Source organism: Defluviicoccus vanus (assembly GCF_014672695.1).
GTDB lineage: Bacteria > Pseudomonadota > Alphaproteobacteria > Rhodospirillales > Defluviicoccaceae > Defluviicoccus > Defluviicoccus vanus.
Map to the genome: position 1 here is coordinate 1263187 of NZ_CP053923.1, position 115343 is coordinate 1378529.

Sequence of the window (115343 nt, forward strand, 5' to 3'; positions counted from 1 at the left end):
ACCGGCTGGATTGAGCGGCTGCCCAGAAGCGTGCACTTCGCTGCTGACCGCGCGTCTGCCGCACGCCAGCTGTGAATGCGGCACGCTACCCGCTCATGCGTTAGCGGCTGTGACGAGCGCGGACATCGAGCAGATGCCGCTCACGCCGCGTGAGCATTCGTCTCGCCACGAGCCACGTCGCGGGGACAGCCAGGGCAACGCTGAGCGCAGCCGCGCCATAATAAAGGATGGCTCCAGCTTCGAATTCACTCACGGTCCCCGGCATGGCGATGATTGCCAACACCAGCATGCCGAAAAACATGGCGGCCAGAGGCAAGAACGCGAGGGCGGCGACCTTAAGCATGCTCCACCTCATTCCAATGAATTGATCTAAATCGCCCGGGAGTTCTTTGGTTCCGCGGAAAGATCACCTCACCGCTGACCAGCTGCCGCGAGATCGCCAGACGAAAGCAAGTGACCCGCCTGGGGCATACGACTAGGATAGAGCGATGGTGGCGTCTGCCATGCGGAGCGACAATCGCAAGGGATTGCTACCCTTGGCGGCGCGACGTTCTCGCTCGACATCCCTGTATGGGCGGATGGGGGACCGGTAATGACCAACGGCAGCGTGCACAACATCGAACGCCTTGACCCCCGCATGGATGCACTGATTGCACCCCACCTAGCATTCGAGGTGGTGGCCGACTTCAGCGAGCGCGAAGGGGCGCACTGGCTGGAGGGCCCGGTGTGGAATCACCGCGAGGGCTGCTTGCTGTTCTCCGACGTCAAAGGCAACGCCATCCACCGCTGGCACCCCGTGCTGGGGGTGCAATTGTTTATGAAGCCGAGCGGTTACTCGGGGGATGCGCCGTTCGCGGGACAGGAGCCGGGCGCCAACGGCTTGGCCTTCGACGCCGAAGGACGGCTCCTCATCTGCGAACACGGCGACCGGCGGCTGCGCCGGCTGGAAGCCGATGGCCGCAAGACGGTGCTGGCCGACCGCTGGCAGGGCTGCCGGCTGAACAGCCCCAACGACCTCGTCTCCTGTGCCAACGGCGACATATACTTCACCGACCCGCCCTTCGGCCTGCCGCATCAATTCGACGATCCGGCGCGGGAACTGGCCTTCAGCGGCGTTTATCGCCTGTCGGCGACGGGCGAACTGACGCTGCTCCTCGATGAATTGCGCGCCCCCAACGGTATCGCCCTGTCGCCGGACGAACGGATACTCTACGTCAACGACGGCGATCCGAACCGCTCGGCGTTTCTCGCCTATCCGCTTGGCGATGACGGCCGCCTCGGCAAAGCACGCGCGCTGCTCGACGTCACCGGGATGGGTGGCTATGGCGGTCCGGACGGCCTGGAGGTGGACCATCTCGGCACCATCTTTGCCGCGGCGCACGAACGGGTTTTCGTCATCGCCGCCGACTGCACCCCTCTTGGCACGCTGGCCATGGGCGGCATCACCACCAACTTCGCCTGGGGTGAAGACGGCTCCACCCTGTTCGTCACCACCGAGCACCGCCTGTTCCGCCTTCGGCTCCGCACCCACGGCAGCCATTGGCGCTGTTGAGGTGTCGGCCGCACCAGGACGCGCGGGCTGCGGAGCAGGACTACGACTTCAATTTGTAGCCGCGGGCGAACATCCAGTGACACAGGGCCCACAGGAGGGCGTTGGTGACGCCCAGCACCCCGGCGCCCAGCCAAGGGTTCATGCCGGCCTGGCCTAGCACCGCAAAACGAACGCCGTCGATCATGTAGAAGAAAGGGTTCACGTGCGCCGCCAACTGAAAGAACGGCGGCAGCCGATTGACCGCATAGAAGGTGCCGGAGAGGAAGGACAGCGGTGTGACGATGTAGTTGGTGACCGCGGCGATGTGATCGAACTTCTCTGCCCAGATGCCGCCGGCGATACCGAGCAGCGACAGCAGCAGCGCCGTCTGGGTGGCAAAAAAGGCGAGGGCGAAAGGGTGGGCGATGCGCAGGGGCACGAAGAGCGACATCGCCAGTGCCGCTACCACGCCAACCAGCAGACCGCGGGTGACGCCGCCGAAGGCGAAGCCGATGGTCAATTCCATCGGCGCCAGGGGTGGCATCAGCGTGTCGATGATGTTGCCCTGAATCTTGGCGATGATCAGCGAGGACGAGGTATTGGCGAAGGCGTTCTGAGCGATCGCCATTGCCACCAGCCCCGGGGCGAGGAACTGCAGGTAGGGGACGTCACCCACCATCTGCGTAGCCCCGCCGAGGGCGAGGGCGAAGATGGCAAGGAACACCAGGTTGGTTACAACCGGCGCCAGCACCGTCTGGTTGTACACCTTGGCGAACCGGCGGACCTCGCGGGCGCAGAGCGTCCACAGGCCAAGCCAATTGATACGTTCGGATCGGATCGCGGATGGCGCGGATGACATGCAGGGAACTCGTGATCGGGTTGCCGTCGCCGACGGACAGGCGGCGATCTCTAGCAACTGTCGGCACCGGGGTCCAATACGCTGTGCACGGTCCGCTGACGCGGCGGGCGGATGGCCCGGCGTTCCCGGGCCGCTGATGGCGGCTCGCGGTGTGACACCCTGGCCTCGGTGCCTCTGGCGTTCGGGTCGGAGCGAGGAGTGTTGGCGGGCCGTAGCAGCCGCTGGCGCGTGCAACCGCGAACACCGGGTGACCGCAACTGCGGCGCCAGCCTCATTACCATTACGGGTAATTATTACCCTATAAAGGCCAATTCAAAGTCTTGCGAAAAAGTAAACGCTGGGATTGTTTTTTTGCGGTTCTCTCGTATAATAGTCGTAATTCAAAGGGTGCTGGCGAAGTTCCACGCACCCAAATCGCCTTCTAAGTTTGGTGGCGGCGATAGTTGGATAGGATGTGAGCGCAGAGGTCGGGACAACCGATGCGTTCGACCGAATGGGTGGCGCCATACGTAGGCTGCTTGCCCCTTGTGCTGCTGCGGGAGGTGGTCTCCGCCTCCCGCGGTGCAGCAGAAAAAACGACCCCAAGCGCAATCGATATATCCTCCCCGCGCTCCGCGGCGACAGAGCGTTTGTCGACGACGAATACTCGCCCGGATTATGCGTTCAGGTTGGCGGGCGTAGCGTCGTCCGTTGGAATTGCCTAGGGAGAGCTGTGCACGGGTATGTCTGGACGAAGCGCTTCGATGATGATTTGATCTGCACCCGGTTTCTGTGGACACGACATTGTCGAAGCAGGAACCGCAAAAAACCGCTGCGCAGACATACCCGCGCACAGGTCTCCTAGCCTTCGAGCAGGGGTATGCCAGTCCGCTGATGCACCACCGGCTCGGTGGTAAAGACACCGCCGGTGTGCCTGCTGATCAGTCCAAGGGCGATCACATCGGTTTCAGCGTGGCGGCTCTCGGTGGAGCCGCGCGCCGCAATCAGCGGATTGACTGCATGCGCGTGGGTAATCTCGAAGCTGAACCCACTCAGGACAACCCGCTCGTAGCGATAGTCGGCAAGTCCGAGTGCCACAGCGATCACCCCGACCGACGGCACCTTTTCAGCCATCAGCCGCTGCAGGCGCGGATCATCACCCGCCAGCGACGACACCGCCTGCAGGTATTCGCCGGCCGGGCGGGCGACAAACTCCTCGAACTGATAGCCCGTGCGACGCAGCTGCCGGATCGCGAAGAAAGGCGTGCTGCGAATCATCTTCGCCGGGTGGAGCAATTGCTTCCAAAGCTTGTTGCGATACGGGCGACGGGGAAACAGATAGACACGGCCGGTCTGCAGACTGCCAAGCTCACGCAGCGCCTGGCGATTCGATTCGTTCTTGCCGGTGAGGACGATGGACGACAGGACCGTAAACTGCGGCGGCGGGAGTTGGTACCGCGCCGCAGAAAAGCCGGATGCGTTCGCGCAGGCAACCGCGTCAAACGTGCTCGCCACCGGGATGGTCGGATCCGGCTTCGAACCAAGGACCAGTAACGTGGTTATGCAGGCGCTCCCATGTAGACGTTCTTGAAGCGCCCTGGCGCCGAGCCCGCGGGGCTCGCAGATCCCGCCACGCTGGATATATCAGGTGGCGGGATGCAAGCTAGGCAGTACGCCGCATGGGAACCAGCACGGGGCGGGGCCGAAGCGTCCCTGCCGGCTCCACCGGGACGAAATCAAACACAGGGCCCGCACCCTGCCGACGGCACGACCGAGACAGTCGACCGCCAGTCGCGGCCGTCCGGGCTCGAAGGCGTCGCCAAGCCACACCGCCTGTCCCGTTTCGACGAGATAGCGGTGAATGATGCGGATATCCCGACTCAGCCGCTGCGGACCCAGCCGCATCATCAGCCTGTAGAAGAACGACTTGATATGCACGGCTTCGATCCGGCTGCTCCCCGCTCCGCTGCCTCGGCGGCGGCTGCNCTCGGCGGCGGCGACCGTCTCCGGACGCATGGCGTGCCGACCGACGCCGAGATCGAAGATGTGGACCGGCTTGCCGGTGGCACACGCCTCGGTCAGCATCGACATGCTGTCGCCGGTGACAACGATCGCGTCGGCCAGGCCCAGGAAAGCAAAGTACGGATTGTCCTTGGCGTCCTTCGACCAGCGGAACATGTAGGTTGGCACCGTGGCGTTGGCGCAGAAGGTCTCGATCGTCTCCGCCGGGGTGCGCGCACTGGTGGTCACCAGCAGCGAGCCGCCCTTCTGCGCCGCAAGCGCCGAGGCCTGCGCCGCCAGCCGTGCGGCGGCGGCATGATCGTAGCTGTAGGGACCGCTGCTGCCGCCGATGACCACGGCAACGTATGGCTTCGGCAGGTCAACCAGCCGCTCCGCCCAGCGGGCACCGTCACCCTGCAACCGATCCTTGGTCACCCGATGCAACGGCGTGCTGTTCTCCAGCACGTTCGGCAGCTTCGGCAGCCGGTACTGCGGCGTCGTCACCACGAGATCGAACTTGTCGAGCTGCGTCCACGGCCGGCCCACATGCACAAGGCGGACCCGATGACCGTCTGCCGCCGCGCGTCCGCGAATCCAGCGCGCGATCGGCTCGTTGCGGCGTCCTGCTGACAGCACCAAATCGGGCCAGGGCGCGTGCAGCGAACTGGACTTGCTCTGGTCGACGCCGGCAAGCGTCGAGCCCAGCGCCAGATTGGTAACCAATTCGTAACTACGGTGAACGAAGCGCTTAATCTCGAAGGGCCAACCCACGGCCTCGGCGAGCGCCAGCACCTGGGAATTGTCTCCAGCTTTTTGCCCCATCAGGACCCATACCACGGGCGCGGTGTACAGCGCTTCCTGCGGCATCTGGATCTGGCCATGCGGCATTTGCTTTGTCCTCCAAACAACTCAGTCTGCGGGGGTGACAGCACCCTCCTCGACGGCGGCTCAGCGCTCCCAGCAGGGGGAAGGTCCTGCCAAGGGTGGCGCTGGCAACGCCGGTACCGATAACTAATCGCAAGCAAGCCGCCGACTCTCAAATCAATCTTTGTTACCTTCTGTTACGCGCAATGCAGGACCGCGCTACTGATGGCGGCCAAGCCACTCGTCAAATGGTAATTGCCCACCCGAAAACCGCAATTTACTGTCGTTTTCAGGCTGACGAGAGCAATCGGTAGCCCGCCAACGGCCGACGAGACTTGTGCTGTGGCTTCACTTCTGCCCGCCACCTCCTCACTGCAATCAGATGATTATTGACCGACGTGCCTCGGGTGCGCACAATGTTTCGCAACAATTGTCCCCGCAGGTTGCTGGCCCTGCCCGGCCGGAGCGGCGGGATTGCAGACGGCAAGGCCGGTTGCTATGTGACGATTGATGCCCGAGTCATCTCTGACGGTGTAGAGAATTGTCCTCCATGAACCCGATGTGGCTAACAGTTGCCCGGCATGTCGTCACCAAGTCGGCCTTCTTCCTGCCTAAGCCGATGCAAACGCATCTCGAGCGCAAGCTTCGCGGCCGCGAGGACTATGCCCGGCTTCGTGATGCTGATTGCGTCATTGTCTCCTTCGGCAAGAGTGGACGCACTTGGCTGCGAGTGATGTTGTCCCGTTTCTTCCAGATCCGGTTCAACCTTCCTCAGTCCATGCTGCTAGTGTTCGATAATTTTCATCGCCGCAACCCGGATATTCCGCGGATCTTCTTTACCCATGACAACTATCTCAAGGATTTTACCGGGCAGGCCGATAGCAAGTCAGCCTACGAAGATAAAAAAGTCGTCCTACTTGTGCGCGATCCTGCAGATGTAGCCGTCTCCCAATACTATCAGTGGCAATTCCGAATGACGCCGCGGAAGAAGCGGATCAATAACTACCCTATTGAGCAAATCTCGCTGTTCGACTTTGTCATGAGCCCGACCTCTGGATTACCAAAGGTCATCGATTTCATGAACGGCTGGGCGCGGGATGCAGGGCGAATCAAGGATCTCCTCGTTGTCCGCTATGAAGACATGCGGAGCAATACCGAGGACACGCTGCGCCGAATCATCGATTTCATCGGCGTGCCGGCAACCACAGAGCAGGTGAAGCAGGCGGTAGCCTACGCCTCGGTGGAAAACATGCGCGCGCTCGAACAAAAGCGCGTTTTCTGGCTATCCGGCACCCGGATGAAGGCGGCGGACAGCAACAATCCGAACAGCTTCAAGGTGCGTAAGGCCAAAGTCGGTGGCTACCGGGACGAATTCACTCCGGCGCAGTTGCGGGAAATCGACGCCCTCGTCGAGAAACAATTGATTCCGACGTTTGGTTATGTGCGCAATGATATGGACGCGGCAGCGACTGGCACCTAAGGGTGATCAGAGCTACCGCGGGCAGCCCGTCGCTTGCGCCAAGCCTTTTGCCGAACGATCGCAGGCGGCCCAGACAGAGAAAAAGACTCTGCCCGGTCGCCTCGGCCCCGCATCGAGGCACCGCTGTGCGAACAGGCAAGGATGATGTAACCGTGCGACCTTGTGTTTTTATTCAAACGAACGAAAAGCAGATCGTCGGCGCGCTGGTGGCCGAATATTCGCTGAAGCGTAACTCGCGCCACGCTGACGCCTTCGATATTCGCATCATGCACACCAAGGACTATCCCTTCCTCGCCGCGCACGATGGCCAGCAATTTCACCGCGACGGCATGCTGCGGACGTGGCGCTACGACGACCTGCAGTCGTTCACGCCGCTGCGGTTCGCGCCGCCAGAGGCGATGGGCTATGCTGGCAAGGCGCTGGTTATCGACCCCGATATTTTTGCCGCCGGCGACGTCTGGGATCTGCTCTCCCGCGACATGGGCGATGCGGCGATTCTCTGCCGGTTGCGGGAAGCACCGAAGGGACTCTATGGCTATTACGCCAGCAGCGTCATGGTGCTCGACTGCGCCAAGTTGAAACACTGGCACTGCGAAGACCAGTTCAACGAACTGTTCGAGTTCAAGCGCGACTACATGGAATGGATCTCGCTGCGTCTCGAACCGAAGAACACGATCGGACTGATCGAAAAAGAGTGGAACCATTTTGATCGGCTAAACGAGAAGACCAAGCTTCTGCACAACACGCGGCGGATTACCCAGCCGTGGAAGACCGGGCTGCCGATCGACTTCACCCCGCCGGATTCCTTCAGTCCCATTCCGGTCGTCGCCTGGATCATGAAGGTCGGCCGGCACGTCATTGGCAGCGGTGGACTGATCAAGCATTACCTTCGCCACCCCGACGCCAAGCAGGAACAGTTTTTCTTCACCCTGCTGCGCGAAGCGGTGAATGCGGGCGCCATTGATGAGGCCTTGGTCCGTGAGGAGATGCGCGCCAATCACGTCCGTCACGATGCCTTCGAGGTCATGGACCGGTGTCGGCCGCTGGCGGCTTAGCGCGGCGGCCGCGGTCGGAGTGATGCAGCAGGGCTGACGCGAGCCATCCGCACCGGCGAGGCCGCCATCGCGCAAGGCCGCATCGCGGAACGCATCCCCGGGCCGGGCGTGGCTGTCACAGCCGGTCGTCACAATTGTGTGCATGCGCACGGCGCTGTAAGCGTGCAGGGTAGCCTTTCCGGTTGCCCTGGCTTAGCCTCTGCAAACGCATGCGCCCCCTGTCTGGTTGCCAGTGCTGACCTCGTATGTTCCTTCTTGCCCACCTTTCCGATCCTCACGTGGCCAGCCAGCTTCGGCTTGGCCTGCGCGACTTTGCCGGCAAGCGACTCTGGGGATTCCTCTCCTGGCGCCTCCGCCGGCAGCATATTCACCGCCGAACGGTATTGGATGCGCTCGCCGAGGATCTCCTGCTGCAGCATCCGGACCATGTGGTCGTCACCGGCGATATCACCAACATTTCGCTGCCGGCGGAGTTCATCGCTGCCTCGCACTGGCTCGCCAGCCTTGGTCAGCCGGAGTTCGTCAGCATCATCCCCGGCAACCACGATGCCTATGTGCACGTCCCCTGGGAGCGCTCCTGGGTGCACTGGGACGACTACATGCGCTCCGACGCCGACGACGCGGCTGCGACGAACCTGGCACCACGCTTTCCCTTCGTCCGCCGGCGCCGGCACGTCGCTATTGTCGGGCTGTCAACAGCGGTAAGATCGGCTCCCGGCATGGCAGTCGGACGGCTTGGCGCGGCACAGTTGCACGCAACCTCCCTGCTGCTCGAACAACTGCGACGCCAAGGGCTGTTTCGCGTCGTCCTGCTGCATCATCCGCCGATCACCGCGGCCGGCGATCACCATAAACGATTGATCGATGCCGAGGCCTTCATGGCGATGCTGGCGGAAGCCGGCGCCGAATTGGTTTTGCACGGGCACGACCACGTGCACCGGATGCGCTCGCAGCCGAGCCCCGGGGGGAGATTGCCNGTGCTCGGTGCCGCGTCAGCGTCCGCCGCTGCGGTACGCGGTCACGTCCCGGCGCAGTACAATCTCTACCGGATCGCTCCATCCAGTCGCGGCTGGACGATCGATGTGTGCATCCGCGGGCTCGAGATGAACGGCCAATTCGCAACCTTGCAACGCCAGCGGCTGACCGTTGCCCGTGCACATGCGGGATTGGCCGGTGGCGCGACACTCAGCGCCGTCGCCAGCGACGCCAGGGAGGGTTGAGGATGGATGCCGGCGCCCCCAGCGTACAAAGGAGGGGCACAGTGGTAAGGCAGCGTGCAGCGGCCATACGCTGCGCCCAGCGGATCGGGGCTCGGCTCGCCAGGGGGAGGACAAAGCAACGCTCTCGATGAACACGCTCGATTTTTATGTGGTACGGCGAATCATCAAGCCGCTGGCTATCGCCCTTTTCGTCGCCGTGCTGGTGCTGTTGCTGGAACGGCTGCTCCGCCTGCTGGATATCATCCTCGGCTCGGAGGGGCCGGTCGGCATCTTTTTTCAGATCATGGCCTACCTGGCGCCGGAGTACGCCGGGCTTGCCTTGCCGATGAGCTTACTGCTGGGGGTGATGCTCGGGTTCAATCAGCTGAGCCGTGATGGCGAGGTGGATGCACTGCAGGCAAGCGGCGTCGGCGTCCGCCGGCAGGCGCGCCCTGCCATTCTGGTTGGCCTAGTGATCACCGTCGCCGCCGGGATCATCGTTGGCTATCTGAAACCATTTTCCCGCTATGCCTATCAGTCGGTCGTCTATGCCGCTACCGAAACGGCGCTGAACGTGCTGCTGCGGCCACACGTGTTTGCCGAGATTGGCGCGATGACCGTCTTCATCGATGGCATTCGCCCCGAAACCGGCACGTTTACCGACGTTTTCCTTTACGAGCGGCACAACAGTGGCGACTCGGTGGTGATCACCGCCCGCGACGGCGACCTGACGCGAGCGCAGGAGGATGGCACGCCCATGCTCCGCCTGTTCGACGGCATTCGCGTCGCCGTCGGCGCCAAGAGCAGCCAACCGGCGGCCAATGGCAATACGGGCGAAACGACAGTGGGCGTTCTTCACTTCAACGAACTGCGCACCGCAATGACGGGCGAAAACGCCGGTCTGTTCCGACCGCGCGGCGGCGACCGCCGCGAATACACCCTCGATGAGTTGTGGACGCTGCGCATGGCGCCGCCGGAGGGAGTGCGCCTCAACGATCTGATTTCGGAGCTAAACCATCGACTGGTACAGATGGCGTCGATTCCCTTTATCCCCCTGCTTGCTGTGGCGCTTGGTCTTGCCGGCGGCCGACGAACCGACCGGATCTACGGCATCGCGGCAGGATTGCTGATCATCATCGCCTATAATCAGATCCTGGATTTGGGCAAGAACCTGGTGCAGGGCGGCGACGTCGGCCCCTTCATCGCCCTCTGGCTGCCCATGCTGCTCTTTGCCGCCGTTTCGCTATGGTCCTTCCATCGGGTCGCCGAGCGGGTGCCACGGCAGTTGGTGCCAATCCTGCTGAGCGCGGTAAGTGAGCGTCTCAGTTGGCTGCGAAAGCGGCAGGCCGCAGACACGGATACGCCGGCCGCATGATGACCATCCTCGCCCGCTATATGAGCCGCAAGCTGTTTGCGCACACGCTGCTGGTGCTGGCCTCCCTGGTGGCGCTGTCGCTCACCTTCGAGCTCATGGAGCGCACCGACAACGTGCTGGCGCTCAGCGACGGCAATGCGTTCGCCGTGGTCGCCTACGCCGTCCTGCGCACCCCTGAGTTCATCGCCAAGCAGTTGCCGATGTCGGTGCTGGTGGGGGCGCTGATTACCTTTGGCATGCTGCGCCGCTACGACGAACTGATCGCCATGTGGGGCAGTGGTGTTTCTGCGCTCGACATGATGAAGGCGCTACTGCCGATTGCCCTGGTGCTGGGCGCCATCCAGTTCGGCCTCGACGACTTTGCCGTCCCCCAATCCGAGGCATTCCTGCGCGACCGGGGGCTAGGTGAAGTCGGCCGCAAGGACTTGGTTGCAAAGGAGTTGAGCGCCACTTGGCTGCGGAGTGGGCAGGACGTCGTCCGCATTCCCAAAGCCGCGGCGCAGCATGGCGAGTTGCAGGATATCATCGTCTTCCGGCGCGATGCCTCCGGGTCGCTGATTGAGCGGCTGGACGCGACAAACGCCACTCCCGTGCCGGAAGGCTGGATGCTGCAGGACGTCACCAGTCGGACGGTTACGCCGTCAAAGCTAACCACTCACAAGACACTACTTTGGCAAGGCCATATCGATATCGATCAGTTGCCGCTGCTAGCAGGAAGCCAGCAGGAGTTGTCGCTGCGGGAGATGGCGTTCCTAATCGATAATGACGGCTTCGGCCAGCGGCCGGCCGATCTCTATCGCACCTGGCGCCAGCACCGGTTTGCCTCAACAATGGTCCCCATGCTGGTGATTTGCCTCGTCATCACCCTCGCCCAGCGCTTCCATCGCACCGGTGATTTCGGCTATCTCATGCTGACGGGCATGGGCTACGGCTTCGCGTTTTTCGTCGTTGACGGTGCGTCGCTCGCGATGGGTGAAGCCGCCCTGCTGCCGCCATGGTTCGCCGCCTGGTGCGCCGAATTCGTACTCAGCTGCCTCATCGCTGCCTTTATCCTTAAGGCCGAAGGCTAAGGCGCAGCGTGGTTGCGAGGAGACCAATCTCGTTCTAGCTTTGGGACGAGGTCGACGCTTTTTCCTTTCCCGGCTGCATACTATCGGATCCAGTTCCAATGTTTGCCAATCGCTCCAGCTTCTTCATCGTCGGCGCCCCGCGCTGTGGGACGACCGCACTCAGCAAGATTCTCTCCCGCCACCCGCAGGTNCTCTTCTCCCGGCCGAAGGAGACGCATCTCTTCGTCCAGGATTTGGCGGCGATGGATGAACAGTTCTGGATGAAGCAGTTCATCGAACCCTTCTTCCCGCATTTGTCGGATCAGCATCTGACTTTTGGCGAAGGTTCGGTCTCCTCGCTCTACTCACCGGCAGCGCTGGAACACATCCTCGCCTTCGATCCCGAGGCACGCATTATCATTCACGTCCGCAATCCGGTGGACATGGTCTACTCCTACCATGGCCGGCTGGTGTTTCTCCTCGACGAGGACCAGCGCGACTTCTCCCGCGCCTGGGCGCTGCAGGAAGAACGCCGGGCGGGGCGATCGCTACCGAAGCGCTGCCGCGATCCGCGCCTGCTTCTCTACGGCGATGTGGGCAAACTTGCAGCACACGTGGAGCGAATCTTTGCCCGGGTCGGGCGTGAGCGCTGCTATGTGGTGGTGTTCGACGATTTCAGCCGCAGCCCCGAGAAACTCTACCGCGACGTCTGCCAGTTCCTCGGCCTTGGGCAGGATGAAGAGAATCACTTCAACCCCAAGAACGCGCACCGCACCTACAGGAATCAATTTCTTCACCAGTTCGCCGTCAACCCACCGCCGCTGCTGATGCGGGTAATCAACGCCGCGAATATTTCACCGCAGCAGTTGCGCCTGCGGACGCGACGGCTGCGCAAGTGGCTGCGAAGCCGCAACACCGTGGAGAACCATCGGCCGACGCTGGATGCGGAACTCCGCCACGAACTCGTCACCTATTTCGCGCCGGAAGTGACACGCCTGGGTGAACTTCTCGGCCGCGACCTCAGCCACTGGCAGTAATGCGGCGTCGCCGCGACTCACCCCTCAGCGGGCAGAAAGTCAGACGTTGAATTTAAACAGCAGAATGTCGCCGTCGGCGACCACGTAGTCGCGCCCCTCCGAGCGCAACCGTCCCGCTTCCCGCGCCCCCACTTCGCCGTGGCAGGCGATGAAATCGTCGTAGGCGATGGTTTCGGCGCGGATGAAGCCGCGCTCAAAATCCGAATGGATGACGCCCGCCGCCTGCGGTGCCTTGGTCCCGCGCCGGATCGTCCACGCCCGCGTCTCCTTCGGCCCGGCGGTGAAATAAGTGATCAGATCGAGGAGGCCGTAGCCGGCCCGGATCACCCGCGAGAGGCCGGTCTCGTGCAGGCCCAGGCCTTCGAGATAGGCGAGACGGTCCGCCTCGGGAAGTTCGACCACCTCGGCCTCGATCTTGGCGGAAATGGGCACCGCATCAGCGCCGGCCGCCGCTGCCCACTCGGCCACCCGTGCCGACCAAGCGTTACCTTCGGCCGCCGCGTCCTCTTCGACGTTGCACACATAGAGTACCGGCTTCGCCGTCAGCAACTGCAGCCCCATCAGGATCTGCCGCTCGTCGTCAGCGAAGGTGATGCTGCGTGCCGGCTCCCNCGCCTGTAAGGCCGTCACCACCCGCTCGACCACCGGCAGTGCCTCCTTGGCCTCCTTGTCAGCGCCACGCGCCTTCTTCGTCAGCGTCGCCGCCCGCCGTTCAAGGCTGTCGAGATCGGCCAGCATCAGTTCGGTTTCGATGATCTCGGCATCACGCAGCGGATCGATGCCACCCGCCACGTGCACCACGTCGGCATCATCGAAGCAGCGCAGCACCTGGATGATGGCGTCCACCTCGCGAATGTGGGCGAGGAACTGGTTGCCGAGCCCCTCGCCCTTGCTGGCGCCAGCGACGAGACCGGCGATGTCGACGAACTCCAGTTGGGTAGGGATGATTTTCGCCGACTTGGCGAGGGTGGCAATCCCATCGAGACGCGGATCAGGCACCGGCACTCGGCCGACGTTGGGCTCGATGGTGCAGAAGGGAAAGTTGGCGGCAGCAGCAGCCGCGCTCGCGGTCAGCGCGTTAAATAAGGTGGACTTGCCGACGTTGGGCAATCCGACGATGCCGCAGTTAAACCCCACCCGTGCGCTNNCTCCTTTTGTATCCTTGGTGTCGTCGGCCGCCGGTTGCGGCCGCACCGACTGCGTCGCCTGCGCCACCTTGCTCATGAACCCGGCCGGGTCGTCAGCCAGCAGCAGCATCATGTTTTCCGCTACCGCCGCCAGCAGCGGATCGAGCCAGAGCCGATCGGAGGCGGCGAAATCCCGCAGCACATGGCCGATCACCCGCGTCTTGTCGCCGGGATGGCCGATGCCGAGGCGGACCCGCCAATAGTCCTGACCGAAGTGAGCATCGATGCTGCGCAGGCCATTGTGCCCGGCGGCCCCACCACCGCGCTTGACCCGGAGCTTGCCGCTGGCGAGGTCGAGTTCGTCATGCAAGACAATGACCCGGGCGCTGTTGAGCTTGAAAAAGCGGGCGGCGATGCCGACCGAGCGGCCGGATTCGTTCATGTAGGTCATCGGCTTCAGCGCCATGACTGCGGTATCGCCGATCCGGCCTTCAAACACCTCGCCGTTGAATCGCGCCCGACCCGAGCTGAGCCGGTGCCGGGCAACGATGGTATCGATTGCCATGAAGCCGATGTTGTGGCGATGGCCGGCGTACTCGGCACCAGGGTTGCCGAGCCCGACCAGGAGCCATTGCGGCGAAGCCATGGCTGTCCTCCGCGGCGAAGGCGGACGACGCGGCGTCTACAACCGCCAGCGATCAGCCGGCGGCGCCGGCTCCCTCGTCGCCTTCGGCCGCAGTCGGCTGACCCGCGCCTTCGACGGTTGGCGGCGCCAGGGTTACGACGGTGGCCTCGATGTCAGGGTCGGTCAGTTCGACGCCGGCTGGCAGGGCGATGGCACCCAGATGGATCGCGTCGCCAATCTCGAGGCCGCTAAGATCGACGGTCAACTGCTCCGGGATCGCGTCCGGCGTACACTCAACCTCGATCGTCCGCATCACCACGTTGAGAACACCGCCGCGCTTCAGCCCCGGCGCCTTGTCCTCATTGATGAACACCACCTCCACCTCGACGGTGATCGCCGTGGTGGCCGAGATGCGCATGAAGTCCACGTGCAACGCCCGGCCGCTCAGCGGATGGTTCTGCACCTCGCGCGGGATCACCCGCTCCTTGCGGCCCTCGATATCGATATCGAACACATGGTTCAGAAAGCCATGGCGGCGGACCTGCTTCGCCAGCTCGGCGCTGTCGAGGCTGATCATTAGCGTGTCCAGCTTGCTGCCGTAGATCACCGCCGGCGTCCGCCCGTTACGGCGGGTTTCGCGAGCGCCGCCGGTTCCGGCGCGGCTGCGCACCTCGGCGTTCAGGGTCGTCGTCTCGGTCATCACTCAACTCCTCAAATGGGGCAATCAGGCGCGCCGGCCACCGCCCCGCCTCTGTCGTAAATGAATCAGGTTTTTAGTCGAACAGGCTCGAAACCGAAGCCTCATCACTGATCCGCCGCATGGCTTCCGCCATCAGCGGCGCAATCGACACCTGCTCGACATTATGCGCCACCCGCACCGCCTCTGTCGCCGGGATGCTGTCGGTGATCACCAGACGCTGCAACGGCGACGCCGACAGCCGGGCGACCGCGCCGCCTGAAAGAACGCCGTGCGTCGCATAGGCAGATACCGAGGCGGCCCCCGCCTCCATCAGCGCCACCGACGCATTGCAGATGGTGCCTGCCGAATCGACGATATCGTCGATCAGGATGCAATGGCGATCGGCCACCTCACCGATGACGTGCATGACCTCGGACACGCCGGCGCTCTCGCGCCGCTTGTCGACGATGGCCAAGTCACTGCCGAACCGCTTGGCAATCAGCCGCGCCCGGAAGACGCCGCCGATATCGGGCGAAACGATCATCATCTCGTCGGCGTGGAACCGCTGTTCCATATCCTTGATGAACACCGGCGCCGCATACAGATTGTCGAGCGGAATATCGAAGAAGCCCTGGATCTGACCGGCATGCAAATCCACCGTGAGTACCCGGTCGGCACCGGCGACGGTGATCAGGTTGGCCACCAGCTTGGCGGAGATGGGCGTCCGCGGGCCCGACTTTCGATCCTGTCGCCCGTAGCCATAATAGGGAATGACGGCGGTAATCCGCTGCGCCGAGCCGCGACGCAGCGCGTCCAGCGTGACCAGCAGTTCCATCAGGTTGTCGTTAGCCGGATAGCAGGTGGACTGAATGACGAAGACGTCCTCGCCGCGGACGTTTTCGTGAATCTCGACGAACACTTCCATATCGGAGAAGCGTCGGATGCTTGCCCTTGCCAAGGGCAGATTGAGGTACGCAGACAGGGCGTCGGCGAGTGCCCGATTGCTGTTACACGCAACGATTTTCATGAAATAACGCCATCTCGCCGACGGCTCGACGCTACCCACCCCGCCCGGGACCGCCGACCGCTTCCGATTGCAATTTCCGTTAAGCCAAAGCGCGCGCACCATAACAGCCCGCTTGCGCTCCTGTAAACGGACTAAGAAGGCCTCCGCTTACAGAGTGACCCAAGTGCGTCGGCAAGCAACGGCGGGTGGCGTTGCGGCTACATCAGGGCACAGGTCGCAACCAGGGCGACCGCACAGGCCACCAATAGCAAGATCAGATAGGGCATCGTCCACCTCGCATGCGCACCGTTCGCCGCTGTGCCATCCCGCGGCACCGTCCCGGCATCAGTCTGGCGCCAGTCCGGAGCCCAGCCGTCACCACCGCCGGTCGTACTTCGGTCGGCAACGCAAAGGTCCCGCAACCATAAGCCATTCTGCCGCCTGCGGGTAGATATGGCGCGCCAACATCTCCTTGGAACTCGCTTTTCGTATGGACGTTGAGCCTTTGTGGTCTGGTCACACGTCGGTAATATAGCCTTTCGAGTGACGGATAGCCTATCGTCAGGAGTTTTGTCGTGGGACACTTCAGGGTTGCATCTTTGCTGCACGGGTGGCGGCATGGTGATCCCGACAGGGAACCATCCGCCGTGCCGCCACCGGCAATGATGCGCCCGCGCCCGCCGGGACGTCTCGATCCCTCGCGAGACCCCCGGCGGGTCTCGTCTTCAAATGATAGCGCCGTCCGGGCAAGCAGTCGTTTCGACCCCTGGCGCGCCGACCCCGCCGCGGAGGCAACGAGCCTACAGCCTGCAGCCAGAGGAGAGCCGATGTATTTGCCTCGCTTCGTCCCGCTGTCACCGCCTTACATGGCCACATGGCGCGGCAGGTCCGGCAAGGCCTACGAATTTGGCGTCGTCGATCGCGGCTACAGCCTGCGTGACGCGCCGACGGTGGCGCTGCTGGTCGAACACCAACCGGACGGCACGACCGTGCCTCTATGGGTCGGCCGCAATTCCTGCGATCCGATCGCCGGCTGCAGTTTCGCGCCGCCAGCGGGGAATGGCCGGACCGGACGCGGGGACGGCTGATGCTGCACGTCCGCTTCGAAGCGCTATGGGAAAGCGCGCAACAGGCGGAGATCGATGACCTGATCGCCGCTCTCGATCCGCCGCTCAACGCCGTCGTTGCCGCTTCGGCAGCGCCACTGGCCACGGTAGCGCTCGATATGCCGACGACCGACATCCTGGCACCGGCCGCCCCATTCCCCACTGCCGACGTGGTCCCTGCTGCGCCGGAGGTGAGCGTCGAAGCAGCGGCAGCCACCGCCGCGCCGTCGCTACCGGTGCCGCCGGAGCCGTCGCTAACGGTGCCGGTGCTGGTCGCAAGCGAAGAGCCCTTCATTCCGGAGCCGCCGTTCGCTGCGGATCCGCCGGTGGTTGCCGTGCCAAAGGCAGTGGCGCGCCCCTCACCACTCGCCCGGCTACGCGCCACCATCGAATGGATGCTGGGCGGATTGCGCCGGCGGCAGCCGGTGGATGCCGCCGGCGAGGGCGAACGCACCGCACCGCCGCAAGCCGCCGAATCTGCGCCGATGCCGACGGACACCGACTCAACCGCATCGCTGATGTCGTTGAATCCCGCGATCACTGAGGAGGCACGCCCTGTAGCGCTGGCAGAAGCAGCCGTGGTGCCTCCCCCGCCTTATCCCCCACGCCCTCACCTGCACCGCTCCCCAGCACACCGACGATGCGGGTGGTATCGCGGGAGCCAGCGGCTAGCATGGAAGCAGCGGCGGTGTGCGAGGTGTCGGTGGCCAGCGATCGACCGGTCACCGTGCTGTTCGCTGGCGAGATGGCACAGGCCGCCGGGGTGGACATTCTCGTCGATGCGGCGGCCATCGTCGTCGCCGACTCAACCGAGGTACGCTTCTTGTTTGTCGGCGACGGGCCGCTGAAGACGGAGATGATGGCCCGCACCAACAGTGCCGGCTTCGCACCGCGCTGCCGCTTTCTCGGTCACCTCGACAGCGACGCATTCGCCGCCGTGCTCAACGACAGTGATATCCTTGTGGTGCCAGGCCGGGTCGCGCAGGACCACAGCGTTGCCCGAAGCGCGCTCGCAGCCGGTCGCTGGGTGCTGACGACGCATCAAGCCAGCATCGACGGCGTCGAGCACGGCCGCAATGGATTGGTAACATACGATAATCCAGGCTCGCTGGTCTGGGGCCTGCGCGACCTGATATAGGTCGCATCGTCCAGCATCGGCTGAGCAACGCCGGGCGCCGCGCCGCCTGACCATCCCACCCGCCGCCGCCCTGGCCGGCATTCAGGCGATGCTGAGGATGTGCGCGTGTTCGACTGCGCCAACATGCCAGCATCGGCGCACTGAATCATGCGGCGTGAGGATTCTCTACAAACGGGGAGGACCCGCGCACTGAGCAGTGGCCTCACGAACGACGGAGCGGCGCGCGCGGGAGATGCCAGTTTGCCCACCTGGGCAAACTGAGACGGATCGATCAGGCGCGGTTCTTGAAGCGCCAGGACTCGTTGCCGGTCTCGATGCTCTCGCCGTGATGGGTGAGACGATCAAGGAGTGTGTGGGCATCTTGGCGTCGCCGAACACGCTAGGCCATTCGCCGAAGGCGAGGTTGGTGATGACGATGATCGCGGTGCGCTCATAAAGTCGGCTGAGCGGACGAGCCGACCTTCGACTTCGAGACCCGCAACCGCCGACCACGTCCTGTTGCGCGACCTGGGCCATGCCGATAAAGTCGAACTGCGGGTGGTCAGCCTCGGCAAGGTGTTCGCCGCGGTAGACCGGCAACCGATCATCGTCTGACGGGTTTGGCGTTTTTTTTGCCGTGCTGCCGCGAGCGCTCTTGTGGCGTCAGAATCCCGGGGAGCGCTCGCAGCCCTCTAAGGCGTTGAAAGATATGCGTTCTTGGACATCGTCAACCGTCAGCAAGGGGGCTCGGACGACGCTTTTGCCCCTTGAAATCGGAAGCGCTCGCAAAGCCACTCCTGGCCCCTGTCAGTTCAACGTGTTACAAGCTGGCCACTTCCGCGGCAGTAATGCCGCGGCCTCATTGAAGCGCCGCCTCACATCGTAATGCCTCTGCAATGACATAGAGACTTCCGCGGCAGTAATGCCGCGGCCTCATTGAAGCGGGTTGACCACGGAGTCTACAACCGAAGGGCGAATTACTTCCGCGGCAGTAATGCCGCGGCCTCATTGAAGCGTCCGGCAGGAAGTCGCGGATCGATTAGCGCATCAAACTTCCGCGGCAGTAATGCCGCGGCCTCATTGAAGCGCAACGATACCGCCGCCATTTCCCTCGGCCAGCCACCCAACTTCCGCGGCAGTAATGCCGCGGCCTCATTGAAGCGTGTAGGTGTTTCCAACCGTGTCCTGCACCCGGATAGACTTCCGCGGCAGTAATGCCGCGGCCTCATTGAAGCCCTATAATGGCGAGTATCTGGTCTCGCCGGAGGTTGTACTTCCGCGGCAGTAATGCCGCGGCCTCATTGAAGCTCCCGCCATCTGTCTCCGATAGGTTCACGCCAGACGAACTTCCGCGGCAGTAATGCCGCGGCCTCATTGAAGCCGAACAGTTGAGGAGCGCAAGCGAATGACTGATCGCTACTTCCGCGGCAGTAATGCCGCGGCCTCATTGAAGCTGTCAACATTAGGCGGTTCCTTCTTCTGCGACTGCGGACTTCCGCGGCAGTAATGCCGCGGCCTCATTGAAGCATACACAGCGGCAGCTTTTGCAGGGTAACGACTTCGGGGACTTCCGCGGCAGTAATGCCGCGGCCTCATTGAAGCATATTCACCGTTACTGTTAAGATAAGAATAAGCCTTAGCTTCCGCGGCAGTAATGCCGCGGCCTCATTGAAGCCTTGCGCTCTTTCGCTGGGGCGCTAAGGCCGCTGGCTACTTCCGCGGCAGTAATGCCGCGGCCTCATTGAAGCAATGATCGATGGCATTGCGAAATCCCAGCCAGTATAACTTCCGCGGCAGTAATGCCGCGGCCTCATTGAAGCCTGCCATCCTAGCGTAGCCCTGCAGGCAGCGTAGGCAGCACTTCCGCGGCAGTAATGCCGCGGCCTCATTGAAGCGCGCTACCAAGAAAACGAACCGTAAGCGGAGCTCTGACCCCACGTTGCGGCCGGTGATTGCTCGCGGATGATGGCGGCTCCCAGGACGGAGGCGCCGCGTGGATCGTTTGCCAAGTAAGGTGCCAATTAATTGGCAAAGCGCCCGTCAGGGCGAGGTACTGCCGTGGGGTGAGCGGCGGCGGCGGTGGAGCTGGGAGGAGAAGGCGCGGATCGTCGCCGAAAGTTTCGCCCCCGACGCCGTGGCGAGCGCGGTCGCCCGCCGGCACGGGCTGCACCGCAACCAGCTGTATGCCTGGCGGAAGGAGTTGCGCCAAGCGGCGGACGCGGCGACGGCGGACGCGGTACCGCTCGACTTCGTGCCGGTAGTGGTGAGCGAGGGGCGTTGTCCAGCCGGCAGTCCGGCGATCGAGATCGAGCTTGCCGGTGCTCGGGTGCGGGTGTCGCCGGGCGCCGATCCGGTGCTCCTGGCGGACGTGCTCCGGACGCTGAAGGCGCTCGGATGATCGTCCCGCCTTCAGGCGTCCGGGTGCTGGTGGCGACGCGGCCGGTCGACTTCCGCTGCGGCGCCGACCGACCTCGCTTCGATCGTGCAGACGGCGCTGGGGCACGACCCCTTCTCCGGGACAATTTACGTCTTCCGTTGCAAACGATCGGACAGGCTGAAACTGCTCGTCTGGGACGGCAGCGGCTTGGTGATGGTGTGGAAACGGCTGGAGGCAGGCGTCTTTCGCTGGCCGCCGGTGACCGGGGGCGTGATGCGGCTGTCGGCGGCGCAGCTGGCGGCGCTGTTGGATGGCCTCGACTGGTCGCGGATGCACGCGCCGCGTCTCGGTCGACCGAAGAAGGCACAATAGGCTGTGCCGGCCTGCCGGGGAAGCCACAAGAACTCTGGTAAGCGTCTGGCATCGTGCTTAGAATCGCCGCTCATGACCGACCTCGACGCGATCCCCGACGATCCTTCCGCGCTGCGCGCCGCGCTGCTGGCGATGCGGGCCGAGCTCGCCGCCGAGCGGGCCCTGCGCCGCGGGCTGGAGGACCGGAACGAGCGGCTGCAGCACTTCATCCGCCAGCTGCAGCGGATGCAGTTCGGAAGGCGGTCGGAGGCGCTCGACCCCGACCAGCTGAACCTGGCGCTTGAAGACCTCGAGCAGGCGGTGGCGGAAGCCGACGCCGAGGCGGAGAAGGCCGATCCGCCGCGACGCGAGGCCCGCGCCCGCGAGCGGCGGCAGAACCGCGGCACCCTGCCCGGACATCTGCCGCGGATCGAGGTGGTGATCGAGCCGCCGACGACCATCTGCCCGTGCTGCTCCGGTGCGATGCACATCATCGGCGAGGACCGCTCCGAACGCCTCGACGTGATCCCGATGCGCTGGCAGGTGATCGTCACCCGCCGGCCGAAGTACGGCTGCCGCGCCTGCGGGAGTGCTGTGGTGCAGGCGCCGGCGCCGCCGCGGCTGATCGAGGGCGGCCTGCCCACCGAACGGCTGGTGGCGCACGTGCTGGTGGCGAAATATGCCGACCATGCGCCGCTCTACCGCCAGGCACAGATGCTCGCCCGGCAGGGTATCGCCCTCGACCGCTCGACGCTGGCCTCCTGGGTCGGCACCGCGGCGGCCGAGTTGAAGCCGCTGTGGCGGCTGCTGCGCGACGATCTGCTCGGCTCGGCGAAGCTGTTCGTCGACGAGACGCCGGCACCGGTGCTCGATCCCGGCCGCGGCCGGACGAAGACCGGCTGGTTCTGGGCGATCGCCCGCGACGACCGGCCGTGGGGCGGCGCCGATCCGCCGGCGGTGGTGTTCACCTACGCACCCGGCCGCGGCCACGCGCACGCGGCCACGCTGCTGAAGGACTTCCGCGGCATCCTGCAGACCGACGCCTATGCCGCCTACAAGGCGGTGGCCGGGGCTGCGGGCGACGAAGCGGCTGCCGGGTCCGCCGACGGCGGCGTCCTCCTCGCCCACTGCTGGGCACACTGCCGCCGGCGATTCTACGAGGTCGCACAGAAGCGGCCGGCGCCGATCGCCCATGAGGCGCTGCGGCGGATCGCCGCGCTGTACGAGATCGAGGCGGAGATTCGCGGCAGGCCCGCCTGCGAACGGCGAGCCGTCCGGCAGGCGCGGACGAAGCCGCTGCTGGACGCGATGCGGCCATGGCTCGAGCAATGCCGGGCGCAGCTGTCGAAGAAGTCGCCGCTGGGCGAGGCGATCGGCTACCCGCTGAACCAGTGGGAGGGGCTGAGCCTCTTCCTCGACGACGGCCGGATCGAGATCGACTCGAACGTCATCGAGCGCTCAATGAGGCCGATTGCTCTCAATCGCAAGAACGCACTCTTCGCCGGCCATGACCTGGGAGCGGAAAACTGGGCGGTGCTGGCGTCATTGATCGAGACCTGCAAGTGGCACGCGGTCAACCCGGAAGCCTGGCTCGCCGACGTGCTCGCCCGCCTCGTCTCCGGCTGGCCGAACCGCCGCCTCGCCGAGCTCACCCCCTGGGCATGGAAGGCCGAGCAGGACGCCCTCCACCGCGCCGCCGCGTGACCCATTCCGCTGCGGCCGAGGTCAAGACCGAGCACTCTGGCAAGCGAAAAGCAGGTGCGGCCGGAGCTTCGCTTACAACGAACCAACGCCACAATGGTACTTCCGCGGCAGTAATGCCGCGGCCTCATTGAAGCTCTTGAGTTGCCAGCCATACGACAAATCCTATGAGAACACTTCCGCGGCAGTAATGCCGCGGCCTCATTGAAGCGCAGGGTAAGCATGTCCTTGTCGGCGCTGACCACCACACTTCCGCGGCAGTAATGCCGCGGCCTCATTGAAGCTGCTATCTGACGATGACTTGGAAAAGGTAGAATACGCCTACTTCCGCGGCAGTAATGCCGCGGCCTCATTGAAGCTCGGCGACTTACCTGCACGGAGCATGGTCTATCTAAGACTTCCGCGGCAGTAATGCCGCGGCCTCATTGAAGCGGCATATTGCCGGTCTCTCCCGGATGTCACACCACTGCGACTTCCGCGGCAGTAATGCCGCGGCCTCATTGAAGCGTCAACTTTACCTTGATCTTCAGGCTGATGGTCGCTTCCGGTACTTCCGCGGCAGTAATGCCGCGGCCTCATTGAAGCCTGGCACCTGGCTCTTTCGGCACCCACCGACGGCGAGGGACTTCCGCGGCAGTAATGCCGCGGCCTCATTGAAGCTGGGTCTACCGATTCAGGTCGCACACAGGGAGATCGGCACTTCCGCGGCAGTAATGCCGCGGCCTCATTGAAGCGGGTCATCAAGCCAGGCCGCAGCGTCATCGTTCATTACTTCCGCGGCAGTAATGCCGCGGCCTCATTGAAGCCCTTCGTCTACCGCCTTTTTCCATGTGTCATAGGTTAACACTTCCGCGGCAGTAATGCCGCGGCCTCATTGAAGCCTATCCTATCCTCCAGCTTGTCAAGGCGCTCGCGGAGGTACTTCCGCGGCAGTAATGCCGCGGCCTCATTGAAGCGGACGACGTCGCCAATAGCTGAAGCTAGCTGCTTGCCTTCCACTTCCGCGGCAGTAATGCCGCGGCCTCATTGAAGCGATACCAGCTACACCACTGCGGGGGACCGTATGTCTGTACTTCCGCGGCAGTAAGCCGCGGCCTCATTGAAGCTCGCCAAAGTCCGAGAGGTACTTAGCGGACAACGGAAGACTTCCGCGGCAGTAATGCCGCGGCCTCATTGAAGCATTAGAGCGGAATCCTACCAGTCTGGATCGTATCCGCAGGCGCTGAAGTAGTTTGCGCACTCGGCTGGGGTGAAGTCGTCGGCGAAGCGGCCGATGGCGGCCCAGAGGGCTTCGACGGTGCGCTCNGGCGGCCTTGCGGAGCAGGGCCTTGAGCTTCGCGAACGCCTTCTCAATGGGGTTGAAGTCGGGGCTGTAGGGCGGCAGGAAGAGGAGGCTGGCGCCCGCGTCCTTGATCAGCGCATCGGTGCGCGGCCCCTTGTGGCTGGACAGGTTGTCCATGATCACGATGTCGCCGGGGCGGAGCTCGGGGACGAGCACCTTCTCGACATAGGCATCGAAGGCGTCGCGGTTGATCGCTCCGGTGAGCACGAAGGGGGCGATCATGCCGCGCATGGTCAGGGCGCCGACGAAGGTCGTGGTCTTCCAGTGGCCATGGGGGAAGCCCATGCGCAGCCGCTCGCCGCGGGGCGCGCGGCCGTAGGTACGGCCCATGTTGGTCTTCGCCCAGGTCTCGTCGATGAACACGAGGCGCTCCGGGGCCAGGTCGATCTGGCCGTCGAACCACGCCTCGCGCTGCTTCAGGATGTCGGGGCGGTCCTGTTCGGTCGCATGGCCGGTCTTTTTTGCGCGTGAGCCCGTGGCGGCGGAAGAACCGCTGCAGCGTGCCGTAGCCGAAACCGTGGCCCCGCTCGGCCAGCGTCGCGCGCAGCTCTTCGGTGGTGACGTCCGGCGTCGCCTCGATCAGCTGCCGGATCAGCGCGCCTTGCGCCTCGACGCGGGCGGAGCGGCGGTCGCCGCCGAGCGGGCCAGGGCGCGGATCACCCTGCGTCCGCTCCAGCGCCCGCCATCGGCTCACGCTGGCGGCGCTGACGCCGAACCGCGCCGCCGCCGCGCGATGGCTCGCGCCTTCCGCCACCGCCTTGAGAACCCGGACGCGAAGATCGAGGGAAAGCGCTGTCGACATGTCCACCGGCCTCCTCCTCCGGCAGACATCTTGAATCAGAACCAGCCCCCAATGGGAATCCCCAACGATTCACTCAGATCGGCCTCCGCTCTAGGGTCAGTTATTCCTTCGTCTTGTGTGCTTACGACTTCCGCGGCAGTAATGCCGCGGCCTCATTGAAGCGATCGCGAACGTCACGCCGGTGCGGCGCGGCCGGCCGGACTTCCGCGGCAGTAATGCCGGGCCTCATTGAAGCTGTCTACGTGCAGGGAGGTAATCCTAGCGATTGGGCTACTTCCGCGGCAGTAATGCCGCGGCCTCATTGAAGAAGGTGCGCGCTGACTGCACGGCGGTGGGATTCCGCTCTCGACGTTACCTGTCTGTCTTGTCGCTGGCAGTCGATCCGCCGACCGTCCCCTCGTACAGCTCCTTCGCATCCAGCGTCGCATCGAGCGGCGGCGCCAGCAGGTCGCGGCTGAGGGTGCGCTTGCGCTCGAGGAGTGCGTGGAGCTTGCAGTCGAAGCTCTGGTCGGCGAACTCGGGGTGCCGCGCCTGCGGGATGTGGACGTGCACCGGCCGCTCCTGGCCGATGCGGTAGACGCGGTCGGTGCACTGGTCCTCGACCGCCGGGTTCCACCACCGCGACAAATGGATGACGTGGTTGGCGGCGGTCAGCGTGAGGCCGACGCCGCCGGCGCGCGGCGACAGGATCATCACGTCGAAGCCGTCCGAAGCCTTCTGAAAGGCGTTGACCCGAGTCTGCCGGTCCGGCCCGCCGACACCGCCGTTGATCAGCATCGGCGGACGTGGGAGGCGGTAGCGGCGCTGCAGTAGGGCGGCGAGATAGCCCTGCATGTCCAGGTCTTCGAGGAAGATGAGGCACTTCTCGCCCGCCGCCTTGATCCGGTCGAGGACCGGGAACATCGCCCGAAAGCGCGCGGACTGATCGACGTAGCCGGGATCGTCTGCGTCCTGCGAGTCGAACGGGTGCAGCGAAATGCCACGCAACCGGTGCAGGGCTTCGAGGATGGTCCCCTTGGCGACCTTCGCCCGGGCGGCGCCGACCGCGTCCCGATAGGCCGCCGCCTGCTCGCGCGGCATCGTCTCGGGGATCACGTGCTCATGCTTGACTGGCAGCCCGCGCAGCTGGTCCGCCTTCAGCCGCCGCAGCATCACCGGCGGCGTCTCCGCCGTTCCCTCGGTCAACCGGCCCTTGAGGGCGGCGAGCTTCGTCCGCTGCGCCGCCGCATCGCGGTCGCCTTCATATTCGTGGCTGAAGCTCTTGAGGTCGAGGAGGAGGCCCGGGGCCGTTGTGTCGATGATGCACCACAGGTCGGCCAAGCGGTTCTCGACCGGCGTACCCGTCATCGTGACGACGAAGTCGCCATTCAGCGCCTTGGCGGCGTTGGTCATCAGCGTGCCCGGCGTCTTGATCCGCTGCACCTCGTCGAAGACGATGGCTGCGTAGGGCACCGCGGCTAAGCTGTGCTGGTAGTCACGCATCGTTTCGTAGGTCGTCAGGATCCAGTCGGCCGAACGCAGCCGGTCGGCATCGAGAAGGGCGCTGCCAAGCGCGAGTTCGTTGCCGCTCTTTTCCGATCTTAACGCGCGCAGCGAGGGGCCATGGCCGCGCACCGGCTGGCCCAGCCCCGGCTCGGCTAGGTGTCGGTCATGCTCCTCCTCCCAGTTCTTCAGGAGGCCGGTCGGCGCGACGACGAGGATCGGCCGGACCGGGACGCCGCCCGCCTGCATGCCCTCGCGCAGCCAGGCCAGGAACGCCAGCGCCTGCAGCGTCTTGCCGAGCCCCATATCGTCGGCAAGGAGAACGCCCGGCATCCCCTCCCGCCATCGCTGCTGCAGCCAGCCGATCCCCTCGACCTGATGCGGCTTCGGCGCGGTGACCAGGGCCGTTGGCGGGCCGTCGGTGATTGGGCTCCGCCGCGCTTTCAGGCTGCGCCGGTAGGTGACGTCCTCGAAGTGGGAGGCGATCTGCAGGACGACGCGTTCCCGCTGCGGCGCATCCTCGCCCGCCGGCGGCTCGGGCTTCGGCCCGGCGTCGCCGCCGGCCGCTGCCGCCGCATCGTCGGGCTTGGCGACGTCTTCGAGCGCCTGCAGCGTCTTTTCGTTTGCCGGGATGTCGACGCCGAGCCAAGCGACGGACGACTCGCCGCGGGCGATCGCCTGCTCCATCGCCTCCCTGATCTGCGCGACCTCGGCGGGAGTGACCGGGATGTTGCGGTCGCCGACGCGCAGCCCGCGGGTCTCCGGCAGCCATGGCTCGGTGGGCCGCTTCACCCACGGCAGCACGCTCGGCTGCCAGAGCCCCACGTCCTCGACGCGCTGGGAATACTCGGCGGTCTCAACAAACAGCGCGTCGATCGCCTCCTCGTCGAACTGGTCGGCGAGGGCCTTCCGGAGAAAGGCACGCGGGTTGCGGGCGAACTGCCGTCGCGTTTCCCGGTCGGCGGCNNCCTGCGCCCGGCGGACCACCGAGAGCGCCCGGCGGACGCCCTCCTCGAGCACGAGGTACCAGCCGGTGCCGAGCGCATACCGCGCCCTGGCGTCGAGGCTCGCCGGAAACCGCTTGTCGGCGAACACCTGCTGCTGCGCCGGCGGCAGGAGGCCTTCGTTCTCGCCTTCCGCCACCTCGCCCGTCTCGTCCGCGTCGGCGACAACCCGGCGCGGACCGAAGAGGAGCGGCGAGAAAGTGAAGCCGTCGGCACCGCTTTCGAGGGCGAGGGAGAAGCGCGTCGCATGCGCGATGCGGGTGCTCCGCAGGTAGCCGTCGAGCTCAACCGACCGCTGCGTCTCGTCGGGGAGGAGCGCCTGGATGCGCCCCCAGACCCGGAACCGCTCGTCCAGGTCCTCGGGCGGCGCCGCGTTGACCGCCTCGATCCCTTCGACGAGGCTGAACAGCGGCTCCGCGAGGCGATGCCTTTGGCCGCTCGTCTCAAGGAACGCCCCCATCCGCCGCAGCCCCGCAACCGGCTGGCCGGTCGCGCGACGCCAAGTGATGCGGAAGCGGAACTGCGGCTGATCGAGGGTCCCGTCGTGGCCGAGGTCAAGAACGAAGGGACACGCTGGCGGCAGCCGCAGGGTGCGTGCCACCCGCTCGTCGAGCTGGGCGACGGCCGCGTGCGGAACGACGACGCCGGCCGCATCACGAACGACGGCCGCTTCGTCGTCGCACCAGGTCAGCAGCCGTCCAACGCCCGGCAGCAACTCCGCCGGCGCCTCCTCCGCCCACCGGTCGGTGGGGATCGCTCTTGCCGCGCCGATGAGCGGCTTTGCATGCAGTTCGAAGCGCACCCCAGTCCGACTTATGTCATGCGCAAGCTGGAGGCGAGCCATCGGTTATTTCGGCCTGAATTTCCAGTCGGACATCCGGATCCCGGTCTGGCGCTCAAGTTCGCCGGCGATCTTTCGCTGCCAGGAGAGCTGGGCGCTGCCTTGGTGCGCCAGTTCGAAGTCAGGCGACCGTTCGATGTCCGAAATCTGATACGCTTTGCGATAGAGAGCGGGCGCCTCGCGGTTTCCTGCATACCACATCCGGCACTTGCCCACGTGGCTTATTTCGGCAACGACGACGTCGCCGGTCATGCGCATCATCAGGACGCAGTGATCGCGTAAGCGCGGTTTGTGCAGACGTCCGTAGCCCGCGAGCTCGCGAAGCTCCCCCCCGGCGATCTGCTCCGCAGCCGGAGCAAACACCACCCACGCCTCGTCAATGGCCTTCTTCTCATAATACGCCATCCAGAAGGCGCGGCGATAGCGCCAGTGGTCCGGCTCGGCGACCTTGTCGACGATCTGGAGAAACTGCTCGAGCGCCGCGCGGGTCAGCCAGCGGCGGATGACGCGCATCGCCTCGTCACCGACGCCCTGCCACTTGAGCGGTTCGATGCGCGGGTCCTTCAGATGGCGCAGCAGGAAGGCGAGGATGCGCTCCTGCAGCGCCTCGGCGGGCGTCGAGACCTGCCAGGGCAGGAGCAGGGTTTCCGCGATTTCTCGACGCAAGTTCGGGAAAGCCAGTTGTCCTTCGATGACGGCCCAGTCGAGCACCCGATTGAGGAGGGGCATCGCGTTAGCACTGCCTGCCTCTAGCCTCACCCGCAGCCGCCGGAGCGCATGCTTGAACGCGGCCGCCTCCATGCCGCCGAACCGGCGGGAGCCGGAGATGCCCGCCTCCCGCAGTAGAGCCTCGATCGGCGTCGTGCTCTCGAGGATGAACGCGGCGAGCGCCACCGGTGCCTGATCCACCTCGAACAGGCGGAACCGCTGTTGGCGCGCTGCCCACTCCCATTCGTGCGCCATGACCGCGTTGTGGAGGACACCGCCGATCTCTCGGACGCTCTTCTTTGCCGCGTCGAACGCGATCAGGAAGGAGAGAACGAGTTTGCGGCAGAGGCTTCGGCTCCCCGCCCGCAACCGTTCGACCAGCGCGCCGAAGAAAACGGCGATGTCGGCGAGCGGCTCGGAACCGTCCCAGATGCCCCAGACGACGTCCCGCCACTCCCTCGCGCTGAGGCCGTCCAGCGTCCCCTGCCGGCAGGCATGGCGAAACCGGGCGACGAGGGCCGCCAGACGCTCGCGGTCAATCGGCTCGCCGCCGTCGGCGAGGCCGGCGGTCGCCTGCACGCACGCCTCGACGCAGCGCGGCACCGCCGGCAGCGGTACCGGCACCGGGCGGGCGAGGCTCTGCAGCGCAAAGTTTAGGTTCCCGAGGAGCGTCATGGACGGGCGCCGATTTGCTGCTGCACCTGCTCGACCTCCTCTTGCGGCGGCGTCGCCATCAGGAAGCGCAGGTCGATCCGCCGGTTGGCGGCGCGCGAGCGCTCATCGACGTTCGCCTCGATCGGGCGGAACTCGGCATAGCCGCTGACGCCGATCAGCTTCTGCCCTTCGTGGCCGCCGCTGCCGTCGTTCTTCAGAGTGCCCAACAGTGGCGCGCTGCCGAGCAATTGCTGGTAGACGGCGATCGCGCGAGCGACCGAGAGGTCCCAGTTGCTGGCCACCCCGTAGCCGATTTGGCGATGAATTGGATNGTCGTCGGTGTGCCCCTCGACGTAGACGGCTTCCAGGCGCCCGTTGATGTCTGCCGGACACGCGGGCGCGGACGACAAGGGAGGTTCGGCGGCGGCGAAACAGGGAAGCACTCCCGACAACGCCCCCGCCAGGTGGTCGAGAGCGATGCGGCCCGCTTCCTCGACGTGGAATTCACCACGCCGGAACAGCAGCCGTTCCGGCAGGCGGAGGATGCCGTTGCGCTCGTCGATGCTGACGTCGACCCCCTGCGCGTCGAGGGTCTTCTTCAGATTGTCGAGGATCGCCCGCCGGGTCTCGTAGGCGCCGGTCAGGCGATCCGTCGTCTGCTTGATCTTGGTTTCCTGGTCCTTCAAATTCAGGGCAAAGGCCATCAGGATGATGATGAAGATGAACAGCATGCCGACGAGCATGTCGGTCATCGAGACGAAGTAGCTTTCCTCCTCGCCGTGCGCCTCGGCGACGGAAGCTGGCGCTGAGTGCCGCATCGCCGTCACACCCTTCCCGCAGCCGGCAGCCTGACGCGGGATCGCTCGCCGTCAGTGCCGGCGCCGGCCGGTCGGGGCGGTATCGGAGTGCCGTCCCCGAATACTTCGCTCAGCTCGTCGATCGCGCGGCCGAATTGAATGATAGCGTTTCCCAACTTCTCGTCTATTTGGTTAACGAACTCGCCGATGCGGCGCTGGTAGGCGTCCGCACCCTCAGCCAGCCCCCGCACCACCTTGCCAAGTTGTTCATCGGCATTCTCAAACCGCCGGCTGTACTCCGCCCAGACCTCGTTGTTTCGCTTGACCGACTGGTCCAGCGTCGTCGCCAGCTCTGATATTCGTCGCTCGGTCTGGGTGAACGTCTGACCAGCCTGCTCGATGGTCCTGCCGGCAGCCGTGAAGCGGCTGGCGATATCGGCGATCGGCGTGCCGGCCCCGCGCATCTGCTCGGCCGCACGTTCCAGCTGAACCGCCAGCGCCTGCAGGCGGCCGATCGACTCGTTGAACCGGGTCACGTGGGTATTGAGGCGACCGTCGAGCGCCTGCAGCGCGTCGTTGAGCGCAACCAGGGTCGCGCCGACCGGCTGGACCGCCGTCGACAGGCTCTCCGAGGCGTGGCGCACTGTCTCCGAAAGCTGCCCACCTGCCTGCGCCACCCCCTGGTTCAGGGCTGCACTGGCCTGCTGCAGGCTCGCGGCGACCGCGGACGAGGTAGTCTCGGCGTCGCCACGCACCCGCTCGCCCGCTTCGCGCAGCACCGTCTCGATCCGTTCGGTCACGACGGCGAGGCGGTCGGACATCGACTGCATCGCCTGCCCGAGACCGGTTTCAAGCGCGCCCGCCGCCTGCTCGATCCGATTGCCGAACGAGGCGCCGTTCGAACTCATCCCCGCCGAGACGTTGTCGAGGGTCTCGCGGACGCTGCTGAGTGCGGCGATCACATTGGTGAGCTCGGTGCCAGTGGACTGGCTGAGATTTCTCTGAAACTCGCCGACCATCTGGACGATGGCGTCCTGGTTCTGGCTCCCGAAGTTGCCCGAAAGGCCTTCGACCGCGGAGACCACCGGCTTGACCGCATTCGACAGCGACGCGGCGAGCGTCGCGCTGAGCTTATGGTCGAGGGCGTTGGCGAGTTCGACGGCGAAGTCGGTGTTGAACCGCTCCAGCTGCACGGTCTGCCGTTTCAGTTCCTCCTGCTGCAGTATCCCGATCACTTCGGGGGTTATGAAGTGCAGTCTTGCTTCGAGGGCGCTGTTGAGCCGGTCGAACGCCACCTGCAGGTTGCGCGCCAGACTTTTGAAATAGAGTGCGAGCCCTATCGAGGCGGCTACGCCCGCGATCGAGGTCAGGAACTTGAAGGTGGCTGCTTTCAGCAGTCCTTCCAACGCGTGCTGCGCCTCCGCCACATTCGGGCTCGTTACGCCCTGGGCGGAGAAATGCAGCGCCGAGACGAGACCGATGAAGGTAAACAGCAACCCAAGACCGACGAAGATATTCGGCAGCGAGAGATAGAAGGACAGCGGCAACCCTGCTTCCGTTGCGGCGTGCAAGTTGAAGTATGCGTGCGGTCGAACCGTGTTACGGATTGGTCCTGGAGAGTCGGGAACGATGAGCGTTTCTTCGAACTCTGCCCACGCATGTCTCAGTTTCGTCTGATTGCCAATGAACGCTCGCAGCGCTTCGTAGTGAACATAGAATTCCCTTGGATCATCGGAAGACGTCTTCACTTTCCGGGTGGATTGCCCCAACGTTCGGTGCCAGGGCAGCCAGCAGCGTAGTAAAAACAAGAGGGCGAAGACGACCGCAAGGACGAGGAGCCCCACCGCCAGCCCGATGGCGACGTGCTCGTCGCGAAACAATTCGAAAGCTGGCACCACAATTCGAAAGCTGGCACCAGGGCTCGCTGAATCCAGTCGGTCAGCAGCCAGAGTGGTTGCAGAACTTGGTCGAGAACCACAGTCCCCCTCCCCGCCACAATCCCAAAGAGGACCCTATCCGAGTTTACTGGCGTGCTCAACAGAAATGCGGCAGGACTATGGCGGAACCGCTCCCGAAAGCGGGTATATGGTGGTATCGCGTCTGTGCGTGCTCCTTGCTCTTCATTGAGCGGACCGCTCGCCGCAAGACCGGATGCGCTGCCCGCGTGACCAATGACGTGATCGAGGTCGCTCTGGAGGAGCTTAATGAGCATCGGTGATGTCCGAGGTGTAGAAAACTGAGAGCCGACGCCGAAACGTCGTTTATGACCCAGATCGATTACCCGTTGAGCTGCCCTTTAGTGAAAGAGAGGGGCGAGCACTGGACGCGGTGCCGTCGGGGAAGTGGTTGGAATTTGAGGGTGGCGTAATCTCCGGCTTGTTCAAACAGCCAGTACCGGTGTTGGAGCGCCGGGGAGATCACGCCATGACGATGGATAGCACGACGACGCTGGACGACGGGACGCTGTTTCTCGGGGAGGCTTGGTCCGACCCGATCGAAGCGGGGATCAGGGATCGGATCCGGGGCTTCATCGAACAGCTGATCGAGGAGGAGTTGGCCGCCGCGCTGGGACGAGGACGGTATCACCGGCATCGGCGCGGCGATGGTGAAGCCGGCTCGGCCGACGGCCGGCCAGCCGCCGACTGAAAGAGCCGGGTCCTGCCGCGCTACGCCCGGATGACGAAGCAGGTGGAAGCGCTGATCGCCGGCACCTACCTCGCCGGCACCAATACCCGTCGCGTGCGCCGGGCGTTGGCGGCGTTGTTCAAGGGGGCGATCGGCAAGGACGCAGTCAGCCGCATCTGGCGGACGGTGAAGACGGATTGGGAAGCCTGGTCGAAGCGTCCCCTCGCCGCGGAGGACATCGTCCGGCTGATTCTCGACGGCACCGTCGTGCGTGTCCGGCTCGACAAGAAGGCGACGTCGATCTCGCTGCTGGTCGTCCTCGGCGTCCGCCGCGACGGCGAGAAGGTGCTGCTGGCGGTGAAGAACATGGGTGGCGAGAGCGAGGCCGCCTGGCGAGCGCTGCTCGACGACCTGGTCGCCCGAGGCCTGAAGACACCGGAGTTCCTGATCGTCGACGGCGCTGCCGGCCTGGAAAAGGCGCTGGCGGCGCTGTGGCCGGAGGTGCCGACCCGGCGCTGCACCGTCCATAAGCACCGCAACCTGCTCGCCCACGCCCCCGACCAGCTGCACGAAGAGGTTTCCGCCGATTACACCGACATGATCTACGCCGCGACGCCGAAGGAGGTCGAGGAACGGCGCAAGGCTTTCCTGCGCAAGTGGCGGCTGAAGTGCCGGACGGTCGCCGACAGCTTGGAGGAAGCCGGCGACCGGCTGTTCACCTTCACCCGCCTGCCCTCCGCCCAGTGGCGCTCGGCGCGCACCAGCAATGCCGTCGAACGGCTGCACGAGGAGTTCAAGCGCCGCTCTGTTAACGGCGGAGCAATTCCGTTGGGGTGGACGGCCCCGCGGCATCTGGTGCCAAGGTTCGCTGTCGAAGTGAACAGGAGCCGTCCATGACCGAGCTTACCCGCATTGCGATCGACACGTCCAAGTCCGTCTTCACCCTGCATGGCACGGATGCCGACGGGCGGGCGGTGCTGCGACGCAATCTGCGCCGCCAGGACATGGTGCCATTCTTCGCGCGCCGACCGCCGATGGAGGTGGTGCTGGAGGCCTGCGGCGGCTCGCATCACTGGGGCCGTGTGCTGGCTGGGCTCGGCCACACGGTGCGGTTGATCCCGCCGCAATACGTCAAACCCTTCGTCAAGCGCGGCAAGAACGATCGCAACGATGCCGAGGCGATCAGCGAAGCCGCGGCCCGGCCGGAGATGCGCGAGGTCGCGGTCAAGTCGGCGAGGCAGCAGGCCAACGCGATGCTGCTGTCGGTGCGCGAGCTCCTGGTGCGCCAACGCACGCAGCTGGTCAACGCGCTGCGCGGACACGCGGCCGAGTTCGGTCATGTCGGCCGCCTTGGCCGCCAAGGCGTGGCAAAGCTGCTGGCCGACGTCGCCGAGGACGCGGAGCTGCCGACGCCGGCGAAGGACGCATTGGCGTTGCTGGGCGCCGAGATCGGTCGGCTGGATGCGCGGCTGGCCGAGGTCGACGCCCGGCTGGTGGCGCAACACAAACAGACGCCAACCAGCCAGATGCTGGCGGAGGTGCCGGGGATCGGGCCGATCGGCGCGCTGAGCCTGGTGCTGCGGGTCGACTTCAGCCAGTTCAAGTCGGGGCGGCATTTCGCCTCCTGGCTGGGGCTGACTCCGCGCGAGCATTCCACCGGCGGCAAGACGCGGCTGGGCGGGATCAGCCGCGCCGGCGATGAGCGGTTGCGCCAGCTGCTGGTGCTGGGAGCAACCGCGGTGATCAGGCAGGCCAAGCCGGGAAGAGCCTCGGCTTGGCTCATCGCTTTGCTGGCAAGGCGGCCGCGCAAGCTCGCGGCGGTCGCCCTGGCCAACAAGATGGCGCGCATCGTCTGGGCGATGATGACGCGCGGCGAGGCGTATCGCCAGCCGGCCACCGCCTGACCACTCTTTGATGCCAAGGGTGCAGGGCTGAGGAAGAGAGATGCTGATCGGTCGAGCCGACGATCCACAGAACCCGGGTAGCCCGGTGGCCATCAAGGCCGCTAATCCGTTTGGGCGTGGATCGCGGAACCCATCTGGGCCAGCGGACATCGTGCCGCGCAAAACAGGCCGGACACACGACTGCCATCGCACCAGATCAGATTTTCTCCCCCTCACCCCTTGCACCCAGGGGGCCGTCCACACACGGGCCACGGTGTCGGAGTCAAAGCAGGCCATTTGGGCGAGAGCGGTGCAATCACGGCAAGGGGCCCGATCGGGCCCCTTGCCGTGCGTCGGCTTTGCCTCGGGGATCAGGGCTTGCTGGTTTCGCCGGTCTCGGGATCGACGGTCTCGGCGGTGGTCTGGTTTTGCTCCGCCCGATCGGCTGCGGTGGGGGACGACGACGTCCGGCGGATTGCTTCAACCGGTAGCTGTCGCCGTTCATGGTGAGGATATGGACGTGGTGGGTCAGGCGGTCGAGCAGCGCGCCGGTGAGCCGTTCCGATCCCAGCACCGAGGTCCAGTCCTCGAACGGCAGATTGGAGGTGACGAGGGTCGAGCCGCGCTCGTAGCGCTGGGAGAACACCTCGAACAGAAGTTCCGCCCCGGTCGGCGACAGCGGCAGGTAACCGAGTTCGTCGACGATGAGCAACATCACCGACTGGAGATCGCGTTGCAGCTTCAGCAAGCGGCGCTCGTCACGCGCCTCCATCAACTGGTGCACGAGGGCGGCTGCGGTGGTGAAGGCGACGGTGAACCCCTTCTGGCAGGCGGCAAGAGCGAGGGCGAGCCCGACATGGGTCTTGCCGGTGCCACTGTTGCCGAGCGCGATGACGTTCTCCCGGCGCAGGATGAACTCGCAGCGGGCCAGCTCGAGCACCAGCATCTTGTTGAGGCTGGGAATCGCGGTGAAGTCGAAGGTGTCGAGGCTTTTGACCGCCGGGAAGCGTGCTGCCTTGATCCGCCGCTCGACCATTCGGCGTTCTCGGTCGATCAGTGCGAGTTCCACCAGGCGCAGCAGATAGCGGGGATGATCGACGCCGTCGCGTGCGCATTCGCGGGCGATCTTGTCGTATTCCCGCAGAACGGTCGGCAGCTTCAACTGCTTGAGGTGATGCGCCAGCAGAACCTGCGGTGTGCCGCTTGTCGTTCCCGCCGGCATCGCATCAGCGCCCGCCTTGCCGGTCATGCCGTTGTCCCGGGAACGAGAACGGCGTAGTCAGCCGCCGCCGTCATCCTGACGTCCATTTTCGGCAGATGTGGATAGGCCGTCAGGTCGAGCCGGGCCGGCCGCCGCTCGACGCGCGCCAGAGCAATCTGCTTGACCGCATCAAAGCCGATGACGCCGAGCCGGATCGCTTCGCTGACCGCGCTCGCCACCATCTCCATCGGGATCTTGCCTCCATCAGCCGCAGCACCTGGATGAACTCCCGCCTGCCGCGGTTGCCCATGCGCGCCTCGAGGAGATGGCGCAGGTGCTGGAACGCCTCCGGCAGATCCCAGTCTTTCAGCGCCGCCGCCTGGTCGAGGGCATTCGGCTTCGTCTCGATCAGCGCCAGATAGTGCAGCGGCTCGAATACGAAGGTGCCCGTGCCATAGCAGCGACGATGCCGGGCGATCGCCTCGCCGGCACAAAGGATCACCACCTCGTCGACGAAGCCCTTCACCACAACATCCCGGAAGCCGTATGCCGTCGGTACCGAGTAGTCGTTGCCGCGGTAGCGGACCAGGGCGGTCGATGAGACACGGGCCGCCCGCTTCTCGCTCGGCTCCAATGGCACCGCCGGCAAATCCCGGAAGGCTTCGAGGTCGGCGACGAGACGCTCGCCGATGGTTTCGCCGTGGCGACCGGCGCGTTCGCCTCGTCGCTGCCGGCAGCGCTCTTCCAGCATGGCATTGAGATCGTCGAAGCTTGCCGCCTGGGGGATCGGCGTCAGGAAGTTCGATCGAGCATACTTCACCAGCCCCTCGACCTTGCCCTTGTCGTTGCCCTTGCCGGGACGGCCGAAGCGATCCTGGAACAGGTAATGGCTCTGCAGTTCCGTAAAGGCCCGGGTGCGCTCCCGCCTGCCGTCGCCGCAGATCTTCGCCACCGCGAGCGTCGTGTTGTCGTAAAGCACCGACAACGGCACGCCGCCAAAGAAGGCGAATGCCGACACATGCCCGTCGAGGAAGGCTTCCGTCGTCTCCGCCGGATAGGCCTTCACGAAAGGAGTATCCGATTGCGGCAGGTCCATGCAGAAGAAGTGGATCTTCTGCCGGACGCCGCCGATCACGCCGATCGCCTCGCCAAAGTCGACCTGCGCATGACCGGACGGATGAGCCAGCGGCACGAAGGTCTCCCGCAATCTCCCCCGAGCAACCCGGACGTAGTCCCTCACCACCGTCAGACCGCCGGCATAACCGTGCTCGTCGCGCAGTCGCTCGAAGATCCGCTTGGCCGAATGCCGCTGCTTCGAAGGCGCCGTCCCGTCAGCCTCCAAAATGGCGTCGATCACCGGCAGCAGCACCCCGAGCTTCGGCTTCTTCACCGGCTTCGTTCGCGTGTAGCCGGGCGGCAACGAGAACCGGCACATCTTCGAAACCGTCTCACGGCTCAGCCCGAACACCCGGGCCGCCTCACGCCGGCTGTTGCCCTCGATGAAAACGAAATGCCGAACGGCGGCGTAGACTTCCACGGCAAACATCCCCGGCCGCCCCCCACAAAAAAGAGACCGCCTAACCACTGGCCGGATTTTACTCCGGCGCGGCCGCACCAATCACCGCCGCTACGTGGCCTAATTTGTCACCGCCATACACACCAATGGATAGCGTGCGGGTCCGCTACCTCGTCTGCAAGAAACGGAAGGGCGGAAACCGCCACTACTGGCAGCCCTGGACAGCGCTCCGAGCAATGGGCTTTCAACCACGCCGACTATCCGACGATTTTCAGCAAGCGATCATCGAAGCACAGGAACTCAACAGGCAACTGGATGCGATTCGGGAAGGCAGGGACCCATACGCAATTCAGCCAGAAACAGTGCCATGGCTGATTAGGCTCTACCGTAGTGACGAGCGCTTCTTGCGCCTCGCCGAGTCGACAAAAGTCGGCTACGAGCACTGCTTGAAAGCGATAGAAGCGTGGTCAGAGCGGGCGAACCATCCTCCGATCGCGACGATCGAGCGGAAGTATGTCAAAATGTTCTATCGCTCGATGCGGGCGACCCCGTCCACAGCAAATGCTGTCCTGCGTGTCCTCCGGCTGCTACTGCAGTTTGCGGTCGATGAAGGATATCTCGGTACGAACCCGGCGGCGAAACCCGGACTGAATTCTCGACCACCGCGTCAGGCGGTCTGGACTGATGATCAGATCGCAGGCTTTATTGCGATAGCAGGCCGCCTACAGCGTGACTCGATTGCGCTCGGCGTTCTCCTGGGTGTCAATCTGGGTCAGCGTCAGGGCGATATCCTCCGATTGACGTGGTCGCAGTACGATGGATCGACCTTTAGGTTGACGCAAAGCAAGACCGGCGTCTTGCTATCAGTGCCAGTGACCTCCGACCTTCGCATCGCTCTCGACCGAACGCCCCGCCGGTCGCCCACCGTCCTCGTTTGCGAGACAACCAATCGGCCTTATCAGAAGAGCCATTTCCAGCACGAGTTTCGTCGATCGCGAAAGAGNGCCGGTCTGGACGGCCTTCAGTTCCTCGATCTCCGTCGATCAGCAGTGGTGCGACTGGCTGAAGCTGGTTGCACGGTGCCGGAGATTTCGGCGATTACCGGCCACCAGCTCGATCGGACCGCCCGCATCCTGGAAACGTATTTGCCACGCACCGCGCCGTTGGCGCGATCTGCGATCCGCAAGTTGGAGTTGCACAGAAAGTGAACGCACTTGGACGAGTAGCTCGAAACCAGCCCAAAAACTTGGACGACTTTTTGCTAAGTCATTGAAAAATGGCGCGCCCGAGAGGACTCGAACCCCTAACCTTCTGATCCGTAGTCAGATGCTCTATCCATTGAGCTACGGGCGCTTCGTCGATCGGCAATCTCCGGCCGTAGCCGGTAGTCCAGACAAGCATAGCCGCGGAACGTCGTCAACGGCCTCGCCAACGCGGCTGCGGCGGTGCCGGCTATTTGATCTTCGCTTCCTTGAAGGCCACGTGCTTACGCACGACCGGGTCGTATTTACGGAACTCAAGCTTTTCGGTCTTGGTCCGCGGATTCTTCTTGGCAACGTAGAAGAAGCCGGTTCCCGCTGAACTCACCAGCCTGATCAGTACGGTCGTCGGCTTCGCCATCGCGCAGGATCCTAATCTGATGGGCCGTCGGCGACGGCCTTGGCAAGGGGCGTGAAAATACTCACCCAGGCGCCTGTGTCAAGCATGGGCGTGCAAGAGCCGTCCATGCAATGGCGCACTGTGGCGCAAGTCCGGTTCCGCCGGGGCGAGGGCCACCGCCTCAAAAGTAGTCGAGGGCGAGCCGCGCGTCCTCGGACATGCGATCCGCCGTCCAGCGCGGCTCCCAGACCAGACGCACCAGAACCTCGCCGACGCCATCGACCTGGGCCGCCGTATCGGCCACGGTGCACGGCATTTCACCGGCAACCGGGCAAGCGGGGGCCGTCAGCGTCATGTCGATGTTGACCGTCCCGTCGTCCGCAACCTCAAGGGCGTAGATCAACCCAAGGTCGTAGATGTTGACCGGAATTTCCGGATCGTAGACGGTTCGCAGCGCCTCGACGATCGTCTCGGCGGTGGCCGGCGTGGTACCGGCCGGCAGTGGCGAGCCCGCGCGCGCCACCTGATCCGCGCTGGCATCGTCTTCGTCCAGGATAGCGTCGGGTACTGCTGCCCCGACAAACGGCTCGAATCCCATCATCGCCCCTTTACCCTTCCGTCGACGCTTCATCCTGGCCGTGCAATGCCGCATTCATCGCATGCCAAGCGAGCGTTGCGCATTTGACCCGCACCGGAAACTGGCGCACGCCGGATAACACCTCAAGCCGCTCGGCCTCGTCGGGATCGATGCCGGTTTCCGCGGCGATGGATACGTCCTCTTCCGTGCACATGCGGTGGAACGCCTCGTACAGCTTGTCCACCTCATCTCGCGTCTTGTCGCGCACGATCTCGGTCATCAGCGACGCCGACGCCATGGAAATGGCGCATCCCTTGCCGACAAAGGACACGTCGGCAATCTTGTCCTCGCCTTCGAGGGTGAGNNGAACACCGTCAACGCGTCGCCGCACATGGGATTGCGNCCCATGGGCGTGGCAGGTAGGGTGCTCCGGCCGGCGAAAATTGCGAGGCGAGCGGCCGTGATCGAGAATGACTTCCTGATAGAGCTGCTGCAGATCTTCCAGCATCANAGCGAATACCTTCCGTACGAACGCCAGCGCATCGATCAGTGCATCCACGTCGGCGCGTGTGTTGTAAAGGGCGAAGGAGGCTCGGACGGTGGCCGCCACATCCAGCCGGTCCATCAGCGGCTGCGCACAGTGATGACCAGCGCGCACCGCGATCCCCGCCTGATCGAGAATCGTCCCCACATCATGCGGGTGGACCGCATCGAGGGTGAACGAAATCACCGCTGTCTTCGGCAGGGCGGTGCCGTAAATGCGCAGGCCCGCGACCTCGGTGAGCCGTTCGCTGGCGTAGCTGAGCAGGTCGTGTTCATGCGCGCCGATTCGCAGCAGGGAGAGCGCCGAGACATAGTCGATGGCGGCGGCAAGGCCGATGGCTTCGACGATCGCCGGCGTGCCGGCCTCGAAGCGATGCGGCGGCCGCTTGAACGTCGTCCGCTCGAAGGTAACCGACTGGATCATATCGCCGCCACCCTGGTAGGGCGGCATCCGCTCCAGCAGCGACATCTTGCCGTAGAGCACGCCGATGCCGGTGGGCCCATACAGCTTGTGGCCGGAGAAGACGTAGAAGTCGGCGTCCATCGCCCGCACGTCCACCCGCTGGTGCTGCACTCCCTGGCAGCCATCCACCAGCACCTGGGCACCACAGGCATGCGCCTCGCTGATGATCTCGTCGATCGGCGTCATCACGCCCAGGGCGTTCGACACTTGGGTGATCGCCACCAGTTTGGTACGCGGCGACAGCAGCTGGCGGTAGACGTCCATGCGCAGCCGGCCGTCGTCGTCGATGGGGATCACCTTGATGACGATCCCCTTCTCGTCGCGCAGCAACTGCCAGGGCACGATATTCGCGTGGTGTTCCAGCTGGGAGAGGATGATCTCGTCGCCGGCGGCAAGCGCGGTGCGGCCGTAGGTCGCCGCAACCAGATTGATCGCTTCCGTGGCGCCGCGCACGAAGACGATTTCATCGCTGCTGCCGGCGTTGATGAACTCCGCCACCGTCTGCCGTGCGCCTTCGAAGGCATCCGTCGAGCGCTGGCTCAACAGGTGCACGCCGCGATGGACATTGGCGTAATAGGTCTCGTACGCCGTCTGCATCGCCTGCAGCACCTGTCGCGGCTTCTGCGTCGAGGCAGCGCTGTCGAGATAGACGAGCGGCCGGCCATGCACCGTCTCGCCGAGGATCGGAAAGTCGCTACGGACGCGGCCAACGTCGAACCAGTCCGGCTCGTTGCGTCGCTCGTTCGGCGTGATGCTCAGGGCAACGCTCATGGCTGGCTGTGCCTCATGCTCGGTGCGGACCGNTTCCTGCAGTGCGATGCGAATGTCCTCAAGGGAGACTTCCTGCAAGGCCTCGGCGAGGAACCCGTCCACCAGCAACTGGCGGGCCACCTCCTCCGGCAAACCACGCGAGCGCAGATAGAACAGTGCCCGCTGGTCGAGCGAACCGGTGGCTGCGCCATGGCTGCACTTGACGTTATCGGCGTAGATCTCCAGGGCCGGCTTCTGGTCGATTTCGGCCTCGTCGGAGAGCAGGAGCGCCTTGCTCAGCTGATGCCCGTCCGCCCNGTCAGCCTCCCGCGTCACCAGGACCCGCCCTTGGAAGACCGCATGCGCCTTGTCATCGATGACGCCGCGGTACACCTGTCGGCTCTTCGTCTGCGGCGCCCGATGCTCCACCCAGGTGGTGTTGTCACAGACGTCGTCGCCATCGGCATGGTACGCACTGCCCAGGGTGCATGCCGCCTTGCGGCCGTTGAGCATGATCTGCGACTCCAGGCGACTGAACCCGTGCCCGGTGAGCAGCGAGAAACCCTCGTAACTGGCAATGGCGTCGACGTTCACCGCCGTAGTGAGGGCGTTGATCGCGCCACTGGCGCAATCCACCAGGCGATAGTGATGCAGGGCGGCCCCCGCCTGCAGATCTGCCTGCAGCACTGCGTTGGCGAAATAGCCGCTGCCGGGCAGGCTCACGTGCTGCTCGATCAGCACCACCCGGCTGCCCTCGCCCACCTGGATGCAGTGGCGGGGAGCAAAGGCGACCGGCGTTTCGCCGCCACCGATGAAGATCGCCTCGATCCAGACCGTATCGAGCACCTCCGGTTCGGCGACGATGACCAGACCATCCTCGAACAGAGCGGTATTGAGCGCCACCATCGGCAAGGCGGCGAGCGGCTGCATCGCCTGCAGGCTCTGCTCGATCACCGCGGTGTGCTGACCACGCCGAAACGCGGCAGCGAGCGACTGCACCGCCACGCCGACAGTGCCCTGCTGCATCTGTGACAGGTCGGCGCGAAAGGCGCCGTTGACAAACACCAGCCGCATCGGCGAGACCGCGGGTGAGGCCAGCATCTCCGGCACCGTCGCCGGCAGGCCGCTGTCCGCCGCGGTCACCAGCCGGAAATCGGCGTCGCGCAGTCGCCGCAGATCGGTATAGCGCCAGCTCTCGTCCCGCTTCGTCGGCAAGCCGTGGGCAAGGAACGACGCGCGCGCCTGCTCGCGCAACGGCCCAAGGCCGGCTAGGGTGTGGCCGGTGCCGTTGACCGGAGCGACGGACAACAAGGCGAATCGGATCGCTGCCAGTCAGGTTGGTCGATACTGTCCCCATCGTCAACGCTCAGGCCGCCGCGTGGCGCAGATCGGTGTAGCCGGTCTGCTCCAGCTCCAGCGCCAGCTCCTTGCCGCCGGAGCGGATGATCCGCCCACNNCGGCCAGGACGTGCACAAAGTCGGGGACGATGTAGTCGAGCAACCGCTGATAGTGGGTGATCACCAGCAACGCCCGCTGGGCGGAGCGGAGCGCGTTAACACCATCGGCGACGGTGCGCAGCGCATCGATGTCGAGGCCGCTGTCGGTTTCGTCGAGAATGGCGAAGCACGGTTCGAGAAGCGCCATCTGCAGCACCTCGTTGCGCTTCTTCTCGCCGCCAGAGAAGCCGGCGTTCACCGGCCGCTTCAGCAGGTCTTCACCGACGTTGAGGCTCTTGGCCTTTTCCCGGGCAAACTTGACGAATTGCAGTGCATCGAGGTCCGACTGGCCGCGCCGCCGCCGCAGTGCGTTCACTGCCTCACGCAGGAAGGTGGTGTTGGTCACCCNCGGAATTTCCACCGGGTACTGGAAGGCGAGAAAAACGCCGAGACCCGCCCGCTCTTCCGGCGGCAGACCGAGGATATCGGTGCCATTCAGGGTGACCGAGCCCCGGGTGACCTTGTAGCCCTCACGCCCGGCGAGAACATACGACAGGGTGCTCTTGCCGGAGCCATTAGGCCCCATGATCGCGTGCACTTGTCCGGCCTCAATAGTGAGATTGACGCCGCGAAGGATCTCGCGCCCTTCGATGGTCGCGTGCAGGTCCTTGATTTCAATCATTTATTCGATCCGTTACTGCGGTGTTGAGGGGCGCCAGGGAGCAAGTGATCAACCGACACTCCCTTCAAGACTGAGACCGAGCAGCTTTTGCGCTTCGACGGCGAATTCCATCGGCAACTGCTGCAGCACCTCGCGGCAGAAGCCATTGACCACCAGCGCCACTGCCTCCTCCTGATCAAGGCCGCGCTGGCGGCAATAAAACAGCTGATCGTCGCCGATCTTCGACGTGGTCGCCTCGTGCTCCACCGTCGCCGAGCGATTGCGGCACTCGATATAAGGCACGGTGTGGGCACTGCAGTTGCTGCCGATCAGCAGCGAGTCGCACTGGGTGTAGTTACGCGCGTCGCTGGCACGTGCCGCCACCCGCACCAGACCGCGGTAGGTCTGCGCGCCGTGGCCGGCGGAAATGCCCTTGGAGATGATCTTCGAGCGGGTGTTGCGCCCCAGGTGGATCATCTTGGTACCGGTGTCGGCCTGCTGATAGTTGTTGGTGATGGCGACCGAGAAGAACTCGCCGATGGAGTTATCACCCTGCAGGATACAGCTGGGGTACTTCCAGGTGATCGCCGAGCCGGTCTCCACCTGCGTCCACGAGATCTTCGAATTGCGGCCACGACAGATGCCGCGCTTGGTGACGAAGTTGTAGATACCGCCACGTCCGTTTTCGTCGCCGGGATACCAGTTCTGCACCGTCGAGCTNNACTTTATTTCCGCATCGTCGAGGGCAACCAGTTCGACCACCGCCGCATGCAGCTGGTTTTCGTCGCGCATCGGCGCGGTGCAGCCCTCGAGATAGCTGACGTAGGCCCCTCGGTCGGCGATGATCAGCGTCCGCTCGAACTGGCCGGTCTTGGCGGTGTTGATGCGAAAATAGGTGGAGAGCTCCATCGGGCATCGCACCCCCTCGGGAACGTAAACGAACGACCCGTCAGTGAAGGCAGCCGAATTGAGCGTTGCGTGCTTGTTGTCCGTGTAGGGAACGACACTGCCGAGATACTTCCGGATCAGCTCCGGATGGGTCTTCACCGCCTCCGAAATCGAACAGAAGATAACCCCGTATTCCTTCAGCTTTTCCTTGAAGGTGGTGGCCACCGAAACGCTATCGAACACCGCATCGACGGCGACGCCGGCGAGAATCTGCTGCTCGTGCAACGGCACGCCCAGGCGCTCGTAAGTGCGGCGCAATTCCGGGTCGACCTCGTCCATGCTCTGCAGCTTCGGCTTGGCCTTCGGCGCGGCGTAATAGTAGGCGTCCTGGTAGTCGATGGGCGGAAACGTGACGTTGGCCCACTTCGGTTCGGCCATGCCGAGCCAGTGGCGGAACGCCTTCAGCCGCCATGCCAGCAGCCATTCCGGCTCGTCCTTCTTCGCTGAAATAAAGCGAATAATGTCTTCGTTCAGCCCCTTCGGCGCCGTCTCCATCTCGATGTCGGTGACGAAGCCGTGTTTGTATTTTGTATCGACGATGTCGCGAACGCTGTCTGCGCCGGCGGTCGGGGTTCCGTCCATATTGCTCATCCCTTATTCAATCGTTGCCCGCGCATGAGCCACTTCATCGTTTTCTGTCACCGGCTCGCTACCGTCACTCCGCTCCGGAACATTCCAGGCAGAGAAAGGCCCCGGCAGCGGAAACAGCAGATTGGCCACGGTCAGATTCTCCAACGTGTTGCGTACCGCTCGGTTGATCGTCCCCCACGCGTAGCGTGACGGGCAGAGCAACTCGAGTTCGCAGATGGATGATCCAGCCTCAAGGCACTGGGTCAACGCGATCGGACCATCGACGACGCCGATAATGTCGGCAACGGAGATCTCTTGCGCATCCCGTGCCAACCGGAACCCGCCCCGCGCCCCGCGCACCGCCTGCAGCAGGCCGCCGCGGGCAAATGTCGACAAAAGCTTGCTCACCGTCGGCAGCGGAATGCCGGTGGTTTCGGCCAGCGACTGGGCGCTGCGCACCGGGTCCTTGGAACCGGCGATATGGGTCATCAGCACGACCCCGTAGTCGGCGAAGCGGGTAAGCTTGAGCATAAGCCATCCAATTCGGATCACATTAGTCGTATATAAGAATACTCGGGAAGAGCGCCCTGTCAACTGTAGCATGCGTGCGGTTATCGCCCCACGGCTGTGCTGTGGTAGCAGTCACGGCGTTGCGGCCCGCCGACAGGATTGATCATGGATCAGTAGCGCGGGCCGACCCGGCAGCCGTCAGCGACCGCCGGGAAGGGACTGCGGCACCGCGCCCTAAGGGCGCGACTGTGTCGATCCGAGGTGCGTGGGTCGCTAAGCGGCGAGCGGCAGCGTCCGCTCCAGCACCTGCAGGGCGTCGTGGCGCACGTGGTTCTGCCGCATCTCCTCACGCAGCATGGCTTCGGAGATAATCCCCTTGTCTACGCACTCGCGCAGCAACCCGAAGAAGAACCGCTCCTGGTTCGGATCGGGATGGCGGGCGTAATGGCCGAGGAAGGTGTAGTCGCCGAACAACCGCCGCCGCACCCGGTGCAACCAACCGAGCATCGGCACGCCCGCCGACTTTTCCGGCGGCAGGAAATCGACCGGCAGCCCGGTCTTCCATGGCTGGGTGCGCCGCTTGGTGTTGTGCAGCATCTTCGTCGCCGGCGTCAGCTTGTCGAAGTCGTTCCACTCGTTCTCGAACAGCTTGATGGTGCTGCGATCTTCATAGAACAACCCAATCCACTTGGCGTAGTCGCGCTTGAATTCGAACAGCTCGTTGAACTGTTGCTCGCAGTGCCAGTGCGTCAACTTGGCACAGTCCAGCAGCATGACGCTGGTAGCAAGCACGCCCTGCTTTTCTTTGTGGCCGGAACGCGGACGACACATGATCGCCGCCCCGCCCATGTCACGTGACAGCAGGTCCCACACGTCGCCGACGGCGAAAACGTCCGGGTCTACGACGATGGCGCGGCCCTGGTAGCCCATCAATTCCGGCGGCATGAACCGCAGCGTGGTAAACGACTGCAGGTCCTCGAAGTGCCAGCGTCGGGTCACCCCGTCGCGCAGGTATTCCTGATCCTCGCGCGCGCGGAGAAAGGGGTAGTCGCGAGTTTGAATAATCCGAATATCGAAAGCGTCCGGCTGAGCCGAATTGCGGCGCATCGAATACTCGGAGACAAGGGCCCCAACGATCTGCTTGTGGTTGGTGTGGATAAAAACGATCGGCTTCACGTCTGATCTTCCGCATCCATTAGCGATATACCCGTAAAGTAATTAGCAGATAGGTTGGTGCTTCGCAAGTCGCGGTCCCGTGAACGGGTCGGCCTCAAGCCGACGCATTCCGCACAAGGCCTTGTACCGCCTCAAGGCCAGCGGTGTAGAACTCGTGCAGCAGCGCGGCCAGATCATCTTCCGGAACGCCCTGCACTTCGAATTCGGTGGACCACTCCACACGGGCGCCATCAGCAAAAGGCTCGACGCGTATGGTCGACCGGTAGCGCGACAGCGGCAACGGCGACTCGATAATGACATAAGTGTAGCTGCGTGCGGCGCGATCGAAGTGCTCCAGCCGCTCGGTGAACTCCATGCCGTCGTCCAGCCGTACCCGGCGCAGCAGGCCATCGCCGGCAACGTCGCTGGCCACCACCGCCGGATGCCAGGCCGGCAGCGTGTTCCAGCCGCCGACGATCTCCCAGACCGCATCGGCCGCCGCCGGCAATTGTTTGCTCACTGTAACGTTGGCCATGATCGGTTGCTCCTTCCCCGGTTCGAACCGGCGCCACGCGTCAGAGCCCGGCCGAAAAAGAGATTAGTGATTTCCGTAGGTTGTGATTCTGCCCGGTTCCCAGCAGGTGGGGAGTCACGAAGATGCCCCAGACTGAAATCACTCAGCCGAAGTATCGGCGGGACGGATTGAAGTATGCAAGCGTTACGACGAATGAAGAATGGGCGGTGATCGCCCCGTTCATCCCGGCCCCCGACCGCTGGGTCTTCGAGCGCACCTTCGCCTGGCTTAATCGCAACCGCCGCCTCGCCAAGGACGTCGATGCCTCCATTGCCAGTGCCGAATGCTGGAGCATGATCGCCAGCGTCAAGCTCCTCTCACGACGCTTGGCAAAAGCCTAACAACCTATGCGATTTTGAATTAGACACTTAGAGACCGGGTTCGGCGATAAGCGGGACAAAGCGAATTTCTCCCATGTCATCGGTGTCAAAGCCGTCGACCGTCCGGCGGACCCGCCATAACCGCTGCTGACCACCACCATCATCAATCGGCAGAACCATCAACCCGCCAATGGCCAGTTGGTTCCCAAGAAGTGGCGGGACATCGTTTGCGGCAGCGGTGATGACAATGCGCTCGAAGGGTGCCTGTTCCGGCCAGCCGAACGTTCCGTCGCCAACCTTGGTCGTAATGTTGTGCAAGCCCAGGCGGGCAAACCGCTGCTCGGCTTCCTTCTGCAGATCCCGATAGCGTTCAATGCTGTAGACGCGGCGGCAGAGCCGCGAGAGCACCGCGGCGTGATAGCCGGAGCCGGTGCCGATCTCGAGCACCTTCATCCGCTCGCCCACGTCGAGCGCCTGCGTCATCATCCCGACGACGATCGGCGCACTCAGCGTCTGGTGACAGCCGATGGGCAGCGCGGTGTTTTCGTAGGCCTTGTCCTGAAAGTGGTGCGGCACGAAGAGATCGCGAGGAATCCGCTCGATCGCCCCGCAGACGCGGGTGTCGGTCACCCCGGCACGGCGCAGCGCCATGACCAAACGGATCGTGCGTGCATCCATGCTCACCCAAGCAGACCCTTCAACTGTGTCATTGTCGGATCATCGGTGAGATCGAGCGAGAACGGCGTGATCGACACCGCTCCCCGGTGCACCGCCTCCAGATCGGTGCCTAGTAGGCCGCGATCTTCGTCCCGGCCGCCGCCAATCCAGAAATAGGGATGCCCGCGCGGATCGACCCNCTCCACCATCGACCCGCCGATCTTGTGGCGTCCCTGCCGCGTCACTTCGATCCCGCTCACCTCGCCGTTGGCAACCGCCGGCAGGTTGACGTTCAGCAGCACCCCGCGACGCCAGGCGAACCCCTGCAGCCGCAGCAGCACCTCCGCCGCCCAGCGTTCCGCCGTCGGCCACAGCACTTCGCCGGTGCTCTCGTAGGCGAGGCTGAAGGCGATGGACGGAATACCGAGCAGCGCTCCTTCCATCGCCGCCGCGACCGTCCCGGAATAGGTGGCATCTTCGCCCAGGTTCCCGCCGCGGTTGACACCGGAGAGGATCAGATCGGGAGGGCTATCCTTGAGCAGCTGGTGCACCGCCAGCAGTACGCAATCGGTGGGCGTGCCATCGACAGCAAAACGTCGACGGCCACGCTGGCGCAGATACAGCGGCCGACGCATCGTCAACGAGTGCCCGGCGGCACTCTGTTCGGTCTCCGGCGCCACCACCCAAACCTCCTTCGCCAGTCGGCGGGCGACGCGTTCGAGCACCCGCAGCCCGATCGCCTGAATGCCGTCGTCGTTGGCGATCAGCACCCGGGCGTTGGCGAGATCAAGCGGCTGATGCAGCATCGGCGGCAATGACCGACATTCCCCCATGTACGGGAGCAGCGCGTCGGGCACGCGGACGGAGCCGTCCTGCTGCTGATAGTTTTCAAGCACCGCGATCAGTGTCCGGCCCACCGCCAGAGCGGAGCCGTTGAGGGTATGGACGAAGCGGCTTCCCTTCTCCCCTTTTCGCCGGCAGCGGGCACGCATCCGCCGCGCCTGGAAATCGCCACAGTTGGAGCAGCTGGAAATCTCCCGGTAGCGCCCCTGGCCCGGCAGCCAGACCTCAATGTCGTAGGTCTTGCGGGCGGAGAACCCCATGTCGCCAGTGCAGAGGACAACTACGCGATATGGCAATCCCAGCCGTCGCAGCACCTCTTCGGCGCAGCCGGTCATCCGCTCGTGCTCGGCTGCCGCCTGTTCCGGCGCGGCGATGCTGACCAGTTCCACCTTGGTGAACTGGTGCTGGCGGATCATCCCGCGGGTATCCTTGCCCGCCGCCCCCGCCTCGGCGCGAAAGCACCAAGTCATCGCCGTCATCCTAAGCGGCAACGAAGCTTCGTCGACGATCTCATCGGCAACGAGGTTGGTCAGTGGCACCTCGGCGGTGGGGATCAGCCAGCGGCCGTCGGTGGTGCGAAAGAGATCGTCGGCAAATTTGGGCAACTGGCCGGTGCCGAAAGCCACCTCGTCGCGGACCATTGCCGGCGGGTTGACCTCGGTATAGCCGAAGCTACCGGTGTGCAGGTCGAGCATGAACGCCGCAAGGGCACGCTCCAGACGGGCGAGCGCACCGGTCAGGACGACGAAACGGGCGCCGGACAGCTTCGCCGCGCGATCGAAGTCCATCAGCCGCAGCCGCTCACCGAGTTCGAAGTGCTCCAGCGGCGGAAAGGCGAACGCCGGCGTCTCACCCCACTGGCGGAGGACCACGTTGCCGCTCTCACCATCGCCATCAGGCACATCGTCGAGGGGGATATTCGGAATCAGCGCCAGGGCGCGATCCAGACTGGCCTCGGCCGTCTTAGCCGCTTCGGCCGCCGCCGCCTCGGCTTCCTTCGACCGCGCAACCTCGGCCATCTGCGCGCTGGCGTCCTCGCCGCGCGACTTGCGCTGGCCGATCTCCTTCGACAGCGCATTGCGCCGCGCCTGGATGTCCTGCACCAGGGTTATCGCCTCACGACGATCCCGATCGAGCGCAGCAAGACTGGCCGCCACCGGAGGCTGACGCCGCCGCTGCAGTGCCCGATCCAGATCGTCCGGATTCTCCCGAACCCACTTTATATCCAGCATGAACCTGCCAACCGCCCTGTACCCGCGGCTGGGGGTAACCGATGCCACCCGAGCGGTCAAGGATTGCCGCGCTAACCGAAGCAGACACCGTCCTACCGATGCTAAGCGGTATCTCCCGGGCCACCTGGGGCCGGACCCGGCGGTGAATCCGCGTTGAGCGGCCCGTCTGTCCCGTCCTCAGCCTGTTCAGCGTCCGTTGCGTCAACCACTCGTTGGCGTTCGATCCAACGAACGGCAAGAATCGAAAGCTCGTAAAGCACAATCATCGGGATCGCGAGGCTGGTCTGGCTGAGTACATCGGGCGGTGTCAGCACGGCTGCGAGCACGAATGCCGCGACGATCGCATACCGCCTCTTCTGCCGCATATCCTGTGCGGTGATAATGCCCGCCCGACCGAGCAGCGTCAGCACCACCGGCATCTGGAAACACAGTCCGAAAGCGAAGATCAGCTGCATCACCAGCGCCAGATACTGATCGACCTTTGCCTCGAGCTGAATCGGCAAGCCGTTGCCGTCCTTCGGTACTTCAAAGCCGAGGAAAAACCGCCAGGCCAGCGGAAACACCACGTAATAGGCGAAGGCGCCGCCGATAAAAAACAGCACCGGGGTGGCGATCAGAAAGGGCAGGAATGCCTTACGCTCGTTTTTGTACAGGCCGGGTGCGACGAACTTCCAGATCTGCACCGCGATGACCGGAAAGGCGATGAACATGGCGGTGAAGAACGCGACCTTCATATAGGTAAAGAAGGCCTCGTGCAGTCCGGTGAAGATCATCCGCCGGTCGGTATCGCCATGCGCACTCAACGCGTCGCCGAGCGGCCGGGCGAGAAAGGCATAAATGTCGGCAGCGAACACGTAGCAGACGATGAACAGCAGCAGCACCGCCACGACGCAATAAAGCAGTCGCCGCCGCAGCTCGACGAGATGCTCGGTCAGCGGCATGTGGAAGTTGTCGACCTCGTCGTCGGCCACGGCAGCGTATCCTCGTTGGCAGATGAAGCGTGGTGGTCCTTGGTGCGCCCCTGAGCAGTGCCGGGCTTCCCCGCGAAGCGGGCAGCGACAGCGGCCGAAGCAACCTACGCCTTGGTTTCGGTCACGCCCGCGGGCGACGGGCTACCGGCCGGCGCCGCCTCGTCGGGGGAGGTTGTACCGACGCGGATCCACCCGACGTCGCACTCCCCGGCCCCGTCGTCGTTTCCCTGGCGCTGGCAGCGGTGGGTGATCGCGGTGCTGGATGATGCAGCCCGTCTTCCCGGTCAATTTCGTCAACGCCGCGCAGGTCGTCGCGGAGTCGCCCGGTCGGATCGACCATGGAGGTAAATTCGTCCTTGATGTTGAAATCTTTCGCCTGCTGCATCTTGCGCCGCAATTCGTCCAGTTCCGCCTCGCGCATAACCTCGGAAACGGTGTGCTGAAATTCGCGACTCAAACCGCGCACCTTCGAAAACAGGCGCGCCGCCGTGCGCATGGCGACCGGCATATCCTTCGGGCCGATGACAATCAGCGCCACGACGCCAATGAGCAGGAGCTCTTGCCAGCCGATATCGAACATGGGGCGTCCGTCGGTCAGGCCTTGCCCGGCAAATCGCGCCGGCAGGGCCGCTCCCGTCGCTCAGGAGCGAGCAGCACGGTCGTGTGTATTGTTGGTTTCACCAACGCGCGGTGTTTCCGACGACAGGATCTTCGGTTCACCCGGCGCCTTGGCCGGCTCTTCGAAGGCATCGTCTTCGCGCATACTTTTCTTAAACGCTTTCAGGCCTTTGCCGAAGTCTCCCATCAGTTGGGACACCTTTCCCCGGCCGCCAAACAGAAGCACGACAATCGCCAGTACGATTAACCAGTGCCAGATACTGAAGCTGCCCATGAGACCTGTCTTCCGTTGTTATTCCCGCTCGAGCCGCGCGGATCATGGCAGAAAGGGAGCGTCGCTTCAACGCGACCCGGCGGATCACGCCTCGTCGATGCGGTCGCCGTCGCGGCCGGCGTTCTCCGGATCGTCGCTATCGACGAGGCGATCGGCCTCGTTCTCGTCCGCTGTGTCAACCGGCCGCAGCGGTACCACCGTCGCCGAGATGGCCGCATCGAGGAATCCCGCCTTCTTCAGATCGTCGATGCCGGGAAGATCGGCAAGGCGCTCAAGCCCGAAATGCCGCAGAAAACCGTCGGTCGTGCCCCAGGTGAGCGGTCGTCCGGGACTCTCCCGCCGCCCTTTCGGCGCGATCCAGCCCTGTTCGATCAGCACATCGAGGGTGCCCTTGCTGACCTGGACGCCGCGGATGTCCTCGATCTCGGCCCGGGTCACCGGCTGGTGATAGGCGAGAATGGCGAGGGTTTCCATCGCCGCGCGTGACAGTTTGCGCTCGACGCGGCGCTCGCCGCCCAGTTGCTCCGCAAGATCGGGCGCGGTGGCGAAAGCCCAGGTCTCGCCCGCGCGAACGAGGTTGACACCGCGGCCGGCGTACTGCGCCTGCAGCAGGGCCAGCAGTCCCTGCAGGTTGGCACCGGCCGGCAGTTGCGCCGTCAGATCCTGGCGCGTCAGCGGCTCGACGGCGGCGAACAGGATCGCTTCGAGCAGGCGAAGATGCTCGCTCTCAATCGGTGTCTGTACTGCCATCACCCGTACCTCGCGCCAGGAGTGCGATCGGACCGAAGGGCCGGCTTTGCCGCACTTCCACCACACCCTGCTTCGCCAGTTCGAGCGTGGCAACGAAGGTACTGGCCACGGCCGAGCGTGCCCACAGCTGTCCCGTCCGCAAGCCTTCGGTGGCCCCGTCCGGCAGGTAACGGGTGAGGTACTCCCACCCGGGGACCGAACCCAGCATGCTGCCGATGCGGGCGAGCGCATCCTCGACGCTGAACAGATCGAGTGGACGCACCTGCCAGGCGACCGAACGTTCCTGCCGACGCAGGCTAGCGGCNNCGTAGGCGGTGAGCAGGTCAAACAGGCTCGCCTTGAACTCGGTGCGCACGACGGGAGCGAGGCGCTCGCGACGGCCACGTGGGAACACATCCCGCCCCAGCTGCGGGCGCGCCATCAGCCGGTCGGCCGCGGTGCGGATCGCTTCCAGGTGGCGCAGCCGCAGCGCCAAAGCCTCCGCCATCGCCTCTGCCGCCGGTTCATCCGCCCGCGGCGGCACCGGCAGCAACAGCCGCGACTTCAGGAACGCCAGCCACGCCGCCATGACCAGGTATTCCGCCGCCACCTGCAGGTTGGCGCGGCGCACCTCGACGATATAGGCCAGATACTGGTCAGCGAGGGCAAGGATGGAGATTTGCCGCAGATCAAGCTTCTGGTCGCGCGCCAAGGCGAGCAGCAGGTCAAGCGGCCCTTCGAAGCCCTCCAGGTCAACGATAAAGGTCGCACCCTCGGTGAGCAGCCCGTCCGACGCCTCGTCGGCGTCGGTGGATTGGTCGGTGACGTTGGCCGGATCGGCGCTCATTGCACACCGGCAAGATCGAGGAGGTGCGTGCTGAGCCATTGTGCCGGCTGAATCACCAGCCAACCGAAGACATCGAAGTTCATCCCCAGTTGCCGGCCGACGAGCGGCAGCAGGAACAGGATGCCAACGACGATCAGGAAGCCATAGCGCTCCAGTCGCGCCAGCCGCATCGCCAGCGGCCGCGGCAGGATCCCCACCGCCACCCGGCCGCCATCGAGCGGCGGCAGTGGCAGCATATTGAAAACCGCCAGCACCACATTGAAAAAGACGGCATAGGCGAGATTGACGCCCAGCCATTGCCCGAATGCCCCGGGCGCCTGATCCGCCAGCCGGATCAGGAATGCCGCCGCCAGCGCCAGGGCGAGATTGATCCCCGGCCCAGCACCGGCAACCAGCACCATGTCGCGTCGGGGACGGTGCAGCCGGCCGAAGTTCACCGGCACCGGCTTGGCGTAGCCGAACATGGCGTGGCCCTGGGTAATGAGCAGCAGTGCTGCCGGCAGGATGATGGTGCCGAAGAGGTCAATGTGACGCAGCGGGTTGAAGGTGACGCGACCCAGCCGGTAGGCGGTATCGTCGCCGAGACGCCAAGCGACCCAGCCATGCGCCGCCTCATGAAAGGTGATCGCGACGATCACCGGCAGGGCCAGAACTGAGATCTGATACAGGATTTCGTTCATGCGGCGACCGTTGGCTGCGCCATCAACAGCCCGTTCAGCCGCTGCAGCGCCGCCTCCCGGTCGAAGGGCTCCGGGGTATGCACCATCGCCTGCGACACCGCAAGCCGCTGCTGCTGCTGTGGTTGCAGGCGATCGCAGGCGTCCGCCACCTGGCGCATCTCGGCAAGATTACCGTTGCAGTGCAGGACCAGGTCGCAGCCGGCGACGAATGCTGCCGTTGCCCGCTCGCCGGGCGAGCCGGACAGCGCCGACATGCAGAGATCGTCGGAGATCAGCACCCCGGAAANACCGATCGCGCCGCGAATGATCTCGTTGATAACCGTCGCTGAGGTGGTGGCACAGGCGTGCGGATCGAAGGCGGTGTAGACCACATGCGCCGTCATCGCCCACGGCATCCGGGCCAGCGCTGCGAACGGCGCCAGATCGGCGGCAAGCGCCTCGCGCGTAGCATTGACCACCGGCAATTCCAGGTGGCTATCGGCGGTCGCCCGACCATGGCCGGGGATATGCTTGATGATCGGCGTCACGCCGCCTGCGAGGAATCCGGAACAGCTGGCTTGGCCGAGCAGCGCGATCAACTCCGCATCATCGGCGAACGCCCGATCGCCAATGATCGGGTCTGCATCGGCGCTCGGCAGGTCCAGTACCGGCGCGCAGTCGTGGGTGATGCCGAGGTCGGCCAAATCGGCGGCGATCAGCCGCGCATTCAGCCATGCGGCGGTGAGGCCGGCAACCTCGTCAGCCCGCGCCAGTTCGCCGAACCGCCGTGCCGGCGGTGCTGCCCGCCAGCGCGGNNGCGGCTTCAGGCGCTGAACTCTTCCCCNCTCCTGATCGATAAGGATCGGCGTATCGGCGCGGCCGGTGGTCGCCGTCAAGGCACTGACGAGGGCACGGATCTGTTCCGGCGTGTCGCAATTTCGGGCAAACAGGATAAAGCCGAGCGGGTCTGCCTCGGTGAAGAACCGTCTCTCCTCGCCGCTCAGTTCGAACCCAGCGAGGCCGAAGATAACGCGGCGCGGCGCGGCGGCAACCACCGTCAACGCCCCGGCCGGATGATCAGGCAGGACACGTTACGGCTGGCGAGCGCCGCGCAGAGCGACTGCGCCTTCGCCTCGCTGGCGATCGGCCCGACGCGCAAGCGATAGAAGACCCCGCGATCGCCCAGATCGGCGCGGGCGACAGAACTCGACATCCCACCCAAGACATCGCCATTCTTGGCTTGGATCTTCTTCCAGGCTGCCGAGGCGTCCTCGGCCGAGCGGGCAGCAAGGATCTGCACCTGGAAGTTGCCGCTGGCAGCCGGCGCCGACTTCTGCGTCGGCTCCACCTTGGCCACCGGCTTGTTCACGGGTGGCGTCGGCAGCGGCTTGGCGGTCGCAACCTGCACCGGCTTGCTGTCCGCCGCCTTCGGTGTTGGTTTGGGCGCTGGTGCTGTATGCACCGGTGCAGGTGCTGTGTGCACCGGTGCAGGTGCAGGCGCAGGCGCGGTCACCGGCTCCTCCTCCGCGTCCTCGTCCGGGGCAACCGCGTCCTTGGGTGCGGCATTGGAACCGAGGTAGGTGGGACCCGACGTTGACGAGTGTTCGTAACCCTGCCCGCCATCACTGGCGTGTGGCATCGCCGGCACCGCCGAGGATGATGGCGGCGCTGAGGCAACCGGCGTCTCGTCGAGAGGGGGCCGTTGCGGTTGTTCGGGCGCCGGCAGGATGCGCTCCACATCGCCCTTGCGGCTCTCACCGCGCAGACGGGAATAAACGAGCTTGTCGGCGTTCTCCACCGTCATGCCGCCGGGGCTTTCGGGAGAAACTTTGATCGGCTTTTCATCGGCCTTGATCAGCGGCGGCGGTGCCCCCGCCGAGCTCGCCCCCGAGCTGCCGTGGTCAACGAGCAGCCAGGTGACGCCACTTCCCACCAACGCCGCGGCGATGACACCACCAGCCAGCATCGCCACCAGCGACAGCCGGCGAGGCGTCGCGCCAGGTCGGCCGGCACCGGTGCCTGAGCGCGAACGGCCGTCGATCAAATCGTCATCCGACCAAGTCATTCTATCCGCCATCAGCGCAACTCCTCCAATGGCTCGACGCCAATGACGTCCAACCCTGCTGCGATCACCGTCTGCGTCGCCCGCACCAGTGCCAGGCGCGCGCGTCCNNCCTCCCGGTCATCCGCGTGGATGAACCGTAACCGGGCGTCCTCTTTTCCCTTCGTCCACAGCGTGTGGAACAGGGCCGCGACCTCCTGCAGATAGAAAGCGATGCGATGCGGCTCATGTGCTTCCGCCGCGGCTTCGACGATGCGCGGCCAGCCAGCAAGGCAGCGCATCACTTCCAGTTCCGCCGGCTCGGCAAGGCGGCGCAAATCCGCCTCGGCAAGGCTTGGATCACTGACGGCGTCGGCGCCCAGATCATCGGCTGCCAAGCGCAGCACCGAGGGNNCGCAGCGCGCATGCGCGTACTGGACATAGAAAACCGGATTGTCGCGCGACTGCTCGGTCACCTTCTGGAAGTCGAAGTCGAGCGTCGCATCGTTCTTCCGCGTCAACATAATGAAGCGGAAGACACCACGGCCGACGCGATCAACCACCTCACGCAGGGTGATGAACGTCCCCGCCCGTTTCGACATTTTGACCGGCTGGCCACCGTCGAGCAGGTTCACCAACTGGCACAGCTTGACGTCGAGGCTGCCACCCTCCTCGGTGATCGCCTTGACCGCGGCCTGCATCCGTTTGACATACCCGCCATGGTCGGCGCCCCAGACATCGATCATCAGCGGAAAGCCGCGGCGGAACTTGTCCAGATGGTAGGCGATATCGGCGGCAAAATAGGTCCAGCTGCCGTCCGATTNTTTCAGCGGCCGGTCCACTTCGTCGCCAAAGGCGGTGGCGCGGAACAGGGTCTGCGGCCGTGGCTCCCAATCGTCGGGCAGCTTGCCCTTCGGCGGTTCGAGTACGCCCTCGTAGATCAGTCCCCGCGCTGCAAGAAAGGCCAGCGCGGCATCCACAGCACCCGATCCCACCAGCGCCCGCTCCGAGGTGATGGTCTGGAAGACGATGCCCACCTCGGCCAGGTCCTCGCGAATAAGCGCCATCATCCGCTCGATGGCGAAGGCGCGGAATACCGGCAACCATTCACCTTCGTCCGCCGCCGCCCAGCGCGCGCCGTCTTCGGCGGCCAAGGCGTCAGCCACCGGGATCAGGTAATCGCCGCCGTAAGCGAGCTTGCCCTCGCCGCGCAGCCGGTCCACCGCGTCCACCGTTTCCGCGCCGATGGCGACGAGGTAGCGCAAGCGCAGCGACCGGGCGAGCGCGTCCACCTGGCCACCTGCGTCGTTGACGTAGTATTCGCGGCTGACCGCAAAGCCCGCCTTCTCCAGCAGCGCCGCCAGCGCATCGCCGACCACGGCGCCGCGACCGTGGCCCACGTGCAACGGCCCGGTGGGGTTGGCGGAGACGTATTCGATGTTGATCGGCCGCCCCGCCCCTATGGTCGNATCGCCATAGTGGCGGCCAGCCTGCAGGATGGCGCGGATCACGCCCTGCCAGACGCCGTCGCGCAGCCGCAGATTGATAAAGCCGGGACCGGCCACCTCGGCGGTGGCGATCTCCTCCATCTCCGCCAAATACTGGGCGATCACCGCTGCCAATTCACGCGGCTTCTTCTTTGTCGCCGCCGCCAGGACCATGGCCGCATTGGTGGCGATGTCGCCATGCGCCGGATCCCGTGGTGGTTCGCAGCCGATCCGCGTCGTATCGATCCCCGACGGCAGGTAGCCGTTGGCGGCAAGGGCATCGACCACGTCAACGATGCGCTGGTGAATATGGCGAAAAACGTTCATGAGGCCCGTGTCTGCACGTCAAAGAGGCGCCGGTATTCATCACCGGCGAACCGGTCGGTCATCCCGGCAATGTAATCGGTGACCACCCGCGCCGCCTGCAGCGACTTAGGCGCGCCGGCGCGCCGGCGCCAGTCGGTGGGCAGGCACTCCGGTTCGGCAACGAACAGCTGAAACAGATCCCGCACCAGCCGGCGCGCCTTACTGGTCATCCGGTTCAGCTTGTAGTGACGGTACATGTTCTGACGCAGAAACGCCTTCAGTGCCATATCGTTATCCCGCATCGTCGCAGAGAATCCGGCAACCGGAGCACCGGCGGTGCGGATGTCCGCCACCGACGTGGGCGCCACTTCGGCGATGCGCCGTCCGGTCTCGGCGAGCAGGTCACCCACCATGAGGCCGATGATGCGGCGGACGGCCTCGTGAATCAGCCGGCTGTCGTCGATCCGCGGATAGGCGGCGCGCACCTCGGCAAACACTGGGCCGACCAGCGGCACAGCGGCAAGATCGGCAATGGTGAACAGCCCAGCGCGCAGGCCGTCGTCGATGTCATGGTTGTTGTAGGCGATGTCGTCGGCCATCGCCGCGACCTGTGCCTCGGGTCCGGCATGCGTATCGAGCATCAGGTCATGATCACGGCTATAGTCGACAATCGCCGCGGGCAAGGGCGCATGCTTGCCGCCGGCGAGCGTAGCACCGATGAGAGGACCATTGTGTTTGACCACGCCTTCGAGTGTTTCCCAGGTCAGGTTCAGCCCGTCGAAATCGGCATAGCGGCGCTCCAGACGGGTGATCACGCGCAGGCTTTGGGCGTTGTGATCAAACCCGTCGTAGGGCTGCATCATTTCCTGCAACGCCTCTTCCCCGGCGTGACCGAAGGGCGGATGGCCCAGGTCGTGCGCCAAAGCCAGCGCTTCGGCCAGATCCTCGTTCAGCCGCAGCGACCGACAGACGGAGCGGGCGATCTGCGACACCTCAAGGCTGTGGGTGAGCCGGGTGCGGAAGAAGTCGCCCTCATGGTTGACGAACACCTGCGTCTTGTATTCCAGCCGCCGGAACGCCGCCGAGTGAATGATGCGATCCCGATCGCGTTGAAAACAGGTACGCGTTTTACTTTCCGGCTCGGAATAGAGCCGGCCACGGCTCGCTTGCGCATGCGAGGCCCAGGGCGCCAAGTTTTCGGCGAGCGTCATGACCGGACACTACATGTCGTTGTCCGCGCCCACAACCGCGCCCCGGCGCGATTGCCAGTCGCGGCGGCACACCTTTGACAACGTCCCCGCAACGGATACATAAAGTGCAGAGGTTCAGTGCGTTATCGCACACGCTGAATTTTGGCAGAATGAGGCGATGAGGATGGCGAACAACGCGACAACGACCGATGCCGGGCAGATGCGCATCTCGGATAATGCCGCAAGGCGAATCGCCGCCCTGACCGCGGCCGATGCGAGCGGCAGCATGCTGCGCATCGGTATCCGGCGGCGGCTGTTCCGGCTTCCAGTACGGCTTCACCCTCGACGACAGCCACCATGCGGACGACCTGGTGTTCGAACATCTGGGCTCACGCGTAATTGTTGACGAAGTTTCGCTCGAGTTGCTGAAGGGGGCGGAACTGGACTACGTCGAAGACTTGATCGGCTCCTACTTCGCGGTGAAGAATCCGAATGCCACCTCCACCTGCGGCTGCGGTTCGTCCTTCGCCGTCTGATCAGCTCCATCTGATCGACTCCGGCCACGCTATAGCAAAGGAAATCCATGTCCACCTCTCGCTCCTATGACGTTTTGCTCGCCACCTCATTCGTAAAAAAGGGCTCGCGCGGATACAAAGAGCTGCAACGGATCGCACGCCGCGCCAATCGTGGTGCCGGTGAGCCGGGGCAGAACTTTGCCACCGTCTGGTTGGCCGGCGGTCGCCCGGCGTTCCGCTTTTTCAACGAAACCGCAGCAGCGCAATTCAAGCTCGCGGCGAGCGCCGGCAGCCTCGTCTAGCGCCAGCGCTGGCGCCGATTAAGCGGTGTTGTCGCCCGGGGTGAGCCGCCCCGCATCCGGTGCGGACGAGGTCGGCAGATGAAGATCGCTGCCTGGAACGTCAATTCGTTGAAGGCACGGTTGGCGCATGTGCTGGACTGGTTGCGTGCAGCGGCACCAGACGTGGTGCTGCTGCAGGAGACCAAGGTCACCGATGAAGGGTTTCCCCTCGAACCGCTGAACGACGCCGGCTACAACGTCGCCTGCGTCGGGCAGAAAAGCTACAATGGCGTTGCCATTTTATCGAAATGGCCCATCGACGTCTTGGCGAGGGCGTTGCCCGGCGATGCCGACGACGTCCAGGCACGCTATCTCGAAGCGTTTACTGGCGACGTTCGTGTTGCGACGATCTATGCGCCAAACGGCAACCCCACGGACAGTGCGAAGTTTCTCTACAAGCTGGGTTGGCTGGAACGACTCGCTCACCACACCCGAACCCTTCTGGCCAGCGAAGATGCGTTCGTCCTCGGCGGCGACTTCAACGTCGCCCCAACCGATGACGACGTCTACGATCCGCTCGGCTGGCGTGGCGATGCGCTGTGCCGACCGGAGTCGCGGGCGCAATGGCGGCGCAGCCTGCACCTGGGACTGACCGACGCCATTCGCACCGTCCATCCCGGCGGTCATGCCTATACGTGGTGGGACTACCGTGCCGGCGCCTGGCCGGCCGATCAGGGGCTGCGCATCGATCACCTGCTGCTGTCGCCGCAGGCAGCTGACCGGTTGCAGGACGCTGGCATCGATCGTACGCCGCGCGCCTGGGAGCGGCCGTCGGATCACACGCCTGTCTGGTGCGAGCTGCGGTCGTGAGCGCGGCTACAGGCAGTACCGAGGAGGGTGGCTGTCTCTGCGGCGCTGTTCGCTACCGGATCGAAGGGCCGATCGCCCCCGGCGCCCACTGTCACTGCTCGCTGTGTCGCCGGTCCACCGGTGCCGCCGTTNNAGTCACCTGGATCACCGTTGCGCGCACCGCGTTTCGCCTGCTGTGCGGTTCACCCCAGGTCTACCGGTCTTCAGCGGTGGCGGAACGGAGCTTCTGTGGTCGCTGCGGGACACAACTCACCTTCCGCCACGACGAGGCTCCGGAGGCGATCGACGTCACCGTTGCATCCCTCGATGCGCCCGGCCGGCACCCGCCCGACCACCACATTTTCGCTGCTGACCGCCTGCCGTGGCTACGGCTGGACGAACAGCTGATCGCCTACCAGGGCGAGACACCCCCGCAGCATCGCCGCGGGGATACCTGAAGCGACCAACCGCAACGGCGATCACGATGGCGAACGAGACTACGCGTCGTCTCGCCGCTGCGCCGCCGTGGGCAACCGGGTATCGACGTCGGACTGAACCGCCGCCAGCATCGGCGCACTCAGCCCCCGCGCTGCACTGAGATCGGCGCCGCGGACATCGGCCCCTTCCAGCGCTGCCTCGGTCAGGTCGGCGCCATGCAGATCCGCCTCCCGCAGGTCGGCGCAGCGTAGGTCAGCTCTCCGCAAATCCGCATCATGCAAGTCCGCCCAATGCAGAAAGGCCTGTTGCAGGCAGGCAGCGGTTAGTCGCGCGCCATGCAGATCGGCGCCATCGAGGTCGGCGTCGTGCAGATCGGCACCTTCGAGGTTGGCGTCGTGCAGATCGGCATCACGGAGGCTCGTTCCCCGCAGATCCGAGGCGTGCAGGTCGGCGCCATGCAGATCGGCACGCTCACCCGCTTCCCAGCCCGAGCCGATCCACTCTCGATGGTGTTGCAGGATGTCTTGCAACGACGCCCGCGCGCCTGCGTCGACAGGCCGCGCCGGACGTAGCTGCTGGACCTCCTCGCGTGCTTCGACGCGGATCGTTTGCTCACTTTGCATTACTTTGGCCTCCATTTGCCCGCAGCCGACTCATTGTCATCCAACCACAACTAAGGATAGACCATACCGATTCGTTTCGCCAACTCTTGCGACCGCATATGCTTGAAATCCGCGCCAGGGTAGAGCGCCGCCGCTGCAGAGGACCAACGACCTATTGTGGCTGATCCGCAACATGTGCGGCGTTTTTGCCAGAACGCGCAAAGTTATTTTGCAAAGCCTTGACAGGCATGTTATTTGCGTCAATCCTTTTACTCTTGATAGCTACGCAACTAAAGTCCTTACTCCGAGTTCAAGCAATGATGTGAGTTAAACTCTCATCGTTGGGCAGTCTTGAAGCATAACTTTGGCTTACTATTCTGGGCTGGTTTGTGAGTTTCGCTTAACTAGCTAGACATCGTCCTGGACAAAAAGACTTATTGGCGACAAAGATTGATTTAGGGATAAACGATTTATCCGCTTGTCCTCGCGCTATCCCTCGGACTATCGAGGTCTTAATTTTGCTTTTTGGTGGTGATGGGTGTGACTTGCTGATCAGGCCAGGAGTTGAGCAAAATAGTCTGTCGGCAGTGGTCGCCATCGGCGCACCATCATCGCTCGCCGTTCACGTGTCGCTTGCCACCGGCCATCTGCTTTGCCCGGCGACAGCGCCAATCCGTACCCGTTCACCGACGGGCAGACTACCCTCCCGCTCGCGAACCGATCGAGCTGCTAACCACGATCGGCCGGAGTGTGAGGTTTTGCCCCTGCCAACCACCATCCACGAGACGCATAATCATCGCAAAGAGTTCCATGCTATCGTCGATCGTCAAGGCAAAGGGTACCGGGAAGAGAGGGACAGCCAGTGCAGTCTCGCCGGCTTCTTCCCATCTTCGTTTGTGCATCAACAAGTCATTTCCAGCTGGTCAGGGAGACTTGAGCATGTTTAGGGGTTGGAAGGTAGCCGCCAGCTTAGCGGTTGTGCTTGCCGTAACAGGCTGCTACGGCTACAAGTACAATCAAGTTAAGGGTATGACGGCTTCGGGCTCGGCGTTCGACAAAGCTTTGTTCACTGAGTACCAGAATGAATCCAAGTCTGAGTTCCTCCAGGGTAATAACCAGAGCTCGGACCTATGGGCCGAAAAGGCATCTCAGGCCGCTGCCGGCAAAGCGCCGCAGCCAACGGCTGTGAGCGACTGGCAGTTGCCGTCTGCCATCGGCACCGAAGTGACTTCGATGCGGCAACGTTTGATGACGTTGCTGGATAAGGGTTGCCAGAACACGGCACCGGTCGAGATGGCCAAGGCGCAGATGGGTTACGACTGCTTCGCCGAACAAACGCGCGTGCAGGAGAACTTCCAGCCCGACGACATCGCCGCTTGCCGGACGAAGTTCCTCACCAACATCGCCAAAGCCGAAAAGTCCTGCGCGCCGAAGAAGGCCGAAGCACCGATGAAGCCGAAAGACTTCCTCGTCTTCTTCGACTGGGATAAGTACAACCTGACGCCCGACGCGTTGAAGATCATTTCTGACGCCGTCACCGCCGCCAAGGCTGCCGGCGCGAAGACGATCAAAGTCACCGGCTTTACCGATACCTCGGGTTCGCCTGCCTACAACCAGGCACTCTCAGAGCGTCGTGCGCAGTCGGTCGCGGCACAGATGATCAAGCTCGGCATTCCGGCAACCAGCATCGTGACGCTCGGCCGCGGTCAGAACGACCTTCTGGTCCCGACCGCCGACAACGTGCGTGAGGCGCAGAACCGCCGTGCCTCGATCGGCTTCCCGAGCGTAGGCGCCAGTTCCGACGGCCGTCAGTTCGTTCATATCGACGTCGTCAATTAACCGCCTTTCGGCCGACACTTAAGTCGACCGTCCGAGACGAGGGACGCTGCTCCATTGGCAGCGTCCCTTTTTTCATCACCAACCCTATCTGCGGCCTTTCCTTCATTGGCTACGAATACCTCGTTTCGGCGACCAGGTCCGCCCTGGCCGCAATCGATGATTTCGCCGCGACTCGCTTAACGCATTGACATCATCCCCAGACACCGTCTATGCGGTGCCCCCAATCGTCTGCGACATGTGCTTGTCGCCGGACGTCACCGTTTCTCTGCGCACTGACTGCGGAGTGTACGGGCTGTATTGTCGCCGTATCGCCATTGATCCCACGCTCTGGTTAGGCCATCACCTTGGCGTTGTCTGCCGTTTCTCCTATTCCCGATGTTGTGCGCGGTCTTGATGCCGTTGCCGTCGCCTTGTTGTCACGGGAAGGCGGATTGTGGGATGCCAATCGCGGCTTCCTCGCGCTGTTGCGCGGTGTCGATCTGGTCGGCGAGTTGACCGACGTTCGCCACGTCTTTGCCAACCCCGAGTTCGACCGCCTGTTGACGCGGCAGGCTGATCCGGTCGAGGGCGTTATTTTCCGCGGCGTGATTACCCTGCGTGACGCAACCGGGCGGATAACCCCGCTGCGCGGTGCCGTCTTCGCCCACGACCAGGATCTGCTGCTCGTCGCCGAGCACGACATCCGGGAAATGACCACCTTGCGCAGCAAGCTCAACGCCGTCAGTGATGATCTGGAGGCGCGGGTCCGCGAGATCGAGCAACTGCAAAAGGAGCTGGAGGTCGCACGCGGCCTTGCCTCTGCTGCGTTACGGGACCGGGACGCCCTGCTCGATACCCTCACCCGCGACATCTCACCGCGAACGCCGCGGGGCTATTAAGGGCCGCTGCCCGCATGGGTGGCTCCGCGTCGCCGCGAATCGTCCACCTGCCCCGTCGCCGTTCGCCGCACCCTGCCTGCTGGGCATCGCCGCCATTCGCCTGCCTGCTCTCCGCGCGACAAGGTCACCCGGTGTCCTTGCGCCTGAAATCCACGCCACTTGTTCCTATGCATCCTTGCAGCAAAAGAGCGCTTGCGGCGAAGCATCGGGCATGCAAGACAACCGTAACAGATCTTTTCCACTTGCTGGCTTTTTTGCCCCTTCGAGTGAGGCTCCCCATGCGGTTCAGTCTGCCGGTTGCGTTTGCTGCCCTGCTGCTCTTCAGCGCTGCCACTGCCGTTGCCGGCACCCCTCAGGACACGGTCATGCAAGCGGCGACCGCTCGCAACGCGTTCAAAGCCGCGGTCGTTCCGGACCAGCTTCCTCTCGCCACGGTCGACGCCGATGGCAAGATGCATGGCTTCGATATTGACGTGGCAGAGGCACTGGCAAAACGACTGGGGCTTCCTGTCCAGTTCGTCACGCCGGGATGGTCCAATATCCTCGCCGGCGAGAGCGCCAAGCCGTGGGATTTTGCCGTTGCTTCGATTACGCCCACGCCGCGGCGTGAAAAGCACCTCAGTTTCCCGGCCTTGTATCGCATGGATGCCGCCGTCGTCGTCGTTCGCAGCGGCGAGACGAAATTTGAACGGCCGCAGGATGTGTCTGGCAAGACGATCGCCGTCAAGGCGAAGACGACCTTCGAACGCTACCTGCGCAAGGACCTGAACCTCGACGAGGGTGGCGCGGACATCGCATACGTGATCGAAAACGCCAAAGTTACACCAGTGGCAAGTAACGGTGACGCCCTCAAGGCTCTGGTGAACAAGAAAGCCGATGCAGCGTTAACGACGCTGCCATCNGCCGAGGCGGCGAAGAAGGACGGCATGCCAATCCGCGTGCTGGGCGGGTTCCTTTATTTCGAGCCGGTGGCAGTGGCGACCCACAAGGGCGATGCGGAATTTGATCAGAAGGTCGCCGACGCGGTCGAAAGCCTGCGGCAGGATGGCACGCTTTCGGCGCTATCCACCAAATGGTTTGGCATCGACCTGGGTTCGGTCATTCCTTAAGAGCGTAGCTGCCACCTTCGGGGCGAAAGCAGATGCGACCATTAACGTCGCATTGGCCCTATCGCCCCCAAAATCAACCAAGTCGCGAGCCACGCGGCAGATGGGTGTTCGTTGTTGGGAGTACATGATCGCTGCGAACGCCCATGCGTATCATCCTGTTTTTGGAGGAGCAACATGAAGCGTCTATTGTTCGCTGCAGTGGCTCTGTTTGCTGGCCTCGGCGCCGCGACCACGGCCAGTGCAGGACCAACCCTCGACCGTATCACCAGCACAGGGCAGATTTCGCTCGGCTATCGCGACTCCTCGCCGCCGTTTTCGTCGGTCGATCCCGCGACCGGCAAACCGGTGGGCTATGCCATCGATCTTTGCCTGCGCATCGTCGATGACATCAAGACCACGCTTAACCGTCCGGACCTGACGGTCCAGTTCGTCCCGGTTACCGCCGAGAACCGCTTCAACAAGGTAGCCGGCATCGAGACGCCGCAGGTTGATCTCGAATGCGGCAATTCGACGATTACCATCGCGCGGCAGAAACTAGTCAATTTCAGCTATATGACCTTTATCACCGGTGGCGCGCTGATGATTCCGGCGAAGTCCACGGTCAAGCTGCTGCCTGATCTGGCGGGGAAGAAAGTTTCGGTGGTGAAGGGAACCACAACTGAAACCGAGTTGCGTTCGCGCCTCAATGACGCCGGCGTCAAGGCTGAGGTCGTCCTCGTCGACGATCATGCGGCCGGGGTCAAACTGCTGGAGAAAGGCAAAGTGGCGGCGCATGCGGCGGATCAGTTGGTCCTGATCGGCCTCGCCCTTGAACCGGCCAACCGTGGCAAGTTCGCCCTCGCACCGGAGTTGTTCAGCTACGAGCCCTACGGCTTGGCGACACCGCGTGGCGATGACGACTTCCTACTGATGGTCAACTCGACGATTGCCCGCCTTTACCGCACCGGTCAGATCCAGACCTACTACAATCAGTGGTTTGGCGATTGGGGCGGCCGGCCAAGCGCGCTGCTGATTGCCATGTTCGCCCTGTTCGGCATCCCTGAAGGCACACCGCAGTAGGCAACGAACCACTTCAGGATACCAAACCACCAGCGCGCCGCCGGGACGCTTGCCGTCCGGCGGCGCGTTTCTATTTCTGGTCAAATATCAGCGTAGACGTGCGTTTCGGCCCGCGCACCGGGGTGGGTGACCGCGCCGAGACAGGCATCCCCCACCGTCTGCGCATAGCGCCACAGCGCGCCCGACTGAAAATCGTGCGTCCGTGGTGTCCAGGCCTGCCGCCGTTCAGCGAGTTCGGCAGCCGACACCTCCAGTTCGATCGTGCCCTTTTCCGCATCCATGCTGATCATGTCGCCGTCGCGGATGAGCGCGATCGGCCCGCCGACCGCCGCTTCCGGCCCGACATGGCCGACACAAAAGCCGCGCGTCGCCCCGGAAAACCGACCATCCGTAATGAGCGCTACCTTGCCGCCGGTGCCCTGACCGTAGAGCGCCGCCGTCGTCGACAGCATCTCGCGCATGCCGGGACCGCCGCGCGGTCCCTCGTAGCGGATGATCAGCACGTCGCCTTCCTTGTAGTCACGACGGTCGACGGCAGCGAAACAGTCCTCCTCGCTGTCGAAACAGCGCGCCGGACCGCGGAACTGCAGCGACGGCAGCCCGGCGATCTTGACGATCGCCCCCTGCGGCGCCAGTGACCCCTTGAGGCCGACGACGCCGCCCGTCGGTGACAGGGGGTTCGCGGTGCTGCGGATCACGTCCTGGCCATCCGGCAGGACGATGCCGGCAAGATTTTCCGCCAACGTCCGGCCGGTAACGGTGATGCAGTCGCCGTGCAGGAAGCCGCCATCCAGCAGTGCTTTCAACAACACCGGCACCCCGCCGACATCGAACAGGTCCTTGGCGACATAGCGCCCGGCCGGCTTCAGATCGGCGATGTAGGNGGTGCGGCGGAAGATGGCGCAGACGTCGTCGAGATCGAAGTCGATCCCCGCCTCGTGGGCGATCGCCGGCAGATGCAGCCCGGCGTTGGTCGAGCCACCGGACGCCGCCACCACCGTCGCCGCATTCTCCAGCGATTTACGGGTGACGATATCGCGCGGCCGGATGCGTTGCGCGAGCAGGTTCATCACCGCTTCGCCCGAGGCCTCGCACAGCGCGTCGCGCGATTCATAGGGGGCCGGCGCGCCCGACGATCCGGGCAACGCGAGGCCGATCGCCTCCGAAACGCAGGCCATGGTGTTGGCGGTAAACTGGCCACCGCACGAGCCGGCGGAGGGACAGGCGACGCTTTCGAGCAGGCACAGGTCAGAATCCGACATCTTGCCGGCGGAATGGTTGCCGACCGCTTCGAAAACGTCCTGCACCGTGACGTCGCGACCCTTGAAACGGCCGGGCAGGATCGAGCCGCCATAGATGAACACCGACGGCACGTTGAGGCGGACCATCGCCATCATCATCCCCGGCAGCGACTTATCGCAGCCGGCGAGCCCGACAAGGGCATCGTAGCAGTGGCCGCGCATGGTGAGTTCGACGGAATCGGCGATCACCTCGCGCGACACCAGCGACGACTTCATCCCGGCGTGACCCATGGCGATGCCGTCGGTGACGGTAATCGTGGTGAATTCGCGCGGTGTGCCGCCGCCCGCCTTCACCCCCAGCTTCACCACCTGTGCCTGGCGGGCGAGCGAGATGTTGCAGGGCGCCGCCTCGTTCCAGCAGGTGGCGACGCCGACGAACGGCCGGTCGATCTCCTCCCGGCTCAGCCCCATCGCATAGTAATACGAGCGATGCGGCGCCCGCTCCGGCCCCACCGTCACATGACGACTGGGCAGTTTGGACTTATCGAACACGGGTCGGCGGATATCATCGGGCATGGCAAGGGTCTTCTTTCTCGGTCCTGATCGCCGGGCACCTTAGGTCAGCGGCGACGCGATGCCTAGCCGGGAGTTGGGATGGGGCGCGGGGAGAAGAGCACAATGGGGAGGAGAAGCGCCGTAAATCGCCAGTTGCGTCGATTCGTCTGGGTACAATGCGGACTTCCGGAGCAGCGGTGTTGAAGGAGGAACGGACCTTGAATGGTTGATGTAACCTCGCACAAGGGCGGATCGAGATCCGCCGCATGTCGCAATCCGCGTCCGCGGGGCACGACGCAAGGCTGTATCGGATGGCAAAGAGACGAATTCTGATCAATGGCGATCCGGCCAGCCGAGACGTGATGGCAGTCTGCGCCATTCGGCGGATCTCGATCCGCCCTATGCGGGCTTCTCCTTGCTCGGCGCCAAGCGGAACCCGCCTTGCCTCATCCGGCGGTCGGTCCGACGGACGGGCGCCGGCGTCGGCGAGCGATGTCGCGGCATCCGTGTCGGTGACGACCAGTGTCGGCTTCGGCAGTAGAGGCGGAGATTGAGCGCGGCAGTCTTCGAACGCGAGAGCCACCGAACTCGACGAACCGCCAGCGGCGATCGCATCCGCCGCCGCCCCACCCAACCCTGCGCCGACACCGTACGGAATCGATGACAATTCGGCCTGACGCAGATCTTCGACCGACCGGAGGCAAACGACGTCTCCTGGCCGCAGAGCCAGCTGGGTTGGGACGTCCGTGGTTCGGACCAGTTTGCGCGTCCGCCAGTGCCACGTTAGGGCGTGCACGCCCGACGGCAGGTCAATTAGAAAGTATTCACCCGCGTTAAGCGAGCAAACGCGCGTTCCGTCGATCGAGTAGTCGCCCGGCGTGTGGCCGACGTCACCCCAAACAAGGGAACGCTTCTGGCCATTCAGAACATAGACACGCGCCATCCCCGATGGCGCACGAAAGGCAAGCGCGTTCGCCGGTTGCTCGTTGGATGCTCTCGGCATCTCGGCGGCCGTCGAGCAGGCAGCAACCCCATTCCAGCGACCTCTGAGCAGCGCTCGTGCCACCACGCCCCTCGCACTCAGTCGACCACCGATGCGCCGTCAGAACAACCTATAATATACGTTATCTGATATGCTTTTCTCGTATATAGCGCGTGAGGGGAAAAGGAGCGATACTTGTACGATGCTAAACTAGGCGTTGGGTGCGAGGTCGACCCGGAGCAGGGGGGCAAGACATGTTGGAAGAACTCGCTTATCGCTTCTTGGAGCAAGGCTACACTGTTCGTTATCTCACCGGCTCGGGGGCAGTCGTCCTGGGCGGGACGGTGGCGGCGCTGGTGTGGACGGAGGTCGGCCGGTTGCAACGCGCTCCCTACTTTGCGTTGTCGGCGCTGCTGCTACTCGCCTCCGCAGTCGTCGAGTCAGTCCAGCTGGCGCAGCCGCAAATGGCGGCGGCCGGCCTTCTCTGGGCAATCCTGCTCATTGACATGTTGCGGTTGCTGGTCTTCGGCTTTCTCTACGGCGTCGTCGCCATGGCGCGGTCGCAGGACGCTTACGGGACGCGAGGATATGCCGTCCTCGCCTTCGCTCCCGTCGCCAACTTGATTTTGCTCTTCAGACCATCCAAGGATGACGCCGCGGCGGGAGGAGCCTGGGCTGTCGCGCTGAGGGGCAGACGCGGAGTGGTCTGTGGTCTGTTGGCTACCATGGCTGCCTTCCTTGCAATCGAAGTACAGCGCCGAGCGGGGACGAAGTGTGGGCACACTTGCCGGCGATGATTGAGAAGCAAGGGCTGGAACCGGCGTTGCGTCGTGTCGCCGAAATGGTCCGCACGCCGGAGAAAGTCGACTCGGTGACGACGCTGCGGCGCATCGAGGCGGAGGGAGCGACGTTGCGGTTCGTCTTCGACGTGACAGTCGATGCGGCGCAGATCCCAGAGTCGATGCGGGCGGCGATGACCAGCAACGCGTGCAATCGCCCCGCGCTTCGCCCCGCGCTCGCCTCCGGGGCGACAATCGAGTGGGTCTACGTCGGCAGGGGCAGCGGTGCCATCGGCACGATCAAGGTGACCGAGCTGGATTGCGCTGGCCGCACTCCCCGGCAGGAACCAACCAAGGACGAAGTGCTCAGGGAAAAAATCGTTGGCTCATGGTCCGAGGGAATATCGCCATACACGATTGCCACTTTTTCGCAGGGCGGGGGCTATAAGGGAGTGGCGTACTCAACATCAGAAAAGCGGGATATGCTTTTGTCGGGGGAAGGTACTTGGTGGATTAAAGACGGTGTACTTTACAGCAAGGTAAACAAGATGAATCCACCTACTTTTCCCCTCGATAAGGTCTATGTCGACAAAATAGTCGACATCTCGGACGAGACGATGACCCTTATCGATATGAGTGGGCAGAAGTATACGAAAACGAAAATTCCATAAATCCCGGGCACTGAAGTGGGAGCATAATCGTATCCAATAAGATCCAAGCTGACAGGTTGGGGGAGGGGGAATGTAGTCTACGAGCGTTGACATTGGAGTATGGGGCGAGAAGACGAGAAGATTATCCGCAAGCAGGTCGGGGTGTTGTGGAGTTGGCAAAGTCGCCCGCCAACGTCAGCCAAGGCTGCCAGAAAGCCGTAGCCCAGATGAAATTCGGGACACGCGGCTGTGCCGTCGCGATCGAAACGTCCGTCGGATCGGCACCCCCTTCGGCCGCAGCATGCCTCCAACCCTTCCGCGGTAGCGGGGCCGGGCTCCCCGGATTTCATCCGGGCTACCACGGCTCGCTGTCCGAAGGACAGCGGACATCCGCGAAAGAATGAATGAAACGACGCACCTGGGATATTGCCCCCTACCGTCCCACACTCACCGGGGCGAGCGGCTGGAAGCGGACGATGTAGTAGGGAGGCGACGCGTCGTTGACGCCGGCGTTGAGCTGCGGTGTGCGGTGGAGTTTGTTGACGGTGACATACATCCAGCCGTCGGGGCCGGCGGCGATGGCGTCGGGCCAACTCACCTTTTCCGCATCGCTGAACAGCAACTGATACTGGCCGTCCGCTGTTGTCGCGCCGATGCCGCTCGCCTGCACGTCGGTGACGTAGACGTTGCCGGCGTTGTCGATGGAGATGCCGTCGCTGGGTGGCTTCGGGCCGAACCGCTCCACCCGCTGCGCCAACTGCGACTCATCGAGCGACGCATCGAGCAGATCGGCGGTGCGCACGCGGTAGAGCGACGTCCCGTGCATCGCGCCGAAATAGACCCACTCGTTGGCCACGTCGATGGTGATCGGATTGACCGCGACGCGCGATTCGACGATCTCGCCGTTCGCCTGCCTTGCCCGCACCGGCCGATCGTCGATCATCATCGCCACGTCTTCGGCGCTGGTCCTGGCATGGCCGGCCAACAGCCGCCGCGCCTGCCCCGTTTCCGCCGCGACGACGACGATGGCACCACCGTGCGCGCCCTGGCCGAAGTCGGCGATGTAGAAGGCGCCGTTGGTCATATCGACGGCAAAGTCGTTGAGAAACGATCCTTCCACCGACGCCGGCGCCGGGATCGGGATGACCCGCGCCAACTGATCGGTGCGCGTGTCCCAGCCGATCAGCCTTGGCGGCTGTGAGCCGTTATCTAGCATCCACACCACCCCCACCGGATCGCTGTGGATGCCCAGCACCGCCTGCATGCCGATGCCGTCCGGCCCGGGTGCGCTCGCCCACTCCGCGTTGGGAAAGGGCCTCGTGCTGCCGTCGGCAAGCACTTCGACCACCCGATAGGTCGGATTGTAGAACTGGTGCTGACTGACGATGATCCGGCCGTCGGGGGTGATCGCGATGTTGCCTGGCGCCTGCTGCAAGGTGGCAAACGTCTCGAATGACGGATTGGCGTCCGTGTCATCGGCGCGTGCGTCCATTAGGCCTGCCTCCCCACTGAGCAGCAGCGAGAATGCAAGCACAGCGCCATATACTACGCGATGGGGGCAACGCATCCTCAACGTCTCCTGTCCTGGCCGTGAACTATCAGCTTGCCTGCGGATGGTCTTAGCCTCCGGCAGCCGGATCGGCAATCGCCGTGCGCCGGCGGCACTCACCCCACCTCAAGGCGATCGAGAAACGCCTGGAAGCCAGGATTGGCACGAACCGCATTCAGCTCGGCATCGTTTTCGAGATAGGCACGCGACGGCAGCGTCTGGTGATCGAGGGCGACAGCGAGCCAGTCGAGACTTTTCTGCACTTCGCCGCGAAAGGCGGCGACGCGCGCCAGCCGATAGGCGGCAACGCCGGGGCGAATCGCCTCGGCCTGAGTCAGCATGTCCTCTGCCTTGGCGAGCAGGTCCGCCGCCGCCGTCCCCTCTTTGGTTTGTGCCCAGCGGAAAAAGGTATTGCCGAGGTTGGCGAGGGAGACGTGATCCTGCGGCTTCATCTCCAGCGCGCGCTGATAGGTCTCCACGGCCTCCTGAAACAGGGCTTCGGCTTCCGCTCCTGTCTTGGTCCGGGCAAGGCGGCTCAAGCTCTTGGCCCTGCCGAAATAGGCCCCGGTGATCGGTACGGCGAGACCGTTCAGGTGCGGCGCAGCAGCCGAGGCCCGTAGCGCCAACACCTTGTCGTAGTCGCCGGTGATCAACGCCGTCCACGCCTCGCCGACCACGTCGGTGGGGCCGGGCTCGGCGGCGTCCAGTCCCAGCGACTCCAGCGCCGACTTCATGATAAGGAGGTCTTCACCATCATCCTTGATTCCGATCACCTCCCCTTCTTGCGGCTTTTCTTTTGCGGTGTCGGGAATAATGATGCCGCCCTTGGCCTTTTCCTCACCTTCGACCTGCTTGACTACGACGCGGTCTTGCAGTGGTCTGAGCGCGATGGCGATCCCGAACGGCCCCGGGGCGGCCGGCGCAGCAGGCGGCGGCGGCGTGGGTACCACCGCATCTTCAAACCGAGTGATTGCGTCGCGGATCCAACCCCGCGCCCGCGCCGCCCAGTCGAGGTCCACCTCCTCGCCCGGCAGGCGAAAGCCGGCCAGTGTCGCATAGCACTCGAGCAGATGGCTGAAGGGCTTGGCGAAGAATCCGGGCGGGAAACACCCCAGTTTCGCCGCCAGCTGGACAAGAAAATTGTCGGGATCGTAGTCGGAAATCCAGTAGGCATCCTTCGCCGTATCGAGCAGCGCCGCCTTCACCGCCGCCGACGGTGGGTCGCTGCGATAGCCGACCCAGAACAGGCGATTGGGAAAATGCGGCCGATCCGCCAGGACGCGAAAAACCGGATCGTTGGCGCCGGAGTAGCCAACCACCAGCCACGTTCGATCGTGCGCCGTATCATCGAACAGCGGTTTGATGACCTTGGCCAGCGCCTCCACATCCTCTTCCCGGTGCAACTGGACGAAGCCGTCACGCTGGCCATGCAGGTGAAAGACGGCGCGGTCGCGGACGAAGTCCGACAGGAAGCCATCGCGAACCACCGCCATGTCGTAGACGGCAGGAAACAGGTTGACCAGTGCACAAGCCCGCATCACCAGCGGATCGAAGTTGGTGGTCAGCACCCGATCGACGTAGCCGCCCCGCATCAGTTGGGCGATGGAGATGTGCGCCCAGTTGATCTTTGCCTTGTCGATGAACTCGCTGATCAGGTCGTGGCGGTCGGCGCTGCTGAGTTCCGCCATGCAATGCGGGTAGGTCTTCTCCGCCGCGTGCTCATAATCGCCTGGATAGCGTTGACGAATTTCCTCAACGAAACCCCGCGCCAGCGGGATGCCGGCCTGCACCGAACAGCCCGCACCCATCAGCAGCGCACAGCTTCTGTTCCTGGCTTTGTTTTTCTTCAGCTGTGCGACGACATCGTCAAGGGTTCTCGCCACTGCCATGACGCCTCCCATCGGCCCTGCTTGCCCCGTTTGTAGCAGCGGAGCAAACACGGCCCCCGTATGTCAAGTCGCTATGCCGGCTAGACGACACCTCGCAGCAGGCCGCCTTCCACCCGGAGCGCCGCGCCGGTGGTGGCCGAAGCCTGCTCGGAGCAGACGTAGACGACCATGTTCGCCACTTCCTCCACCGTTGCGAGCCGCTTGATCAGCGATGTGGGCCGGTGTTCGGCAATGAACGCGGCTTCGATCGCCGCAAGACTGCCGCCGCCTTCGCCCGCCATCTTGCCCAAAAACTCGATCACCCCCTCGGAACGGGTTGGCCCCGGCAATACCGAATTCACCGTCACGCCAGTGCCGGCAAGAGTTTCGGCAAGGCCACGGGAAACAGCGAGCTGCGCCGTCTTTGTCATGCCATAGTGAACCATCTCGACCGGAATGTTCACCCCGGACTCCGACGAAATAAAAACGATGCGGCCCCAGTGACGGGCGACCATCCCCTGCAGGTAGTGACGCGACATTCGCACCCCTGACATGACGTTAATCTGGAAGAACCTCTCCCAGTCCTCGTCGCCGATGTCGGCGAAAGGNNGCTTCGGCTCGAAGATTCCGAGGTTGTTGATCAGAATGTCCGCCCGCGGCGCTTGGACGATGAAGGTCGCAACTCCGTCGGCGGTGCCCAGGTCGGCGGCGATCCCGCTCACATCGGCCCCGACAACCTCGTCGCGGAGCCGCGTCACCGCATCGGCCACCCGCGCCTCACCGCGGCCGTTGAGGATAACGCTGGCACCTGCCGCGGCCAGACCTTTGGCAATCGCGAAGCCAATGCCGCCGGTCGAACCACTCACCACCGCGCGCCGTCCCGTCATGTCGATCCGCATGGCATTTTTCCTGTCAATGATGCTCTCGTTCGGTCAGATGGGTATGCAGTCGGATGCAGACAGCATAAACCGGTTCACGATAGCGCGTGCTTCTCCGATTGAGTTTACCATTGGTCCGCGTGTATGAAGTCTAGCCGGTTTGGGGCAATCGAATCGTCAATGGAGGACAGGATGAAAGTGCGTAGGGGCACGAAACGTGCGGTCGCAGTCGGGTGGTGGTGGGCAGCGCCTGGGCAATGACCGCCTGCTCCAGCATCGAACGCCAGGAGACCGAGGAAACCGAAAAACTGCTGGCGGCAGCCGGCTTCAAGATGAAAATGCCCGACTCGCCGACAAAGCTCGCCCAACTGCAGGCTATGAAGCAGGAGAAAATCCTGTCCCGCACCAAGGACGGCACCATCTACTTCCTCTATGCCGACGCCAAGGACTGCGGCTGCCTGTATGTGGGCAATCAGGCCAACTATGATGCCTACCAGAAGCTTTCCGTCCAGCGCGAGATTGCCGTCGCCGATCAGGAAGCGGCGCTGGATGCCGAAGCGTCCCCCGACATGGATTGGGGTGCCTGGGGGTATGGCAATCCGGGCTGGTAACGGTAGGGCAACAGAGCGGGCGATGCGGCAGCGCGCGCATCGCCCTCAGCGGCCGATGATGCCCATCTGACGGAAGCTGGTGTGACCGCGGCGGGAAATGATCAGATGGTCGTGCAGGACGATACCAACCCGGTCGAGCGCCTCCCGCACCTGCTTGGTCATCTCGATGTCGGGCTTCGACGGCGCCGGATGGTTACTCGGGTGGTTGTGCACCATGACCAAGGCCGAGGCATCGAGCGCCAGCGCCCGCTTGACCACCTCGCGGGTGTAGACCGGCGTATGGTCTATTGTCCCTTGTTGCTGCACTTCGTCGGCAATCAGGACGTTGCGGCGATCAAGGAACAGCAAGCGGAATTGCTCCACCATGCGATGGGCCATGGTCGCCCGCAGGTAGGCGATCAGGGCGTCCCAGTTGTCGAGGAGCGGCCGCTCGGTGAGATCTTCGCGCACCAGCCGCGCCGCCAGCACCCGCACCGCCTTGAACAAGGTGATGGTGAAATGATCGACGCCGTCGAATTCCTGCAGTTGCTCGACCGAGGCATTGACCGCACCGGCGAGGCTGCCGAAGCGGGCGAGCAGCGCCTTGGCCAGCGGCTTGGTGTCGATGCGACGAATGCTGAAGAACAGCAGCAATTCCATCAATTCATAGTCGGGAAGCGCGGTTTCGTCGCCGGCAAGGAACCGATCACGCAGTCGCTGCCGATGCCCTAAATAGTGCGGCCGGTTGGCCAGCCCCAGGGCGATCGCCGCGGCGGCATCCGCGAAACCGACGACCGGCTGGGTATTACCGAGCCGCGCCTGCAGTTGCGGTGCAGGATCGGTCCCTCTGAACAGCCAAACCCGCGCGACCGCATCCCAACGGCCACCGGACTCGCGCAGCAGATGGCGATGCGGATGGGTGTCACCGCTAACAATGTACACCGCCTCACCATCGGTTGCGACCCGGCTTGCCAGCTTAAGGCCATGGCGCTGCAGCAGTGACTCCGCGTCCGCAGGGACGCCGATGGCTTCGACCTCAGCCCCGACACAGTCGGCCAGCCCGGCAGGTACGCCGATGGGTTCCGCAGGGAACTCGGCCCCGATCTTGGCGTCAGCGGAAAGCAGCTCAGCGGGCTTGACGCTTGGCATGCCGCCACTCCCACGGCTCGACGAACTGGCTGCGCCAGATGCCGCGCCCGTTGGCGCGGGCATCGGTCTCGTCACCGACGTAATCCATCGCATATTGCCGGTAGGCAAGCGCCCAGCCGCCGCGCACCATCAGCGCATTTAGATCAGTCTCGCCCACGTAGCAGACGCCGATCAGCCGGCCGTAACGATCCCGCTTCGCGCCGCGGCATTCGATCTCACGGCCTTGCGTTGCGTTGACCAGCATCAGCTTGGCATCCGCACCGCAGGCCCAGGCTGTCCCGGAAACCTCGCATTGCTGTTTCGATTCCGGGGCATCGATGCCGGCCAGGCGGACGCGGGTGCCGTCGATATCGAGCGTGTCGCCATCGATAATGATGGGTACGCCGCGCAGATCCTCGGCGATTGCCGGCGAAGCGACGACGCCGGCAACCAGAACGGCAGCGATCGCAACCGTTCGCGCTAATTTCCCAACCACAGCCATGACATCTCGAACCTTCACCAACGCGAGGCGTAGCCGGTTGCCGCACGGCCAACCCCGGTATTGGGGATTAATACCCCAATCAGTGTACCCATTAAGGGGGGAAAATTGAAAGGCCTTAATCAGCCCGTGGCAACAAACGCCGCTTCGCCGGCAGACCGCCGGCTGAAGATCGCCCGGTCTGGCGCCTAACGTCAGCCGAGAAGTTGCAGCAGAAGCCGCAGAAAGATGACCAGCCACGCCGCCAACAGGATGACGGCGAGGACGATCAGCAGCTTCTTCAATAGCTCAGACGCCACGCCGCGGCCCCTCTCGATGCACCATGCGCTGCCTGCCGGCCATCGGTGCTGTTGTCACCGGCTCACAAGGACGCCAGCCGGCGGGCGGCTTCCTCCAGGCGCGAGCGGGCGACGATCGCCTCCGCCCGCTTCTCCCGTTCCGCCTCCACCAGCTCCGCCGGAGCCTTGGCGAGGAAGCCGGCGTTGGCGAGTTTGCGATCCANCCGGGTGATCTCGCCGTCGAGCCGGCCGATTTCCTTGGCCAGGCGCGCCTGTTCGGCGGCGATGTCGATCACGTCGGCCACCTGCAACAGCACCGCCGTCCCGTCGAGAACATCCTGGACCGCGCCCTTGGGTATGCCACCGCTGCTCACCTCGGCCGACTGCAGCCGCGCCAGCGCCAGAATCAGCTCGCGGTAGCGCGCCAAACGGGCGGCCGTTGCCGTGTCCGCGTCGCGCAGCGACAAGGGAATCCGCGCCCCTGGCGGCACGTTCATCTCGGCGCGGACGCCACGCACCAGCGTAATCAGCCGCACCACCCAGTCGATCTCGGCATCGGCAGCCGCGTCGATCCAGGTGGGATCGAAGACCGGCCAGGGCTGACGGATCAGCAAGTTGCCGCCGCGATCGTCGAGCTGCTGGTACAGTTCTTCGGTGACGAACGGCATCACCGGGTGCAGCAGATGCAGAATCTGGTCGAGCGCCCAGGCGGCGATGGCGCGGGTTTCCGCCTGCGCCGCGGCACTGCCGCCAAGCAGCATCGGTTTGGCGAATTCGAGGTACCAGTCGCAGAAGGTGCCCCAGGTGAAGTGGTAGAGAGCGCCGGCATAGTCGTTGAAGCGGTAGCCGTCGAGGGCGGCGGTCGCCCGCATTGCCGCATCCGCCACCTTGCCGACGAGCCAGCGGTTGACGGTCTCGCGGCAGCCGCGCGGATCGAAGTCGGCGACCGGTTTTGCCCCGTTCATTTGGCAGAAGCGCGCCGCATTCCACAGTTTGGTGGCGAAGTTGCGATAGCCCTCGACGCGGCTCGCCGACATCTTGACGTCGCGCCCCTGCACGGCGAGCGCGGTGAGGGTAAAGCGCAGGGCATCGGCGCCGTAGGTCTCGATCAGCTCGAGGGGATCGATGACGTTACCCTTCGACTTCGACATCTTCTGGCCCTTCTCGTCGCGGACCAGGGCGTGGATATAGACGGTATGGAACGGCACCTCGCCCATGAAGTGCAGCCCCATCATCATCATCCGCGCCACCCAGAAGAAGATGATATCGAACCCGGTGACGAGCACGTCGGTGGGGTAGTAGCGGGCGACTTCGGGCGTTTGCTCCGGCCAGCCAAGGGTCGAGAACGGCCACAGCGCCGAGGAGAACCAGGTATCGAGCACATCGTCTTCCCGGCGGAGCGGCGCCGGGTGGCCGTAATGGCGCGCCGCGGCAGCCTCCGCCTCGGTCTCGGTCAGTTCGACGAAGATCGTTCCGTCTGGCCCGTACCACGCCGGGATGCGATGCCCCCACCAGATCTGCCGTGAGATGCACCACGGCTGGATGTTGCGCATCCACTCAAAATAGGTTCGCGTCCACTGCTCCGGCACGAAGCGGGTGCGTCCGTCCTCCACCGCGGCGATCGCCGGCAATGCCAGCTTGCCGGCATCGACGAACCATTGGTCCATCAGCCACGGCTCGACGACGACGCCAGAGCGGTCACCGTAAGGCATCATCAGCACGTGGTCTTCGATCTTATCCAGAAGGCCCAGCGCCTGCATTTCGGCGACGATGGCGTCGCGCGCCTCGTAGCGATCGAGCCCCCGGTATTGCGCCGGGGCGTTGTCGTTCAGCGCCGCGCGGGCATCGAGGACGTTGATCATCTCAAGGCCATGGCGACGGCCGACCTCGAAGTCATTGAAATCGTGCGCCGGGGTGATCTTGACCGCGCCGGTGCCTTTCTCCGGGTCGGCGTGCTCGTCGGCAACGATGGGGATCGGCCGGCCGACAATGGGCAGGATGCAATTGCGGCCGACAAGATGCCGGTAGCGCGGATCGTCGGGATGCACGGCGACGGCGGTATCGCCCAGCATCGTCTCCGGACGGGTGGTGGACACGCAAATGAAAGTGTCGGCTTCACCTTCCACCGGATAGCGGAAGGTCCAGAAGTGTCCCTTCACCTCGCGCTGCTCCACCTCCAGATCGGAGATGGCGGTCTGCAGCAGCGGATCCCAGTTGACCAGCCGCTTGTCGCGATAGATCAGCCCCGCCTTGTGCAGATCGACGAAGACCTTGCGCACCGCCGCCGACAGGCCCTCGTCCATGGTGAAGCGTTCGCGTGACCAGTCGCACGACGCCCCCAGCCGGCGAAGCTGGCCAATGATGGTGCCGCCCGATTCCGCCTTCCACTCCCAGACGCGCTCGATAAAGGCGTCGCGGCCGAGGTCATGGCGGCTCCTGCCGTCCTTGGCCAGTTGGCGCTCGACGACCATCTGGGTGGCGATACCGGCATGGTCGGTGCCCGGTTGCCAGAGCGCATCGCGGCCGGCCATCCGCGCCCGGCGGACCAGGATGTCCTGCAGGGTGTTGTTGAGGGCGTGGCCCATATGCAGACTGCCGGTTACGTTCGGCGGCGGAATGACAATGGTGTAGGGCAGCGCATCGGGGCGGTCACCGCAGGCAAAGGCCTGCGCCTGTTCCCACGCGGCGTACCACCGCGCTTCCACCTCGCGGAATTGGAAGGTCTTCTCTAACATGCGACGAGCTACCCCGGATCAACAGCGCGCGGACGCCGTCGTCCGCACAGGCGGTTGTTACCCGGCGCAGTGCGACGCGGTCAATCTTCCAGCCGTTCGGCGCGATTGATCATCTGGTCGATCTCCCGCTTGACGAGGCGTTCGATCAGGTAAGGCAGGTTACGATCGAGCCATTCGCGCAACAGCGGCCGCAGCATTTCGCGAACCATGCCCTCAAGCGTCACCTCGCGGGCAGCGACGGCAATGTCGCGGCGATCGAGGATCGCGCTCGCCAGCTGCGCCAGCACGTCGGTGCCGTTTGCCGAGGTTCGATCGGAGACGACCCGCTCGCCGCCGATGGAGCCCGCCGCTACCTCGATCCGCATCGCCGGCGTCAGCACGAAGACGTCTTGCTCGTCGGTGTGGCCGAATGAGCTGCCGAACACGTCGTCGGCAAACGAGACTGACCGCGGCGGGATCGCCGGCGAAGGCTTCGATTCGAATGGATCCAGCGTCGCTGTCGGGCGGGCATCGCGCCGTTTGTCGGCAACGCCCACGTCGCGCCGCGGCCGCGGCGCTGGCGCATGTCCTGGCGTCGCACCTGCAGCCGGCGCGGCGCCATCTTCGGCAAGGATACGCCGGATCGAGGCGAGAATATCCTCCATCGAGGGCTCGGCAGCAGCGGCAGCAGCGGCAGCAGTTTTCGCGTCATCCTCGGTCATCGCTTCCGCCTCCACCAAGAGATGTCCCGCCACCCCACCCGGATCAACCACCGTCTAGCGCGTTGACGGCGAGCCTGCGGGTGCAAAATCGCCACTGATGTCGCCGGAACTGCCGGTTCCGAACCACGAGCCGCGGACCTCACGATAGTGCTCCGTCGGATCGTAAAAGGGCACATCCAGGCGCAAACGTTGCGCCGTCAATTCACCGATCGAGCCCTTCAGCTGATAGGCAGCGACCAGTTCATCGCGTTGCGCCTGCACCAGAGTGACCTGCGAATCGAGAAGTTCCTGTTCGGCATCGAGAATATCGAGGACGGTCCGCGCACCGACTTCCGCTTCGCGTTGCACCCCTTCGAGCGCCACCTGATTGGCTTCCACCTGTTTCTGGCGCGAGACGATGGCCGCTCTCGCCGTCTCCAGCCGCGCCCAGGCATCGGTGGCCTGACGCACCGTCTCCCGCTCCACCGCGTCCAACTGACGCCGCCGCAAGGCGACGGTCTGCTTCGCTTGGCGGTACTGCGAAAACGTCGTCCCCGCGGTGTAGAGAGGCACGTCCATGCGGACGAGCGCTTCGTAGGTTACGGTTTCCCGCTCCTCGTAAAAGCTCTCGTAGTCGCGTTCGATCCGGCCGACCACGTTGATCGTCGGCATGAATTGCCCGCGGACGGTATCCACCGAGTCAAGCGCGCTGCGCTCATCATAGGCCCTGGCGTGCACGTCCGGGTTACCACCGAGCGCCATGTCCAGCGCATCATCTTGCGTCTTCGGCAGGCCGTCGGGAAGTGATGGCCGGGTGAGGGAGCCGGGCGAGCGACCAACGGCGCTGCGATAGTCCGCACGCGCCGATTCCAGTCGACCCTCTGCCTGGATCCTCTCCGCGGTTGCCCGCGCCACCCGCGCCTCCGCCTGATAAACGTCGGTGCGAGTCACTTCACCAACCTGGAAGCGATCGCGGGTGGCCTCCAATTGTCGCATCAGGCGTTGTTCGTTCTTGATGGTCAGGTCGAGCTGAGTCTGGGTGCTGTAAACGTCCATGAAGGCCGTTGCCGCATCCAGCAGCACCGTCTGTTCGGCCGAGACCAGCCGGGCGCGATCGGCGCGGACGTTGTTTTCTGCCGCCCGCGTCTGCGCCAGCGTCTGGCCGCCGCGAAACAGCGGCTGAGTGATTTCACCCGCGACGAAATTGGGCTCCAGCGTCGTCGACTGCGATATGTACTGGTTGCCGTTGCGGGTCTGATAGCGCTGGGTATCGTTCTGGTATGCCTGACCGATGCTGCCGCTCGCGCGAACCGATGGCCGCCATCCGGCTAGGGCTTGCGGTACCTGTTCATCGGTGGCACGCAACTGTGCCCGCTGCGCCTCGAGGCGCGGATTGTTGCCGTAAGCAAGCGCCAGCGCCTCGTCGAGAGTCTCCGCGTTAGCCGCCGGTGTGAGAACAGTGGTGAACAGGGCGGCAAAGACGAGAGGCAGAATGGGCCGAAGTGTCGATCGTCGCTGCCCCGCCACTTGCGGACGTTGATGGAATGCAAGCTCGTTGCCCACAGCAGTGCCTCTTCAGAACTCGGGTGAACACCGCTCGGCGCCGAGGCCGGACTGGCATTCCCCGCGGCTCCTCGCAGCGCCGAGGGCCGATGCAAACTAGAAGCGAAACGTCGGCGCCGGAATAAATTCGCTCAACAGTGGAACCGCGGCGTCGAAGGCCACCCGCCGCGAGATGACACCATTGGTCTTGAGAAAGATTGTTCCCTTGCCCCGGCCGCTCGCATCGGCAACGACAGCGACCAATCGCCCTCCTTCCGCCAGTTGTGCAAGGATGGCCTCGGGAACCTCCGGCACGGCTCCACCAAAGATAATCACATCGTAGGGAGCCTGCGCCGGGTGGCCGATCGGCAGCGGTCCCTCGACGACGGAAACGGTCAGGACATCGAGCGCGGCGAGTGTCTCTCTCGCCCGCGCGGCAAGCAGCGGATCCGATTCCAGGGCGAAGACCGTGCTTGCCAGTCGCGCCGCCAACGCCGCGTTGTAGCCAACGCCACAGCCAACCTCGAGCACCACATCACTCGGAGTGATTTCGGCGGCCTGCAGAATCAAGGCGCCGGCAAGCGGTTCCATCAGCACGCGACCGCCGCCAACGGGAATGTCCTCGTCAACGTAAGCGATACCGCGCAGTGGTTCCGGCAGGAACACCTCGCGTGGCAGGTCGGCGAGAGCCTCGACGACCAGCGGATCATTGACCCGATTGGTGCGGATCTGATTTTCAACCATCTTGCGACGTACCGCAGCGTAGTCCATCTTCGATTTCGCGCGCTCTGCCAGGATTGAGGGGACGGCATCGTTCGGCAACCGCGGCTGCTTATACACGCCCTTTGACGGCGAGACAATTCATCGCGTGGGCGCGTCTGGTCATTGCGAGGGCGCGAATGGTTATGTCGTCGCGCCGATTGGGTTGACGCTTTCGCGGACGCTGCGTATGTTCTGCCGGTCGCTGGGGCGTCATCGTCATCGTACCGCCGATCCGGACTTGTCTGGTGCGGTATGGTCAAGTTGGCGCGGTGGCGGAGTGGCTACGCAGCGGCCTGCAAAGCCGTGTACACCGGTTCGAATCCGGTCCGCGCCTCCAGTTTCCGTTCCGGAGTAGCTCAGTGGTAGAGCAAGCGGCTGTTAACCGCTTGGTCGGGGGTTCGAATCCCTCCTCCGGAGCCATTTTGCCCATTGTCCGGCCCTGAGACATGGGTGACAGCCTCGTACCGAGCGGGTTGTCGATGGTTTGCAGGGTCCGTTGCTCCAGGTCGATATATCCAAGATCGTAGCGGATGAAGGTGGCGAGCCAGATGCCGTCATCGACATCGGTGATGCCGAGCCGCTGGCCTGCTAGCACGCTGTAGATCCGGCCGCGGATGTTTACCGTGGCCGCTCTCGCGCACCGGCTGCTGCTCGACCGGCTGACCCACCACGTCCATATCCTCACCATGAAAACGGCGTCAACGACGCCCCGGCGCTCAAGAAAGCCGACATCGGCGTGGCGATGGGGATAAAGGGTACCGAGGTCACCAAGGAGGCGTCGGAGATGGTGCTCGCCGACGACAACTTCGCGTCGATTACGGCGGCGGCCACGAGCCGTCGGCCGCCCGATTCTCGACGGGTTCGGCATCTGGCACGTCGCTCTGGCACCGCGGCGGCCGCGGCCAAGGCCGCCGCTTGAGAGATCCTGCAACGCCGGTATGACCACAGCGGCCTTGCCCTTGCGTCGGCGTTAGTGGCAGGCTCCCCCCCGGTCGTTGTGTACAAACAGAGCGGAGACGTGGTGATGAGGGATGATGGCGCGAGCGGCTTGGGTGTGGGAGCTGCAGGTATGCTCGCCCGGGCACTGGGTTTGTCGCTGCTCGTCGCGCTGACGACGGCAACGACGCAGCGGGCGGTGGCGCAGGACGTCGGCCTTGACGCCGGGCCGATCGAAGCACCCGAAAACGCAGAGCGGCCCGCCGCACCGGCGACCGCCGACGAGTGGCGGTTCCGCGTCGGCCTCGGTGTCGGGCTGCGACCCGATTATATGGGATCCGACGATTATGAGGCGGTGCCGATACCACAGCTCACCGCTTACAAGGGACCGCAGTACGTCAACCTCACCGGCACCTACCTGTTCTCCAACGTCATCCCGTCGCCGAACTGGCGACTGGGCCCCACCGCCAAGTTCATCCGCGGCGATCGCTGCAATGCCAACGATAGCCGGGTGAACGACATGAAGTGCCAGGCCAACGCGTTGATGCTCGGCGCTACTGGCGGCTATGCCTTTGTGGTGCCGGGGATCGGCGTCCCGCAGGCCCGGCTGACGCCGGCGCTGGAAATGGTCGGCGACGTGGCCGGCGCCAACGACGGCTACACCATCGAGCCGCAGCTCAACTTTGCCCAGCGCCTGTCCGATAGCTGGCGGCTGGGCTTGCGCGGCTTCGGAACCTGGGGCTCGGGGAACTACAACGGCTATTACTTCGGCGTGAACGCGGTCCAGTCGCGAGACAGCGGCCTCAGCCAGCACAACGCCAACTCGGGTTTCTACCAGACGGGTCTGCTCAGCGTTGTCGACTACGACATCACCGAGCACTGGAAGCTGTCGCTGATCGGCCGTTATACCCGTATGGTCGATGATGCCAAGGACAGCCCGATCGTCGATGGCAAGGACGCCCGCGGCAGCGCCAACCAGTTCTTTGGCGGCACGGTGGTCTCCTACGGCTGGTAGCGGCTGGCGCCCTGAACCGATCGTCGATGCGCCGCCGAAGGCGCGCTCCCGATGTCCGCCGCCTGGGGGAAGAGGCCTCAGCCAGCCCAGAAACGCCGCCAATTCCACTTTGAGCGTCGCGGCGGCGGCGTAGGCGTAACCCGGTCGGTGACCACTGCGGCATATCGCCGTTCCAGCATCTGCCGGGCATGATCGTGGAGCGCCGTATCGAGGGTGTTCAGCGTCTGCAGCAAGGCGAGGTCCTCGGCAGAGGGTACAGTCTTCGCGACAGCTTCGGTTCCGTCCGCATCCGCGTGGTAGGTGCGGTTTAGCCGCGTTTCCACAGGCGGCTCGGGGGCGCCGAGGACATGCGCCAGCAGAAACATCGACCTCTGGTAATCTTCGGTAATCCCGACCCAGTCAAACGTCTCCAGCCGCCGGATACATTGGGCAAGGGCGGTGTCCGGCTCCCCTTCCAGTTGCTGATATTCACGCCCGAGAATTTGCCGGCAAGACACATTGGAAACACCCCAGCGTGGCAGAACGTCGGGTATGCGCAAAAATTCGGCGAAGCTGCATGACTTGGCGAGCGCCGGCCCATTGATAGGCGGAAGATTGGTCCGAATATGCTCCCAGGTAAACGACCGCCAGAAATCATAGAGCGATACGATCCGACTGCAGGGTTCACGCAGCATCGTCAGCTTGATCTTCGGTCCCGGGAACGCATCGATAAAATCGTGATAAAAATGGCCGTGAAATAATCGATACTGCTCTACCTTTGTCGGCTCGTAATCCCAAATGCCTGCATAAGCCGCTGGACAAATTTCCTCTTCGGGAAACAAGGACAGAAGGTATTCGCCGACTGAGTTACCCGCTGTCTTCTCGATGTGCAGGTAAAATACCTTTGCCGTCTTGGGGATGTTTTTAACCTTTGCAGGGGCCTCTGCTGCCGAATCCAAATACGTACCCCTTTCCCCGCCACCGATTGTCCTGATCGGCATCAGCCACCGCCCTTGCCACCACAAGGTGGCGCGCGTGTCTGCCAAACCGAAGATAGCCACGCGACGAAGCGATGACAACCACCAGGCTGATTCGGTTCTGGAACGGTTTGATGCATGGGGGCTGGCGGCGGATCAAGATGCTGTACGAAACACGGCAAGGGTTCACAGATGTCGCTGCTAGCACGTGAGGGTGGCAGCCTATGGGCCGCTTTGGCGGCGGCGCAGATCGAGGTCGGCCCCGGCGACACCCTGGTGATCGAAACCCCGGCGGCGGCTACGGGAGGCCAAAGACGTGTTGACGCAGCACAGGCAAACTCCCCGCAAACTTCCATAAGGGCAGGAATATCCCAGCAACAGACATCGCGGCACCGATCCCGCTCGCGTCCACAATGGCACCGATCACGACCGGTAGCCCGCATGCGCGAAGCGAAATGCGGGAACTTCCTTCGTGGCGTGTTACCCCGGATTTCGCTAGCTTAATCCAGACTACGGTTTGCTGCCAGCGGACCGCGCAGATGCTTCTTACTTAACAGGAGAGGAAGCGAGAGCGATGGAACGGCGAAGGTTACAGAGGGCGACGGCCCGGTTCGCGGGCGGCGTGGCGGCGGCGTTCGCCGCGGGTGTGATCGCGGCGGCGCTGCCAGGACCGGCGGCGGCGCAGGAGAAGAAGCCGAACATCCTGTTCATCATGGGCGATGACATCGGCTGGATGCAGCCGAGCTATTACCACCGCGGCGTGATGGTCGGCGAGACGCCCAACATCGACCGGATCGGCCGGGAGGGCATGGCGTTCACCGACTACTACGCGATGCAGAGCTGCACCTCCGGGCGCAATGCCTTTTTCACCGGCATGTACCCCTTGCGCACCGGCATGATCCCGCCGCAGCTGCCGGGCAGCCCGTCCTGGCTGCGGCCGGGAACCCCGGCGGTGGCCAAGTTCCTGTACGATCTCGGCTACACCACCGGCGAGTTCGGCAAGAACCACCTGGGCGACCACACCGAGGCGCTACCGACCGCGCACGGCTTCCAGGAATACTGGGGCTACCTCTACCACCTCGACGCAATGCAACAGGTGAGCTTCCCCGACATCAACAAGAGCCCGACCGAGCAGGGCATCGCGCCGCCATGCAAGAACACGCCGGTCCCGGGTCTTCCCGAGGTCCCCGGCGCCGTCGATCCGAGGACGACGCTTTGCCTGACGCCGCCGCGCCCGGTCATCTGGTGCACGTCCTCCGACGGCACGATGAAGAACCAGACCTGCAAGGACGAGGGCCCGCTGACGCTCGATAGGTCGAAGACAATCGACGAGGAGATTTCGGCCAAGGTCATCGACTTCCTCGACCGCAACGATCCGAAGAAGACGGGCAAGCCGTTCTTCGTCTGGTACAACCCGGCGCGCATGCACGTCAGCACCGTGCTCTCGGACAAGTACATGGCGATGGTGGGTGAGCCGGGCGGCAAGGACTGGGGCATCAACGAAGCCGGCATGAAGCAGATGGACGATAACATCGGCTACGTGCTGAAAAAATTGGAGGACATGGGGCAGCTCGACAACACCATCGTCGTCTTCACCACCGACAACGGCGCCGAGGCCATCAGCTTCCCTGATGGCGGAGTGACCCCGTTCAAGGGGCAGAAGGGCGAGGCCTGGGAAGGTGGCTACCGCGCGCCGCAGGTCGTCCGCTGGCCGGGGCACATCAAGCCGGGCGTGTGGACAAACCAGATGTTCGCCGCCCTCGACTGGCTGCCCACATTCGTCGACATCGCGGGTGGTCCCAAGGGAGACGGGCTGAAGAAACAGATCGAGGCCGGCAAGTACCCCGGAATCGTCAAGACCACGCTCGACGGCTTCGACCAAGCGGATTTCCTTGAAGGCAAATCGGAGAAGTCGGCACGCGACTACTTCTTCTACTACTCTGGCGCGACACCGTCGGCGGTCCGCTACAAGAACTGGAAGATGTCCTACACCATGGCGCAACCCGGGGCGGAGGGCTGGCTCCTGCCGCTGATCCCCTACCACTGGACTCTGGTGCAGAACATCAAGCGCGATCCGTTCGAGCAGGCGGTCGGCCTCAACCAGAAGACGGCAATGGGCCTCGGCGGTGCAATCGGCGGCCCGGTGACCGCCTATATCTATGACTGGAACATGCTGCCGATCGGCCAGCAGATGTGGTTCAAAGAACTCGAGTCCTACAAAGAATTCCCGCCGCTGCAGGCTCCGGAGACCTACAACCTCAGCGGAATCCTCGATCAGATGAAGAAGGCTGGTCACCCGAGCGACTAGCCGGCTGAGAAGAGTATGACTTGAGCAAGCGGGCGGTCTGCGGGGGCCGCCCGCTCTTTTTGGAGGACGCACTGATGAAACAGCGGTCTGGCAAATTTGCTGTCGGCTGTTCGTTCGCGCTCTGCGCAATGCTGCTGCTCGTCGTGCCCGCGCGCGCGGCGGATGATCCGCTCGCCTCGTGGAACGAAGGTCCCGCTAAGCAGGCGATCCTATCGTTCGTCGCCGCGACCACCGATAAGGCAAGCCCCAAGCTCGCGTGGCCCGTGTGTGGACGGCCCCCTGGGTGCAAGGGGTGAGGGGGAGAAAATCTGATCTGGTGCGATGGCAGTCGTGTGTCCGGCCTGTTTTGCGCGGCACGATGTCCGCTGGCCCAGATGGGTTCCGCGATCCACGCCCAAACGGATTAGCGGCCTTGATGGCCACCGGGCTACCCGGGTTCTGTGGATCGTCGGCTCGACCGATCAGCATCTCTCTTCCTCAGCCCTGCACCCTTGGCATCAAAGAGTGGTCAGGCGGTGGCCGGCTGGCGATACGCCTCGCCGCGCGTCATCATCGCCCAGACGATGCGCGCCATCTTGTTGGCCAGGGCGACCGCCGCGAGCTTGCGCGGCCGCCTTGCCAGCAAAGCGATGAGCCACGCCGAGGCCTTTCCCGGCTTGGCCTGCCTGATCACCGCGGTTGCTCCCAGCACCAGCAGCTGGCGCAACCGCTCATCGCCGGCGCGGCTGATCCCGCCCAGCCGCGTCTTGCCGCCGGTGGAATGCTCGCGCGGAGTCAGCCCCAGCCAGGAGGCGAAATGCCGCCCCGACTTGAACTGGCTGAAGTCGACCCGCAGCACCAGGCTCAGCGCGCCGATCGGCCCGATCCCCGGCACCTCCGCCAGCATCTGGCTGGTTGGCGTCTGTTTGTGTTGCGCCACCAGCCGGGCGTCGACCTCGGCCAGCCGCGCATCCAGCCGACCGATCTCGGCGCCCAGCAACGCCAATGCGTCCTTCGCCGGCGTCGGCAGCTCCGCGTCCTCGGCGACGTCGGCCAGCAGCTTTGCCACGCCTTGGCGGCCAAGGCGGCCGACATGACCGAACTCGGCCGCGTGTCCGCGCAGCGCGTTGACCAGCTGCGTGCGTTGGCGCACCAGGAGCTCGCGCACCGACAGCAGCATCGCGTTGGCCTGCTGCCTCGCCGACTTGACCGCGACCTCGCGCATCTCCGGCCGGGCCGCGGCTTCGCTGATCGCCTCGGCATCGTTGCGATCGTTCTTGCCGCGCTTGACGAAGGGTTTGACGTATTGCGGCGGGATCAACCGCACCGTGTGGCCGAGCCCAGCCAGCACACGGCCCCAGTGATGCGAGCCGCCGCAGGCCTCCAGCACCACCTCCATCGGCGGTCGGCGCGCGAAGAATGGCACCATGTCCTGGCGGCGCAGATTGCGTCGCAGCACCGCCCGCCCGTCGGCATCCGTGCCATGCAGGGTGAAGACGGACTTGGACGTGTCGATCGCAATGCGGGTAAGCTCGGTCATGGACGGCTCCTGTTCACTTCGACAGCGAACCTTGGCACCAGATGCCGCGGGGCCGTCCACCCCAACGGGTTAAGTTGTCGTAGATACCGTTCACAGTTTCCAACGCAAGGCTTGCCGCAACGACGTTGGCAGCGTCTCCATTGGTGCTGACTGCGGCGGTTCCGGCGTCCACTTTTCGATGCTGGCAATCGTCGCAATTAGCGAAACTCGTTTAGCCGCAAACGGCTCGGGGCATTGGTTGATCAACCTTTCCGCCGCTGCGGGCAACGTTGCGTCGGCGAACGGCATGTGATATATTTCCTATGCTTTGTGCGCCATCGGCCGGGGGAAATGACGACACGAGGACAACGCCCTGACGACATCGTGACGACATCCGGCCGGAAAATGACGACATCGCCGCCGCGGCCTGACGACGGATGACGACGAAAGACGACAAATGACGACATCCGCCACCACTTGCTCCCGGCGGTGATAGCGCCCCCGCTCCCGGCGAGTTGTCCCCCTCGCCGCAGCCGCTCCACGCCACGGCTCGCCTTGGACCGCGCGGCCACGCTCGGCTTGATGGTTACGCGACGGGCTACTCCAGGAACTCCTCCATATCGGGGATGCGGGTGAAGGCGATCTTGGTGCCGGTCGCGGATTGATCCTGATTGCCCGTCATGCCGAGCAGCACGGTGTCCCTGCCGAACCTCTGGTTCAGCCTGTCGATGGCGCGCGATATCTCCTCACGCTGCTTTTGCCGCATCGCCAACGGCGCGGCCGGCGCGAACAGATCGGGCTGGATGTGCACGTCGCCCTCCGGCACCAGCCCGTGCAACATGACGCCGATTTTCTTCACTCTCCTCGGCCCGCCTTGGTCCAGCATCGCCTGCCAGAGCTGCTCCAGCAGGCTCAAGAAAAGGAAACTGTCCTGGGCCGGCGCGCAGCCGGCGGCAGAGGCGAGGCGTGGGCCGTTCTCGATCCGCACCGACAGCGAAAACCTGTCCGCGTAGTAGCGCATCCGCCGCAGCCGGGCCGCCGCCTTCATCGTCAGCCGGCGGGCGATGATGTGCGCCTGTTCGGGGCGCCGCATCTCGGGCGCGAGCACATGGCTGTGGCCGACGCTGCGGCGATCGGTCTCCGGGTCCGGCAGGTCATAGCCACGCAGGTAAAGCCACATCCGCTCGCCCAAGAGGCTGCCCCAGACGGCACGCAGGTGTTTGGGCGAAAAGCGCATCAGCGTCCGCAGGTCGTAAATGCCCGCCCGGTTGAGCCGGCGTTCCATATTGCGCCCGATGCCCGGCAGGTCGCGGAGTTCCAGCGCATACAATCGCTCCGGCAGGTCCTCCCGCATCAGGACGGTAAGCCCGTCCGGCTTCTGCAGATCGGTGGCAACCTTGGCCAGGTACTTGCTCGGGGCAAGGCCGATGGAGCAGCGGACATACGCCCCGACATTGCTGGCGATCCCGGCTTTGATGGACCCGGCAATGGCCATCGCCCGCTCCGGCGCCCTCTCGTTCTGCATCAGGCGGCAGGCCATCTCGTCGATGGAACAGACGGCGGTCACCGGAAGATGGCGGTCGATCTCCTCGATCAGGCGGTGGTGAAACTCGGTATAGCGCTCATGCCGCGCCAGGACGCAGATCAGCCCCGGGCACATTTTCCGCGCTTCATAGACGGGGGTGCCGGTCTTGACCCCGAACGCTTTGGCCTCGTAGCTGGCGGCAATCGCGCAGGTGGTGTCGGTGTCCACCGGAATGACGGCGACCGGACGGCAACGCAGGCGCGGCTCGAGCTGCTGCTCCACGCTGGCGAAATAGCTGTTGAAATCAACATACAGCCAGCGCAGGCCGTCAGGCGGGGCGAATCCGGGTTCACGCGACGCGGGCATGGCAACCGATGAGGACTATCTGCTAGCCGTTGCTGTTCAACGCAGATGTTTATCATTTGTTCTCTTGCCTCCTTTGTCAAGCAAGCGCCGTCTTGCCGTTACAGAGGCTTCGCATCGCCACCGCTGCGGACGGGGTTGGCTGAGGGTCGCCGTGCGCATGGGCTGACTGGCCTTATCTGCGGCAATACTACCCAAAGACGGCAAAATAACTCCCTTTTCGGGTCCATACACTTTGACCCGTAGGGGGAATATCGCTAGTCTTGTTCCGCTTCCCAAGAACCACGCGCGCGTCACGCGGCAACGAGGAGAAGGGGGCGTTGCGCCTTTTCGTGGCGATCAGCTTATGCGTTGTCGCTGTCTTCGGCGGCGTTGCCTGCCGGTCCGCACGCGCCGAGACGGTTGAGGTGGAACTGCGCGAACTGGTGCAATCCCATCCTGAAATCCTCGCCCGCGAGAAAGGTGTCGAGGCGGCGGACGCCGGCATCGGCAAGGCCTTTGCCGGCTACCTGCCGAAGGTTGACGTTCTTGGCGCCACCGGTCCGCAATACATCCAGAGCCCGCTAACCGAACAAGATGACGGTGGCACCTGGTTCTCCACGTCGCAGGTGGTGAGCGGCCGGGTGACGCAGAATATCTTCGACGGCTTCGCCACCCCGGCCAACGTTCGCAGCGCCCGCCTTTCGCTGGAGACGGCCAACGCCACCCTGGCCGGCACGCGGCAGAACGTCATCTACGCCGGCATTGAGGCCTACATCGAGGCACTGCGGCAGAGCCAGCTGATCACTCTCGCCCGCGACAGCGAGCGGACGATCATGCAGCAACTGCACCTGGAGGACGAGCGCGTCCAGCGCGGTGCCGGCATCGCCGTCGACGTGCTGCAAGCCAAGTCACGCCTGCAGCTGGCGAAGGAACGGCGGGTGGCTTTCGAGGGCGGCTTTGCCGACGCGGTGACGCGCTACATCCAGGTGTTTGGCCANTCCCCCGACGTGCGCAGCATGAGCCAGCCGAAACTGCCGGACGCGCTGATGCCCGCCGACCTCGGCGAAGCGATAGAGATTGCGCGTGAGAACAATCCGGCGATCGACTCCAGCCTGGCGACCGCGGAGGTGGCGAGCGAACACCAGCGCTTGGCGCGTGCCGACTACTATCCGCGCCTCGACGTGATCGGCAGCGCCAATCGCGAAAACGATAACAACCTCGTCCGCGGCACCTCCGTCGACATGTCGGTGGTGGTGCAGGCGAGTTGGAACCTGTTCAACGGCTTTGCCACCGATGCCAACGTTTCCCAGGCGGTGGCGGAGTACCAGGGGAGCCTGCGCAACCACGAGCTCGTTACCCGCAAGGTCATTGAGCAGACGCGCCTCGCCTGGAGCGAAATGACCACCGCCCGGGAGCGGATCGACCTGCTCAACAACGCCGTGGCCATCGCCGGCGAGGTATTTGACGCCCGCGCCAAACTGCGCGAAGCCGGGCGCGAGACCGTGGTCAATGTCCTCGATGCCGAGAACGAGGTCTACAACGCCCGGATTAATCTGGTGATCGCCCAGGGCGACGCGCTGCGTGCCGGCTTTCAGGTCCTGCAGGGCATTGGCCGCCTTGACCTGCGAAACCTCGGCGTCGCCGGCGATTGACTGTCGTTAACCGCTTCGCCCTGCAACAGCCCCCGGCAATCGCCTTGCAGGCTTCGCTCAGCCCTCACCGCTGACATCGTCCGGCCGCAGCTTCAGCGAGGCCGAATTGATGCAATAGCGATCGCCGGTGGGCGCCGGCCCGTCGGGAAAGACATGCCCCAGGTGCGCGTTGCACCGGCTGCAATGCACCTCGGTGCGGACCATCAAGAAGCTGCGATCGGTTTCGGTACCGACCTTGTCCGGGCTCACCGGCTGCCAGAAGCTGGGCCAGCCGCTGCCAGAATCGAACTTGGTTGCGGAGGCAAACAGTTCTTGGCCGCAGCAGGCGCAGAGATACATCCCCGGCGTCTTGGTGTTCCAATAAGCGCCGGTGAACGCCCGCTCGGTGCCCTTGCCGCGGCACACATGATATTGCTCGGCTGTGAGTTCCTCACGCCACTCGCTGTCTGATTTGCTGATTTTGTCGCTCATCCGCGTCGTCCTTTCGCTCGCGCCGTCGATCGGATCGGCATTGTGCCTAATTCGATCATCCACCGGGGCTATCGTTTCGAAAGGTGTGCGCTATCGCCGCCGCTTCAACTGCGGACGATTCAGATCCAGACGATAAGCTTCGGATTGGCACGCGGCGCTGGCTTTGCCGCTGGCGGGTGTGCGGCTTAGTCTTCCGCCACTTCGTCGCCGTCCGGCGAGTCCGTCTCGGTCAGTGCCTCGTCCTCGTACTGCGCCGGCCCGTCCATGGCGAGGGAGGAAACGATGTCCGAAGCGTCAAGGCCTTCGTCCGCCGGGCGGTTCCTCCGGCGGGGCGATCCGCTGCTGATTGCGAACGAGTTTCTCGCGCAGGTTATCCAGATCGAGATTGCGCGCGGCAATCTCCCGCAGCGAGACCACGGTCGTTTTCTCGTTCTCCACGTCGACGGTGCTTCGCGCCCCGGCGTTAAGCTCGCGCGCCCGCTCGGCCGCCACCAACACCAGCTCGAAACGGCTGGGAACGGCTTCGATGCAGTCTTCGACGGTAATACGTGCCATGCCTGCCTCTTCCTCTCGCGGCCTCGCCGACCGAAACGGCGCCGAAGGCACGCTGTCGCCCACTCCGGCGACGAAGGGGCGGCATCATGCCCTCGGCCGCTGCGAAACACAAGCGCCACTGTAAACAATTGTTTGGCCCAACGTGATCCCAAGCGACGGGGCGGCTCCACACATCCACCGCGCTGTGATCGTGTTCACTTTATGCTCATTACTTGCAAGCCCTAGCAGGACCATCTACCTACAAATATATTCGCCTTTTATGTCAACAATACATGCCACGCGCGAATAATACGTTAATTATGTGTACACTACCAAGGAAACGCGAGACGGACATTCGACCGTTCAACCGCGAGTTTTACTGTAACGGTTGCGGATGTTCGCGGGTGAAAGAGTGGGGAGACTGATGGCAATAGTTACAGGCACTGCAGGAAACGACACGATTCAGCCAAGTGGCAATTCCGCCGGCGTTGTTGGCGGGCTTCCGGGCGCTGGCGCCGACTCGATCAATGGGCTCGGTGGCAACGACTACATCAACGGCAGCGACGGCAACAACACGATGCTCGGCGGCGACGGCAACGACACCATCTATGCCGGCATCGGCAACGACTCGATCGATGGCGGCGTCGGCAACGACTACATCACCTATTCTGGCAGCAGCGGTGGTAGCGACACCATCCTCGGCGGCGCCGGCAACGACACCATCTACACGTTTGATTCCGTCGGCAGTGTCAACGGCGGCACCGGCCAGGACATCGTGTATCTCTCGGGTGTCGCCGGGGTTAACTGGAACGTCGCCGCGCTTGGGATCGAAACGGTCTACGCATCCGACGGCAGTGACACGCTCAATGGCGCAACGCATACGGTTGCTATCTACCTGAAAGGTTACGACGGCGACGACAGCCTGGTCGGCGGCACTGTCGGCGATCGCCTCGATGGCGATGGTGGCAACAATACGATGATCGGCAATGGCGGCGATGACACCATATACGGTGGCAATGGCGATGAAAGCGCCAGCGGCGGTGGCGGCAACGACAATATTTACCTCTACGACGGCAATAACACCCTCGACGGCGGCGACGGCAATGACCGGCTCGATGTCGGCTTCGGCGACAACCGCCTCACCGGCGGCGCCGGTAACGACTACCTCGACGGCAGCTACGGCAGCGATACCCTGGATGGAGGTATTGGCGACGACACGATTGACGGCAGCTACGGCCACGACAGCATCGTCGGCGGCGCCGGCAACGACAGAATCTACGCCAGTGCCGAGGCCGTGTTCATCTCCGGCGGAGCGGGCAACGATTCCTTCTATGGTGAGGGTTACAGCGGCATCTCGCTCAACCTGCTCACCGCCGGTTTCGAGTATGCCGAAGGCACATACGGCGCCGATAACTTCAACGCTGCCGGACTGACCGGCGCGGTCACGCTTTATGGCAGCTACGGCGCCGACACCCTCATCGGCGGTGCCGGTAACGACTACCTGAATGCCGGCGCGGGCAACAACTCGCTGAACGGTAATGCCGGCAACGACACGCTCTACGGCGACAACAGCCGCGATACGATAATTGGCGGTGCCGGCAACGACTACATCTACGCCTACGACGGCAACGACAGCCTGAGCGGCGGCGATGGCAACGACACCATCTACGGCCTTGGCGACAACGACACCATCAGCGGCGGCAAGGGCTACGACTCAATGGACGGCGGCGCCGGCCGCGACACCATCGACTACAGCTACCTGACCGCCAAGGTCACCATCGACCTGGTCGCCGGAACCGCCACCTTCGTCCCTGCGGCGGGCGAGGCAACGGAAACCATCAGGAACTTCGAGAACGCCATCGGCGGTGCCGGCGGCGACAGCATCCTCGGCAACGACTACGCCAACAGCTTGGTCGGCAACGCCGGCACCGATACGCTCGACGGCGGCAACGCGGCCGATACCCTCGATGGCGGAGCGGGCGTCGACCTGCTTATTGGCGGCAACGGGGCAGACCGGCTCATCGGTGGTGCCGATAACGACATCTTCCGCTTCATCGCCACGACGCAATCTCCCGTTGGCGTCGGCCACGATACGATCGCCGACTTCCAGGGTGCGGGCGCTCCTGTCCTCGACCGCATCGACCTTTCGTTCATCGATGCAAGGCTCGGTGCGGCGTTCCCGGGCAATGACGCGTTTACCTTCATCGGCACCGGCGCGTTCACCGGTGTCTCCGGCCAGTTGCACGCCGTTGCCAGCGGTGCCAATTCGCTCATTCAAGGCGATACCAATGGCGATGGCGTCGCTGATTTCGAAGTCCTGGTACTGAATGTGAGCGCGGCCACCTGGGTTGCCACCGACTTCATTCTCTGATCGGCACACCTCTCTCCTCCGGTCGCGTCCCGCTTCGGGTGCGACCGGAGACTGCGGACTCCCACCTCAGCACACGAGCCTTCAACAACCGGGCTAAACGGGATCAACCCGCCGCTGTCGGCGGCTTGCGCAGCACCAGCGAGAGATTGTTGGCCGGCATCGCCACCTCGCGCTCCCAGAGCAATCCCGCGTCTGCCGCCAGCCGTACCACATCGGCCAGATCACGCACGCCGTATGCCGGATTCATCTGCTGCAACTGCTCGTCGAACAGGGCATTGGAAACCGCCGTGTGGCGCCCGTCCCGCTTGTAGGGACCGTAAAGGTACAGCAGGCCATCCGGCTTGAGCGCCAAGCTCGCGCCACCGATGAGAGCGCAGCAGGTTTCCCAGGGCGCAATGTGGATCACGTTGATCGCCACCACCGCATCGAGCGTTGCCGGCCCGATCCCCGGCCACGGCAACTGGCGCACATCCAGCCGGAAGGGCTCACCCACATTAGCCCGCCCGGCGCTGGTCACGTGGGCAGCAATGCTGGCCAATGCATCGGGATCCGGATCCGTCGGTTGCCACCGCACGCCGGGCAAAGCGGCGGCAAAGTGCACCGCGTGTTCACCGGTGCCGGCTCCCACCTCCAAGACAAGCGCGTGCTCGGGCAGAACCGACTGCAATACCTCAAGAATCGGTGCGCGATTATTAAGTGTCGCCGGGGCGTGTAGCTTGCGCGCCCGCAAAGACCGCAGTGAATCGGCATGGTCTGGCACGATAGCGTGTCCCATTGAAGAGCATAGGCAGACGATCTGCGGAAAGACATTACCCCTTATTTTTCGCTTGAACAGAGGCTTCGGCAATGCTTCCCCGCTGTGCCGGCGGCACGACAATTGTCGGAGGCAAATACACGCAAGCTTCACGCCAACGTGAATACAAGACTCGTCTGCTCATGTATAAGTCTGCTTGGCTCCAAGTCGTGGACAGATGCCCGTTCATTCTCAGGTGAAAACTTCACCCATGTTGACTCGACGCAATTTTTTCGACCGGCTCGTCGCCACCATCGGCCTGACTGCCGGCCTTAGCTTCCTGCCCCGCCACATTCTCGCTGCCGGCTCCAGTAGCGAAACCTTCGAAATCGTTCATACCGAAGCGGAATGGAAGCAACTGCTGACACCGGCGCAATTCTATGTCATGCGCCAGCAGGGGACCGAAGCCCCCGGCAGCAGCCCACTCAACAACGAGCATGGCACCGGCACCTTTCTCTGCGCCGCCTGCGCATTGCCGCTGTTTTCGTCGAAGGCGAAATTCGACAGCGGCACCGGCTGGCCCAGCTTCTGGCAACCGCTTCCCAATGCCATTGGCGAGCAGGAGGACAGGACGCTCGTCTTCGTCCGCACCGAGGTACACTGCCACCGCTGTGGCGGCCATCTCGGGCACGTCTTCAACGACGGACCGCCGCCCACTGGCCTGCGCTACTGCATCAATGGCGTCGCACTTAAGTTCGTCGCCGACGCCGCCTGAGCCGGGAGGAAGTGACCATGCGCAAATGCTCCAAGCCAACAGATGGCGGCAGTGGCCGCCTCACCCGGCTACTGCAGGGAGCGGTCATCGCCGCGTTGCTAACGAGCGCAGCCGGCGTTACCAACAGCGCCGCGGCGGAGCAGAGCGAGNGCGCTGTTCGCCGGTGGCTGCTTCTGGTGCGAAGAGACGGCCTTCGAGGGCCAGCCGGGTGTCATCTCGGTGACTTCCGGCTACACCGGCGGCACGGTGCAGTCCCCCACCTACGAGCAAGTCTCATCCGGCGGCACTGGCCACGCCGAGTCGGTCCGCGTCGTCTATGACCCGGCGAAGACCAGCTACCCCCTGCTCCTCGACATCTTCTGGCACAACGTCGATCCCCTTGACGCCGGTGGCCAGTTCTGCGATCGCGGCAATCAGTATCGTTCCGCCATCTTCTATGAAAACGACACGCAGAAGCAGCAGGCGCTCGCATCGAAGGAGGCGTTGGAGAAGTCAGGACGCTTCGACAAGCCGATCGCAACGCAAATTGTTGCTGCCTCCACCTTCTATCCGGCGGAGGAGTACCATCAGGACTACTACAAGAAGAATCCGATCCACTATCAGGCTTACCGCCTCGGCTGTGGCCGCGACCACCGCCTGCAACAGCTGTGGGGGGATGAAGCCGGCAAGTCAGCACACTGAGCCGCGTCACCCCTGACCTATCCCGGTAGCGATACCGGCCGGCGAGCAAATGTTCTCCGGCCGCGAGGCGGCAGACCGTTTCGCGCGTCCTTGAACATTATTGCCACGACGGTGGCAGAGGACGTGTGCGCCAGCGCGCTGATGCGCCGCCGCTCAGGCTTGGCCGAGCATCCTTTCGGCACGCTCAAGTGCCGTGTGGGCTAGCAACCGGGGGCTTGCAGCGGCAATGCTCGGCCTGGATGCGAAAAAGCCGGGCCTTACGGCCCGGCTTTCCTAGCAGGGGTGTGATAGGGAGCGGGGGCTCTCCCAATCACAGGCTGTAATTTAGCCGCATCCACATCGCGCCGCTGTGATGCTCCGCACAAGGGCGGTGCCTTCTTTGCTTCGCCCAGGCGTAACCCATCGCTGGTGCGCACCTCAACGCGGCCGCACTCAGCCTGCGGTAGCCAGATCGATACAGATCTTGCCGAAGTGACCGCCGCGATCGAAGGTGGCAAAGGCTTCGGCTACTGCGCCAAAGTCGAAGACACGATCGACCAGTGGGTGCAACCGATGCGCGGCGATCGCCCGGTTCATCGCCTCGAAGCCATCGCGGGAGCCGACGGTGATCCCCTGCAACCGCACTTGACGCATCACCACCAAGGGCAACGGCAACGCCGCCGCTGCCCCCGACAAGACGCCGATCAGGCTCAGCGTCCCGCCGATGCGGACGGCGCGCACCGAGCGCTCCAGGGTTTCGGCCCCGCCCAGTTCCACCACGTGCTCGCAGCCGGCGCCGTCGGTGAGATCCTTGACGACGCGGCCCCAATCCTTCGTCGTGCGGTAATTGATCGTCGCGTCGGCACCGAGGGCACTCACCCGCTCCAGCTTGGCATCGCTCGACGAGGTGACGATAACCCGCGCCCCGGCCAGCTTGGCGAACTGCAGCGCGAACAGGGCGACACCTCCCGTGCCCTGCACCAGCACCGTGTCGCCCGGGCCGACCCGGCCATCGCTGACGATCGCCGTCCAGGCGGTCAGTCCGGCGCACGGCAGCGTCGCCGCTTCGACCGCACTCAGGTGCGGGGCGACAGCAACAACCCCGTCAGCATCGAGACACATGTATTCAGCCAGCACGCCATCCAGCGGCCCGCCTAGGGAATCGAACATTTTCTGCTGGTCGGGTGCCCCGCCCTGCCAACGCTGGAAAAACAGCGGCACCACCCGATCGCCCACCTGCAGACGCCGCACCGCTGCCCCCACGGCGACGATCTCTCCCGCCCCGTCGGATACCGGGATCAGCGGCAGGCGAATGCGCGCCCCATAGCCGCCGCGGATCAACAGCGTGTCGCGGTAATTGAGTGAGGCGGCCCGCATTGCCACCACGACCTGGTGTGCGCCAGGCTGCGGTTGCGGTCGTTCAGCAAGCCGCAGGTGCTCCGGCGCGAAGCCGTCGCGCAATTCCCAAACGCGCACGTCTGTCCCTCCTTATGCGTGCCCTGCTGACGTGCGTACTGCGCTACAGCAGGCCGATCTGATGCACGGCCACTTCCGCGGCGAGCCGGGTGACGTCGGATGCAACAAGCCGCCCCACCCTCGTCGCCAGGGCGTTCGCCGTCCCGCAGGCGGTGGCCAGCCGCAAGGCGTCATCACTTCTGCTTCCCTCGCCCAACGCCGCCACCAGACCGGCGAGAAAGCAGTCGCCGCTGCCAACCGGGTTGCGGGCAACGATGGCCGGGGGACGGGCGTACCAGCCCTTATGGCCGACGACCAGAACCGCCCCCTGCGAGCCGAGGGTAATCGCCACCCTGGCGATGCCACGCGCCGCCAGCCACTGGGCGGCACTCAGCGCATCGGTGACGGTTTGCACCGGCCGCGCCGTCGCCGCCGCAGCTTCTTCTGCATTCAGCTTCAAGCCTAACGTCGGCGCGATGTTCGCCTGCGCCAGACTCTCGCCTCCGCTGTCCACCCACACCGGCCGGCCATGGCCCGCCACCACCGCCTGCAACCGCTGCCGGGCGCTGGGTGGACTGCCGGGCGGCATACTGCCGCAAATGCAGACGGCGCTGCGCCCATGTGCCAGCTGGGTGACGTCGGCCTCGAATTGCGCCCACTCCCTGTCGGTGATGACGGGCCCCGGCTCGGTGATGATAGTCGCCTGCGCGGGACCGGCTTCCGTCGGGCCGGTAAGAATGATCAGCGAGGCGCGAGTTTCGCCGCCGATGTGTGACCAGGTTGCAGTCAGCCCCTCGGCCGCAGCGGAGCGCGCCGCCATATTCCCGGACGCACCGCCGATAAATCCAGCGGAGTGGTTAGCCTTGGCCAGACTGGCGAGGGTACGGGCGACATTGAGCCCACGACCGCCAATCGTCGTATAAACATGATCGGCGCGGCACGCGCCGCCGAGGGTGAACCGGGGCACTACCAGCGTGCGGTCAAGCGCTACATTTGGGGTGATGCAGAGCGTGCTCAAAGGCGACAAACCAGCAGTGGTGACAGGACTACTCGACATTGATCACTGCCTTGCTGAACAAGGCAAGTGCCGATGCGTCGCATTTGCGCTCAACAATGGACAGATACGAGGAGATGCCTCAATTGGGCAATATTGCGTCCAGCCATCCGACCCTCTGCGGATCGATCGCCGGTCGGCCCGGCGTCTTTGGAGTGGCAATGCATACTGCAGCCTATCAAGATTTAGGCTTGAATTACACCTATGTCGCCTTCGGCAGCGACGATACNGGGGGTGCGGCGGCGGCGATGCGCGCGCTTGGCATCCGCGGCCTTGGTGTAACCATGCCGCACAAGCTCCGCATTGCCGACCACCTGGATGACCTGGATGCCGACGCGCGCGCCATCGGTGCGGTGAATACGGTGATCAACGAAGGTGGTCGCCTGATCGGCTACAACGTCGATTGGCTGGGGGCGATTCGCGCCTTCGAGGAGGTGGTCGATCCGCGCGGCCAGCGCGCCGCCGTCATCGGCGCCGGTGGCGGGGCGCGTGCCATCGCCTACGGCCTCGCCCGCTGCGGCGCCGAGGTGACGATCTTCAACCGTTCGCTGGAGCGCGGCGAGGAACTGGCGCTTGCCCTGGGGCTTCGCTACGGCGGCCCTCCCGATCGGCTCCTCGACGACGATGGCTTCGATCTGCTGGCGCATGCCACGTCGGTGGGATTTCATGATCCGGAGGCCATGCTGCTGCCCGAGGCGGCCCTGCGCGCACCCATGGTGGTGTTCGATGCGGTACCAATGCCGGTGCAGACCCGCTTGCTAGCCACGGCCAGCGCCAGGGGCTGCCGGACGATCCCCGGCGTCCGCATGCAGCTGCATCAGGCGGCGGCGCAGTTCGAGCTTTATACCGGCCAGCGGCCCAATCTTGGCGTCATGGAGGAAGCCTTGCGTAGCGCTCTCGCTACGCTTTGATTTATCCGCGATTTTCGGCGATAAGAGCAAGGCGCTATGCAATCGGGAGGAACAGTCGGTGACGAAAGTGATCGAGGCACGTTTGCGCCACTTGTCGATCGAGTTGCCACACCCTGCGCCGCCGGCCGGCGCCTACGTGCCCTACGTGCTTATGGGATCGCTGCTGTTCGTTTCCGGTCAGCTGCCGCAATGGAACGGCGAGCTTCGCTTCCTCGGCCGCGTCGGCAGCGAACTGACGATTGATGACGGCTACGCCGCCGCCCGCCTCTGCGGTCTCAATCTCCTCGCCCAGGCACAGGATGCGTGCGGTGGCAACCTGGACCGAATCGCCCGGGTAGTCCGTCTGGGTGGGTTCGTGCTTGCCAGTCCCGCTTTCACCGACCATCCGAAGGTGATCAATGGCGCCTCCGACCTGATGCAGGACGTGTTCGGGCCACCCGGACGGCATGCCCGTTTCGCCGTCGGCGCACCATCGCTGCCGCTGGGGGCGGCGGTAGAGGTGGAAGGCATCTTTCAGCTCGCCTGATTCCCGGATCTCCGGCCGGCGGCAGCTGCCCATGCGGTTCTCCCTCGCGCTCGCGTTGGCCCTGGCCACGGCGATCGCCTTCCTCGCCTACCGACGCGGCTCGCTGACCGCCGGTGGTGGCATTGCTGCTGCCATCGTCGGCTCGGTCGTCTTTGCCGGCGGCGGCGTCGCCTGGGGTGCCGTCCTGATCTTCTTCTTCGTCTCTTCCTCCGCGCTCGGCCGCCTGAAGAGCGCACCAAAGGCACGGGCGGAAGCGCTGTTCGCCAAGGGCCAGCGGCGCGACGCCACTCAGGTCCTGGCCAACGGCGGCATCGCCGCACTGCTCGCCCTCGGCCACGGCATCGATGGCGGTGCCGCGTGGTGGCCGGCCTTCATCGGCAGCATGGCGGCGGTCACCGCCGATACCTGGGCGACCGAGGTGGGAACGCTAAGCCGCCGGCCGCCCTGGCTGATCACCTCGTTCGCCCCGGTTACCGCCGGAACCTCAGGCGGAGTGACGACGGCCGGCCTTGCCGCCTCCCTCGCCGGGGCGGTTCTGGTGGGCGTGGTCGCCGCGTTGTTCGCGCCGCAGAGTGCATGGGTGCCCGTCGTGGTGGCGGCGATGGCAGGCGGCCTCTTCGGTGCCATCGCCGACAGCGTCCTCGGCGCCACACTGCAGGCGTCCTACTATTGCGAGCGTTGCGCGCAACCCACCGAGGCGACCCGCCACCGCTGCGGTGCGACGAGCAGCAGGCGGCGGGGTGTCGGCTGGATCGATAACGACGTGGTCAACGTGGCGGCAGCCATCGTCGGCGCGCTGGTTGGCAGTGCCGTCGTCAATTTCGGCTGAGCGCGTCGTTGAGAACCGCCAGCATCCGATCGATGTCGGCGGTGGTATTGTAGAGGTGCGGCGCCAGCCGCAGCGCACCCGCCCGGCGCGCGACGTAAATGCCGTCCGCTACCAGCGCGTCGTAGACCCGATCGGTCTGCATACGATCGATCGGCGCGAAAAACACCAGCGTCGAGCGTGCCGGTCCACTCTCGGGGCTGAGCAGGCGATAGCGGCGGCGATCGAGGCCGGCGATGAAACGCTCCACCAGGGCAGCGTCATGACTGGCAATCGCCTCGATGCCCACGCCGAGCACGTACTCGATCGCTGTCGCCAGCGGATGAAAGTTGAAGAAGTTGGCAGTCCCGAAGACGTCGTAGCGGCGCGCCCCGGGATCGTGCTGCAGCGACAGGTCAAGTTCGTCCCGAGCCAGGTCATCCGACGTCAACATGGCAAGCCAATAGGTCTGCTGACAGGTCATGCGGTCGAGAAGCTCGGGGCGAACCCAGCAGAAGCCGGTGCCGTAGGGGCCACACAACCACTTGAAGCCGACAGAAACGAGTGCATCCACCGGTGCCGTTGTCACAGCGAGCGGACGGACGCCAAGCGCCTGCGAGGCATTGACGACGAACAGCACCCCAAACTGGCGACAGAGATCGCCGATCGCATCGAGATCGATGGCGTAGCCGGAAAGCGAGTGCACCCAGGTCAGGCAGAGGAGCCGGGTCCGCGGGCTGATCGCCGTTGCCACCTCGTCGACACTCAACACCCGGTTGGCCGGCCGCAACTGGCGGACGTGGACGCCCCGCGACGCCAAGCCGAGCCAGGGCAGGATGTCGGAGGGGAAGTCGCCCTGCATCACCAGCACCTCGTCGCCGTCGTGCCACACCACGCCGTTGGCGAGCAGATGCAGGCCATAGGAGGCGCTGTTGCCAAGGATGACCTGCTCGGCTGGCGCACCGATCACCGCGGCGACGGCGCGGCGCAGGCGCTGCGGCACGCCGCTGAAGCGCTCGGTGGTAAGGTGCCAGGGCTGTTGCTTCCAGGCGATGGCGTCGCGCGCCGCCTCGGCGGCGACCCGCGGCAAGACGCCCTGGTGAGCCGTGTTCAGCCAGACACGCCCGTCGAAGGATGCGAAATCATCCCTGCGTTCGTTCCACATCGCTCCATCACCCTGCGGTTCATCTCACCCTGGTAATCACCGATACCGACGCCAAGATCCAGACGCATCTCCACCGCCGCCGCCGCCCGCGCCGCGGCCTGCAACGGCGAGGTCCTATGCCCGACAGCGGCGCCAAGGCGACGATCAAGGTTTTCAGCGACATTGCCCACATCGATCCCGGCCAGTGGGACGCGTGTGCCGGCGAGAACAGCCCATTCATCCGGCACGCCTTTCTTTCCATCCTCGAGCGTTCCGGCTCTGTCGGGGCGAAGACTGGCTGGCGACCCTGCCATCTAGGGCTGATCGCCGGCGACGGCACGCTCCTCGGCTGCGTTCCGCTCTACCTGAAGCAGCACTCCTACGGTGAATACGTCTTCGACTGGGGCTGGGCGGAAGCCTATGAGCAGGCTGGGGGAAAGTATTATCCGAAGCTGCAGGCGGCGGTACCCTTCACCCCGGTCGGCGGGCCGCGATTGCTGCTGCGTCCGGATGCGCCATCAGCAACGGACGTCCGCTTGGCTGACGCCCTCGTCGGCGTTGCCGAACGGCTTGGCGTCTCCTCGCTGCACGTCACCTTCTGCACCGCCGAAGAGCAGGCGGTTCTCCAGCGCGCCGGCTACCTCGCCCGCATCGGCCAGCAGTACCACTGGGAGAACCAGGGCTACGCCCACTTCGATGATTTTCTCGCCACCCTGGCCTCGCGCAAACGCAAGGCCATTCGCAAGGAGCGCGCCGGGGTCGATGCCGCCGGCGTCGCCATCCGCACCCTGCGCGGCCACGACATCGAGGCGCGGCACTGGGATGCCTTCTATCGCTTTTACCTGAACACGATCGACCGCAAGTGGGCGCACGCCTATCTCACCCGTGACTTCTTTCGCCTGCTGGGGGAGCAGCTGGCCGAACAGGTGGTTCTCGTCCTCGCCGAGACCGCAGGAGGGGTGCCGGTCGGTGGGGCGCTCAATATCCTGGGTGGCGACACGCTCTACGGCCGCTACTGGGGCTGCGAGGAGCAGTTCCGCTTTCTGCACTTCGAGGCCTGCTACTACAGGGCGATCGACTTTGCCATCGCCCATGGGCTGCGTCGGGTGGAAGCGGGCGCCCAGGGCGAGCACAAGGTGCAGCGGGGCTATCTGCCCACTCTCACCTATAGCGCCCACTGGATCGCCGACGCCGGCTTCCGCCGGGCGGTGGAGCGCTTTCTCGTCGAGGAGCAACTGGCCGTCGCTGAAGCGATGCGTGAAATCACGGCGCAGTCGCCTTATCGCTGCGAGGGCGGCAGCTGACGGGACCGGGGCCGCGGTTCCCGCTCACGTTTGCGTAGGTTTTCAGACCGCCGGCCAGGATGCGAGAACCTGCTCCCAGGAGCTGTCCGCGAGCGGCGCCCGCGCCGTCGGCGGCACGTCATCGACAATGGTCGGGAACAGGACATGCACGTCATTGCCGTCGCGGCGGACGAGGCCGCGCGCCTGCATGTGCGGGTGCTCCGGCACCTCGTTATAATCGAGGACCGCCTGGTAACAGCAGTCGACGGGCCGCAGCCGCGCCTCCCAGTGAGCGAGGGTATGGCGGGCAAAGAGGTCGGCGACATCACTGATCAGATCGATCTGCGGCAGTGGCTCGTGCTGGCGGGCGATCCACTGCGGATGCTCGACCGCAGTGCAGAACTTGGCCCAGAATTTCGGCTCCACCGAACTCAGGGTGACGAAGCGGCCGTCCCCGGTCTTGTAGACGTTGTAGCAGGCAGCACCACCGTTGAGGATACCGGCACCCAGCTTCGGTGGCACCTGCAGCGGCAGGGCCTGATTGTAGAGCAGCGATTCCATCAGACTCACGTCGAGATAGCAGCCCTCGCCGGATCGCGTGCGGGCAAGCAGCGCCCCCATGATGCTGATCACCGCTTGCGACGATCCCGCATGGTCAGCCATCGGCGGATAGGGGATGGTGGGCATCTCGCGCGTACCGGATGCACTCAGCATGCCGGTCATCGCCACGTAGCCGATATCGTGATCGGCCACCAAACGCGCCGGACCGCTCTGCCCGTAGCCGGAGAGCGCGCAGTGAATGAGGCGGGAATTGCGGGCGCGCAGCTGCCGATAGCCGAGGCCGAGGCGGTCCAGAACTCCCGGACGGAGTGACTCCAACAGGATGTCGGCACGCTCGATCAGCTGCAGAAACACCTCAGCATCGGCGGCATCCTTGAGGTCGAGATTAATGATGCGCTTACCGGCATTGATCAACGGGTAGAAGGGCGACGTCCCCGGCTTGCCGTCGGGATCGAAATAGCGGCCGGGATCGCCCTGCGGTGGCTCCACCTTGACCACGTCGGCACCCATGTCGGCTAGGATGCGGGTGGCAAACGGGCCGGGCAGATACTGCCCCAGGTCCAGCACGCGAATACCGTTGAGAAAGCTCGAGACGCCCACTCCACCCTCCTTGCTGCCCGCCGCGATTGTTGCGTGGCACGCGAGCGGGAGCGGTAGGGATAAGGGGCGCACCGCGGCCTGTCCAGCGCCGCTCGAAGGCGATCCGCGGCAAGGCTGGGCACACATAGCGACCGAGCTTGGCGCTGTCTGTCAGGGGCGGCGAGATGAACTGACCGGCGAAAATGACTGCGGCGCCGCCCGACCGGGACGGCGCCGCAGGTAAATTTGGCGATCGACGCTACGCGCCGCTACTCCACGTTCACCATCTCCGGCTTCTTCCGCTTCTTGCCGATGGTGGGCGGCACCGAGACATCCGGGTACTCAAAGGCCGGCTTGCCGTCGACGATGGTCACCCGGACGACGCCACCCTTCTCCAACTTGCCGAAGAGCAGTTCTTCCGCCAGCGGCTTCTTGATGTGCTCCTGGATGACGCGGGCAAGCGGCCGGGCGCCGAAACGCTGATCGTAGCCTTTGCCAGCCAGCCACTTGCGGGCCTCGTCGGAGAGTTCGATCACCACCTGCCGGTCGGCCAGCTGCGCCTCCAGCTGAATGACGAACTTGTCCACCACCAACTCGACGATGTCCACCGACAGGCCGGCGAAGGGGATGATCGCATCGAGACGGTTGCGGAACTCCGGCGTGAACAGCCGTTCGATCGCGTCCATGTCGTCACCGATCCGCTCTTCGCGTTCGAAGCCGATCGCCGGCTTCACGAGATCCGCCGCCCCGGCATTGGTGGTCATGATCAGGATCACATTGCGGAAGTCGACGCTCTTGCCGTTGTGGTCGGTCAATCGGCCGTGGTCCATCACCTGTAGCAGGATGTTGAACAGGTCGGGATGGGCTTTCTCGATTTCGTCGAGCAGCAGCACCGCATGCGGCTGCTTGTCGACGGCGTCGGTCAACAGACCGCCCTGGTCAAAGCCAACATAGCCCGGAGGAGCACCGATCAGGCGGGAAATGCTATGCCGCTCCATGTATTCGGACATGTCGAAGCGGACCAGGTCGATGCCGATGATCTGCGCCAACTGCCGCGCTACTTCAGTCTTGCCGACGCCGGTGGGACCGGAGAACAGGTAGCAGCCGATGGGCTTTTCCGGATCGCGCAACCCAGCCCGGGCGAGCTTGATGGCGCTGGACAGCGCGGTGATGGCGTTGTCCTGACCGAAAACCACCGTCTTCAGATCGCGCTCCAGGGTCTGCAGCGCCTTGCGATCGTCACTCGACACGCTCTTCGGCGGGATGCGGGCGATCTTTGCGACCACCTCCTCCACGTCGCGGACGGTCACCGTCGTTCTCCGCCGGTTGACCGGCAGCAGCATCCGGGCGGCACCGACCTCGTCGATGACGTCGATCGCCTTGTCCGGCAGCTTGCGGTCGTTGATGAAGCGGCTGGACAGTTCCACCGCCGCACGGAGCGCCTCACTGGTGTAGCGGACCTTGTGGTGCGATTCGAAGCACGTCTTGAGGCCGTGCAGGATCTTCACGCTGTCCTCGATCGACGGCTCGTAGATATCGATCTTCTGGAAACGACGGACCAGCGCCCGATCCTTCTCAAAATAGTTGCGGTATTCCTTATAGGTAGTCGACCCCATGCACCGCAGCGATCCGGAAGCCAGCGACGGCTTGAGGATATTCGAGGCGTCCATCGATCCACCGCTGGTAGCACCCGCGCCAACGACCGTATGAATCTCATCGATGAACAGCACCGCGCCGGGCGTGCCCTCCAGTTCGGAGATGACATTCTTCAGGCGCTCTTCAAAATCGCCGCGGTAGCNGGTGCCCGCCAGCAGCGTCCCCATGTCGAGCGCGAAAATGGTGGCAGACTTGAGGACTTCCGGAACTTCGCCACGAACGATGCGCCAAGCGAGACCTTCCGCCAGGGCCGTCTTGCCCACGCCCGGGTCACCAACGAACAGCGGATTGTTCTTGTTCCGCCGGCAAAGAATCTGGATTGTCCGCTCGATCTCCGCGTCTCGGCCGATCAGAGGATCGGTGCGACCCTCGGAGGCCTTGCGGTTGAGGTCCACGCAGTAGGTTTCCAAAGCTTCGTGCCCTTTGCGAACTACCTTTTCGCCACTCTGCTCTTCCTCGGCCCCCTGGACCGACCGACGCTTGCTCTCGCCCGGTACCTTGGCAATGCCGTGGGCGATAAAGTTGACGGCATCCAGCCGCGTCATGTCCTGCACTTGCAAGAAGTAGACCGCGTGTGACTCGCGTTCGGAAAANNAGAGGGCAACGAGCACGTTGGCACCGCTCACCTCTTCACGACCAGAGGACTGGACGTGAATGACGGATCGCTGGACAACGCGCTGAAAGCCGGCCGTCGGCTTGGGATCGCCGGTGGAGACCGTTTTCAGACTCTGCAGTTCGTTATCGACGAAGCTGGTGAGGTCCTGCCGCAGCTGCGACATGTCAACGCCACAGGCTTTAAATACGGGAGCCGCGTCTTGATCTTCGGTTAACGCCAGGAGCAAGTGTTCGAGGGTCGCATATTCATGCCGACGTTCGGCCGCAAGGGCCAGGGCTCGATGAAGGGTCTGCTCCAAGTTCCGAGATAGCATGCGGGTTCTTCCTATTCAGTGCCGTCTTTTTCGATGGTGCACTGCAACGGGTGCTGGTGCTGACGCGCCAAGTCCATCACCTGATTCACTTTGGTTTCGGCGACTTCATAGGTGAAGACGCCACAGACGCCGACGCCTCGGTGATGAACATGCAACATGATGCGTACGGCGTCCTCATGGCTCTTGCCGAAAAAACGTTCGAGGACGTGAACCACGAACTCCATCGGCGTGTAGTCGTCATTGAGCATTAATACCCGGTACATGGACGGCTTTTTCGTCCGTGCCCGTGGCTTGGTGACGACTCCCGTCGAGGGGGTGCCTTCGCCCGATCGTTTGTCTGGTCGGCTCATCGATGCCCGTGATCCCCATTGTTGGGCGCAGGACGTCCTGCAAAAACGAGGCCGGCCCATCGCCGCTCTCGCTCCTCTAGATATATTGCGGCGCGCGGCTTAATAAAGCCTTGCGGTTGGCAACCCGTTTGAGGGCCTGCGCCGATCGCATGCCCGCCGGCTTTACACATCGGCGTGCCGCGCGGCTGAGGGCATGCTCAGAGCGCCTTCGGGCAGAGCGCATCTATTGCCAGCGCGAATCGCCGCTCTAGCGGAAATGCCGCATCTTCAATCAACTGCGCCGCCATGCGATATAAGGTGAAGCCGCGCATAAGGCAGCGGCTGGCACAGATCCGAACGTTCGCGGCCTCAAACGCCATCAGCTCCGAACAATTCCGGCAGCGCATCGCCACACGTGTTTCCGAAACGGCATCGTCGATGGTCAGACACGTACTGCCGACCACGGCCGTATTCAGCATATTCAGGCCACGGGTAAGAATTTCGGTTGATTTCAGCAAGGCTTCGGTATTACCGCGGGTCAGTTCGCAAAGCACCGCGTACTGACTGGCTGCAAACGAACCCTCGTCGAGGTCTGACGAGAGCATCGCCGAAGCGTGCGCGTCTCCCTGCTCTGCACCGTCAGGCTGCGGAAAAAACATCGTCACATCTGACATCGGCGTGACCCCTTCTCCTACGCTGGAGCCCGCCTCGAAGCCGAGGCGACATCCAATCAGACCATGCCCGCGGCGCATCAATCGACGCGTGATGCTTGTGGCATCTCTGCGCACCGACAACGACGCCGGCACACTCCGCCGAGCCAACCACCTGAATGCAGTGTATCGCAGCCGCCTCGCGTTGGCTAATTCCAACGTTGCGCGTCAGACGCCTGTCACATGCATGCATTAAACCGCCGGTTACGCCACGCAGCCGGTTTTTCGCTAACTGTTGGCGCCCAGGAGGAAAGCGCCTGCCCGAAAAACAGGCAATGAGTGACATGCGATCGGAAAAATGTCAGTTGTGCCTATTTTATTGGCAGATTCTGCTCGACCAGCGTCGCCCAGTAGCTGGCGCCGATGGGCAGCACGGCGTCGTTGAAATCGTAGTGCGCGTTATGCAGGCCGGCATCGCCGTCTGAACGACCACTGCCGAGCCAGACGTAGCAGCCGGCGCAGCGCTGCAGCATGTAGGCGAAATCCTCCGCCCCCATCGACGGCGTCGGCGCCAGTTCGACCCGCTCCTCTCCCACCACAGCCATCGCCGCCCGGGCAGCGATCTCGGTTGCTGCCGGCTCGTTGACGGTGGCCGGATACTGACGCCGGTAGTCCACCCTGGCCACACAACCGTGCGCCGCGGCCGTGTCACTCGCCACGCGCGCCAGTGTGGCGGCGACGATACTCTGCACCTCCGGGCGGAAGGAGCGAGTGGTGCCGCGCAGCACCGCCTGCTCGGGAATGACGTTCCAGGTATCGCCGGCGCTGAACTGAGTGACCGAGACGACGGCCGCGTCGTAGGGATTGATGCTCCGACTGACGACGGTCTGCAGCGCGCCGACGATAGCTGCGGCGGCGACGATGGCATCAGTGCCGAGATGTGGCATCGCACCATGGCAGCCTTTACCTTCGACAATGATCTCAAAGGCATCGCAGGCCGCCATCAGCGGGCCGGCGCGGAGCGCCATGCTGCCCGCTGGCATGTTCGGCCAGTTGTGCAAGCCATAGACGGCAGCGACGGGAAAGCGATCGAACAGTCCCTCTTCGACCATCACCCGGCCACCACCTTCGTTTTCCTCCGCTGGCTGGAAAATCAGGTGCACGGTGCCGCGGAACTGCCGGCTTGCCGCCAGATATTGCGCCGCACCGAGCAGCATCGCCGTGTGGCCGTCGTGACCGCAGGCGTGCATCTTGCCCGCCACCGTCGAGCGATGCGCGATCTGCCCGGCTTCGGCGATCGGCAGGGCGTCCATATCGGCGCGCAGGCCGATGGCCGGGCCGTCGCCATTGCTGAGGCTGCCAACGACACCGGTTCGCGCCAGCCCCTCGGTGACGCTAAAGCCGAATGCGCGCAGTTTGGCGGCAACGAAGGCCGCCGTCCGTACCTCCTCGAAGGCTGTCTCGGGATGCGCATGCAGCGACCGCCGCCATGTGGTCATCTCCGGGTGCCGGTCAACGATGGACTGGATCAGCGGCATCGCGCGCTTCCTTCCTTGATCGCCGCCGCATCCGAAGCACCGATCGCTTTCCTGTGGCGGCATCTCTTCTACTGCGACAAGATGGCGCCTCACCAAAGTGACCGCCAGCGCAAGATGACGATGCTCGACCTCGACAATCCGGCCAGCGCCGACCAGGAGCCGCAGATTTCTTTCAACCCTCTGGTCCATTGGCTTATTTCCGAAGGCTGGGTGATCCGGGAACTCCCCGCGCTGGTGGCAGCGCTGGGGCAGACGCTCAATGCTGCCGGCATCGGCGTTTACCGGATGCGGATCAGCTTGCGCATCCTGCACCCGCTTTTCATTGGCGTTACCCAGACCTGGTATCGCAGCACCAACCAGGTGGAGGAATANTCGCCCCCGCACGCCGTGCTGCTCGAGGATCGCTACCTCCTCTCCCCGCTCGCCGCCATCTACGAGGGTGCCGGGGCCATCCGGCGGCGGCTCGACATTCCCACGCCGGAACTGGATTACCCCATTCTGCGCGAGCTGCTGGAGGAAGGTGCGACCGACTACGTGGCGATGCCCCTGCTGTTCTCCGATGGGCGCTTGAGCGCCCTCACCATCGCCTCCGATCGGCCGGGAGGCTTTGAGACCTGGCAACTGGCAATGATCGACCAAGCGCTCCCGGCGATCGCGCACGCATTCGAAGTGCATGCGCTGCGGCTGACCGCCGAGTCGATCCTCGATACCTTCCTCGGCCACGCGTCGGGCGAGCGGGTGCTGAACGGCTCGATTCGTCGTGGCGACGGCGAGGACCTCTTCGCCGTCCTTTGGTATTCCGACTTGCGCGGTTCCACCCGCCTCGCCGACNNCGACCGCATGCCACGCCAGGCCTTTCTCGCCCTGCTCAACGACTACTTCGACTGCACCGCCGGTGCCGTCCTCGCCCATGGCGGCCAGGTGCTGAGCTTTATTGGCGACGCGGTCTTTGCCATCTTCCCCATCGGCCAAGCCGTTCCATCTGCCGAGGGCGTGCCGTGCAACCGATCGGCATCCGCAGCGGCGGTCGTCGCTGCCCGCGAGTCACTCGAACGATTGGCCACCTTGAACCAGCGGCTTGCCGAGCAGGGCGAAGCAGAGCTGGCCTTCGGCATCGGCCTGCACTTGGGCAACGTCACCTATGGCAATATCGGCGTGCCGGAACGTCTTGACTTCACCGTTATCGGCCCGGCCGCAAACGAGGTCGCCCGGCTTGCCGCCCTGTGCAAGCGGCTGGAGCGCACCATCCTGATTTCGGCCGCGTTGGCGTCGCAACTACCGGAAACCTTTGTCTCCCTCGGCTTCCATGGCCTAGCCGGGGTACGCCAACACGGTCGAGGTTTTCACCGTCCCCTAAACGGCTCCCCTGAGGCCTAGCCCGTCCCGAGCCGGCATCGCTATCCGGCGGCGAAGGGGTTGACGCCGAACAGCCAAGCGTGCGCGCCGAGGAGGATCGCGTAGAGAATGACACCACCAATGATGCGGCCATAGCCGATTTCCCGTAGCGTCACCCGAGTCCGTCCCTGCGCCATGGCCAGCAAAGGCAGGTGCGATGTCTGGCCGGCGTACGTCACCCAGGATTTGCCCAGCAGTCGACGCTTCCTGGCGTCCTGCACCAACGCACCGCCGAGCGCCAGCACGGTCATCCCGCCGAAGAGAATGATGCCCGCCGCATCGCCATTGGCAAGCAGGTGCAGAATGCCCCAGATGCCGATCGCCCACATCACCGGGTGGCGGGTAACTTTCGCTATGCCGACCGGACCACGCGCCGCAACGCGCGCCGGAGCCGGCCCCATTGCAGACGGGTTAGGCGTCGAGACGCCGGCAACGAGCAGGATGCAAACGAACGGCATCAGCGAGAGCGATAGGTGACGCAGCGCCGTGGGCGGCATCCAGAGCTGAATGATCGGCGCCTGGCGATAGGCAAGGATTGTCCAAAGCAGAAGCGCGAGTGCAACCGCAGAATAGAAGGCACGAAACGGCAACTCGCCAAACCGGGCGACGAGTGCGTCACGCAGTTGGGGTAGCGGCAGCAGTAAGTGACTGAGCACAAACAAGCTCATCGCCAGACTGAGTGAAGTCAAAGCGCTCATCTCATCCCTCGATTGTCTTGACGTCCCGTTTGTGGCCATCCATGACTTCGCACCTGCAGCACGAACATGCGCCGACACTCAGTACCCCATACGCTCGATGCTTGGCAAATGCGCTCGCAAGCCTTGTTTGCCTGGATGAACGAGGCTAATGTGCGTTTGGTCGAGGCTTCAGAGAACGCGGCATGGTGGGGTGATGCGCCGCGGACAGTGCAATGCAGGACCAAAGAACAACCGGAAAACCGTGCAGCGTCACCGATTCGATTTCCATAGCGTCTTCGACGACCCTAGCATCCCGACTGCGCCTAGCCGACACCGACGTCGCATCAGTGAGCTAAAGTTTGTATGAGCCCACTGCCGTCTGACTGACGGCGCGAGCGGATTAACCGCGGCGAAAGGCGACCGAAGATCGCCGAGGATCTGAACAACGGAGGA

The 115343-nt window shown here is 64.2% G+C and carries 93 protein-coding genes, 3 tRNA genes, 9 pseudogenes and 2 CRISPR repeat arrays (1 of these 107 running past the window's edge); of the genes and pseudogenes, 42 read left to right on the forward strand and 63 right to left on the reverse strand.

Annotated features, from left to right (window positions below; genetic code table 11):
- A protein-coding gene (locus tag HQ394_RS05715) for a TM2 domain-containing protein (protein ID WP_190262467.1) crosses the window boundary here: on the forward strand, positions 1–14 show its final stretch. The gene continues 340 nt to the left of window position 1, outside the view; the window shows 14 of its 354 coding nt (coding positions 341–354); its start codon lies beyond the left edge, outside the window; its stop codon occupies positions 12–14.
- Positions 15–100: 86 nt separating this feature from the next.
- Here HQ394_RS05715 and HQ394_RS05720 read toward each other — a convergent pair whose 3' ends face one another.
- Positions 101–343, reverse strand: coding sequence for a hypothetical protein (locus HQ394_RS05720; RefSeq protein WP_223291883.1), 243 nt, complete (start codon positions 341–343; stop codon positions 101–103).
- Positions 344–592: 249 nt separating this feature from the next.
- Here HQ394_RS05720 and HQ394_RS05725 point away from each other — a divergent pair, with 249 nt between their 5' ends.
- Positions 593–1552, forward strand: a complete 960-nt coding sequence (locus HQ394_RS05725) for an SMP-30/gluconolactonase/LRE family protein (RefSeq protein ID WP_190262469.1) — start codon at positions 593–595, stop codon at positions 1550–1552.
- 40 nt (positions 1553–1592) lie between these two features.
- On the opposite strand, the gene HQ394_RS05730 is transcribed toward HQ394_RS05725, so the two are convergent.
- From HQ394_RS05730 to HQ394_RS05740, 3 genes are all read right to left on the reverse strand, one after another.
- A complete protein-coding gene (locus HQ394_RS05730) occupies positions 1593–2390 on the reverse strand; it encodes an ABC transporter permease (protein ID WP_190262470.1) in 798 nt (265 codons plus the stop codon).
- A gap of 840 nt (positions 2391–3230) precedes the next feature.
- Entirely contained in the window at positions 3231–3884 is a 654-nt protein-coding gene (locus HQ394_RS05735) for a hypothetical protein (RefSeq protein ID WP_190262471.1), read from the reverse strand.
- Positions 3885–4013: 129 nt separating this feature from the next.
- Positions 4014–5258 (reverse strand): mitochondrial fission ELM1 family protein, encoded by a 1245-nt coding sequence (locus HQ394_RS05740; RefSeq protein WP_190262472.1) that lies wholly within the window; start codon positions 5256–5258, stop codon positions 4014–4016.
- Between the two features lie 526 nt (positions 5259–5784).
- On the opposite strand from HQ394_RS05740, the gene HQ394_RS05745 reads away from it, so the two are divergent.
- From HQ394_RS05745 to HQ394_RS05770, 6 genes are all read left to right on the forward strand, one after another.
- Entirely contained in the window at positions 5785–6714 is a 930-nt protein-coding gene (locus HQ394_RS05745) for a sulfotransferase domain-containing protein (RefSeq protein WP_190262473.1), read from the forward strand.
- Between the two features lie 152 nt (positions 6715–6866).
- Entirely contained in the window at positions 6867–7769 is a 903-nt protein-coding gene (locus tag HQ394_RS05750; RefSeq protein WP_190262474.1) for a glycosyltransferase family protein, read from the forward strand.
- 245 nt (positions 7770–8014) lie between these two features.
- Entirely contained in the window at positions 8015–8989 is a 975-nt protein-coding gene (locus HQ394_RS05755; protein ID WP_223291884.1) for a metallophosphoesterase family protein, read from the forward strand.
- Positions 8990–9116: 127 nt separating this feature from the next.
- The gene (locus tag HQ394_RS05760; RefSeq protein ID WP_190262476.1) at positions 9117–10343 is read left to right on the forward strand and encodes an LptF/LptG family permease; all 1227 of its coding nucleotides are present in this window, start codon (positions 9117–9119) and stop codon (positions 10341–10343) included.
- Positions 10340–11413, forward strand: a complete 1074-nt coding sequence (locus HQ394_RS05765) for an LptF/LptG family permease (RefSeq protein ID WP_190262477.1) — start codon at positions 10340–10342, stop codon at positions 11411–11413. The genes HQ394_RS05760 and HQ394_RS05765 overlap by 4 nt, the downstream gene beginning before the upstream one ends.
- A gap of 98 nt (positions 11414–11511) precedes the next feature.
- Positions 11512–12429 carry a sulfotransferase family protein gene (locus HQ394_RS05770; RefSeq protein WP_190262478.1) on the forward strand — a complete coding sequence of 306 codons (918 nt, stop codon included), beginning with the start codon at positions 11512–11514 and terminating at the stop codon, positions 12427–12429.
- A 39-nt stretch (positions 12430–12468) separates the two neighbouring features.
- Here HQ394_RS05770 and ychF read toward each other — a convergent pair whose 3' ends face one another.
- The 4 genes and pseudogenes from ychF to HQ394_RS05785 all read right to left on the reverse strand — a co-directional run bounded on the left by ychF (position 12469) and on the right by HQ394_RS05785 (position 15887).
- The gene (gene ychF / locus HQ394_RS19610; protein WP_223292040.1) at positions 12469–13566 is read right to left on the reverse strand and encodes a redox-regulated ATPase YchF; all 1098 of its coding nucleotides are present in this window, start codon (positions 13564–13566) and stop codon (positions 12469–12471) included.
- Between the two features lie 87 nt (positions 13567–13653).
- Positions 13654–14202, reverse strand: a pseudogene (pth, locus tag HQ394_RS19615) (aminoacyl-tRNA hydrolase); the annotation flags it as partial.
- 52 nt (positions 14203–14254) lie between these two features.
- Complete coding sequence (locus tag HQ394_RS05780; protein ID WP_190262480.1) at positions 14255–14881, reverse strand: 50S ribosomal protein L25/general stress protein Ctc; 627 nt, start codon at positions 14879–14881, stop codon at positions 14255–14257.
- Positions 14882–14954: 73 nt separating this feature from the next.
- Complete coding sequence (locus tag HQ394_RS05785; protein ID WP_190262481.1) at positions 14955–15887, reverse strand: ribose-phosphate pyrophosphokinase; 933 nt, start codon at positions 15885–15887, stop codon at positions 14955–14957.
- An 806-nt stretch (positions 15888–16693) separates the two neighbouring features.
- On the opposite strand from HQ394_RS05785, the gene HQ394_RS05790 reads away from it, so the two are divergent.
- Complete coding sequence (locus HQ394_RS05790) at positions 16694–16954, forward strand: hypothetical protein (protein ID WP_223291885.1); 261 nt, start codon at positions 16694–16696, stop codon at positions 16952–16954.
- A 658-nt stretch (positions 16955–17612) separates the two neighbouring features.
- The gene (locus HQ394_RS05795; RefSeq protein ID WP_190262483.1) at positions 17613–18110 is read left to right on the forward strand and encodes a glycosyltransferase; all 498 of its coding nucleotides are present in this window, start codon (positions 17613–17615) and stop codon (positions 18108–18110) included.
- 271 nt (positions 18111–18381) lie between these two features.
- Here the strand turns inward: HQ394_RS05795 and HQ394_RS05800 are convergent.
- Positions 18382–18554, reverse strand: a pseudogene (locus HQ394_RS05800) (ATP-binding protein); the annotation flags it as partial.
- Between the two features lie 368 nt (positions 18555–18922).
- A CRISPR array of direct repeats spans positions 18923–19984; the repeat unit is 36 nt; unit sequence ACTTCCGCGGCAGTAATGCCGCGGCCTCATTGAAGC.
- A 119-nt stretch (positions 19985–20103) separates the two neighbouring features.
- On the opposite strand from HQ394_RS05800, the gene tnpA reads away from it, so the two are divergent.
- The 3 genes from tnpA (at position 20104) to tnpC (ending at position 22521) form a co-directional block, all read left to right on the forward strand.
- Complete coding sequence (tnpA, locus tag HQ394_RS05805) at positions 20104–20487, forward strand: IS66-like element accessory protein TnpA (RefSeq protein ID WP_190260387.1); 384 nt, start codon at positions 20104–20106, stop codon at positions 20485–20487.
- A gap of 81 nt (positions 20488–20568) precedes the next feature.
- Positions 20569–20838 (forward strand): IS66 family insertion sequence element accessory protein TnpB, encoded by a 270-nt coding sequence (gene tnpB, locus HQ394_RS05810; RefSeq protein WP_263053788.1) that lies wholly within the window; start codon positions 20569–20571, stop codon positions 20836–20838.
- Between the two features lie 72 nt (positions 20839–20910).
- Positions 20911–22521, forward strand: coding sequence for an IS66 family transposase (gene tnpC, locus HQ394_RS05815; protein ID WP_190260388.1), 1611 nt, complete (start codon positions 20911–20913; stop codon positions 22519–22521).
- Between the two features lie 98 nt (positions 22522–22619).
- Positions 22620–23551: direct repeats of the CRISPR family, unit length 36 nt; unit sequence ACTTCCGCGGCAGTAATGCCGCGGCCTCATTGAAGC.
- Between the two features lie 161 nt (positions 23552–23712).
- Here tnpC and HQ394_RS05820 read toward each other — a convergent pair.
- The 4 genes and pseudogenes from HQ394_RS05820 to zorA form a co-directional block, all read right to left on the reverse strand.
- Positions 23713–24662: pseudogene (locus HQ394_RS05820) on the reverse strand (IS630 family transposase).
- A gap of 351 nt (positions 24663–25013) precedes the next feature.
- Entirely contained in the window at positions 25014–27992 is a 2979-nt protein-coding gene (locus tag HQ394_RS05825; protein WP_456151488.1) for a DEAD/DEAH box helicase, read from the reverse strand.
- 3 nt (positions 27993–27995) lie between these two features.
- Positions 27996–29372 carry an EH signature domain-containing protein gene (locus HQ394_RS05830; RefSeq protein WP_190262485.1) on the reverse strand — a complete coding sequence of 459 codons (1377 nt, stop codon included), beginning with the start codon at positions 29370–29372 and terminating at the stop codon, positions 27996–27998.
- Positions 29373–30174: 802 nt separating this feature from the next.
- A complete protein-coding gene (gene zorA, locus HQ394_RS05840) occupies positions 30175–32043 on the reverse strand; it encodes an anti-phage ZorAB system protein ZorA (protein ID WP_190262487.1) in 1869 nt (622 codons plus the stop codon).
- Between the two features lie 535 nt (positions 32044–32578).
- Here zorA and HQ394_RS05845 point away from each other — a divergent pair.
- Both HQ394_RS05845 and HQ394_RS05850 read left to right on the forward strand, forming a co-directional pair.
- Positions 32579–33619, forward strand: a pseudogene (locus HQ394_RS05845) (IS256 family transposase); the annotation flags it as partial.
- Between the two features lie 47 nt (positions 33620–33666).
- Positions 33667–34677: an IS110 family RNA-guided transposase gene (locus tag HQ394_RS05850; RefSeq protein ID WP_190262488.1), complete on the forward strand. Its 1011-nt coding sequence runs from the start codon at positions 33667–33669 to the stop codon at positions 34675–34677.
- 295 nt (positions 34678–34972) lie between these two features.
- Here HQ394_RS05850 and istB read toward each other — a convergent pair whose 3' ends face one another.
- The gene (gene istB, locus HQ394_RS05855; protein WP_317628952.1) at positions 34973–35905 is read right to left on the reverse strand and encodes an IS21-like element helper ATPase IstB; all 933 of its coding nucleotides are present in this window, start codon (positions 35903–35905) and stop codon (positions 34973–34975) included.
- Positions 35902–37403 (reverse strand): annotated as a pseudogene (gene istA, locus HQ394_RS05860) (IS21 family transposase). The gene istB and the pseudogene istA overlap by 4 nt, the downstream one beginning before the upstream one ends.
- A 506-nt stretch (positions 37404–37909) precedes the next feature.
- Between istA and HQ394_RS05865 the strand changes: the two are divergent.
- Positions 37910–38581, forward strand: a complete 672-nt coding sequence (locus HQ394_RS05865) for a tyrosine-type recombinase/integrase (RefSeq protein ID WP_456151543.1) — start codon at positions 37910–37912, stop codon at positions 38579–38581.
- Positions 38582–38650: 69 nt separating this feature from the next.
- Here the strand turns inward: HQ394_RS05865 and HQ394_RS05870 are convergent.
- The 9 genes and pseudogenes from HQ394_RS05870 to HQ394_RS05910 all read right to left on the reverse strand — a co-directional run bounded on the left by HQ394_RS05870 (position 38651) and on the right by HQ394_RS05910 (position 47120).
- Positions 38651–38726: transfer RNA gene (locus tag HQ394_RS05870), tRNA-Arg, on the reverse strand.
- 99 nt (positions 38727–38825) lie between these two features.
- On the reverse strand, positions 38826–38993 hold the full coding sequence (gene rpmG / locus HQ394_RS05875; RefSeq protein WP_190262490.1) for a 50S ribosomal protein L33: 168 nt from the start codon (positions 38991–38993) through the stop codon (positions 38826–38828).
- A gap of 160 nt (positions 38994–39153) precedes the next feature.
- Complete coding sequence (locus tag HQ394_RS05880; protein WP_190262491.1) at positions 39154–39573, reverse strand: SUF system Fe-S cluster assembly protein; 420 nt, start codon at positions 39571–39573, stop codon at positions 39154–39156.
- A gap of 7 nt (positions 39574–39580) precedes the next feature.
- Entirely contained in the window at positions 39581–42616 is a 3036-nt protein-coding gene (gene sufD, locus HQ394_RS20675; protein WP_456151489.1) for a Fe-S cluster assembly protein SufD, read from the reverse strand.
- A gap of 55 nt (positions 42617–42671) precedes the next feature.
- Positions 42672–43423: pseudogene (gene sufC, locus HQ394_RS05890) on the reverse strand (Fe-S cluster assembly ATPase SufC).
- A 48-nt stretch (positions 43424–43471) separates the two neighbouring features.
- Entirely contained in the window at positions 43472–44932 is a 1461-nt protein-coding gene (sufB, locus tag HQ394_RS05895) for a Fe-S cluster assembly protein SufB (protein WP_190263145.1), read from the reverse strand.
- A gap of 12 nt (positions 44933–44944) precedes the next feature.
- Positions 44945–45451, reverse strand: a complete 507-nt coding sequence (locus tag HQ394_RS05900) for an SUF system Fe-S cluster assembly regulator (RefSeq protein ID WP_190262493.1) — start codon at positions 45449–45451, stop codon at positions 44945–44947.
- A gap of 252 nt (positions 45452–45703) precedes the next feature.
- The gene (locus HQ394_RS05905) at positions 45704–46606 is read right to left on the reverse strand and encodes a hypothetical protein (protein ID WP_190262494.1); all 903 of its coding nucleotides are present in this window, start codon (positions 46604–46606) and stop codon (positions 45704–45706) included.
- 94 nt (positions 46607–46700) lie between these two features.
- Positions 46701–47120, reverse strand: a complete 420-nt coding sequence (locus HQ394_RS05910; protein WP_190262495.1) for an SRPBCC family protein — start codon at positions 47118–47120, stop codon at positions 46701–46703.
- 230 nt (positions 47121–47350) lie between these two features.
- Between HQ394_RS05910 and HQ394_RS05915 the strand changes: the two are divergent.
- Positions 47351–47500 (forward strand): annotated as a pseudogene (locus HQ394_RS05915) (IS5/IS1182 family transposase); the annotation flags it as partial.
- A gap of 27 nt (positions 47501–47527) precedes the next feature.
- Here the strand turns inward: HQ394_RS05915 and HQ394_RS05920 are convergent.
- The 13 genes and pseudogenes from HQ394_RS05920 to HQ394_RS05975 form a co-directional block, all read right to left on the reverse strand.
- Positions 47528–48163 (reverse strand): protein-L-isoaspartate(D-aspartate) O-methyltransferase, encoded by a 636-nt coding sequence (locus tag HQ394_RS05920; RefSeq protein WP_190262496.1) that lies wholly within the window; start codon positions 48161–48163, stop codon positions 47528–47530.
- Positions 48160–48939, reverse strand: a complete 780-nt coding sequence (surE, locus tag HQ394_RS19635) for a 5'/3'-nucleotidase SurE (protein ID WP_223292042.1) — start codon at positions 48937–48939, stop codon at positions 48160–48162. The genes HQ394_RS05920 and surE overlap by 4 nt, the downstream gene beginning before the upstream one ends.
- A 24-nt stretch (positions 48940–48963) precedes the next feature.
- Positions 48964–50211: pseudogene (serS, locus tag HQ394_RS19640) on the reverse strand (serine--tRNA ligase); the annotation flags it as partial.
- Between the two features lie 101 nt (positions 50212–50312).
- Positions 50313–51182, reverse strand: coding sequence for a twin-arginine translocase subunit TatC (tatC, locus tag HQ394_RS05930; protein ID WP_317629001.1), 870 nt, complete (start codon positions 51180–51182; stop codon positions 50313–50315).
- 121 nt (positions 51183–51303) lie between these two features.
- Positions 51304–51762 (reverse strand): Sec-independent protein translocase protein TatB, encoded by a 459-nt coding sequence (gene tatB, locus HQ394_RS05935; RefSeq protein WP_190262498.1) that lies wholly within the window; start codon positions 51760–51762, stop codon positions 51304–51306.
- Between the two features lie 60 nt (positions 51763–51822).
- Positions 51823–52074 carry a twin-arginine translocase TatA/TatE family subunit gene (locus tag HQ394_RS05940; RefSeq protein ID WP_190262499.1) on the reverse strand — a complete coding sequence of 84 codons (252 nt, stop codon included), beginning with the start codon at positions 52072–52074 and terminating at the stop codon, positions 51823–51825.
- Between the two features lie 84 nt (positions 52075–52158).
- A complete protein-coding gene (scpB, locus tag HQ394_RS05945) occupies positions 52159–52824 on the reverse strand; it encodes an SMC-Scp complex subunit ScpB (RefSeq protein WP_190262500.1) in 666 nt (221 codons plus the stop codon).
- The gene (locus tag HQ394_RS05950) at positions 52802–53689 is read right to left on the reverse strand and encodes a segregation and condensation protein A (protein WP_456151490.1); all 888 of its coding nucleotides are present in this window, start codon (positions 53687–53689) and stop codon (positions 52802–52804) included. Before HQ394_RS05950 ends, scpB begins: the two co-directional genes overlap by 23 nt.
- Positions 53647–54330, reverse strand: a complete 684-nt coding sequence (locus HQ394_RS05955; protein ID WP_190262502.1) for a site-2 protease family protein — start codon at positions 54328–54330, stop codon at positions 53647–53649. The genes HQ394_RS05950 and HQ394_RS05955 overlap by 43 nt, the downstream gene beginning before the upstream one ends.
- The gene (nagZ, locus tag HQ394_RS05960; protein WP_223291887.1) at positions 54327–55364 is read right to left on the reverse strand and encodes a beta-N-acetylhexosaminidase; all 1038 of its coding nucleotides are present in this window, start codon (positions 55362–55364) and stop codon (positions 54327–54329) included. Before nagZ ends, HQ394_RS05955 begins: the two co-directional genes overlap by 4 nt.
- 2 nt (positions 55365–55366) lie before the next feature.
- Positions 55367–56386 carry an SPOR domain-containing protein gene (locus HQ394_RS05965; RefSeq protein ID WP_190262503.1) on the reverse strand — a complete coding sequence of 340 codons (1020 nt, stop codon included), beginning with the start codon at positions 56384–56386 and terminating at the stop codon, positions 55367–55369.
- Complete coding sequence (gene argS, locus HQ394_RS05970; RefSeq protein ID WP_190262504.1) at positions 56386–58164, reverse strand: arginine--tRNA ligase; 1779 nt, start codon at positions 58162–58164, stop codon at positions 56386–56388. Before argS ends, HQ394_RS05965 begins: the two co-directional genes overlap by 1 nt.
- Positions 58161–59354, reverse strand: a complete 1194-nt coding sequence (locus HQ394_RS05975; RefSeq protein ID WP_190262505.1) for a deoxyguanosinetriphosphate triphosphohydrolase — start codon at positions 59352–59354, stop codon at positions 58161–58163. The genes argS and HQ394_RS05975 overlap by 4 nt, the downstream gene beginning before the upstream one ends.
- 251 nt (positions 59355–59605) lie before the next feature.
- Here HQ394_RS05975 and HQ394_RS05980 point away from each other — a divergent pair, with 251 nt between their 5' ends.
- The 4 genes from HQ394_RS05980 (at position 59606) to HQ394_RS05995 (ending at position 61436) form a co-directional block, all read left to right on the forward strand.
- A complete protein-coding gene (locus HQ394_RS05980; RefSeq protein WP_317629002.1) occupies positions 59606–59869 on the forward strand; it encodes a HesB/IscA family protein in 264 nt (87 codons plus the stop codon).
- 47 nt (positions 59870–59916) lie between these two features.
- The gene (locus HQ394_RS05985; RefSeq protein ID WP_190262506.1) at positions 59917–60150 is read left to right on the forward strand and encodes a hypothetical protein; all 234 of its coding nucleotides are present in this window, start codon (positions 59917–59919) and stop codon (positions 60148–60150) included.
- Positions 60151–60228: 78 nt separating this feature from the next.
- A complete protein-coding gene (gene xth / locus HQ394_RS05990) occupies positions 60229–60999 on the forward strand; it encodes an exodeoxyribonuclease III (protein WP_190262507.1) in 771 nt (256 codons plus the stop codon).
- Positions 60996–61436 (forward strand): GFA family protein, encoded by a 441-nt coding sequence (locus tag HQ394_RS05995; RefSeq protein WP_190262508.1) that lies wholly within the window; start codon positions 60996–60998, stop codon positions 61434–61436. The genes xth and HQ394_RS05995 overlap by 4 nt, the downstream gene beginning before the upstream one ends.
- Positions 61437–61475: 39 nt before the next feature.
- Here HQ394_RS05995 and HQ394_RS06000 read toward each other — a convergent pair whose 3' ends face one another.
- Complete coding sequence (locus HQ394_RS06000; protein ID WP_223291888.1) at positions 61476–62039, reverse strand: pentapeptide repeat-containing protein; 564 nt, start codon at positions 62037–62039, stop codon at positions 61476–61478.
- A gap of 918 nt (positions 62040–62957) precedes the next feature.
- Here HQ394_RS06000 and HQ394_RS20680 point away from each other — a divergent pair.
- The 4 genes from HQ394_RS20680 (at position 62958) to HQ394_RS06020 (ending at position 66903) form a co-directional block, all read left to right on the forward strand.
- On the forward strand, positions 62958–63857 hold the full coding sequence (locus HQ394_RS20680; protein WP_317629003.1) for an OmpA family protein: 900 nt from the start codon (positions 62958–62960) through the stop codon (positions 63855–63857).
- A 344-nt stretch (positions 63858–64201) separates the two neighbouring features.
- Positions 64202–64735 (forward strand): coiled-coil domain-containing protein, encoded by a 534-nt coding sequence (locus HQ394_RS06010; protein ID WP_190262511.1) that lies wholly within the window; start codon positions 64202–64204, stop codon positions 64733–64735.
- A gap of 365 nt (positions 64736–65100) precedes the next feature.
- Complete coding sequence (locus tag HQ394_RS06015) at positions 65101–65844, forward strand: transporter substrate-binding domain-containing protein (RefSeq protein WP_456151544.1); 744 nt, start codon at positions 65101–65103, stop codon at positions 65842–65844.
- Positions 65845–66018: 174 nt separating this feature from the next.
- A complete protein-coding gene (locus HQ394_RS06020; RefSeq protein WP_190262513.1) occupies positions 66019–66903 on the forward strand; it encodes an amino acid ABC transporter substrate-binding protein in 885 nt (294 codons plus the stop codon).
- Positions 66904–66983: 80 nt separating this feature from the next.
- Here the strand turns inward: HQ394_RS06020 and ilvD are convergent, their stop codons facing one another.
- Positions 66984–68720, reverse strand: coding sequence for a dihydroxy-acid dehydratase (gene ilvD / locus HQ394_RS06025; RefSeq protein WP_190262514.1), 1737 nt, complete (start codon positions 68718–68720; stop codon positions 66984–66986).
- A gap of 1215 nt (positions 68721–69935) precedes the next feature.
- On the opposite strand from ilvD, the gene HQ394_RS06030 reads away from it, so the two are divergent.
- Together HQ394_RS06030 and HQ394_RS06035 are read left to right on the forward strand one after the other, a co-directional pair.
- Positions 69936–70478, forward strand: a complete 543-nt coding sequence (locus HQ394_RS06030) for a hypothetical protein (protein WP_190262515.1) — start codon at positions 69936–69938, stop codon at positions 70476–70478.
- Positions 70466–71131 (forward strand): hypothetical protein, encoded by a 666-nt coding sequence (locus HQ394_RS06035; RefSeq protein WP_223291889.1) that lies wholly within the window; start codon positions 70466–70468, stop codon positions 71129–71131. The genes HQ394_RS06030 and HQ394_RS06035 overlap by 13 nt, the downstream gene beginning before the upstream one ends.
- A gap of 412 nt (positions 71132–71543) precedes the next feature.
- On the opposite strand, the gene HQ394_RS06040 is transcribed toward HQ394_RS06035, so the two are convergent.
- The 3 genes and pseudogenes from HQ394_RS06040 to HQ394_RS06050 all read right to left on the reverse strand — a co-directional run bounded on the left by HQ394_RS06040 (position 71544) and on the right by HQ394_RS06050 (position 75426).
- Positions 71544–72602 (reverse strand): SMP-30/gluconolactonase/LRE family protein, encoded by a 1059-nt coding sequence (locus tag HQ394_RS06040; RefSeq protein WP_190262517.1) that lies wholly within the window; start codon positions 72600–72602, stop codon positions 71544–71546.
- Positions 72603–73405: 803 nt separating this feature from the next.
- Positions 73406–73549 (reverse strand): annotated as a pseudogene (locus HQ394_RS06045) (co-chaperone GroES); the annotation flags it as partial.
- Between the two features lie 1079 nt (positions 73550–74628).
- Complete coding sequence (locus HQ394_RS06050; RefSeq protein ID WP_190262518.1) at positions 74629–75426, reverse strand: SDR family NAD(P)-dependent oxidoreductase; 798 nt, start codon at positions 75424–75426, stop codon at positions 74629–74631.
- Positions 75427–75644: 218 nt separating this feature from the next.
- Here HQ394_RS06050 and HQ394_RS06055 point away from each other — a divergent pair, with 218 nt between their 5' ends.
- Positions 75645–76016 (forward strand): hypothetical protein, encoded by a 372-nt coding sequence (locus tag HQ394_RS06055; protein WP_190262519.1) that lies wholly within the window; start codon positions 75645–75647, stop codon positions 76014–76016.
- 45 nt (positions 76017–76061) lie between these two features.
- Here the strand turns inward: HQ394_RS06055 and radC are convergent, their stop codons facing one another.
- The 6 genes from radC to HQ394_RS06085 all read right to left on the reverse strand — a co-directional run bounded on the left by radC (position 76062) and on the right by HQ394_RS06085 (position 83679).
- Positions 76062–77144: a RadC family protein gene (gene radC / locus HQ394_RS06060; protein ID WP_190262520.1), complete on the reverse strand. Its 1083-nt coding sequence runs from the start codon at positions 77142–77144 to the stop codon at positions 76062–76064.
- The gene (locus HQ394_RS06065; protein ID WP_190262521.1) at positions 77122–77625 is read right to left on the reverse strand and encodes a thermonuclease family protein; all 504 of its coding nucleotides are present in this window, start codon (positions 77623–77625) and stop codon (positions 77122–77124) included. Before HQ394_RS06065 ends, radC begins: the two co-directional genes overlap by 23 nt.
- 358 nt (positions 77626–77983) lie before the next feature.
- Complete coding sequence (locus HQ394_RS06070) at positions 77984–80635, reverse strand: valine--tRNA ligase (protein ID WP_190262522.1); 2652 nt, start codon at positions 80633–80635, stop codon at positions 77984–77986.
- Positions 80636–80715: 80 nt separating this feature from the next.
- Positions 80716–81387 carry a DUF2497 domain-containing protein gene (locus HQ394_RS06075; RefSeq protein ID WP_190262523.1) on the reverse strand — a complete coding sequence of 224 codons (672 nt, stop codon included), beginning with the start codon at positions 81385–81387 and terminating at the stop codon, positions 80716–80718.
- Positions 81388–81390: 3 nt separating this feature from the next.
- Positions 81391–82878: a TolC family outer membrane protein gene (locus HQ394_RS06080; RefSeq protein WP_190262524.1), complete on the reverse strand. Its 1488-nt coding sequence runs from the start codon at positions 82876–82878 to the stop codon at positions 81391–81393.
- 96 nt (positions 82879–82974) lie between these two features.
- Positions 82975–83679, reverse strand: a complete 705-nt coding sequence (locus HQ394_RS06085) for a protein-L-isoaspartate O-methyltransferase family protein (RefSeq protein ID WP_223291890.1) — start codon at positions 83677–83679, stop codon at positions 82975–82977.
- Between the two features lie 203 nt (positions 83680–83882).
- On the opposite strand from HQ394_RS06085, the gene HQ394_RS06090 reads away from it, so the two are divergent.
- The 4 genes from HQ394_RS06090 to HQ394_RS06105 all read left to right on the forward strand — a co-directional run bounded on the left by HQ394_RS06090 (position 83883) and on the right by HQ394_RS06105 (position 85570).
- Positions 83883–83956 (forward strand) — tRNA-Cys (locus tag HQ394_RS06090).
- 8 nt (positions 83957–83964) lie between these two features.
- Positions 83965–84039, forward strand: a tRNA-Asn gene (locus HQ394_RS06095).
- Between the two features lie 316 nt (positions 84040–84355).
- The gene (locus HQ394_RS06100) at positions 84356–84538 is read left to right on the forward strand and encodes a hypothetical protein (RefSeq protein WP_190262525.1); all 183 of its coding nucleotides are present in this window, start codon (positions 84356–84358) and stop codon (positions 84536–84538) included.
- Positions 84539–84643: 105 nt separating this feature from the next.
- Positions 84644–85570 carry a MipA/OmpV family protein gene (locus HQ394_RS06105; RefSeq protein WP_190262526.1) on the forward strand — a complete coding sequence of 309 codons (927 nt, stop codon included), beginning with the start codon at positions 84644–84646 and terminating at the stop codon, positions 85568–85570.
- A 77-nt stretch (positions 85571–85647) separates the two neighbouring features.
- Here the strand turns inward: HQ394_RS06105 and HQ394_RS06110 are convergent, their stop codons facing one another.
- Positions 85648–86508: a sulfotransferase family 2 domain-containing protein gene (locus HQ394_RS06110; protein ID WP_223291891.1), complete on the reverse strand. Its 861-nt coding sequence runs from the start codon at positions 86506–86508 to the stop codon at positions 85648–85650.
- 640 nt (positions 86509–87148) lie between these two features.
- Between HQ394_RS06110 and HQ394_RS06115 the strand changes: the two genes are divergently transcribed.
- Positions 87149–88834, forward strand: coding sequence for an arylsulfatase (locus tag HQ394_RS06115; protein WP_223291892.1), 1686 nt, complete (start codon positions 87149–87151; stop codon positions 88832–88834).
- 20 nt (positions 88835–88854) lie between these two features.
- A complete protein-coding gene (locus HQ394_RS19650) occupies positions 88855–89130 on the forward strand; it encodes a hypothetical protein (RefSeq protein WP_223291893.1) in 276 nt (91 codons plus the stop codon).
- Positions 89131–89342: 212 nt separating this feature from the next.
- On the opposite strand, the gene HQ394_RS06125 is transcribed toward HQ394_RS19650, so the two are convergent.
- Both HQ394_RS06125 and HQ394_RS06130 read right to left on the reverse strand, forming a co-directional pair.
- Positions 89343–90353, reverse strand: a complete 1011-nt coding sequence (locus HQ394_RS06125; protein ID WP_190262528.1) for an IS110 family RNA-guided transposase — start codon at positions 90351–90353, stop codon at positions 89343–89345.
- A gap of 577 nt (positions 90354–90930) precedes the next feature.
- Positions 90931–92223: a Y-family DNA polymerase gene (locus HQ394_RS06130; protein ID WP_190262529.1), complete on the reverse strand. Its 1293-nt coding sequence runs from the start codon at positions 92221–92223 to the stop codon at positions 90931–90933.
- Positions 92224–92645: 422 nt separating this feature from the next.
- Here HQ394_RS06130 and HQ394_RS06135 point away from each other — a divergent pair, with 422 nt between their 5' ends.
- The gene (locus HQ394_RS06135; RefSeq protein WP_456151545.1) at positions 92646–93854 is read left to right on the forward strand and encodes a TolC family outer membrane protein; all 1209 of its coding nucleotides are present in this window, start codon (positions 92646–92648) and stop codon (positions 93852–93854) included.
- Positions 93855–93911: 57 nt separating this feature from the next.
- Here HQ394_RS06135 and msrB (HQ394_RS06140) read toward each other — a convergent pair whose 3' ends face one another.
- Positions 93912–94325, reverse strand: coding sequence for a peptide-methionine (R)-S-oxide reductase MsrB (gene msrB / locus HQ394_RS06140; RefSeq protein WP_190262531.1), 414 nt, complete (start codon positions 94323–94325; stop codon positions 93912–93914).
- A 294-nt stretch (positions 94326–94619) separates the two neighbouring features.
- Entirely contained in the window at positions 94620–94880 is a 261-nt protein-coding gene (gene rpoZ, locus HQ394_RS06145) for a DNA-directed RNA polymerase subunit omega (protein ID WP_190262532.1), read from the reverse strand.
- Between the two features lie 403 nt (positions 94881–95283).
- On the opposite strand from rpoZ, the gene HQ394_RS06150 reads away from it, so the two are divergent.
- Positions 95284–97230 carry a calcium-binding protein gene (locus HQ394_RS06150; RefSeq protein ID WP_190262533.1) on the forward strand — a complete coding sequence of 649 codons (1947 nt, stop codon included), beginning with the start codon at positions 95284–95286 and terminating at the stop codon, positions 97228–97230.
- A gap of 103 nt (positions 97231–97333) precedes the next feature.
- On the opposite strand, the gene HQ394_RS06155 is transcribed toward HQ394_RS06150, so the two are convergent.
- Positions 97334–97990, reverse strand: coding sequence for a DUF938 domain-containing protein (locus tag HQ394_RS06155; protein WP_407644733.1), 657 nt, complete (start codon positions 97988–97990; stop codon positions 97334–97336).
- Positions 97991–98234: 244 nt separating this feature from the next.
- On the opposite strand from HQ394_RS06155, the gene msrB (HQ394_RS06160) reads away from it, so the two are divergent.
- Positions 98235–98738, forward strand: a complete 504-nt coding sequence (gene msrB / locus HQ394_RS06160; protein ID WP_190262535.1) for a peptide-methionine (R)-S-oxide reductase MsrB — start codon at positions 98235–98237, stop codon at positions 98736–98738.
- A 153-nt stretch (positions 98739–98891) separates the two neighbouring features.
- Entirely contained in the window at positions 98892–99419 is a 528-nt protein-coding gene (gene msrA / locus HQ394_RS06165) for a peptide-methionine (S)-S-oxide reductase MsrA (protein WP_190263150.1), read from the forward strand.
- A 432-nt stretch (positions 99420–99851) separates the two neighbouring features.
- On the opposite strand, the gene HQ394_RS06170 is transcribed toward msrA, so the two are convergent.
- Positions 99852–100874, reverse strand: coding sequence for a zinc-dependent alcohol dehydrogenase family protein (locus HQ394_RS06170; protein ID WP_190262536.1), 1023 nt, complete (start codon positions 100872–100874; stop codon positions 99852–99854).
- Positions 100875–100917: 43 nt separating this feature from the next.
- The gene (locus HQ394_RS06175; protein WP_190262537.1) at positions 100918–101910 is read right to left on the reverse strand and encodes a 1-phosphofructokinase family hexose kinase; all 993 of its coding nucleotides are present in this window, start codon (positions 101908–101910) and stop codon (positions 100918–100920) included.
- A gap of 158 nt (positions 101911–102068) precedes the next feature.
- On the opposite strand from HQ394_RS06175, the gene HQ394_RS06180 reads away from it, so the two are divergent.
- From HQ394_RS06180 to HQ394_RS06190, 3 genes are read left to right on the forward strand one after another with little or no spacing between them, the layout of a single operon-like run.
- A complete protein-coding gene (locus HQ394_RS06180; RefSeq protein ID WP_190263151.1) occupies positions 102069–102818 on the forward strand; it encodes a shikimate dehydrogenase family protein in 750 nt (249 codons plus the stop codon).
- A gap of 58 nt (positions 102819–102876) precedes the next feature.
- Positions 102877–103344, forward strand: a complete 468-nt coding sequence (locus tag HQ394_RS06185; protein WP_190262538.1) for a RidA family protein — start codon at positions 102877–102879, stop codon at positions 103342–103344.
- A gap of 31 nt (positions 103345–103375) precedes the next feature.
- Complete coding sequence (locus HQ394_RS06190; protein ID WP_190262539.1) at positions 103376–104173, forward strand: DUF92 domain-containing protein; 798 nt, start codon at positions 103376–103378, stop codon at positions 104171–104173.
- On the opposite strand, the gene HQ394_RS06195 is transcribed toward HQ394_RS06190, so the two are convergent.
- Complete coding sequence (locus HQ394_RS06195; RefSeq protein ID WP_190262540.1) at positions 104160–105314, reverse strand: aminotransferase class V-fold PLP-dependent enzyme; 1155 nt, start codon at positions 105312–105314, stop codon at positions 104160–104162. The genes HQ394_RS06190 and HQ394_RS06195 overlap by 14 nt on opposite strands.
- A gap of 116 nt (positions 105315–105430) precedes the next feature.
- Here HQ394_RS06195 and HQ394_RS06200 point away from each other — a divergent pair, with 116 nt between their 5' ends.
- Positions 105431–106597, forward strand: a complete 1167-nt coding sequence (locus tag HQ394_RS06200; protein ID WP_190262541.1) for a GNAT family N-acetyltransferase — start codon at positions 105431–105433, stop codon at positions 106595–106597.
- Between the two features lie 42 nt (positions 106598–106639).
- Here the strand turns inward: HQ394_RS06200 and HQ394_RS06205 are convergent, their stop codons facing one another.
- The 6 genes from HQ394_RS06205 to HQ394_RS06235 all read right to left on the reverse strand — a co-directional run bounded on the left by HQ394_RS06205 (position 106640) and on the right by HQ394_RS06235 (position 114911).
- The gene (locus HQ394_RS06205) at positions 106640–107737 is read right to left on the reverse strand and encodes a CaiB/BaiF CoA transferase family protein (RefSeq protein WP_223291894.1); all 1098 of its coding nucleotides are present in this window, start codon (positions 107735–107737) and stop codon (positions 106640–106642) included.
- 248 nt (positions 107738–107985) lie between these two features.
- Complete coding sequence (gene clpA, locus HQ394_RS06210; RefSeq protein WP_190262543.1) at positions 107986–110301, reverse strand: ATP-dependent Clp protease ATP-binding subunit ClpA; 2316 nt, start codon at positions 110299–110301, stop codon at positions 107986–107988.
- 11 nt (positions 110302–110312) lie between these two features.
- On the reverse strand, positions 110313–110651 hold the full coding sequence (gene clpS, locus HQ394_RS06215; protein WP_190262544.1) for an ATP-dependent Clp protease adapter ClpS: 339 nt from the start codon (positions 110649–110651) through the stop codon (positions 110313–110315).
- 197 nt (positions 110652–110848) lie between these two features.
- A complete protein-coding gene (locus HQ394_RS06220; protein WP_223291895.1) occupies positions 110849–111304 on the reverse strand; it encodes a phasin family protein in 456 nt (151 codons plus the stop codon).
- A 347-nt stretch (positions 111305–111651) separates the two neighbouring features.
- Positions 111652–112818: a M20 aminoacylase family protein gene (locus HQ394_RS06225; RefSeq protein WP_190262546.1), complete on the reverse strand. Its 1167-nt coding sequence runs from the start codon at positions 112816–112818 to the stop codon at positions 111652–111654.
- Positions 112819–114215: 1397 nt separating this feature from the next.
- Complete coding sequence (locus tag HQ394_RS06235) at positions 114216–114911, reverse strand: NnrU family protein (protein ID WP_190262548.1); 696 nt, start codon at positions 114909–114911, stop codon at positions 114216–114218.
- Positions 114912–115343 lie beyond the last annotated feature (432 nt).

Coding starts and splice junctions, on each gene's coding strand:
- HQ394_RS05720 (WP_223291883.1), bottom strand. CDS start 343: ATGCTTAAGGTCGCCGCCCTCGCGTTCTTGCCTCTGGCCGCCATGTTT.
- HQ394_RS05725 (WP_190262469.1), top strand. CDS start 593: ATGACCAACGGCAGCGTGCACAACATCGAACGCCTTGACCCCCGCATG.
- HQ394_RS05730 (WP_190262470.1), bottom strand. CDS start 2,390: ATGTCATCCGCGCCATCCGCGATCCGATCCGAACGTATCAATTGGCTT.
- HQ394_RS05745 (WP_190262473.1), top strand. CDS start 5,785: ATGAACCCGATGTGGCTAACAGTTGCCCGGCATGTCGTCACCAAGTCG.
- HQ394_RS05760 (WP_190262476.1), top strand. CDS start 9,117: ATGAACACGCTCGATTTTTATGTGGTACGGCGAATCATCAAGCCGCTG.
- HQ394_RS05765 (WP_190262477.1), top strand. CDS start 10,340: ATGATGACCATCCTCGCCCGCTATATGAGCCGCAAGCTGTTTGCGCAC.
- HQ394_RS05780 (WP_190262480.1), bottom strand. CDS start 14,881: ATGACCGAGACGACGACCCTGAACGCCGAGGTGCGCAGCCGCGCCGGA.
- HQ394_RS05785 (WP_190262481.1), bottom strand. CDS start 15,887: ATGAAAATCGTTGCGTGTAACAGCAATCGGGCACTCGCCGACGCCCTG.
- HQ394_RS05790 (WP_223291885.1), top strand. CDS start 16,694: ATGTATTTGCCTCGCTTCGTCCCGCTGTCACCGCCTTACATGGCCACA.
- HQ394_RS05795 (WP_190262483.1), top strand. CDS start 17,613: ATGCGGGTGGTATCGCGGGAGCCAGCGGCTAGCATGGAAGCAGCGGCG.
- tnpC (WP_190260388.1), top strand. CDS start 20,911: ATGACCGACCTCGACGCGATCCCCGACGATCCTTCCGCGCTGCGCGCC.
- HQ394_RS05830 (WP_190262485.1), bottom strand. CDS start 29,372: ATGACGCTCCTCGGGAACCTAAACTTTGCGCTGCAGAGCCTCGCCCGC.
- HQ394_RS05850 (WP_190262488.1), top strand. CDS start 33,667: ATGACCGAGCTTACCCGCATTGCGATCGACACGTCCAAGTCCGTCTTC.
- istB (WP_317628952.1), bottom strand. CDS start 35,905: ATGACCGGCAAGGCGGGCGCTGATGCGATGCCGGCGGGAACGACAAGC.
- rpmG (WP_190262490.1), bottom strand. CDS start 38,993: ATGGCGAAGCCGACGACCGTACTGATCAGGCTGGTGAGTTCAGCGGGA.
- HQ394_RS05880 (WP_190262491.1), bottom strand. CDS start 39,573: ATGATGGGATTCGAGCCGTTTGTCGGGGCAGCAGTACCCGACGCTATC.
- HQ394_RS05900 (WP_190262493.1), bottom strand. CDS start 45,451: ATGCTCAAGCTTACCCGCTTCGCCGACTACGGGGTCGTGCTGATGACC.
- HQ394_RS05910 (WP_190262495.1), bottom strand. CDS start 47,120: ATGGCCAACGTTACAGTGAGCAAACAATTGCCGGCGGCGGCCGATGCG.
- tatB (WP_190262498.1), bottom strand. CDS start 51,762: ATGTTCGATATCGGCTGGCAAGAGCTCCTGCTCATTGGCGTCGTGGCG.
- HQ394_RS05940 (WP_190262499.1), bottom strand. CDS start 52,074: ATGGGCAGCTTCAGTATCTGGCACTGGTTAATCGTACTGGCGATTGTC.
- scpB (WP_190262500.1), bottom strand. CDS start 52,824: ATGGCAGTACAGACACCGATTGAGAGCGAGCATCTTCGCCTGCTCGAA.
- HQ394_RS05955 (WP_190262502.1), bottom strand. CDS start 54,330: ATGAACGAAATCCTGTATCAGATCTCAGTTCTGGCCCTGCCGGTGATC.
- HQ394_RS05965 (WP_190262503.1), bottom strand. CDS start 56,386: ATGGCGGATAGAATGACTTGGTCGGATGACGATTTGATCGACGGCCGT.
- HQ394_RS05975 (WP_190262505.1), bottom strand. CDS start 59,354: ATGACGCTCGCCGAAAACTTGGCGCCCTGGGCCTCGCATGCGCAAGCG.
- HQ394_RS05980 (WP_317629002.1), top strand. CDS start 59,606: ATGCGAGCGGCAGCATGCTGCGCATCGGTATCCGGCGGCGGCTGTTCC.
- HQ394_RS05985 (WP_190262506.1), top strand. CDS start 59,917: ATGTCCACCTCTCGCTCCTATGACGTTTTGCTCGCCACCTCATTCGTA.
- xth (WP_190262507.1), top strand. CDS start 60,229: ATGAAGATCGCTGCCTGGAACGTCAATTCGTTGAAGGCACGGTTGGCG.
- HQ394_RS06000 (WP_223291888.1), bottom strand. CDS start 62,039: ATGCAAAGTGAGCAAACGATCCGCGTCGAAGCACGCGAGGAGGTCCAG.
- HQ394_RS20680 (WP_317629003.1), top strand. CDS start 62,958: ATGTTTAGGGGTTGGAAGGTAGCCGCCAGCTTAGCGGTTGTGCTTGCC.
- HQ394_RS06020 (WP_190262513.1), top strand. CDS start 66,019: ATGAAGCGTCTATTGTTCGCTGCAGTGGCTCTGTTTGCTGGCCTCGGC.
- HQ394_RS06030 (WP_190262515.1), top strand. CDS start 69,936: ATGTTGGAAGAACTCGCTTATCGCTTCTTGGAGCAAGGCTACACTGTT.
- HQ394_RS06040 (WP_190262517.1), bottom strand. CDS start 72,602: ATGGACGCACGCGCCGATGACACGGACGCCAATCCGTCATTCGAGACG.
- radC (WP_190262520.1), bottom strand. CDS start 77,144: ATGCCAAGCGTCAAGCCCGCTGAGCTGCTTTCCGCTGACGCCAAGATC.
- HQ394_RS06065 (WP_190262521.1), bottom strand. CDS start 77,625: ATGGCTGTGGTTGGGAAATTAGCGCGAACGGTTGCGATCGCTGCCGTT.
- HQ394_RS06105 (WP_190262526.1), top strand. CDS start 84,644: ATGAGGGATGATGGCGCGAGCGGCTTGGGTGTGGGAGCTGCAGGTATG.
- HQ394_RS06125 (WP_190262528.1), bottom strand. CDS start 90,353: ATGACCGAGCTTACCCGCATTGCGATCGACACGTCCAAGTCCGTCTTC.
- HQ394_RS06130 (WP_190262529.1), bottom strand. CDS start 92,223: ATGCCCGCGTCGCGTGAACCCGGATTCGCCCCGCCTGACGGCCTGCGC.
- msrB (WP_190262531.1), bottom strand. CDS start 94,325: ATGAGCGACAAAATCAGCAAATCAGACAGCGAGTGGCGTGAGGAACTC.
- rpoZ (WP_190262532.1), bottom strand. CDS start 94,880: ATGGCACGTATTACCGTCGAAGACTGCATCGAAGCCGTTCCCAGCCGT.
- HQ394_RS06150 (WP_190262533.1), top strand. CDS start 95,284: ATGGCAATAGTTACAGGCACTGCAGGAAACGACACGATTCAGCCAAGT.
- msrB (WP_190262535.1), top strand. CDS start 98,235: ATGTTGACTCGACGCAATTTTTTCGACCGGCTCGTCGCCACCATCGGC.
- HQ394_RS06175 (WP_190262537.1), bottom strand. CDS start 101,910: ATGTCGAGTAGTCCTGTCACCACTGCTGGTTTGTCGCCTTTGAGCACG.
- HQ394_RS06190 (WP_190262539.1), top strand. CDS start 103,376: ATGCGGTTCTCCCTCGCGCTCGCGTTGGCCCTGGCCACGGCGATCGCC.
- HQ394_RS06195 (WP_190262540.1), bottom strand. CDS start 105,314: ATGTGGAACGAACGCAGGGATGATTTCGCATCCTTCGACGGGCGTGTC.
- HQ394_RS06200 (WP_190262541.1), top strand. CDS start 105,431: ATGCCCGACAGCGGCGCCAAGGCGACGATCAAGGTTTTCAGCGACATT.
- clpS (WP_190262544.1), bottom strand. CDS start 110,651: ATGAGCCGACCAGACAAACGATCGGGCGAAGGCACCCCCTCGACGGGA.
- HQ394_RS06220 (WP_223291895.1), bottom strand. CDS start 111,304: ATGTCAGATGTGACGATGTTTTTTCCGCAGCCTGACGGTGCAGAGCAG.
- HQ394_RS06225 (WP_190262546.1), bottom strand. CDS start 112,818: ATGCCGCTGATCCAGTCCATCGTTGACCGGCACCCGGAGATGACCACA.
- HQ394_RS06235 (WP_190262548.1), bottom strand. CDS start 114,911: ATGAGCGCTTTGACTTCACTCAGTCTGGCGATGAGCTTGTTTGTGCTC.